Raw genomic sequence first — 115,343 nt, forward strand, 5'->3', positions numbered from 1 at the left:
TATTAGTTACTGTTGCGAATCTCGTTAAATTAGTCAAAGCAAAATTTCCTATTTTATTTGTAAAATTAAAAAGCTGATTAACTGGATTTTAAAATGAAAAAATACCAAATTGTTGAGTTAAGTACCGAACATAACCATGCCGGCAGTAAAGCTGTGCAAGATGTTTATGAAATTGCATTATCACTAGGTTATGAAGAAAATATAATTAGGACTGCTACTACTGTTGATTCGTTTATAGCAAAAATTCAGCGTCAAATTCTCTTTCTTATTGACTGGATAAAAGTATATTTATCTATTGAAGCCAATTCTGTTGTACTTATTCAGAACCCATATCATCATAAGCAATTAATAAGAAATTGGGTATTGAATCGCTTAAAGAGAACAAAAAAGGTTAAATTTATTTCTTTAGTTCATGATGTAGAAGAATTAAGAAAAAGTTTATATAGCAACTATTATAAGAATGAATTTGAAACAATGTTATCTCTGGCAGATTCGATCATTGTTCATAATGATAAAATGAAGTCTTTTTTTATCAAGAAAGGTTATTCGGAAGACAAATTAATCAGTTTAGGCATTTTTGATTATTTGCAAAAATCTGTAGATAAGAAACGTGTGATCTTTGAACGAGCTATTTCTGTAGCTGGTAATTTAGATATTAAAAAGTCAGCTTATATTGCACAATTAGGCTCGCTAGGCGCAATTAAAGCCCATTTATATGGACCTAATTTTGAACATTCTTTAGAAGCGTTTCCGAATATTGAGTATCACGGTTCATTCCCTGCAACTGAAATTCCACAAAAATTAGTATCCGGTTTTGGATTGGTTTGGGATGGGCAGAGCATTGAAACTTGTACAGGAGATTTTGGCGAATACTTACAATACAATAATCCTCATAAATTATCGCTTTATTTATCATCAGGTATGCCAGTGGTTATTTGGGATAAAGTTGCTGAAGCAGACTTTGTCAAAAAACATAATGTAGGACTTTGTGTGTCTTCACTAAATGAGTTACAAGATAAATTAAACGTAATGACTGAGCAAGAATTTGAAGAAATGGTAAATAATGTTGAAAAACAGACCGCCTATTTAATGAGCGGTGAATATACTAAAAAAGCTATTTCTGAAGCGGAAAGAGTTATTTAAAATGTTTTTATATCTTTTAGTGTTTTCATTACTATTAATACTCATATTTAATTTATTAATAGTAAATCTTGATTATATGCATCCTTCGATTTTATTTGTCGTGCCATTTTTAGTATTTGGCGTTACAAGTATCTTGGGAGAAGATGCTTACAAGATAATTTTTCATGAAGAAACACTATTGGTAATAGTAAGTTCAGCTTTAATTTTTACTTTAGTAACCTTGGTATCTCAAACCGTATACAAGACTAAATCTCAACTTAGCGAGCCTCTTACTGAAATTAAAATTAGTAAAAAAGTTACGGTTTTTTTTATAGTATTTTTTATTGTAACTCAACTTGCTTTTATCAAGTATTTAGAAGCAATCTCACTAGCACATTTAGGGTATTCTAGTAGCTTAGGGGAAATGATTTCCCTTTATGACGTAATGACTAAATTTTGGCCAGAGATATTTTCTGAGTTAAATGTTCCCATTCCGTTATTATATCGTATTGGAAATCCGATCACTCAGGGCTTTGGGTATTTAATTGTTTATATTTTTATACATAATTATGTTGCGATCAAAAAAATCGATAAATTACAAGTATTAATTGTTTTGTTGCTTTGCTTAAATATCATCCTAAATGGTAGTAGAAGTCCGATATTTAGAATTGTCACTATGATGTTGATAACCTTCTATATCCTCTATAATAAGCAGAATAATGTGAGAAAAGGCAACCTTAAATTTTTATTAAAAAGTTTATTTATTGTGATTTTTTCTGGGACATTCTTTATTGCATTGTTAAGTCTAATGGGACGAGAAAATGATTTAGATTTGTTTCATTATATTTTTATCTATGTAGGAGCACCGCTTGTAAATCTTGATAATTATTTAGCTTTTAGACCTGAAGGTTCTTATGCAACTATTTTCGGAGAACAAACATTTAGGGGGTTATATGCTTATATAGCTAAAATAATTTCTGATGAGTCATTAATTTTCCCTACGATAGATCAGTTTACATTTAGTAATAATGGATTAGAAATAGGTAACGTATATACAACATTTTATTCATTCATTTATGATTTTGAATATGTTGGATTTATACCACTAATATTTCTTATTGCTTTATATTATATTTTTACATATCAGAAGCTAAAGACAGGGACTATCAAAACGAATAAAGTGCATTTTTCACTATTTGTTTATGCGTATTTGTTTAATGATTTAATTATGTTAGCTTTCTCAAATAGATTTTATACCACAGTATTAGATATAGGATTTATTAAAATTATTATATTTTCATATATTTGTCACTTTCTATTTGTACATAGAAATAAAATAAAGGAAACTATATGAATGTGAAAAGTGTGAAGTTTAACTTCATAATGAATTTGATTCTCACGGTGTCAAATTTTTTATTTCCTTTAGTGACATTTCCTTATGTATCTCGAATTTTACTACCGGAAGGAACTGGAAAGGTTGCTTTTGCTATTTCAGTGGTAAGTTATTTTTCTATCTTTGCATCTTTAGGCGTGGCAACCTATGGTGTAAGAGCCTGTGCTCAGGTTAGGGATAACAAAGATTTACTTTCTAAAACAGTACACGAATTATTATTTATTAATATTATTGCAACAATTATTGTATATGTATGTTTTTTATTGGTTGTTGCATTGGTACCTAGATTCGCAGTAGAAAAGGAATTGTTTTGGGCAACATCTATTTTTATTCTTTTTACTATTATCGGTATTGAATGGTTATATAAAGGATTGGAAAAATATCAATATATTACAATTAGGACAATTATTTTTAAATTGATTGCCCTGATATTAGTATTTGTTTTTGTTAAAACAAAAGATGATTATATTATATTTTCCATTATTTCTGTTTTTGCTATAGTTGGTTCAGGGATATTTAATCTCTATAATTCTAGGAAGTTAATTTATTATCGTATATATAAAAATTATGAGTTAAAAAAGCATATTAAACCAATGTTTTTTTTATTCCTTACGACATTGTCTATAGCAATATATACTAGTATTGATGAAGCTATCTTAGGTTTATTGACCTCTTCTCAAGAAGTTGGCTACTATAATGCGACGATGAAAGTTAAGGGGATTTTATTTACTCTCATTACTTCGCTAGGCATAGTATTATTACCTCGTCTATCTTATTATGTGGAGAATAATATGACAGATGAGTTTCATTCTGCATTGAAGAAATCAATGAATTTTATTATTGTGATTGCAGTTCCGCTAGTTATCTTTTTTATGCTTTTTGCAAAGGAAACAATTTTAATATTAGCGGGAGAAAACTATATTAATGCAATTTTACCATTACAAATTATTGTTTGGGCGTTACTATTAAGTGCGATTACGAATATTTTAGGTATTCAGATTTTGCTTCCTTTAAAGAAGGATAAAGAGTCGCTTATTTCTGTATTATTAGCGACAATCGTTGATATTATAGCTAATTTGGTTTTAGTTCCTCATTTAGCTTCAGTAGGGACTGCCATTTCAGTTATTTTGGCGGAGTTAACGGTATTAATTGTTCAATTGTTAATTTTGAGAAGATATATATTCATTCTCTTTAATGAATTGCAATTTTTTCGAATAGGGTTGGCCATAGGCTCTTCTATTATATTAAGTTTTAGTATATATCAATGGAATATAACAGACTCTGTTATGATTACATTTTTAATATTGAGTTGTATATTCTTTACGACTTATTTTTGTTTATTATTAATTCTAAAAGAAAATTTTATGATGTATGTCTATCACACAATTCAGCATAAGATATTTAAACGAATTATATAGCATCATTGCACAGCATATCCTTGGAGAATAGAAATGAAGTATGATTACTTAATTGTTGGAGCCGGGCTTTTCGGTTCAATTTTTGCTCATGAAGCCACAAAACGTGGTAAAAAATGTTTAGTGATTGAAAAACGTGATCACATTGGTGGTAATTGTTACACCCAAAATGTTGAAGGCATCAATGTTCATAAATATGGTGCACATATTTTCCACACAAGTAATAAGATGGTTTGGGATTATATTCAACAGTTTGCTGAATTTAATCGTTTTACTAATTCACCGGTTGCACGCTATAAAGATGAACTATATAGCTTACCATTTAATATGCTGACGTTTAATAAAATGTGGGGAGTAATTACTCCACAAGAAGCAGAAGAAAAAATTAAAGAACAAATTGCTTTAGAAAATATTACAGATCCTAAGAATCTTGAGGAGCAAGCAATCTCTCTTGTCGGTCGAGATATTTACGAAAAATTAATTAAAGGCTATACAGAAAAACAATGGGGACGTAAATGTACGGAGCTTCCTGCGTTTATTATTAAACGTTTGCCGGTGCGTTATACCTATGACAACAACTATTTCTATGATACTTATCAAGGTATTCCTATCGGTGGTTATACCGGTATTTTTGAAAGAATGTTAGAGGGGATTGAAGTCAAATTAGGCGTAGATTTCTTTGCAGAACGAGAATATTACGAGGGCTTAGCAGAAAAAATCGTATTTACCGGTATGATTGATGAATATTTTGGCTATCAATTTGGTAAATTGGAATATCGTAGTTTACGTTTTGATAATGAAGTTTTAGATATATCAAATTATCAAGGTAATGCTGTGGTTAATTATACTGAAGCAGAAGTGCCTTATACTCGTATCATTGAGCATAAGCATTTCGAATATGGTACTCAGCCAAAAACGGCGATTACCCGTGAGCATTCAAAGGAGTATGAAGAAGGAGATGAACCATATTACCCTATTAATGACGTGCGTAATAATGAACTTTATGCGCAATATAAGGCTTTAGCAGATGCTACACCAAATGTGATTTTTGGTGGACGTTTAGCCCAATATAAATATTTTGATATGCATAATATTATTGCAGAAGCATTAGAGTGTGTAAAAGCACACTTTTAATATAGAGGAGTAACGCTTTGAATAAGATCATTGCTAAGATTAGCTTAATCCTTGTTGATTTTATCGCAATATTTGTATCGATTTTGGTCGCAGTATCGCTAAGAAAAATACTTGGCTTATTCTTTACGCTTCCGGAAATTGATTATTCATATATTTTCTTTGCATACGTATATTTAATTTTAATTCTGATGATGGCGTATCTAGGGGTTTATACTAAGCGTTACGATTTCTGGCACGAAAGCAGATTAATTGTGAGAGGATCATTCCTCTCGTTATTAATTCTTCTTTCTGCCTTGGCACTTGGACAAAATGCCGAGTATTATTCAAGAAGTACATTGGTATTAATTTTCTTATGCTGTACGGTGATATTGCCTATAGCAAAGATATTTACCAAAAAGGTTTTATTTAAGTTAGGTATTTGGCAGTTACCGGCAAAAGTAATTAGTGAAAGTGAACAGTTCAAGAATGAGCTTTTTGAGGACCAATATTTAGGATATGTAAAAGCAAATAATTCTGAGCATAAGATTATTTTTATCGATGGAGCTAATCTAGGTAAAGATAAACTTAATCAAATTATTGAAGATAATATTAAAAATAGTAGAGAAATTATTTTTACACCCGTATTAAATGGATATGATTTCTCTCATTCATATATTTATAACATTTTTAATACAAGAACGAATATTTTCACACTAGAAAATGAGTTACTAAGTAAAACTAATCGAATTTTGAAATTATTAATGGACTATATTCTGGTAATTAGTTCAGCCGTTTTTTGGATTCCTGTATTAGGTTTAATTGCTTTTTGGATTAAGAAAGAAGATCCCAAAGGAGAGATTTTCTTCCAGCAGAGAAGATTAGGTGTAAATGGGAAGGAGTTTATGTGTTATAAATTCCGTTCTATGTACTCCGATCAGTCGTTTATGCAAGAATGGTTAGAAAAAAATCCAGAGGAAGCGACCTATTATCGTATCTATCACAAATATATGAATGATCCAAGAATTACTAAAATTGGGACATTCTTACGAAAAACGTCACTGGATGAACTCCCTCAATTAATCAATGTATTACGAGGAGAGATGAGCCTTGTGGGGCCTCGTCCTTATATGGTAATCGAAAAGAAAGATATTGGTAAAAAAGCACCGCTTGTATTGGCGGTAAAACCGGGCATTACAGGAATGTGGCAAGTCAGTGGGCGTAGTGATGTCAATTTTGATAGTCGTGTTGAAATGGATGTTTGGTATATGAAAAACTGGTCGCTTTGGAATGATATTGTAATTCTGATTAAAACTGTCCAAACCGTATTTAAACGTGATGGGGCTTATTAAAAGTGATGGTTGATTTTTTCCAGATTATCAATATTTTCTTATTTAGTATATCTATTGCAAAATAACATATAATTTTGGTAAGAAGTTAATAACTAAATCATTGCTATTAAAGGATGATCTAATGAAACAAACTACGTATCTGGTTTATTTAGATATACTAAATATTTTCGCTTGTTTTGCAGTACTGTTATTGCATCATAGGTATTGTACATTGGTATAATGTAAATGATATGGCTTGGCAACAAGCCTTATTTTTTGAAGTGGCTTTTTATTGGGCTGTTCCTATTTTCTTTATGTTAACAGGGGCAACGTTATTCGATTATCGTAATAGGTATTCGACCAAGCAATTTTTTATTAAGAGATTGCAACGCGCAGTTTTTCCATTTTTACTCTGTAGTTTAAGTTTACTCGGATATGGTTTTTACACTGGGGCTATAGAAACACTAAGTATTAAAGAGAGTATTAATATGATCTTTAATACTAGAGATATTCCATTTATTGAAATATATTGGTTCTTTATACATTTATTTTCATTATATATGTTAGTTCCCGTGTTATCTTTATTAAAAGATAATTATAGCATTTTATGCTATATAGTAGGAGCTATGTTCCTCACTCATTCATTCTTTCCTGTTATTTTTGATTTTCTAAAATTACATTATAACTGGTCAATTATTTTCCCTATGGCAGGATACTCTATCTATTTAGTGTTAGGCTATTTATTATCCAGATATACATTAGAGAACAAATATAAGGTTATCATTTATATACTCGGTGTATTTGGTGCTATATTTAGATATGTTTATACTTATCATTCTTCATTGGAAACTGGTCACTTAGATCGAACATTATTTAGTTATATGCAATTTCATACAGTCTTTTTAGCAGTTGCAATTTTTGTTTTTGTAAAAGATTTTTTTAGTGATATTAAATTCTTTAATGCCAAAGTATTAGCTGTGTTATCTTCTTGTAGTTTAGGAATTTATTTAATTCATAAATTAATCATGCATTATGAATTAAAATTGTTAGCCATCTCTGAAGATAATTTCTATTGGCGTTTCTTTGGTGCTTTTATGACTTATAACATTTGTTTGGTTATTGTATTATTAGTTAAACGAGTCCCCTATCTAAGGGCTATCTTTCCATAAAGAATATTATAATATGAAAATCCTTATCACAGGCGGAGCCGGTTTTATCGGTTCCGCCGTTATTCGTTATATTATCCAAAATACGCAAGATAGTGTGGTAAATGTAGATAAACTCACCTATGCTGGAAACCTTTCCTCGTTAGCAAGTGTGAGTAGTAGCTCTCGTTACCATTTTGAGCAAGTTGATATTTGTGATAGCGATCGAATTTCGCAACTTTTTTGCAAATATCAACCGGATGTGGTAATGCACCTTGCGGCGGAAAGCCATGTAGATCGTTCAATTGAGGGACCTGCGGCGTTTATTCAAACCAATATTATCGGTACTTATACGTTATTAGAAGCAAGTCGTCGATATTGGATAGATTTGCCCTTAGATAAAAAGCACAATTTTCGTTTCTATCATATTTCAACCGATGAAGTTTATGGCGATTTAGGTAACCTCGAGGGGCTATTTACGGAAACTTCGCCTTACGCACCTTCCAGCCCTTATTCAGCTTCGAAAGCATCGAGTGACCATTTAGTTAGAGCTTGGTTTCGTACTTATGGTTTGCCAACATTAGTGACAAATTGTTCGAATAACTACGGTCCTTTCCAATTTCCGGAAAAGCTGATTCCATTAGTGATTTTAAATGCACTTGAAGGGAAATCGTTACCTGTTTATGGCAATGGTTTGCAAATTCGAGATTGGTTATTTGTAGAGGATCATGCTGTTGCACTTTATAAGGTGTTATGTGAGGGAAAAGTTGGAGAAACTTATAATATTGGTGGTCATAATGAGAAAACCAATATTGAAGTTGTTCGTATGATTTGCCGATTATTAGATGAATTTGTGCCGAGTAGGCTCAATGGTATTGATAAATACGAAGGACTGATTACTTATGTCGAGGATCGTCCCGGTCATGATATTCGTTATGCGATTGATGCAAGTAAAATATCAAGTGAATTGGCTTGGCGACCTCAAGAAACCTTTGAATCGGGATTACGTAAAACTGTCGAATGGTATTTAGCGAATCAGGATTGGTGGCGAGCTATACTTGACGGCTCTTATCGCCGTGATCGTTTAGCATCGGATCTTAATACTTAAATATAGATAAATTAGGATCATTTGAGATCTTTCTCAAAAATAAAGCGGTCGTTGTATTTGTTTTTTAGTCTAAAAAGTGTGAATTTGCATAACGTTCTTACTGAATTTATCCTTTACTTTAACTATCAGTCATGCGGTAGAATGTGCTACCTTTTTTAGTTCTATGTCGCCAAAAATTGTGTGCGACTTTATTTAAACATATATTTCCTGAGGTGATGGCATATGCCAGTAATTAAAGTTCGTGAAAATGAATCATTTGACGTTGCATTACGTCGTTTCAAACGCTCTTGCGAAAAAGCAGGTTTATTAGCAGAAGTTCGTGCTCGTGAATTCTATGAAAAACCAACTACAATTCGTAAACGTGAAAAAGCATCTTTAGCTAAACGTCACGCTAAACGTAATGCACGTGAAAATGCACGTAACACTCGTTTATACTAATTAGCAGTCTGCTATTTAGCTTAAATTAACTAAAACCGTGAAACCTTTTGGAATCACGGTTTTAGTGTTTCTAGTGAACCCTCTATCTAACCTATAGTAAATAAGCGGTCAAATTTTGATGATTTTTTGCAAAATTTAGTGTAAATATTACCGCTTGCCATTATGACAAGGAGAATCAATGAAAGGCACTATTCCTCGTTCGTTTATTGATGATCTTGTTGCACGTACCGATATTGTTGAGCTGATCAATAGCCGAGTTAAACTTAAAAAAGCTGGGCGAGATTATCAAGCTTGCTGTCCATTTCATCACGAAAAAAGTCCTTCATTTACTGTCAGTCAATCTAAACAGTTTTATCATTGCTTTGGTTGTGGTGCACATGGTAATGCGATTAGCTTTTTGATGGATTATGATAAATTAGAATTTCCGGAAGCGATTGAAGAACTGGCGGCGATGCAAGGTTTGGAAGTGCCTCGCGAGAATGTGATAAATCGTGATGGTAAGCCTCAGGCAAGTTATAAAACTAAACGTAATTTATATGAACTGTTAGAAGCGATTAGTCATTTTTATCAACAAAACTTAACCCAAGATATTCCTAGCCAAAGTTATTTACAAAGTCGTGGTCTTTCGTCGGAAATTATTGATCGCTTTGAGATTGGCTTCGCTCATAATTCAATGGATTCGGTGCTACGTAAATTTGGCACGAGTCGTGATGAGGTGCAGAAATTATTTGATACGGGTATGGTTACGCAAAATGATAGCGGTCGAATTTATGATAAATTTCGCAATCGTGTGATGTTTCCGATTCGTGATAAGCGTGGACGTGTGATTGCTTTCGGTGGGCGAGTAATGGGTGATGAGCGTCCGAAATATATGAATTCACCGGAGTCGGCAACTTATCATAAAGGCAGTGAGTTATACGGCTTATTCCAAGTTTTAAAGCAAAATGAAAGCCCGGAATCTTTAGTTGTGGTTGAGGGTTATATGGATGTTGTGGCTCTTGCTCAATTTGGGGTGGATAATGCGGTTGCGTCATTAGGCACGGCAACCACTGGCGAGCAAATTCAACAAATGTTCCGCGTTACCGAACAAGTAATTTGTTGCTATGACGGAGATAGAGCCGGACGTGAAGCGCTGTGGCGGGCTTTTGAAAATGCATTACCTTATTTACACGACGGTCGTCAGTTGAAATTTATTTTCTTACCGGATAGTGAAGATCCGGACAGTTTTGTCCGTGTTCATGGTAAGCAAGGCTTTGAGGCATATTTGCAAAATGCAATGTCACTCAGCGATTTTCTATTTGATTCTTTAATGGCACAAGTCGATCTTTCTAGTAAGGAAGGAAAATCAAAATTAGCGGCATTAGCGATACCGTTGATCAATCGTATCCCCGGAGAGATGTTACGAGTATATCTGCGTAATATTTTAGGACAAAAATTAGGCATTTTAGATCCAGCACTGTTAGAGGCAATGTTACCAAGTCGGGTGTCAACATCACAAAACACCGTGCTAAAAACGCCACAAATTAAGCGTACGCCAATGCGATTATTAGTCGCTTTATTATTGCAAAATCCGGCGTTAGTCAAATTTGTGCCGGATATTTCCGCTTTGAAAACACTTGATGAGCCGGGATTTGAATTGCTAATTGAATTGGTTGATGTTTGTCGACAAAAAGTAGGCATTTCAATGGGGGCGTTACTAGAACATTGGCGAGATAGAGCGGATTTTCGTACGCTGGAGCTGTTAGCCAATTGGGATCATTTAGTTATTCCCGAAAATATTGAAAGCACTTTTATTGAAACGCTCGATTTTCTTTATGCTAAATTAGTGGAAAAGCGAATTGAAACATTGATCGCTAAAGAGCGGACAATGGGACTTACTACAGAGGAAAAACAAGAATTAGTGATGTTGATTGCACAGTAATTAAGCGGTCATTTTTAAGAAATTTCTTGCAAAACTATCAAGAAAATTGCAATTAATGGTATAATCCAACACTATTTTTGCTCGCACAAAACGGAAACGAATTATGGAACAACAATTAGAACAGCAATCCCAATTAGAACTTCTGATTGCCCAAGGGCGTGAACAGGGGTATTTAACGATTTCGGAAGTACATGACCACTTACCGGAAGAGTTGGTTGATGCAGAGCAGATTGAAGATATTATTCAAATGATCAACGATATGGGGATCAAGGTTTTAGAAACTGCCCCAGATACCGATGATCTGATGCTTGCAGAAAATATCGCAGATGAAGACGTGGTTGAAGAAGCAACAAAAGTGCTTTCGACTGTTGAATCGGAATTAGGACGAACAACTGATCCGGTACGTATGTATATGCGTGAAATGGGAACAGTCGAATTACTTACCCGTGAAGGCGAGATTGATATTGCAAAACGTATTGAAGAGGGTATTAACGAAGTACAGTGTGCCGTTGCAGAATATCCAGAAGCCTTGACCGATTTAATCGGTTTCTACGCTCAAGTGGAAGAAGGTACAATGCGTTTATCAGATCTTGTAACAGCTTTCGTGGATCCAAACATTGAAGCAGATGAAACATTAGCGGACTTAGATGTCGATTTAGATGATGAAGAAGCTGAAGATGTTGCTGATGTTGATGATGAGAACGAAGAGGAAGAAGGCGATAGCAGTGCGGATACAGGCGATGATAACTCTATTGACCCTGAGCTTGCACGTGAAAAATTCTATGCATTACGTGAGCAACACGAAAAAGCGTTACAAGCGATTCAAAAACACGGTCGTGCTCATAAAAAATCAAGAGAACATATCCAAGCACTTTCAGATATTTTCCGTGAGTTCCGTTTAGTACCGAAACAGTTTGATTTACTTGTTGAATCTATGCAAAAAATGATGAAACAAGTGCGTGCGGAAGAACGCCAAATTCAACGTTATGCGGTTGAATATGCACAAATGAAGAAAGCAGATTTCTTAAAATTGTTCCAAGGTAATGAAACCTCAGAAGAATGGATTGAAAAAGCAATTAATGCGAAAAAAGGTGTCGCACCAAAACTAGCGAATTATATTGACCAAATTCGAGTCAATATCGCTAATTTACAACGTATGGAGCAAAATACCGGTTTAACGATCGCACAAATTCGTGAAATCGGCGGCCGTATTGCAAATGGTGAATTAAAAGCTCGCCGTGCGAAAAAAGAAATGGTAGAAGCGAACTTACGTTTAGTTATCTCGATTGCGAAGAAATATACCAACCGTGGTTTGCAATTCTTAGATTTGATTCAGGAAGGTAATATCGGTTTGATGAAAGCGGTAGATAAGTTTGAATATCGCCGTGGTTATAAATTCTCTACTTATGCGACATGGTGGATTCGTCAGGCGATTACTCGTTCAATTGCTGACCAAGCTCGTACGATTCGTATTCCTGTACATATGATCGAAACGATTAATAAACTGAATCGTATTTCTCGTCAATGTTTACAAGAAATGGGACGTGAGGCGACGCCAGAAGAGTTAGCAGAGCGTATGGGCATGCCGGAAGATAAGATTCGTAAAGTGTTGAAGATTGCGAAAGAGCCTATCTCAATGGAAACTCCGATTGGTGATGACGATGATTCACATTTAGGTGATTTTATTCAAGACGAAAGCCTTGAATTACCGTTAGATTCAGCAACGGCGGAAAGTTTACGTATCGCAACTAACGAAGTGTTAGAAGGTTTAACACCTCGTGAAGCGAAAGTTTTACGTATGCGTTTCGGGATTGATATGAATACTGACCATACCCTTGAGGAAGTCGGTAAACAATTTGATGTAACACGTGAGCGTATTCGTCAGATTGAAGCGAAAGCGTTACGCAAACTTCGTCACCCGAGCCGTTCGGAAACGTTACGTAGTTTCTTAGATGACTAGCGATTAGATAAAAAATGCCCAAGTGAGTTTAATCCTTGGGCATTTTTTTATCCATAACAAGCGGTTACATTTGCAAAAAATTCACAAATTTGACCGCTTGTTCAGAACATAAAAAAAGGAAGCATGAGCTTCCTTTTCGTTTATATCAGGCTTATTTAACCGTTACACGAGCAAATTTACGTTTACCAACTTGATAAACAAAAGTGCCTTGTTGTGCGTTTTGACGAACATCTTCCACTTTTTCGCCATCAATTTTTACGCCGCCTTGCTGTGCTGAACGAATCGCTTCAGAAGTTGACGCAACTAAACCGGCTTCTTTTAATAAAGTCGCTAAACCAATTTCGCCTTCAAAAGTAAATTCCGGCATTTCATCTGGGATTGCACCTTTTTGGAAACGGTTGATAAACTCTTGTTCTGCTTGCATCTGCCGCCGCTTGATCGTGGAAACGAGCAATTAACTCTTTCGCTAAAAGAATTTTCACATCACGTGGATTTTTACCGGTCGCAACGTCTGCTTTTAATTGTGCAATTTCATCTAATGGGCGGAATGAAAGTAAATTATACCAATCCCACATTAATTCGTCTGAAATCGACATCACTTTACCGAACATATCGCTTGGTGCGTCTGTAACACCGATATAATTACCAAGTGATTTTGACATTTTTTTCTCGCCGTCTAAGCCGACAAGTAGTGGTAATGTCATTGCCACTTGTGGTTTTTGACCCGCTGATTTTTGTAGCTCACGACCTACTAATAAGTTAAAGGTTTGGTCTGTACCGCCCAATTCAACATCCGCTTCTAACGCAACAGAATCATGACCTTGTAGTAACGGGTAAATAAATTCGTGAATTGCGATAGATTGGTTATTGGTAAAACGTTTTTTGAAATCGTCACGCTCAAGCATACGTGCAACCGTATAGTTTGACGCAAGGCGAATCATCCCTTCCGTACCTAATTTACCTAACCACTCAGAGTTGAATACTACACGAGTTTTATTCGGATCTAAGATCTTGAATAATTGTTGTTTATAGGTTTCCGCATTGCGTAATACGTCTTCACGGGTGAGCGGTGGGCGAGTTGAGTTCTTACCAGACGGATCACCGACCATACCGGTAAAATCCCCGATTAAGAAGATCACTTCGTGACCAAGTTGTTGGAACTGGCGAAGTTTATTTAAAACAACGGTATGACCTAAGTGAATATCCGGGGCTGTCGGATCCGCACCTAATTTAATGCGTAACGGACGATTTTCTTTTAGCTTTTCAATTAAATCTTCTTCAGAATAAATGTTTTCAACACCGCGTTTCAGTTCGGCTAAGGTTGCTTCAATAGATTGAGCCATTTGCTGATTCCTTATATCTTGTTTTAAATATGAAAATAAAATCTATTATAGCGGTATATGCTGAAATTGATAGGACTTAATCGGCGATAGGCGAAAAAAAACGCCTCATTTTGTGGGGGAATGAGGCGTAAGAGTTGGAGTGATTACCTATTATTTTTGAAGTGATTTAATGATAATAATTCTCATTAATATAAGCAATAATCTTTACAAATACTTACAAATAAGAATCCTTATCATTTACTACAATAAATAATAGGTTTGTATTCCAATCTCTTTACGTTTAGGCTTCTCTACAATTTAACCAAGGAACACGAGTCCCATTGATATTTCTATAATAAATTGAGCTTTGTTCACCGGCAATTAAATCAATGTAGCTACCTTGAATTGGATTGTATGAGCGATAGCTCACTTCAAAACGGGTACCTCTCGCATTAAGCGTTTTATTTTCGAGATGATCAAAGGCTTCGACTTTACCACCGTCTAACTGAAAGTAAAAACCGAAATTATCTTTCATACGGCTTTCTCTAGAGAGAGGAAAATAGCTCGCTAAATAAGCACTATCACCGGTTGCAAGATTACGACAGGTATAATAATAACGTTTATAGTTTGCCGGATTGTGTAATTCGGCTTGGCTAATATTCGCCTTTAAATAACCGCCTTTGGCATTTTTCGATGTTTGTGACGGTGTACACGCAAATAATGCGGTCAGTGTTGAAGTTAATAAAATAAGTTTAAGTGTGTTCATATCCATAAATTCCGATAAAAATCGCCTAACTCTTTAGCTAGGCAATCATAGTTTAAACGGATAAAGCAGTAAGCGGTAGAATTTGTAAGAAATTTTGCAAATTTGACCGCTTGCTCACTATTTCTTACGTTGGGCTTTTTCTGTTTTATGCCTCAATGGACGCCAAGCGTGGCGTCCCTACAATAACTGCCGAATTTCGTTCTGATTTTGTATAACGTGATCAGTAGGGACACGATGCTTCGTGTCCCATTTTAATTCACATCGGTGTCTTTGCCCTTATTTCTTCGCCTTACCAGCGGTCGTTTTTTTCGCTTTTTTTGCAGATTTTGCTTTGGGCTTGTCGCCTTTTTTGCCTTTTGCTTTCACTGTTTTCGGTTCTTTGAAAACCGGTTTTTCGCCAGCATTTTTCTTCGCCTTCTGCTTCGCCGTTTTGCCCACTGCAATCCCTTTACGGAGATTATCAATTAACGCAAAGTCGATTTTCTTATCATCTAAACTCACATTGATGACTTTCACTTTGACCGGATCACCTAAACGGTAAATAATGCCACTACCACCGACTAAACGCTGACGATCCGCATCATAATGATAGTAATCGTTGTCTAATGTTGAAATATGCACTAAACCGTCAATCAGTAACTCATTGATTTTAACGAATAAACCGAAACCGGTAACGCTTGAAATCACCCCTTCGAACGTTTCACCGAGATGATCTTGCATAAATTCACATTTCAGCCAATCCGCTACTTCACGGGTTGCTTCATCCGCACGGCGCTCGGTTGCCGAGCATTTATCACCAAATTGATCGATGTCATCCAGTTTATAGTGGTAACCGCCACCGTCCGTATAATTGCGAGTGTTACCTTTTTCTTTTTCAATTAAGTATTTAATTGCACGGTGCGGCAGCAAATCCGGATAACGGCGAATTGGCGAGGTAAAGTGAGCGTACTCGGTTAACGCTAAGCCGAAATGCCCTACGTTATCCGCCGCATATACCGCCTGTTTAAGTGAGCGGAGTAGCATAGTTTGAATTAACTCACGATCCGGACGATCAGCTAATTGTTCGATTAATTCCGCATAATCTTTCGGTTGCGGATCTAAGCCTACATTCCAAGTTAAGCCGCACTCTTTAATGAACGATTTGAAACTGGTCAGTTTTTCTTCGCTCGGTTTATCGTGAATACGGAATAATGCCGGCTCATTTGCTTTTTCGACAAAACGAGCCGAGGCGATATTCGCTAAAATCATACATTCTTCGATAATTTTGTGTGCATCGTTGCGAATCAGCGGTTCAATCCGTTCGATTCTGCCTTGCGGATTGAAAATAAATTGGTTTTCAACGGTTTCAAATTCGATTGCGCCACGGTTTTGACGAGCTTTTACTAACACTTGGAACATTTCGTTCAAGGTTTCCAAATGTGGTACGAGAGGTGCGTAACGCTCACGTAATGCTTCATCGCCTTCTAACATTTTCCAAACTTTGGTATAGGTTAAACGTGCGTGTGAGTTCATTACCGCTTCATAAAATTGATAGCCGGTCAGTTCGCCTTTTTGCGATACAGTCATCTCCGCTACCAAACATAAGCGGTCAACTTGCGGATTCAGTGAACATAAACCGTTGGATAAAATCTCCGGTAACATTGGAATCACTCGATTTGGGAAGTAAACCGAGTTACCACGGTTTGTCGCTTCTAAATCCAGTGCAGTTTTCGGGCGAACGTAATAGCTCACATCGGCAATCGCTACCCATAAACGCCAGCCGTCAGCTTCTTTTCTGGCAAAAACAGCATCATCAAAATCTCTGGCACTTTCACCATCAATCGTGACTAATGGTAAGTCACGTAGATCCACTCGACCGAGTTTAGCTTCTTCCGGTACTTCTTCATTAAATTGGCGGATCTGTTTTTCTACACCTTCCGGCCAAACGTGCGGAATATCGTGATTACGCAGTGCAATTTCGATTTCCATACCCGGTGCGAGGTTATCACCTAAGATTTCGGTAATAAATCCCACAGGGCGATTGAAACTCGCTTTGCGTTCTTGCAGTTCCACTACAACCACTTGCCCCATTCTTGCCCCCATACGTTGATCGTCAGGGATTAAAATATCTTGAGTAAGGCGGCTGTCGTCTGGCACAACAAAACCGATGCCACTTTCAAGGAAGAAACGGCCGACAATTTGTTTTTTACGTGCTTCTAACACACGTACAATACGTACCTCACGACGACCCCGGCGATCGGTTCCGTTTGGCTGAGCAAGGACGAAATCACCGTGCATCACACGTGTCATTTGGTTATTCGGAATAAACCAGTCATCGCCCTTTTCACCGCCTTCTACTTGCAGAAAACCGAAGCCATCACGATGACCGATCACCGTACCTTTAACCAAGTCCATTTTTTCCGGTAGGGCATAACGTTTGCGTTTGGTAAAAATTAATTGCCCGTCATTTTCCATCGCACGTAAGCGGCGGCGAACACCTTCGATACGTTCTTCGTCATAAATATGAAAGGCTTCAAGCAATTCTTCACGGCTCATCGGCGCATCAAATTCTCGAATAGTGTTTAAAATAAATTCCCGACTCGGCACGGGATTCTCGTATTTCTCGAGTTCTTGTTGGTAATTTGGATCAACGATCATAATGTTCTCTATATGCTAAAGCGGTCTGATTTGCAGAAAAATTGACAAATCAGACCGCTTGAATTTTAAGTGAGGCTAGACAGCCATAAACGGACTTTAAGTCCCCAATAGCTTGTCAGCCCTGTTGTATGCTGTACCACCTTACCGTCTTTTATGATTAAAATCGTTGGTGTGGCTTGGATGTTCCAGCTTTTGGATAGTTCGCCATCAGGATCATTGATGACAGGGAAATAGTAATGTTCTTGTTGTAAATAATTAGCCACTTGTTGCGGATCTCCGGACTTAAGTGCAACGCTTAACACCGGAATCTTTTCATCGGAAAGTTGCTGAATCGCCGGTGAAGTAAATTTACAATAACCACACCAGTCGCCCCAAAAGTAGAGCAACATTGGTTGCTGATGGCTTAATTGGGCAATCACTTTCGGCTGTTGCTGTAAATCGTATAACACCTGTTGGGCAAATTCATTCGGCTCACTTGGTTTTCGATACCAGTCAACCGCAATGCTTAATACGATAAACATTAAACCGTATAGAAAAATATTTTTACCAAAACGTAATAAAAATATACTTTTCTTTGGCATTATTGGTGATCCTTATCGTGGCTATAAGTATAAGAAGCCGCACCACGGGCTAACATTCTTAATTGCATAATCACACGTTGTTTAAGTTTCTCTCGTTCTTGTGTGTTCATATCAAGTGCATAAGAACCGGCTGTAAAAACGATAGTCACTAATCCTTCCGCTTGGATATAAGCGATTTCTCGGCTACTGTTCGGATCTTTTGAAACGATATAATCGGTTAATTCGGCAATAAAGTGCTGGATTTCCCGTGACGCGCGGTACGAAATGCTTGCGATGTGCCTGAACTTTCGCGTAATAATAAGCGAAACACGTTCGGACGATCCGCAATTAATTCAAAAAATGTTTCGGTTGAAACAGCAACTACACTTCCGCCAGTCGCAATACGTTTACGTGCTTGTCGCATTAGTTGGCGTAATACTAAGCCGGATTCATCCACCATGGCTAAGCCTAGTTCGTCCATATCTTTGAAATGGCGATAGAATGAGGTCGGAGCAATGCCGGCTTCTCTTGCTACCTCGCGTAAGCTCAGGTTAGAAAAACTCTTTTCAGCACTTAATTGATTAAATGTCGCATCCACTAAAGCTCGGCGTGTTTTTTCTTTTTGCTGTGCTCTAATGCCTATGTTACTCATGCTTGCTCTCTTGTTTCATAATCTGAGAGATTTCTTTGGCAAGGCGTTCATAACGAATACGTAACGGTGAGCCTGGGCGATAAATTAGCCCTACAGAACGATATGGTTTCGGATCGTTAAATGTGAGGTATTTTAAGCCTTCGCATGGTTTAGCCGCCAGTTCCGGAATTAGGGAAATGCCGGCATTTGCCGCCACCATATTACGCAATGTTTCTAAGTTAGTCGCTTTAAAATGTGTGCTTTCTTTGGCACCGACAGATAAGCAGTAATCCAACGTTTGGGTACGTAAACAGTGACCATCATCTAAAAAGAGCAATTCTTTATCTTTTAATGCACTAATATCTAAGCCTTTTTGAGCGACCCATTCGTGTTGTTGTGAAACGGCCAATAACATTTGCTCGTTGAAAATAGGTACTTCGATAAATGGCTCGCTTTCTTTTACAAAAGCTAAGATACCGCAATCTAATTGACCGGATTCCAACTGATCGACTAATTGTGAAGTTTGTAGCTCGTAAATATAAAGTTCTAATTCGGGAAATGCCGATTTTAATGCAGGCAATACAAGTGGTAAAAGATACGGACCAAGCGTTGGAATAATGCCGACGTGAAGTGGGCCGGACATTTCTTTGCCTTGGTTACTTGCCATCTCTTTTAGCACTTTTACTTCGCGTAATACGGCTTTAGCTTGTTCAACCAGAGTTAAACCGGCTTGCGTAAATAATACTTTACGGCTGGTACGCTCAAGTAAAACCGTACCTAATTCGTCTTCTAGTTTGCGAATTTGACCGCTGAGTGTCGGCTGACTCACATTACAGGCATCAGCCGCACGGCGGAAGTGTTTATAATCTGCTAAGGCAATTAAATATTCTAAATCTCTAATATTCACAGGAACTCCCAGTTAGATCGAAGAATGACCATTTTTCCTATTAATCAAATAGGCTGAATTATGGCATATTTAGGTGTAGAATGCGTGCGGTTTTTGAAAACATTATGTAAAACAGGAGAATTTTTATGTCATTTAAAGATATGACTGGGCAAAAAGTGCCTAACGTAACCTTCCCAACTCGTAAAGGTGGCGAATGGGTTAATGTAACTACTGCAGATTTATTCGATAACAAAACTGTTGTAGTTTTCTCTTTACCGGGTGCATTCACGCCAACTTGTTCATCAACTCACTTACCGCGCTACAATGAATTAGCGGGTGAGTTCAAAAAATTAGGTGTAGATTCAATCATCTGTATCTCTGTAAATGATACTTTCGTAATGAACGCATGGGCGAAAGACCAAGATGCGGAAAATGTGATCTTATTAGCAGACGGTAACGGTGATTCACTGAAGGTATGGGTCGTTTAGTTGATAAAGCGAACTTAGGCTTTGGTAAACGTTCTTGGCGCTATTCTATGCTTGTGAAAAACGGCGAAGTAGTGAAAATGTTTGATGAGCCGGAAAAAGACGGCGACCCGTTTGAAGTATCTGATGCGGAAACTATGATCAAGTTCTTAAACCCTGAGTGGAAAGACCAAGATCCAATCGTGGTATTTAGCAAAACTGACTGCCCATTCTGTGCAAAAGCGAAAGCGTTATTAGCTGAAAAAGGCTTACGCTTTGAAGAAATCGTGTTAGACAACGATTCACAACGCGGTAAAGTGGTACGTGCGGTTGCAGGTAGCCAAACTGTTCCACAAATCTTTATCGGCGGTAAATTAATCGGCGGTAGCGATGCTTTAGAAGCGTATTTTGCAAAATAATAGGCAAATTTAACCGCTTATAAAAAAACCGAACGTTTAAGAGCGTTCGGTTTTTTGTTTTTATTAGGACTATTCTGCAAACTCTTGCATAAATTTGACCGCTTGTTGCACCATTGAGGTTGAGCCGACAAAGAACGGTACACGCTGATGCAGTTCGGTCGGTTTAATATCTAAAATCGGATTAAATCCGTCCGTTGCCATTCCACCCGCTTGTTCGGCTAAGAACGCCATTGGATTGCCTTCATATAATAAACGTAGCTTACCTTTCGGATATACAGTTGAGGTTGGGTAGATATAGATACCGCCTTTTAACAGATTGCGGTGGAAATCCGATACTAATGAACCGATATAACGCGATGAATACGGACGTTTAGTCGCTTCGTCACTTTCTTGGCAATATTTGATGAATTTTTTCACACCCATCGGGAAAGTGACATATTGTCCTTCGTTAATTGAGTAATATTTTCCTTCAAACGGCATTTTCATATCCGGATGAGACAGAATAAATAAACCGAGGGACGGGTCATAAGTAAAGCCGTTGACACCATTACCGGTCGTATAAACTAACATTGTAGATGAACCGTAAGTCACATAACCCGACGCCACTTGTTTACGCCCTTCTTGTAAGAAATCTTCAATCGTAACCGGCGTACCAATCGGTGAAACACGTTTATAAATCGAGAAAATCGTGCCGACCGAAACGTTTACATCAATATTTGAAGAACCGTCTAAAGGGTCGGTCATTAAAATATATTTTGCATTTCTACCTCTTTCGTTGTCAAAAGCAACGAAGTTATCGTCTTCTTCAGAGGCAAAACCTGCCACATCTTCACGTGCAATTAATGCTTTTTTCATCGTTTCATTGGCAAATACATCTAATTTCATTTGTGCTTCGCCTTGAACATTTTCTGAACCGGCAACGCCTAAAATATCTTGGCTCAAACCGGCACAGTTAATTTCTCGGTGAATAATTTTAGCGGCTAGTCGAATAGAAGATAAGATACCGCTTAATTCACCTTTCGCTTCTGGGTACTCCGCTTGTTTTTCAATAATAAATTCGCCGAGCGTTTTCATAATTTCTCCTTGGGCTGTGCTAGAATAATAGCCAGTATTATAGAGATAAAGCTAATTTACCTCTAATAAGGCACAACAATTTTGTGACATCGATCACATATTTTTTACATTAAGGTTAATTTATGACACAGAAACATATTCATATCTTAGGCATCTGCGGCACTTTTATGGGCGGAGTCGCGATGATTGCACGAGAGTTAGGCTATAAAGTGACAGGTTCGGATACTAATGTTTATCCGCCAATGAGTACATTTTTAGGGAATCACGGTATTGAAATTATTCCTAATTATGATGTAGCACAGCTTCAGCCGGCACCGGATTTAGTCGTTATCGGTAACGCAATGAGCCGTGGTAATCCTTGCGTAGAATATGTATTGGATAATCAGCTAAATTACACTTCAGGTCCGCAATGGTTGCATGATCATCTGTTAAAAGATCGCTGGGTACTGGCGGTGTCCGGTACGCACGGTAAAACCACCACCACCGGTATGCTAGCGTGGATCTTAGATCAAAATCAGATTGATACCGGCTTTTTAATCGGTGGGGTTGCCGGTAATTTCGGTATTTCGGCACGTGCTGGTTCAAGTAAATTTTTTGTGATTGAAGCGGATGAGTATGACTCTGCGTTCTTTGACAAACGGTCTAAATTTGTGCATTACACGCCAAAAACATTAATTATTAATAATATTGAATTTGACCATGCGGATATCTTTGATGATTTAAAAGCAATTCAACGCCAATTCCATCACTTAGTACGTACCATGCCGAGCAAAGGTTGTATTCTGTCTGCAGTGGCGGATGAAAATGTACAAAATACGCTGAAAATGGGCAGTTACAGCGAGTTACAATTTATCGGCGAAGATAAACAATGGTTTGCAAAACCGATTTCTGCTGATTGTTCGCATTTTGAAGTATTTCACAAGGGGGAAAAAGCCGGTGAAGTAAAATGGAATATTATCGGAGCACATAATATGCACAATGCATTGATGGCAATCGCGATGGCACATCACGCCGGTGTATCTGTATCAGGTGCTTGTGAAGCACTCGGTTCATTTATTAATGCGAATCGCCGCTTAGAAGTGAAGGGCGAAGTGAATGGCATTACCGTCTATGATGACTTTGCCCATCATCCGACCGCAATAGCGGCAACAATTGATGCTTTACGTGGCAAAGTAGGCAAAGATCAGCGTATTTTAGCGGTGCTTGAGCCTCGCTCCAATACGATGAAAATGGGCGTGCATAAAGAAGAAATTGCACCGAGTTTAGTTGATGCGAATGGGGTCTTTGTGTACCAACCGGATACGATTCCGTGGTCGGTTTCAGTGATTACCGATAATTTAACTCAACCTGCTAAATGGTCGGCGGATTTAGATGAATTGGTCAGAATGGTTGTGGAAGAAGCGAAACCGACAGATCATATTTTAGTGATGAGTAACGGTGCATTTGGCGGTATTCATCAGAAATTATTACAAGCATTGAAATCTTAATAAATAGGCAGAGATTCTCATTTGCTTCATAACACTTAAATGGTGGGCAGAATTGCCCACCATACAAAACAATTAAGATTTTCTATCATTGCAAAAAATTTGCAAAAATAACCGCTTGTCTTGTTGTCACTTACTCTTTTTTCAGTAAGAAAATCCCTTGTTCGGTAAAATGGATAAATGCTTCTTTTAATTCAGGATCAAATTGATCCGGATTTGCATTCACTAAAACTTCTTTACCGTTCCACTCTGCAACAATCTCCCAATGGTTGCCCATATAAACCGCATTCTTGATTTGACAACGCTGACCGGCTTCACCTATGGCGGTAAGTTGAATCGCTTCTGGGCGTACTCCGACTAAACATTCACCGTCTGTAATACCGAAATCAGCGACATTGTGAAGTGGGAAACGATAAGCTCCGATCGTGACGATACCTTGATTTAAGTTACCGTCAAAAATAGTGGATTCACCCATAAAGTTGGCAAGGAATAACGAGTTTGGACGCAAGTAGAGATCTTTCGCCGGTGCTTTTTGCATAATTTTGCCTTTATTCATCACGATCACCTCATCGGACACGGCAAAGGCTTCAGTTTGGTCGTGCGTAACATAAAGCGAGGTAATACCTAAACGCTGTTGCAGTTCACGAATTTTTTCACGCATTGAACGGCGTAAGTTGGCATCCAAGTTACTTAATGGCTCATCGAATAATAACACTTTTGGTTTTAATACTAAGGCTCGTGCTAATGCGACACGTTGTTGCTGACCACCTGAAATTTGATCGACAAATCGGTCTTCAAAACCGGCTAAATCAACCAGTTCTAACGCCTGTTTTACACGCTGTTTACGTTCTTCATTACTCACGCCCTGCATACGCAAACCATAACCGACGTTATCGCCAATCGACATATGTGGGAAAAGTGCATACGACTGGAACACGATACAAATATCTCGATTTTGAATCGAAGATTTGGTTACGTCTTCGCCGTCAATAAAAATTTGACCGCTTGTCGGGTTCTCAAGCCCTGCGACTAAGCGTAACACCGTGGTTTTACCGCGACCGGAAGGCCCTAATAAAGTGACCATCGTGCCACGTTTAATGACTAAATCTAAATTATCAATTACCGTTGCTTTACCAAAAGATTTGGTAATATTTTTCAGTACTAAGAAATCGTTGTTCATAATATTTTGCCTTTTATATGCGGGCGACGTACATACCGCCCGTTGACGAATTAATCTGCTTTTTTCGCTTTTGATTTCGCGATACGTGTATCTCCGACAATCCAGTCGAAGAATAAAATAATCGCCATCATCACCACAATTAAGATGGAACCGTATGCGATCGCCACTCCGTATTCACCGTCTTCAACGCGATTTAATATATAAGCGGTTGCAACACGGGTATCTGCGGTCACAAGGAACACAATCGCACTCACGGTTGTCATCGCACGTACGAAACTGGTAACTAATGCGGATAACAATGCCGGTTTGAGTAGCGGGAAGACGATAAACCAAATGGTTTTTAACGAACTGCCTTTCAATGATAATGAAGCTTCATCCAACGATTTATCCAACTGACCAAGTCCGGCAATCGCCGCACGCATACCGATCGGCAAATCTCGCATCACCATTGAAATAATAATGATGATACCGGTGCCGGTAATATACATTGGTGCATCATTAAAGGCGAGAATATAAGACACACCGGCAACCGTACCCGGTACGGCAAAGCACAGCATGGTTAAGAACTCGAGAGTTTTCTTACCTTGGAAATCTTTACGCACCACAATATAAGCGATTAATAAACCGAATAACGCTGTTAACGGTGCGGCAATACCGGCGTAGATCATCGTATTGATTAAAGACGGCCACGCCCCATCACTTAAACCTTGTCCAAACAACATTGCATAGTTATTTAAGGTTAAGGTGTAATCTACCCCCCAGTTTACTGTGAAACTACCGTAGAAAATACTGCCGTATAATGCAAGGTTGAACACCACCCAGAAACCTAACATCGCAATAATCGTAGCTTTCAAACCGCTCGGTAAATCTTGCACATCACCACGATAAGATTTACCTGAAACGGTTACATATGAGCGGTTACCAATCCACATATACTGAACGATAAAGATCAGTAATGAGAAAATTAGCAACATCGATCCTAAGGTACTTGCCGAAGCATAATCTAATTGTGAGCCGGCAATATAGAAATAAATTTGAGTGGCAATGACGTCAAAGCTACCGCCTAATACTAACGGATTACTAAAATCAGCGAGCGATTGGATAAACACGATTAAAAATGAATTTGCCAATGCCGGACGTAATAACGGAAAAATAATGTTGTAGAACGTTTGATAACGATTTGCTCGTAACGTATAAGACGCTTCTTCGATCGAAGGATGAATTGATTTCAACGCACCGTCTAAAATCATAAATGAAATCGGTGCAAAAGCGAGAATCTGTGCGATCGCAATCCCGTTAAAACCATACAGCCAGTTATGATCTTTAAAGCCGAAGTAAGTATCTAAAAATTCGGTGACATAACCTGAACGACCAAGCATTAAGGTCACGCCAAGCCCCACCACAAACGGCGGTGTCACAATCGGTAGGATTGAGAAAATTTTTCCGATAAAGGCGGTACGGCGAGCGATTCGAGTGGTATAAAGTGCAAAGGCTAAACCGAAAACGGTTGAAACAATGCCGACAAAGCCGGAAAGGAATAGCGAGTTACTGATGACTCGAACAATATAACCTTGTCCTAAAATTCTAACGACTTGTTCCGGTGCGAACGTTTCACCGTCATAAAACATCGAAATAAAAATTGCAACAGTCGGATAAACGATAAAGAAGAAAATCAGCAAGATAATACTAAGCAATGCCGCAATAATAAATTTATCACCTTGCATCATTTTGAGTTTAGCAAAGGCAAAGGTGGCAAGTGCGGTTAGACTTGCGATCAGCACCATCACTGAATAGCCCATGCTGACTTGGTAAATCGTTGCCGAAATAAACGCAAACAGCAAAATAAAACTCACCAATGCCAGTTCTAGTTTTGCCTGTGCTTCATTTGAAAGTTTAAAGAAAGGTAGTAACCAAAAAACCACTAAAGGTAAAAACCACAGAATAGTCAGATTAACTGAAGACCAACCCATCGCATCTAAATATTCATCAGCGGTGCTTTCCAATAACCCGTAATCGAGAGCTTTGGAAGGCAGAACCATAAATGCAATAAGTGAGAGCAGAATCCAAAAGTGGCTAGATTCAAACAGCGATCTTTTATTTGTAATAGAATCCATATAGCCTCACAACAACTAATAAAAAATATCGAAAAAACAAGCGGTCGTTTTTCGTAGATTTTTTTGCAAAATTTTTACGAAAAACGACCGCTTATAAAAGGCAATTATTTCGCTAATTTCACTTCATCAACCCATTTATTGATTAAGCGTTTACGTTCGTCACTTGCACCATATTTTTCAAAATTATAATCAATCAATTTCAGTTTAGTGAGATCAAACGCAAGAGGCGATTGTTCCGCCGTAGTATTGGTTAACGTTTGTAACGCTTGACCTTTTTTCCATGCGGTTTCCTGACCTTCTTTTGAAAGGGCGAAATCAACGAATAATTTAGCATTATCTAAGTTTCTCGCGCCTTTTAAGATACTTACGCCGCCTAATTCATAGCCGGTGCCTTCACACGGCACAACCATTTCAAGCGGTGCACCCTGCTCTTTTTCTAACGCATAGTCGTGTAAGAAGCCGATACCAACTGTAGTTTCACCACGAGCGGCATTACGTGCCGGTGTGATACCGGATTTGGTATATTGAGAAATATTCGGATGAAGATGTTTGAAGTAATCGAACGCTTTATCTTCGCCCCAAAGTTGAGCAAAGGTTGCGATAGCAGTATAAGCCGTACCGGAACTTTGCGGATCGGCGATTTGAATTTCACCTTTTAATTTCGGATCGGTTAAATCGTTCCAGCATTGTGGCATTTTCTCAATACCTAATTTTTTCAAACGTTCAGTATTTACCGCAAAGCCCAAAATACCAATATATACCGCAGAACTCAGATTACCTTTTACTTTTGCCGGATCTTGGAATTTTGGCATAATTTGGTCGATATTTGGTGAACGATATGCTTCTAATAAGCCTAATTCGCCTGCTTGTGATTGTGGATCTAAAGTTCCACCGTACCACACGTCCGCTTGCGGATTATTTTTTTCTGCTTCAATTTTCGCAAAGGTACTACCTGAACCGTTACGGATAAAAGATGTTTTTACATCATATTTTTCTTCAAACGTTTTAGTCGCATTTTCACACATTACATTTGTCGCACTACAGTAAATCACTAAACGCCCTTTTGCTTGAGCCGCTGAACTAAACATTAAGCCTGCACCAAGTAACGCGACTGAAACTGCTAAAGAAAGTTTGCCAAATTTCATAATCAAAACCTCATATTGAGTGTAAATCAACAAAATGTGATGAATTAAACATCACCATATTTTCTTTTTAACACTAATTTACAGTAATTGAAGCAAAAATACCGTGAGCAAGTTCACAAAACGAAGATTTATTACTTGGGAATGGGCGGTTATGAGTAAGAGAGTGATAGGAAAGGTAATTAAGAAAAAAGGAAGCGGTTAATTTTTGTATAATTCATACAAAAATCTAACCGCTTCAAGAGAGCTATTTCACAATAATTTTTGCACCATTTGAAAAAACAATCTGGCGAGCTTCAAATTGTGCGGTAAGTTCAGCTTTGTTGCTGAGGAAAATTGCTTGAGCTTCTTGCGGTAATTCTGAAACCGGTACAGCAAAGGCTAATTCCGCTGTAGTTTGACGTTTTAAATTATCTTTAAAGGTAACCGGTGCATCTTGAGTTAAGATGACTTTACCATTATGGATATAATTTACCGCCCATTGCACAATACGAATATTACGCTTTGTTTTATTTTCAATACTATATTTAAAACTAATCATCGGTTGACCTTGGTTATTACGTGCTAATTCATAACCAGAAAAGCCTAAACCAATACTATCGTTGAATTGTTTTAATTTAGCATCTTTCGCGGAAAGAGGTGCATTTTTTGTTGTTGCTTTGTGTTCAACTGTCGGCTGAATTTTATTACCTTCGGCATAGCTATTCATCGCTAAACATGCTGATATTGCTACAGTGGTAAGTAACGTAGAGAATTTCATAATTCACCTCAATTTTCTTTAGGATTAAAATCTGATTTTAATTAACTATAGTGTATATTGTCAGATTTACGGCACAGTTGCAATGACAGCATAACCGTCAGTTTCCGCAATAATCTCAACTTGGCTGTCTGTCGCAATAAAAACAGATTCACCTTGCTGTAAATAAATGGATTCTTCGCCTAAATCGATATAGATACTGCCTTTCATAACCAGCAAGATACTGGCACTATCCGTAGTAAAGTTTTCTTCATCAAACGCCTTAAATTCCATATGTTGTAAAGCAAAATCCTTTGCTTCCGGTGTCGGATAAAGATGAATAAATCCGTCGCTTTCTTGATAAGGCGGAATAATTTTCGGTGTAATAGGGCGATAATCAATCGAATGTAAAAGTGCCGGCACATCAATATATTTAGGCGTTAAACCGCCACGAATAACATTATCCGAATTTGCCATTAATTCAATGTTCTGTCCACGTAAATAGGCGTGAGGTAAGCCGGCTCCCTGATATAGACCTTCACCTTTTTTCATATGTACGATATTGAAAAAATAGAAGCTGATTAAACCGCCGTCAATTTCCTCGAGCGGCGATTGCATATTTTCAACAATATAGCAGACCCAATAATCCGGATTATCCAGTTTCAACTTATCTGCTTGATATTCTGCACGTTTTGCTTCTACCACAGGCAAGATCCATTGAGCAAGCTGTTGTTTATCCGCTTGCATAATATCGGCATAAACGAGAGGCAAACCTTTTTCTTCTAACGCTTGAGCAATAGGTTTAAGGGAATCGTGAACTTGCAGAGAAGCTTGAATTTCACTAATGGCTTTAAATCCGTGCAATGCCCATACATCGGATAAGGCAATCATCATCTCCGGTTTATGGTTAGCATCTTTGTAGATTCGATTCGGTGCATTTAACGGAATATTACGTAAATTTTCCTGCTCAAAACCATATTCAGCTTCGGTTTTAGTCGGATGCACTTGAATAGAAAGCGGTTGTTTTATATCTAAAATTTTCAATAAATAAGGGAGTGTGTCCCCGAATTGATCACGAATTTTGTCACCAAGCAATTCAGGGGCGGTTTCAATGACTTTATCAAGAGGAAGCCAATTTTGCTCAAAAAGCATATCGGACGGTGCGACAGGATGAGCACCTAACCAATATTCTGCGTAAGGTTTATCATCAGGTTCGGATAATTTCAGAAAGTTTGGAATAAAGCTCATTCCTCCCCAAACATAATGCTGAAATTTACCTTTTAATTTAAAAATCATTATTTATATCCTCCAAAAAAGCTTACCACTTTCTCAATATCTTCGGGTGTTTGAATACGTACGAATAAGCGTCGTCCGCTTTTCAAATCAATCACAAGAATTTGTGACTGAGCCAAGTTAATTTGATGAATATTATCATACTTAAAAAATACATTGGCAAAAAAGAACCCTTGTTCTTTCAATATCAAACGTGGCGAACGTAAAAAAGTCACATAGATACAAAGTATAATCGAAAACGCCAACAAATAAACCGTTAACGCTTCAATGCTATTCCGTACACCATAAGCCATCGTTAATGCAATTAATCCGATTAAGATCCACGCATCTCCTTTTACTTGGCGTTGTAATTGCACGACTAGTTTCGTTTCACCTTTCAGCTTAGGCATAATCACTTGATCGTAAACAGCAAAAGCGAGTACACAGATAATACCGACAAGAAGAATTATGTTTGTCATTGACAATTTACCACTCAATAAAATGAAGGTTATAAAAAACAAGCGGTCAAAATTTATTGAATTTTTGTAAAAAAATCCGCAAATTTTACCGCTTGTAAAATAAGACCACGGAAACACAAATTATATCTATGCGATTAGAGTAAGTCGGTTTCCGTGGAAAAGCAATATTAAGCTAATGCGCCTGTCGCCGCACCTAAGATACCGATAACAAAGAAACCTACGATAATCCAAAGTGCATTTACACGGTTACGTAGTAACCACATACAAGCAAAGGTTAATAATAACGGTAATAAACCCGGCATTAAGCTATCAAGAATTTGTTGTACGGTTGTTGTTTGCTCCGTACCGTCTTGCATTTGAATCGTAGAAACGACAAGTGGCACATTGATGCTTGTCCATTTCTGAACTAACGCCCCCATGATAAATAAACCAAGGATTGATGCGCCTTCCGTTAATTTTTGCAACAAGCCGCCACTCATATCTTGTACTACGTCTAAACCTTTTTTATAACCGTAAGTTACACCATAGTAACGGGTCGCTAAACGAACTAGGTTAAATAATACGAAGAATAAAATCGGGCCGAGGATTGAACCGTTTAATGCGATACCCGCACCAAGCGCCGCAAATACCGGACGTACCGTACCCCAGAAGATTGGGTCGCCTACACCGGCAAGCGGTCCCATTAAACCAACTTTAATACCGTTGATTGCCGCATTGTCGATCTCTTTACCGTTTGCACGCTCTTCTTCCATTGCAATCGTCACACCTAATACCGGTGCGGCAACGAATGGTTGAGTATTAAAGAATTCTAAGTGACGTTTAATCGCATCTTTACGTTCTTGTGAGTTTTGGTCCGGATATAAACGTTTGATCACCGGTACCATTGAGTAAGCAAAACCTAAGCCTTGCATACGTTCAAAGTTCCATGAACCTTGGAATAAGTTTGAACGACGAACAACCGCATTCAAATCACTTTTTGTTACTTTTTTAATTTCAGTCGTCATAATAAATTCCTTCTTAGTCTAAGCGGTTGTCTAAGCCGTTATCAGTCGCTTGTGCTACCACAACTTGTTGGCTTTTGTTGTATTTAGGATGTAATTGGATATAAAGCAATGCCATGATTGCACCTAATGCACCTAATGCAACAAGGTTGAAATCAGTAAAGCCAGCAATTACAAAACCTGCGAAGAAGAAAGGCATTAAGTGACCCGCACGCATCATATTGATAACCATTGCGTAACCTACTACCGCAATGAAGCCACCTGCAATTTTAAGACCTGTTGTCACAACCGGCGGAATTGCATTTAACATTGTTTGTACAACGTCAGTACCTGCTGTTAACGCAACAACAAGCGCCGGGATAGCAATACGCATTACTTGAAGCATTAACGCACCACGGTGTAACCAGTCTAAGCGAGTTAAGCTACCGTCTTCGATTGATTTATCTGCCGCGTGTTGGAAACCAACGGTAATTGCACGCACCACATAAGTTAATACTTGACCTGCTGCCGCAAGCGGAATTGCAACTGCGATACCTGTTGCGATTTCTTGACCGCCAACAATAACAAGGATAGTTGAAACAACAGAAGCTAATGCCGCATCCGGTGCCACTGCCGCACCGATGTTCATCCAACCTAATGCCATTAATTCCAGCGTACCGCCGATAATAATGGCATTTTTAATCACTTCTGCAGAATCCGGTGCACCTACTGATAACGCTAAACCAACTAACGTACACGCCACAATTGGACGTTGCGTTTGCCATTCATCAAGGATTGAACCTGCGCCTGAAATACAAGCGACAAGGAACACGAAAAGAATTTGTAAGAATGAGAGTTCCATAATAATTTCCTTTAAATTAAGTTATTTTTCTTCAATAATTCCATCATATTCTGACGACTATCACTTGCTACTTTACGTACTTCTAATTCAACGCCTTTTGAGTCAATCGCTTTAAATGCATCAATATCTTTCTGATCTACTGCCACCGCATGGCTAACCATTTGTTTGCCTTCTTTATGAGAGATACCGCCTACGTTGATTGAAGTTAACGGAACACCGCCTTCAATTAGGCTTAATACATCGCTTGGGTTAGTAAATAGTAGCATTACACGATCGTCTGCATATTCAGGGTTGTTATATACACGGATCATTTTCGCAACATCAACCACGTGAGCGGTTACACCTAGTGGCGCCACACTTTTCAGCATGGTAGAACGTACTTTATCTTTCGCCACATCGTCATTTACGACGATGATACGTTTTACTTTGCTTTCTTTAGTCCATACGGTTGCAACCTGACCGTGGATTAAACGGTCATCAATACGTGCTAATGCAATCGTCATACGGCGACCGTCATCCACAATTTGTTGTGGGGCTGGCGCTGTCGGTTGCGACTGTGCCGTAGAAGCTACCGATTCTGCTACAGCCGGTTGGTGATTTAATGAACGTACGCCTGTTGAGCCGGCTTCTAACACCACCTCAACCAATTCTTCTAGCGATTCAACATCATCACGAGCCATACATGCATTTACCAGCATCGGAATATTCACGCCGGTTACGACATCCATATTTGTTTTGCCTTCTTGGAAACGGTTTGCCGCATTAAATGGACTACCGCCCCACATATCAACAAGGAAAAGCACTCGATCACAATGTGATAACTTGCCTTCCACTAATGCTTGATATTTACCCATAATGGTTTCTGCATTTTCGCCAGGCACGAAGTCGATATAGGCAACGTCTGACTGCTCGCCGATCAACATCTCAGTGGTTTTGAGAAGTTTGCTCAGCGGCAACACCATGGGTTGCTATAATGATAGCAATATTCATCATTTTCTCCTTTATAATGAATTTACAAAACTTGCTTTATTGAAAATTGGAGTAAATTTATTTTATTGGTTTACATAAATCAAACCTAATTTTCTTAATTTGTGAGATATATCGCATTTCTTTGCTTGTTTTGTATGTTATATAACCTATTAAGTGTATTTTTATTAATTTTATTTTAAAATTAATTATCGAAATTAATAGGAAAGTACGAAGATAAGATAAAAAAAGACCGCTATTAAAAAATAGCGGTCTTTTTGAGAGAATTTTTGACAAATATTATTCTTTAGGTAAACGTTTGATAGCGAGAAATAATCCGCCCCAAATAATAATAAGTGCAATGCTCATCATAATAATTGCTGAAGTATTCATTAGATTGCCTCCTATTGCTCTACATTAAAGTCTGCTTCATTGTTCCATTTCAAGCGAGAGAGGATAAATGCTACCACAATCAGTGCAATTGCCATTCCCCAACCGAAGATATTGATAAACCAGTTTGGATAGCCTTCATAACCTTCATTAAAGACTTTAATAATTTCACTGAATAACATAAAGGCTAATACACCTGTAGTGATAACTACACATAAACGCCATAGCGTACCAACTTTAATCGAAGAGGTTTTATTAATATGATGTCCCAGTGTGCTGAGTTTACCTTTAGCTACGATAGCGACTAAAGAAACGAAGGCTACCGCAACAATACCGAAGTTATTGACGAATTTATCCATCACATCCAACATCGGTAAGCCGGTTGTAGTGCCGAATAATACAACAGATACAACCATCATTGGTAAGCCGACAATAAAGGTTGAAGCAATACGACCGAATTTTAATTTGTCTTGCATTGCGGCAATAATCACTTCAATTACAGAAATGAATGAGGTTAATGCGGCAAATGTGAGTGAACCGAAGAATAACACGCCAAGTAAAGTTCCCATCGGTGCTTCATTAATAATGGTTGGAAAAGCAAAGAATGCTAAACCGATACCGCCTTTTGCTACTTCGCTAACTTCCTGGCCGGCGACGGTTGCCATAAAGCCTAAAGTCGCAAATACCCCAATCCCTGCTAACACTTCAAAACTGGAATTGGCAAAGCCTACCACCATACCTGTTCCGGTAAGATCCGCATCTTTTTTCAAGTATGAGGAGTAAGTTACCATAATGCCGAAGCAAATGGATAATGAGAAAAAGATTTGACCATAAGCGGCAATCCATACACTTGGATCGGCAAGTTTTTCCCAGTTTGGCGTGAATAAGGCATCTAAACCTTTGCTTGCACCGGGTAGGAATAATGCTGAGATAACTAAGATGATAAACATCACAACTAACACTGGCATTAGAATACTTGAAGTTTTTGCGATCCCTTTTTCTACCCCTAATGCCAATACGATAAGTGCGATGATCCATACAGCAATCAATGGACCCACAACCATACCGACAAAATCAAAGCTGATACCATTAGCAACATCAGCCATTTTCAGAAATTCACCGACAAAGAAATCGACTGGTTTATCTCCCCACGCTTTAGTTAGGGAGAAATAGGTATAAACTGCCGCCCAACCAAGTACGACTGCATAATAAATACCGATGATCACATTCACTAAAACTTGCCACCAGCCGAATACTTCAAAATGCTTATTTAAACGGCGGAAAGAAAGGGGGCGGCAGCACGATGACGATGTCCGATAGCAAAATCTAAGAAGAGCGACGGAATCCCGGCAGTTAAAAGTGCCACGATATAAGGAATAATAAATGCACCACCACCATTTTCGTAAGTGGTATAAGGGAAACGCCAAATGTTTCCTAAGCCAACGGCTGAGCCGATGGCGGCAATAATAAAGGCATTACGTCCTGAAAATGTAGCACGAGTTGCCGGAGCTGAGTTATGAGAAGACACGAAATATACCTCAAAGTTTGAATTTTAAACACACGTTTTTATTTAGAAAAAATAGATAGCGGATAAACCGCAATGGCGAGAAATATGCCGAAGAATTGTTGAGAAGTAAAGCTGATAAAATAAAATATATTGGCATTTTTGTGTGTTTTTTTAGATAAATAAACTGGTTAGTTGTGTTTGTTTTGGATTATTATTCTGATTTTGTTTGGTTTTTAGAGGTTTATATAGTGTGCTGATTCAATTTGTAGCACAAATGTTTGAATATCAAGGGCTTAAAAAATGAGCAGAAAAGAATGGGTAGGAGAAAGGACAACAAAGCGAAATGAGAAAAGCGGCTAATTTTGTTAAAAATTTGACAAAATTAACCGCTTATCGGATGACTATTCTTTGGTTGGGAGAACTGGTTCGACTTTAGCTTGTTTTACCATATTATCCGCCACTTCTAGAACTGTAACTTTTAAATTATTCAGTTCAAATTGCGTATCTTCATCCGGAATTTTTTCAAGATGTTCCAAAATAAGACCGTTGAATGTTCGTGCTTCATCAACCGGTAAATTCCAGCCAAATAATTTATTTAAATCACGTAAATTTGCTGAACCTTCAATAATGACCGTGCCATCCGATTGTTGCTGAACTTCTTCTTCGATCGTTGGCGCGGTGGAAGTAGTAAACTCACCAACAATTTCTTCTAAAATATCTTCTAAGGTAACTAAACCTTTAATATCGCCATATTCATCAACCACTAAACCGATACGCTCTTTATTGCTTTTAAAGTTCATTAATTGTGTCGTCAGTGGTGTGCCTTCCGGAATAAAGTACACCTCGTCAACCGCACGAATGAGTGTTTCCTTACTTGGTTCGTCTTTTTCTAATAACAAGCGGAATGCCTCTCGTACACGCAACATTCCTAGCACATTTTTATCCATATTGCCTTTATACAACACTACTCGGGCATGTGCCGCATGATTTAGTTGACGCATAATGGATTTCCAATCGTCATCAATATCGATACCGCCAATATCATTACGAGGTACCATAATATCTTCGACTGTTACTTTTTCCATATCTAAGATGGAAATTAACATTTCTTGGTGTTCAGTCGGAATAAATTTCCCGGCTTCCAAAACTACACCACGTAATTCTTCCGCACTTAATCCGGTGTTTTCATCTTTTTTAACGCGTAAGAGTTTCATTAAAGCGTTGATGATTAAATTCATAAAGAATACCAACGGCATTAATAATTTTTTTAATGGGGTCAAGATGTAACTTGCAAAAAAACCGATTCTTTCCGGATAAATTGCGGCAATCGTCTTAGGTAAGATTTCTGAGAAAACCAGCATGACAAAGGTCAATGCACCAGTTGCAATTGCCACACCGGCATCACCGGCTAAACGCATACCGATCATTGTTGCAATTGCAGAAGCGACAATATTGACTAAGTTATTACAGATAAGGATGAGGCTGAGTAATACATCTGTTTTACTGAGTAACTTTTCTGCAAGTTTCGCCCCTTTATGACCGCTTTCGGCAAGGTGACGCATTTTATAACGGTTAAGTGACATTAAACCCGTTTCAGAACTTGAGAAAAATGCAGAAAGGAATAAAAGAATGGCGAGTGAAATAAAAAGCGTACTCAGGGGAATACTGTCCAAAATAAAAGTCCTATATAAATGAATCATTAAGCGGTCAAATTTGAAAAATTATTTGTAAAATTGCCGAAAATTTAACCGCTTCCAGTATCTATCGGTTAGACAAAATGGCTACCGAAATAACCGACAGTAAGTAGTATTGTACCTAAAATCGAATAAATTAGCACCCGATTTCCACGCCAACGGAATTTCCATTGTCCTAAAAGCTGGATATTGTAAACAAGCCAAGCAAGGAATGAGAATATTGCTTTATGGATTTGTTCCGGTGCAAAGAAGTTATGTAAATAAATCATACCTGAAATTAATGTCACCGTGAGCAATGCTTGAGCGACTAATGTTAGTGTAAAAAAGTGGCGTTCTACAGTCATTAACGGTGGTAACATACTACAAAAAACTGCTTTTTTACTTTTAAGTTTCTTATCTAGCCATTTTAATTGGAATGCATAAATTAAAGCGAGGAAAAACAGAGCATAAGAAAAAATTGCAATGCCTAAATGGAATATAAGCCCAGTGTTTTGTGCAATATTTTTGACAAAATTACCGCTTGTAAAAGTAGAGATGGCGACACTACAGATACCAAAGGTATAAACGACCATCAACGGAAACCAAACAGTTTTCCAACGCGGTAAAGCCAGTGTAGCGAAGGCCGTTAGTAATAAACTCATCATTGAATTTACGTTTGCGAGCGAGAAATTTTGCCCTATTCCCCTTAAAATAAATTCCTGAGATAAGCTGATAGTGTGGAATAGTACGGCAAGCAAACCGAAACCAAAGACCGCTTTAATATTCGGTTTTTGATCTGCAGTTTGGTGTTCTAAATTGACGAGTGTGGGAGTAACCCATAATAATGCGGTAAAATAAGCGAGCATCGCTAAAGTAGCAAATAACATTGTCATCCCGTTTAAATTCAAAATAAGAATAGTTTTCAGATACAAATTACCAGTTTTATTGATTTTTTGCTATGGTTAGATGTGAAAAAATTCTTAAAGTTTACCTTATATCAAAGCATTTGAATGATCTTATCTCACAGTAGATATATTTTAGAAAAATCCGATTTTCTCTTTGACTATTTTGCTTTCTATCTGTAATATGCACACCCTATGCAAAAGGTAAAACTACCCCTTACTATTGACCCATATAAAGACGCTCAGCGTCGAATGGATTACGAAGGCTATTTTCCAAGTAGTCTACTTAGTCGTTTGGGTGAATCAGTATGTAATGTGCTAAGCGATGCACAAGTTACTCTCTCGTTATATGTTGATCCACAACGCTTAACCGTCATTAAAGGGACGGCGAAAGTTGAGGTGGAATTTGATTGTCAACGATGTGGTAACCCGTTTACACAAACGCTTGACTGTTCGTTTTGTTTCAGTCCAGTGTCCAATATGGATCAGGCGGACAATTTGCCCGAAATTTATGAACCTATCGAAGTAAACGAGTTCGGTGAAGTAAATTTACTAGATATGATTGAAGATGAATTTATCATCGAATTGCCTCTAGTCCCGATGCATAGTGAAGAACACTGTGAAGTGTCCGTGAGTGAACAGGTGTTTGGCGAATTGCCGGAAGAATTGGCGAAAAAACCTAACCCGTTCGCTGTATTAGCTAATTTAAAGAAAAACTAGATCTAGGAGTATAGCCAATGGCTGTTCAACAAAATAAAAAATCTCGTTCACGTCGTGATATGCGTCGTTCACACGATGCATTAACAACAGCGACAGTTTCAGTAGATAAAACAACTGGTGAAACTCACTTACGTCACCACGTAACTGCTGATGGTTACTACCGTGGTCGTAAAGTAATCAACAAATAATCTCGGTTAGTTTCGAGGTATCAGTTGAATCGTCTAACCCTCGCGTTAGATGTGATGGGCGGGGACTTTGGTCCCCGTATTACTATCCCGGCATTATCTTTAGCATTGGAAAAAAATCCAATGTTATCTTTTGTTTTATTTGGCGATCAGAGCCAATGTTCTCCATTACTTAATTCCCTTCCGTCTACGCAAGCAACAGCGAATTAGTTTTGTACATACATCTCATATTATTGAAGCCGATATTCCTTTTACTCAAGCATTACGCCAAAGTAAAGGCAGTTCAATGCGTTTGGCATTGGAAGCTGTGGCTAAGGGAGATGCAGACGGCTGTATAAGTGGTGGAAATACTGGGGCATTGATGGGATTAGCTAAATTATTGATAAAGCCCTTGCCAAATATTGAACGTCCAGCATTGACAACCTTAATTCCAAGCATCAATGGTAAATCAAGCGTGATGTTAGACCTTGGGGCTAATGTGGAAGCGAATACTCGCTTATTATGCCAATTTGCTGAGATGGGTAATATTTTTGCCGAAGTGATGCTTGATTTGGTTTATCCGCGTTTAGCATTATTAAATATCGGTACGGAAGAGAATAAAGGTACTCAAATTATTCGTGATACGCATCAGTTGCTTAAACAGCGGTATGATTTAAACTATATCGGTTTTATTGAAAGCGATAAGCTAATGAATCATATGGCGGATGTGATTGTTTGTGACGGTTTTAGCGGTAATATTGCCTTAAAATCTTTAGAGGGTGCGACGAAAAATATTCTTACCCTATTTAAAAAAACAACGCCAGATTCTCATCTTTGTCATACAGCAAAACGTTATTTGTTGCGTGCAATTTTTTACCGCTATTATCGTAAATTACAGCAAATTAATCCGGATCGACATAACGGAGCAACATTATTAGGATTGTCTTCCGTTATTGTAAAAAGCCATGGCGGAGCCGGTGTAAATGCATATTTTTATGCGATAGATCATGCGATTGGGCAGATCAGAGGCAAAATTCCTGATAAAATTTCACAAGGTTTAAACAGATTACATCAAAATTTATAGAGAATCGAAATATGTACAGCAAAATTCTAGCAACAGGCAGTTATTTACCTGCTCAAATTCGTACTAATGCTGATTTAGAAAAAATGGTAGATACAACCGATGAGTGGATTTTTACTCGATCAGGAATGAAAGAACGCCGTATTGCCACAGCAGAAGAAACGGTGGCGACAATGGGAGCGGAAGCGACTAAAAAAGCATTGGAAGTAGCAAAAATCGATCCTAATGAAATTAATCTTATCGTAGTTGGAACGACAACAAACTCACATGCCTATCCAAGTGCGACTTGCCAAATTCAAGGCATGTTAGATATTAAAGATGCAATTGCTTTTGATGTCGTCTACGCTTGTACCGGTTTTGTTTATGCGTTAAGTGTTGCTGATCAATTTGTACGTACTGGAAAAGTAAAAAAAGCCTTGGTTATCGGCTCTGATTTAAATTCTCGTGCATTAGATGAAACTGATCGCAGTACGGTTGTGTTATTCGGTGACGGAGCCGGTGCGGTTATTCTTGAAGCCAGTGAAGAGCAAGGTATTATTTCAACTCACTTACATTCATCTTCCGATACAGAATATATGCTTGCTTTACCGGCACAAAAGCGTGGTGATGAAAAATCCGGCTTTATTCAAATGCAAGGCAACGCCACCTTTAAATTGGCGGTAGGTCAGCTTTCAAGCGTAGTGGAAGAAACCCTTGAAGCCAATAACTTACAAAAATCGGATTTAGACTGGTTAGTGCCGCATCAAGCGAATATTCGTATTATTGCCACAACCGCAAAAAAACTCGAAATGGATATGTCGCAAGTGGTATTAACAGTTGAAAAATACGGCAATAACAGTGCGACAACCGTGCCTGTTGCGTTAGATGAAGCGGTGCGTGACGGACGTATTCAACGCGGTCAATTATTATTACTTGAAGCATTTGGTGGCGGTTGGACTTGGGGTTCTGCCCTTGTTCGTTTTTAGCCAATGCCATTTCTAACAAGCGGTCAAAAAAGATAGAATTTTTACAAATGTCAGAAAAACAAACTTTTGCAGATAAAAAACGTAAAACCGTAGAACAAGCTGAATTTACCGAAGATGGTCGCTATCTTCGTAAAGTGCGTAGTTTCGTATTACGTACCGGGCGTTTAAGTGATTATCAACGTGATATGATGAATAATAACTGGGCGAATCTCGGTTTGGATTATCAAAACACGCCTTTCAATTTTGAACAGATTTTCGGTAACAACAATCCGGTTGTGTTAGAAATCGGTTTTGGTATGGGACGTTCATTGGTTGAAATGGCGGAGCAAAATCCGGATCGAAACTACATTGGTATTGAAGTGCATACACCGGGTGTTGGTGCTTGTATCGCTTATGCGGTAGAAAAAGGTGTAAAAAACTTGCGTGTGATTTGCCATGATGCCACGGAAATTTTACGTGATTCGATTGCCGACGGTTCGCTTGGTGGTTTACAACTCTATTTCCCGGATCCATGGCAAAAAGCGAAACACCATAAACGCCGCATCGTACAGCCGGAATTTATCACTCGAGTGCTAACTAAATTAGGTGATAATGGTTTTATCCATTTCGCAACCGACTGGGAAAACTACGCAGAACATATGTTGGAAGTATTACGTCAATTCGAGAAAGAATTACGCAATACTTCGGCAACCAATGACTTTATTCCACGCCCGGATTTTCGTCCTTTAACCAAGTTTGAAGAACGCGGTCATCGTCTTGGACACGGTGTGTGGGACTTATATTTCGTTAAACAAACACAATCGGTTTAACGATTGATTTTAACTATCCATTCTCATTAAATAAGGGGAGATACAAATGGCTATTCAACGTAACGCGCGTCAGCGTAAAAAAATGCACTTAGCAGAATTCAAGAATTAGGCTTCTTAGTAAAATTCCAATTTGCGGAAAACACAGGTATTGATCAAATTGATTTAACCGTAGACCGTTTTATCGCAGAAGTAATCAAACCAAACGGTTTAGCTTATGAAGGTAGCGGTTACTTACATTGGGAAGGTTTAGTTTGCTTAGAAAAATTAGGCAAATGTGATGAGTCTCACCAACAATTAGTAAAAACTTGGTTAGAAAACAATGGCTTAACTCAAGTTGAAGTAAGCGATTTATTCGACATCTGGTGGGATTATCCGGTTCAAGGCTAATGTTTTAGCAACAAGCGGTTAAATTTTGCAAAAAAATTGCAAATTCCGACCGCTTTCTATCATGAGGGCGGGTGTATTCCCGCCCGAATAGTTTATAGAGATATTTTTTATAAGAGGAAGATAGATGGAATTTCTAGCCCCGGTTCTTTCAATCATTATTGGCTTTTTTAGCTTTGTATTAATTTTGCGTACTTGGCTTCAATTTTGCCGTGTTGATCCCTATATGCCGTTATCCCAATCCCTTTTACGCCTTACTTCACCCTTAGTGAATCCGGTAAGTAAAGTGCTCCCGACCGTAAAACATATCAATTTTGCCGCATTACTGATTGCGTTGTTATTGCTTGCATTCGAGAAATTTGTGTTAGGCGTACCCGTTGCAATGGCAGTATTAGCCGGCTTACTAGGTGTCTTGAAAACCTTCGGTCAAATTCTGTTTTTCACCACTTTAATTCGTGCCTTAATGAGTTGGGTCACACGTGGTGATCACCCGTTAGATTATATGGTGGCACAAATCACCGAGCCGGTATTAGGCTTTATCCGTAAATTATTACCGCGTACCGGTATGTTGGATTTTTCGGTGATGGTACTCGGTTTCGGTCTAATTCTACTCAATAACCTTTTCTATAATATATTTGGCGTGCTTTGGGCGATTGCTTAATGGAAGCGGTAGAACGTATAGAAAATCCATATGGCATCCGCCTGCGGATTTTTTTACAACCAAAGGCAAGTCGCGATCAAATTGTCGGTTTACACGATAACGAACTCAAAATTGCGATTACTGCCCCGCCGGTCGATGGTGCGGCAAATGCGTATTTGCTGAAATATTTAAGTAAGTTATTTAAAGTGCCTAAAAGTAGTATCGTGCTTGAAAAAGGCGAGCTACAGCGACATAAACAATTATTTGTGCCGGAGCCGAAATTGCTTCCGAAAGAAATCGAAGCATTGCTGAATAAATAAGAAAGCGGCGGGATTTTTGCAAAGTTTTGCAGAAATCCCACCGCTTGTTTATGTGAAATTATTTCACTTTTTCATTGGTTAGTAATTTGCCTTTATATTCACCGGTTAGTGATTCTAAGAAAGCAACTAACTCATTAAGCTCCGTATCAGAGAACTGTTTATTGCTTTGATAAATCCCCATAATACGAACCGCTTCTTTTAAATCTTTCGCACTCGCATCGTGCATATATGGTGCGGTCAACGCTACGTTACGTAAAGTCGGTACTTTGAAACGATGCATATCACTTGGATCTTTCGTTACTGCATAACGACCTTGATCCGCATCGGTTAATTCCGTACCACGATCTTTGAAGTAGTCGCCGTATAAGCCCATATATTCAAATGATTGTCCACCCATTGCCGTACCAGTATGACAGGTGTCACATTTCGCATTTTTGAAATGTTCATAACCACGTTTTTGTACGTCAGTTAATGCGTTTTGATCACCTTTTAAGAAACGGTCGAAGGCACTATTCGGTGTAATAAGCGTTTTCTCAAATTCACCAATCGCATCGGTCACATTTGCTTGGTCAAGATGTGGATAAACCGCTAAGAAACGTCGCATAAAGTCTTCGTCTTTGCTTAATCTCGCTAAGATCTCATCCCAAGTTTTTGACCCCATCTCAACCGGATTGGTTGGCGGACCGCCCGCTTGATCAGCTAATGTTTTCGCACGACCGTCCCAAAATTGCCATTTATTAAATGTCGCATTAAATACGGTTGGTGCATTGATTCCGCCTTTTAAGCCGTGAATCCCTTCCGACACCGGTAAGTTATCCACACCTCCTTGAGCTAATTGATGGCAGGTATGGCATTGGATTGAACCATCACCAGATAAACGTCCGTCAAAATAAAGTCCTTCACCTAATGCAACTTTATGCGGATCGGTTGCTAATTGAGCCGGGATTGGTTGTACTAAACGAGTAGCATCTGCACCTTCTGTTTTTGGTAAGAAATGTGCTTGGCGTTGAGCTGTAATCCAATCCAAAATGATTTTTTTCTGTGCATCATCAGGACGAGAACCCCAGTGTATGTGGATATATTTCGCAATCGGCATTTCATCATTGCGAATAACTTGCTCTAATTTAGCCAAATCAGCCTCAGAAAGTTTACTTGGATCTTTCATTCCTTCAATTAGACGATCCAAACGGAAAAAGCGAGTTCCCTTTTCAATGTCTGTCGCTAACATTTGGCTTGCGATAGGTAATTTTGAATAAGTAGGTAATTCTGCATTCGGTGTGTGACAGTATTGACAGCCATTTTCAAACATCACACCCGCAACGGCTTGATGTGACTCCGGTAATTCGGTCATGACAAGTAATTTAGGCGCTTGTTCTTTATCGAACCAATACGCATATCCCACGAGAGAAAAATAGCCAATACCGGCAACGGCTAAGGCTGAAAGTAAATATTTTTTCATAGGTAACCTCCGTTTAAGTGAGGTTACTATTATCCCTAAAATTAGGTATATTTTTTTGATATTTGTCAATAGTTTTAATCTATAAGAACTATCCTAACAATATGTAGAAATTATTAAATAAAAAACGCTTACAGAAGTAAGCGTTTAGAATAGAAATCAAGTTAATTAGGCTTTTTTCAAAAATTCTGATTTCAGCATAATTTTACCGCAATCAACATTATGATCGCCGTTTACTAAGCGAATACCTTTGAATTTAGTCCCTTTTTTTAATACTTCAGATGAACCTTTTAGCTTTAAATCCTTAATTAGCAAGACATCATCGCCATCAGCTAATAAATTACCATTGCTATCTTTCACAATTAATTGGTCTTCATCTTGTTCTTCAACTTCTTCTCCGTTCCATTCATAGGCACAGTCAGGACAAACAAATTGAATTGAATCGTGATAAGTGTTTTCGCTTTTGCATTTAGGGCAAACAGGGTATGTCATATAAATAAAATCCTTAATCTTCTAAAAGTCAGCTATTTTATAATGAAATGCCATAAAAAGTAAGCGGTCAATTTTGATGTAAAGTTTACTTCTAAATTGACCGCTTCTTATACAATGATAACTTACATCATCGCCGCAATGTATTTTAACATTACACCGGCCGCGATGGCTGAACCGATTACACCGGCTACGTTTGGCCCCATTGCGTGCATTAATAAGAAGTTTTGTTTGTCATATTCCAAACCGACTTTATTTGATACACGAGCCGCCATTGGCACGGCAGAGACGCCGGCAGAACCGATAAGCGGGTTAATTTTGTTTTTGCTGAATTTATTCATCAATTTTGCCATTAATACACCGCTTGCGGTACCGATACAAAATGCAATTACGCCTAATACTAAAATGCCTAAAGTTTGTGGTTGCAGGAATTTATCTGCAACTAATTTTGCCCCGACTGATAAGCCAAGGAAAATTGTCACAATATTGATTAGCGCATTTTGTGCCGTATCATTTAAACGTTCCACCACACCACTGACACGCATTAAGTTACCGAAACAGAACATACCGAGTAACGGTGCCGCATCCGGCAGTAATAACGCCACAAGTAAGAGTAAGATAATCGGGAACAGAATTTTTTCTCGATTGCTTACCGTGCGTAATTGCACCATACGAATTTTGCGTTCGGCATCTGTGGTTAACGCTTTCATAATCGGCGGCTGAATCAACGGCACTAACGCCATATAAGAGTAAGCCGCTACTGCAATCGCACCGAGTAATTCAGGCGCAAGTTTACTTGCCAGATAGATTGCGGTCGGGCCGTCCGCACCACCGATAATACCAATCGCCGCCGCTTGCGGTAGAGTAAAGTCAATAATACCTAACCAGTTCAAACCTAAAGCGCCGAGTACGGTTGCGAAAATACCGAATTGTGCCGCCGCACCCAATAAGAGTGTACGAGGGTTCGCGAGTAACGGGCCAAAGTCCGTCATTGCGCCCACGCCCATAAAGATGATGAGTGGTGCAACACCATAACCAATTGCAACTTTATAGAATAGCGCTAGCACACCGGCGGTATAGCCCATATCTCCGGCAATCACTTCTAGCTCGTTTTGTACCGAAGGAGCAACTAGTGCAATCGCTTCTTTAATGCTGTGTACATCCAAACTTGCACTATTTACTTTCGCCGCAATAATCGCTAGCTGTTCGGTTGTGCCGTGATGTAACAGATTATCTAAAGCGGTCATTGCCAAACCGGCTTCCGGAATATTGGATAACAAACCGCCAAAGCCGATTGGCAGGAGAAGGAGCGGTTCAAAGCCACGGGCAATCGCAAGCCAGAGCAATAGCAGACTTACCGCAATCATAATCGCTTGTCCTAGCTCCATATGCATAATGCCCATGCCCTGAAACAGAGCGATAATACTTTCCATATCAACTCCTTATCGTTTAAGCAAGATTCATTAATACTTGATCAACTGCAACGACATCACCTTGTTTTGCCGCAATGCCTTGGACTTTGCCGGCTTTTGCCGCACAAATTTGAGTTTCCATTTTCATTGCTTCAAGAATTAATAACACATCGCCTTCCGCCACTTGTTGACCTTCGGTTACTTCGACTTTAAGAATGTTACCTGCCATCGGTGCTTTGACCGGTTCAGCATTTGCACTGGTTGCCGCCGGAGCCGCAACTTGTGGTGCGCGGTTGGGGCTGTTGGTGCAATATTAGTAATATCACCACCTTCACTGACTTTCACCACAAAGGCTTTGCCTTCAAGTTCAACCGTATAAACGGCTGGTTCGCCTGCTTTTGCTGTGTGAGAAGCGGTCGGTTTTGCCGCTTCTTTTGCAACTTCTGCGGTCGGAGCCGGTTCGAAGGCGACCGGATTATTACGATTTTCTAAGAATTTCCAACCGACTTGTTGGAATAACGCCACGATTAACACGTCATCAATCGTATTTTCTGAAAGCGTAATGCCTTTCTCTTTAGCTTGTGCGGTCACTTCCGCCACTAATTTATCGATTTCCGGTGCGATATGGTTTGCCGGACGATCGGTAATCGGCGCAAGACCTTCAAGCACACGTTCTTGTAACGCTTTATTAACCGGCGCAGGCGTACGACCGTATTCGCCTTTTAAAATACCGGCGGTTTCTTTGGCGATGGTTTTGTAGCGCTCGCCCATTAACACGTTCATTACTGCTTGGGTGCCGACAATTTGAGATGTTGGCGTAACAAGCGGAATATTACCGAGATCTTCACGTACGCGAGGGATTTCTTGTAATACAAGATCAAGTTTGTCACTTGCATTTTGTTGTTTTAACTGGCTTTCAAGGTTGGTTAACATACCGCCCGGCACTTGTGCAACTAAAATTCGGCTGTCTACACCACGTAATTGCCCTTCAAACTTCGCATATTTTTTACGAACGTCACGGAAGTAAGCTGAGATTTTTTCAAGTTGAGGGATATTCAAACCAGTGTCATAAGGTGTGCCTTGAAGTGTTGCGACAATAGATTCGGTTGCTGGATGACCATAAGTGCCGGACATTGAAGAAATTGAAGTATCTACACCATCAACACCTGCTTCAATCGCTTTTAATAATGCCATTTCCGCCATACCAGTGGTTGAGTGGCAGTGTAAGTGAAGCTCTACGTCATAACGTTTCTTAATTTCACTGACTAATTCGTACGCGACCATTGGGGTTAAGATACCTGACATATCTTTAATAACGAGAGAATCTACCCCAATTTCCAGTAATTGTTCGGTTACGTCTAACCACGTTTGTAAGGTGTGTACTGGACTGGTGGTATAACTTAACGTACCTTGCGCATGACCGCCATGTTTTTTGACCGCTTGTAATGCCGCTTGCATATTGCGAGGGTCATTTAACGCATCAAACACACGGAACACATCCATCCCGTTTTTGACGCAACGCTCCACAAAACGATCTACTACATCATCGGCATAATGACGATAGCCTAATAAATTTTGTCCGCGTAATAACATTTGCAACGGAGTATTTGGAATCGCTTTTTTCAATTCACGCAAACGTACCCAAGGATCTTCACCTAAAAAACGGATACAGCTATCAAAAGTCGCACCGCCCCATGCTTCTAAAGACCAATAGCCGATTTTATCTAATTCAGCCGCAATCGGTAACATATCGTCTAAACGTAGTCGTGTCGCAAACAAAGATTGGTGTGCATCACGTAAAACAACATCAGTAATCGCAATTTTTTTGTTTTGAATAGTCATGTTAAAAATCCTCTATTATTTTAATCCTTGTTGGCGACGGTGATGAGCGATAGCGGCTACAATCACAGGTCGTAAACGTTCTAAATCATTGATTGGAGTGCTGTTTGACACAGGTTTTGCCGCGGGAGCAGGGATAGGTTCAGGGAAGTATTTATTAATTAGCGTAGAAATGAAGCTAATTGCATAAATTAACACGATAAGGAAAAGTAACACAAAGCCCATTCCTGAAATCATCAAATTTATGCCTTCACCAAAAAGTTCTGCATTTGTCATAAATATATCCTTATTTGTGTGATGTTCTTTAAAGATAGGCAAGATCACTCTTTTCTGCAAATGGTTTAGCTCAGAAATGCGGAGCAGTTCACAAATTTTTTCTTCATTTGATTAAGATACAGTTGAAACTGGAGAGTGTTTTGCAAGTTTCACTCCAAATTTAACCGCTTGTATATTCTCTTATGGAAAAAATGGAAAGAAAATAGGCAGTAAAATCAAACTTACAATCGTAGATACGATAATGAGTGGTAAGCCTGCTTTAACATAGTCCATAAATTTATAACCGCCAATTGATAATACCATTGTGTTCGCAGGCATACCGATTGGTGTTGCATAGGCACAGGAACTACCGATAACAGTTGCCATTAATACTGCTCGTGGATCAGCTCCTAAAGAACTCGCAATTGATAAACAAATCGGTGCGAGTAGTGCTACGGTCGCAGTATTTGACATAAAATTAGTCAGTACACAGCTAATGATAAAGACGGTAGTCAATAATGCAAATGGACTTGGATTTGAACCTAATAAACCAATGACAAAATTAGCAATATCTTTACCTGCCCCTGTATTGTTTAATGCAGTAGCAAGAGCTAAAGTACCACCAAATAAGAAAATGACTTGACTGTCGATAGATGCATAGGCTTGTTTTTCGTTCATTACTCCTGTGACAACCAGTAATAATGCACCTACGCAAGCTGATACATAGAGTTTTATACCTATTACATCTTCAAGTACCATTGCTAATAAAGTACCGACTAAGATGATAAGTGAGAGCCATTGCTTCCAAGTAACTACATCTGCTGTTTCTTTTTTGTTGCCGTATATAGAATTTTCGATACTTAAATTTTCTGTATTAGGTAAAAAACGATAACCTATCAGTATGAAGTACAGAATCCCAACAATAAGAATGGGTAAACCGACTTTGGCATACTCAAAAAAACCGAATTTGAGATTGACTTGTTCTAAAATACCTTGTGCGATTAAGTTACCAGGTGCGCCGATAAGTGATAAGTTGCCACCCATTGCCGCAAAAAAACCAGTGGCATTAACAGACGTGAACGGGCAAATCCTGATTTGGTCGCAATGCCTACAACAACAGGAATTAGAATAGTCGCTGTGCCAGTATTGGATAATACACCAGACATCAGCCCGGTAACGAGCATTAAGACAATGGTAAGTTGCCGTTCGGTTTTGGCAAATTTTGAAACCAAACCTCCGATTTTATTTGCCATACCTGTTTCAAACAATGCTCCACCAATGACAAACATTCCAACAAATAAAATCACGTTACTATCTATAAAACCTAGAAAGGCTTCCTTCGGACTCAGCACGCCAGTTAAAATTAAACCAATACAAACAATCATTGCGGTAACAGCGAGAGGTAATTTTTCCCATACAAACATCACGACGGCGAAAAGTAAAAAGAGTAGTGTTATCGTACTTGCGACCATAATTGCCTCCAAGAGTGAATTTCTGAATTTTGGGTATAAGAAACCCCATACACACAAGTGTATGTATGGGGAGATTTTTTTTGATAAGACGTTATTTACTATTTGATGAAATCAACGTGTTTGCAGATTTCTTCAATCGCTTTGTCTTTGCGTTCGTTGAAGATAACTTTATTTTCTTCAAAAATATTGCGACCGTGGGTATCAATAGACACAATTAACGGACCGAACTCTTTCACTTTGCATACCCAAAGCGTTTCAGGCATACCGAGGTCTTTCCATTGTGCATCAACAATTTCTTCTACACATTCAGCCGCCAATACTGCACAGCCAGCAGGGAATACACAATGTAATGCTTTATAATCGCGACAGCCTTCCATTGTGCCTTGTCCCATACCGCCTTTACCAACGATTACCTTCACGCCGGTTTGCTTGATAAATTCTTTCTCGAATTTTTCCATTCGCATTGAAGTAGTTGGACCGACCGAAACCATTTCATATTTATCATCACCAAGCGGTCGAATAATTGGACCTGCATGGAATATTGCACCACCGTTGATATCCACTGGTAATTCACGTCCGTTATTGATTAAACGACGGTGTGCCACATCACGACAAGTGACGATATAACCGTTCAAATAAATGATGTCGCCAATGTTGATGTCTTCCAAGTCTTCTGCTTTGATTGGTGTGGTCAAGATTTTTTTGTCGCTCATAGTGTCACCCCCGAATGTGAAGTAATGGTGTAGTTGAGGTCTTTATCGAAAATAATATGTCCTTTGCGGTGTGCCCAACAGCCCACATTTACACTTACACCGATAACTGACGGATGGCGAGCGGTATTTTCAATGTTTACCCCTAATACTGACATTCTACCCATTAAGCCTTGTGGACCTAAACCGATACTATTGATTCCATCCTCTAATAGTTGCTCCATATAAGTCGCTTTTTCATTTGAGTTACGTTCACCTAGAGGACGAAATAATGCTTTTTTAGATTGTACTGCTTGCAGTTTCAACGGAAGTTGCAATTCCTACACCAACTAATAATGGCGGACAGGCATTTAAACCGTAACTAGTCATCACATCCAACACAAATTTGGTTACACCTTCGTATCCTTCACCTGGCATAAGCACTTTTGCTTGTCCAGGTAATGAACAACCACCGCCTGCCATATAAGTATCTAATTCCAGTTTGTCACTGTCCGGTATAATTTCCCAAAATACACTTGGTGTGCCTTTACCTACATTCAAACCGGTATTATATTCATCAAAGGTCTCCACACTGTTATGGCGTAACGGCGCTTCTTTAGTCGCTTGAATAACCGATTCTTTTAATAGTGCTTCAAGCTCACCAATGTAAGGGAAATTAGCTCCGCATTTCACAAAAAATTGAATTACACCAGTGTCTTGGCAACTTGGACGATTTAATTTTTTGGCTAAACGTTGGTTATCGAACATTGCACCGTAAATAATTTTTGGTAATTGTTCTTCCTCTTTCTTACGTAATTCTTCTAATTTTGCCATTACGTCGTCAGGTAATACTTTACCGGTAAAACCGACAAATTTAGCAATGGTATCAGTTAGATAACGTATGCCTTCTTCTTTTGTCATCATAGATCACCCCATTTGGATTTGATTTGTTTAGCCTTTCGACTTCCCACTAAATTAAACAAAGCTTTGATATGGCGAATAGTACTGAAGAAGTATAAAATAAGTCCAATACGATTTTTTGCATACTAGGTATAGGTAAATGCCTATATAATGATAAATGGTTGAATTTTATGAATTTTTTGAGAATCTTTGATGGAATTTAACCGCTTGTAAGCTAAAAAAGAGGAAAAAAGATGGAATTTCGGCAATTTAAATATGTATTAAAAGTAGCAGAAGAGCGTAATTTTTCCAATGCGGCGAAAAAATTATTCATTTCTCAACCATCATTGAGCCAATTTATTCAAAAAGTGGAAGAAGAGGTTGGTTCACCTTTGTTTGATCGTAGTGTTTCGCCGTTAAAATTAACTTATGTCGGGGAGCTTTATGTAGAAAAAGCTAAAGCAATAATAGATATTCAACACCAATTTGAGCAAAAAGTAGATGATATTTTGAATGTCAAACGTGGAAGAGTGACGATCGGTAGTACACCATTCCGTAGTGCTTACTTACTTTCGAGAGTATTGCCGCTTTTTAGCCAACAATATCCAAAAATTGATATATTTTTAAAAGAAGATAGTACCCGTAATTTAGAAGAAATGGTTACACATGGATATGTTGATTGTGCTATTTCATTATTACCTGTCAACGAAAAATATTTTGATTATGAAATATTATTTGAAGAACGAATGTTGTTAGCAATCCCTCCGGAACATGGAATTGCTAAAGAACTAGGGTTAAAAGCCGGTGATCATTCTTTTAGTCAAAGAGTATGTTTAGAACAATTTAAACAGAGCCGTTTTATTAAAATGAATAAAAATCATAAATTACATGAGATGCTTATTAAGCAGTGTGAATTAGCCGGTTATGTACCTGAAATTGCCTTGGAAACAGAAAGTATGACTACGGCTCAATCGTTAGCGGGAGCAGGGTTAGGTGTAGCATTATTACCTGAAACATTAGTGTCAAAAAATCATTTTGATAAAGAACCCTGCTATGGAGAGCTAGATATACGTCGAACAGTTATAATCATTTATCGTAAAAATAGTTATTTATCACGTGCGACACGTGCATTTATTCAGTCACTACGTGAATTGACCCAATGTCCGTTCTCATCCGAAAAAATGTAGCAAAACGTGGTTTTCCTTGTTTGGTAAGACCTCGATATTTATACGTAATCAAACTTCCGATAGGTGGTGGATTTTCACGATCTTTATCTTTAAAACCGGAGCCGATACGAAAACGTCCACGCTGGTTTTCACAAGTGATTGCGCCCAGTTTATCGCGATATTTCCCTTTGCCGTTATGGTGAGCAATGACGATACATTCTTCATCTAATACAGGTTTTAATTTGAGAATTTGTGCAGAACGTCCTTTTATGTAAGCAGTATTCGGATTACGTACCACAACGCCTTCGCCGTATTGGTCAAGTACTTGCTGATAGAATTGCATTAAATGGGCTTTATCTTGAATCGGAATCTGTTCAATAATTTGAATATAAGGGGTAGGGTGCTGTGAAAGATAATTTTTCAATGTAGTTAATCTTTCAAATAGATTGCCATTAGCATTCGGCACATCAAAAACATAGAGTTTCAGTTTATACCAGCCTTTTGGCTCATTGGCTCTGGTGATACTTGAGATTTCTTCAAATTGTCCTCTTTCGCTAAAAAGTTCGCCATCAATCGCAAAAGGTGGGAAATCTTTAATAAAATAGTCCGGAGGCGCAAGCGGATTACCTTGGCGGCTGATAAGTTGCTTGCCGTCCCAATAGCCCCGTACACCATCCAGTTTTTCGCTCATTACCCAGCCGTTTATATCTTGATCTCGATATTGACCTAGTAACATCAAGTCTGGTGTTTTGGCAAAAAGTGATGTACTAAAGCATAAAAGTATAAAAAGGAGAGTTTTCATATTGCTTACCTATTAAGAAAAGAGGTAATCCAATATACACAGGATCGAACAAGCGGTCTGATTCTAAGAAAATTTTTCCGATCAGGATCGCAAAATTTTTATCAAACTAGACCGCTTGTATAGTGAGAAATTGATTAGCGTACCGTTTGAACTAATGCTGAGATGTCTGCAGAGAATTGTTCCGAGCTAGCCATTTCTGCAATTTGCTCATGTGAGTATTGCTTAGCATTGTAAACCACCACAATACTTGTATCGCCAACTTGTAGGAAGTTGCTTTCGCCAAATTCAGTATAGCGGGTAGCACCGATACTGATCACTGCTTTTGCCGGATAGTTTGCTTGCTTAAGTAATTCGGCAATATGATTCATTGGCCCTTGATCCGGTTGGTTATTCATCTTATCTACAATCCAGTTCAGCGACTTTTGATGAAAATAACTATAACTTACCGCCGGGCTATCTTCGCCATATACATTAAGTTTACCGTCACGTTTATGGAAACAAGCAATATTGTAATTATCTAAAATACCACCTTGTGCAAAATGATCTAAAGGAATAAGTGTTTCAGAGATCCCTTTTGACGCATTACCCCAGTTTTTCTTTTCACAAATTTTACGTGCATTCGGACGGCGAATAGAGCAGTCATTATAAGCGGCAAAATGGGTAGGCTTGAGGGCGATGACTTGATTGTTTTGATATTCAATTTCGCAAATCAATGCAACTTCCGGTTCAATTTGCAGATTGTCAGCATCATTTGGAAAAGTAATCGTATCGTGAGATAGGGGATAAGTTGCGAGGAATTGTTCCGTTGGGTTTAAGGTTTGGCTTGGCACGTAGAAAGGAAAAATCGCTTTCGGTTGAATCGCTTCTTCAGTCTTTACTTGCAAGAAATCAGCCGCTTCGCCCGCTTGCTCTAAATGACCGGCAAAATTTCCCGCTACGCCTAAACCAATAAAATGTTCTTTTTGCATGATATCTACCTCTATATAAATAAGTTATACGGAATGTAGCGATTAATTTTAGAAAAAGAAAGTGAATTTTTAGGAAAAGTAAGGATGCGCTATTTGCCGTTTAAAGATGGGGGTTGTTACTTTTTTAACAGAAAAATAATAAAAAATATTCGAATTGTATTAAATGTATTCTCTTAATCACTTTTTCAAGATTTTTTTTGCAAAAAGTGCTTGCAAGGATTTCATATTTCTCTATAATGCACCACACACAACGACGCACTGTTGTGAACGATAAAAGTTAGATTTCAGTGCGTCGTTTCTTTTTGTTCTTTAACAATATATCAGACAATCTGTGTGGGCACTTGTTGATTGACTTGATTTTAAAAATATTATTTAAAACTTGAAGTCTTAATAGGTGCTTAAACTAGAAATTCATTTTTACTTTTAAAGTAATATGTAAACTTAGCTAAGCAGTTTATTGAGCGATTAAACTTTTTGAATTGAAGAGTTTGATCATGGCTCAGATTGAACGCTGGCGGCAGGCTTAACACATGCAAGTCGAACGGTAACAGGGATTAGCTTGCTAATTTGCTGACGAGTGGCGGACGGGTGAGTAATGCTTGGGAATCTGGCTCATGGAGGGGGATAACTACGGGAAACTGTAGCTAATACCGCGTAATATCTTCGGATTAAAGTGTGGGACCGCAAGGCCACATGCCATGAGATGAGCCCAAGTGGGATTAGGTAGTTGGTGGGGTAAAGGCCTACCAAGCCGACGATCTCTAGCTGGTCTGAGAGGATGACCAGCCACACTGGAACTGAGACACGGTCCAGACTCCTACGGGAGGCGACAGTGGGGAATATTGCACAATGGGGGGAACCCTGATGCGGCCATGCCGCGTGAATGAAGAAGGCCTTCGGGTTGTAAAGTTCTTTCGGTAGCGAGGAAGGTATCAAATTTAATAGATTTGGTAATTGACGTTAACTACAGAAGAAGCACCGGCTAACTCCGTGCCAGCGTACCGCGGTAATACGGAGGGTGCGAGCGTTAATCGGAATAACTGGGCGTAAAGGGCACGCAGGCGGTTGATTAAGTGAGATGTGAAAGCCCCGGGCTTAACCTGGGAATTGCATTTCATACTGGTCAACTAGAGTACTTTAGGGAGGGGTAGAATTCCACGTGTAGCGGTGAAATGCGTAGAGATGTGGAGGAATACCGAAGGCGAAGGCGACCCCTTGGGAATGTACTGACGCTCATGTGCGAAAGCGTGGGGAGCAAACAGGATTAGATACCCTGGTAGTCCACGCTGTAAACGCTGTCGATTTGGGGATTGGACTTTAAGTTTGGTGCCCGAAGCTAACGTGATAAATCGACCGCCTGGGGAGTACGGCCGCAAGGTTAAAACTCAAATGAATTGACGGGGGCCCGCACAAGCGGTGGAGCATGTGGTTTAATTCGATGCAACGCGAAGAACCTTACCTACTCTTGACATCCAAAGAAGAACTCAGAGATGAGTTTGTGCCTTCGGGAACTTTGAGACAGGTGCTTTGCATGGCTGTCGTCAGCTCGTGTTGTGAAATGTTGGGTTAAGTCCCGCAACGAGCGCAACCCTTATCCTTTGTTGCCAGCGGTTCGGCCGGGAACTCAAAGGAGACTGCCAGTGATAAACTGGAGGAAGGTGGGGATGACGTCAAGTCATCATGGCCCTTACGAGTAGGGCTACACACGTGCTACAATGGCGTATACAGAGGGAAGCAATATGGCGACATGGAGCGAATCTCACAAAGTACGTCTAAGTCCGGATTGGAGTCTGCAACTCGACTCCATGAAGTCGGAATCGCTAGTAATCGCAAATCAGAATGTTGCGGTGAATACGTTCCCGGGCCTTGTACACACCGCCCGTCACACCATGGGAGTGGGTTGTACCAGAAGTAGATAGCTTAACCGCAAGGGGGGCGTTTACCACGGTATGATTCATGACTGGGGTGAAGTCGTAACAAGGTAACCGTAGGGGAACCTGCGGTTGGATCACCTCCTTACCAAGAATTGAGCGACTGCAAGTGTTCACACAGATTGTTTGATAGAAGAAGACGAAAACGGATATTATCCGGCATCCTTTTGGGTCTGTAGCTCAGGTGGTTAGAGCGCACCCCTGATAAGGGTGAGGTCGGTGGTTCAAGTCCACTCAGACCCACCACTCTAAATGAGTGAAAGCTGAAAGGAGAGGGGGGATATCAGTCATGATATATGGGGATATAGCTCAGCTGGGAGAGCGCCTGCCTTGCACGCAGGAGGTCAGCGGTTCGATCCCGCTTATCTCCACCAATCATCATGACTAAGTGAATAAGTAAAAGATTTGTTTATTTAGTCATGATGATAAGTCAAATTATTGTCTTAAATTGTTCTTTAAAAAATTGGAAACAAGCTGAAAAACTGAGAGATTTTTCAAGTTCGTTAAAGCGAAAGCGATAACGAATACATTGAAAGTCTGAGTAGTTAAAAAATCTTGACTGAACAAAAGCAGTCAAGTGTTTAGTTTAAAAACTGACGTTAAATGTGAAGTTTGAAAGAATAAGAACATTTGAGGTTGTATAGTTAAGTGACTAAGCGTACACGGTGGATGCCTTGGCAATCAGAGGCGAAGAAGGACGTGCTAATCTGCGAAAAGCTTGGATGAGTTGATAAGAAGCGTTTAATCCAAGATATCCGAATGGGGAAACCCAGTAGATGAAGAATCTACTATTATTAAGTGAATACATAGCTTAATAAGGCAAACCGGGAGAACTGAAACATCTAAGTACCCCGAGGAAAAGAAATCAACCGAGATTCTGTGAGTAGCGGCGAGCGAAAGCGGAGGAGCCTTCAAACGATAGCATTCGATTTAGGAGAATGAGCTGGGAAGCTCAACGACACAGGGTGATAGTCCCGTATTCGAAAAATTGATAGTGGTACTAAGTTTGAGATAAGTAGGGCGGGACACGAGAAATCCTGTTTGAAGATGGGGGGACCATCCTCCAAGGCTAAATACTCCTGATTGACCGATAGTGAACCAGTACTGTGAAGGAAAGGCGAAAAGAACCCCAGTGAGGGGAGTGAAATAGAACCTGAAACCGTGTACGTACAAGCAGTGGGAGCCTCTTTGTGGGGTGACTGCGTACCTTTTGTATAATGGGTCAGCGACTTATATTTTGTAGCGAGGTTAACTGAATAAGGGAGCCGAAGGGAAACCGAGTCTTAACTGGGCGATTGAGTTGCAAGGTATAGACCCGAAACCCGGTGATCTAGCCATGGGCAGGTTGAAGATTGGGTAACACTAATTGGAGGACCGAACCGACTAATGTTGAAAAATTAGCGGATGACTTGTGGCTGGGGGTGAAAGGCCAATCAAACCGGGAGATAGCTGGTTCTCCCCGAAATCTATTTAGGTAGAGCCTTGAGCGGACACCTTCGGGGGTAGAGCACTGTTTCGGCTAGGGGGTCCATCCCGGATTACCAACCCGATGCAAACTGCGAATACCGAAGAGTGATACTCAGGAGACACACGGTGGGTGCTAACGTCCATCGTGGAGAGGGAAACAACCCAGACCGCCAGCTAAGGTCCCAAAGTACTAGTTAAGTGGGAAACGAAGTGGGAAGGCTTAGACAGCTAGGATGTTGGCTTAGAAGCGACCACCATTTAAAGAAAGCGTAATAGCTCACTAGTCGAGTCGGCCTGCGCGGAAGATGTAACGGGGCTAAAACTAGTCACCGAAGTCTGCGGCATCAATGGAAACATTGTTGGGTAGGGGAGCGTTCTGTAAGCGGATGAAGCTGAATTGAGAAGTTTGGTGGACGTATCAGAAGTGCGAATGCTGACATAAGTAACGACAAAACGAGTGAAAAACTCGTTCGCCGGAAGACCAAGGGTTCCTGTCCAACGTTAATCGGGGCAGGGTGAGTCGGCCCCTAAGGCGAGGCTGAAAAGCGTAGTCGATGGGAAACGGGTTAATATTCCCGTACTTGGTATAACTGCGATGTGGGGACGGAGAAGGTTAGGTTATCAGACTGTTGGATGTCTGTTTAAGCCGGTAGGTGGGAATTTTAGGCAAATCCGGAATTCCGTTAACACCGAGAAGTGATGACGAGTCTCTACGGAGATGAAGTAACCGATACCACGCTTCCAGGAAAAGCCACTAAGCTTCAGGTTATACTAAACCGTACTATAAACCGACACAGGTGGTCAGGTAGAGAATACTCAGGCGCTTGAGAGAACTCGGGTGAAGGAACTAGGCAAAATAGCACCGTAACTTCGGGAGAAGGTGCGCCGGCGTAGATTGTAAGCGTTTACCGCTGAAGGTTGAACCGGTCGAAGATACCAGCTGGTCGCAACTGTTTATTAAAAACACAGCACTCTGCAAACACGAAAGTGGACGTATAGGGTGTGATGCCTGCCCGGTGCTGGAAGGTTAATTGATGGTGTTATCGAAAGAGAAGCTCCTGATCGAAGCCCCAGTAAACGGCGGCCGTAACTATAACGGTCCTAAGGTAGCGAAATTCCTTGTCGGGTAAGTTCCGACCTGCACGAATGGCATAATGATGGCCAGGCTGTCTCCACCCGAGACTCAGTGAAATTGAAATCGCCGTGAAGATGCGGTGTACCCGCGGCTAGACGGAAAGACCCCGTGAACCTTTACTATAGCTTGACACTGAACATTGAATTTTGATGTGTAGGATAGGTGGGAGCCTTTGAAGCAGTCACGCCAGTGATTGTGGAGGCGTCCTTGAAATACCACCCTTTAACGTTTGATGTTCTAACGAAGATTGCGGAACGCGGTCTCGGACAGTGTCTGGTGGGTAGTTTGACTGGGGCGGTCTCCTCCCAAAGAGTAACGGAGGAGCACGAAGGTTTGCTAATCACGGTCGGACATCGTGAGGTTAGTGCAATGGTATAAGCAAGCTTAACTGCGAGACAGACAAGTCGAGCAGGTGCGAAAGCAGGTCATAGTGATCCGGTGGTTCTGAATGGAAGGGCCATCGCTCAACGGATAAAAGGTACTCCGGGGATAACAGGCTGATACCGCCCAAGAGTTCATATCGACGGCGGTGTTTGGCACCTCGATGTCGGCTCATCACATCCTGGGGCTGAAGTAGGTCCCAAGGGTATGGCTGTTCGCCATTTAAAGTGGTACGCGAGCTGGGTTTAGAACGTCGTGAGACAGTTCGGTCCCTATCTGCCGTGGGCGTTGGAGAATTGAGAGGGGTCGCTCCTAGTACGAGAGGACCGGAGTGGACGCATCACTGGTGTTCCAGTTGTCTCGCCAGAGGCACTGCTGGGTAGCTACATGCGGAAGAGATAAGTGCTGAAAGCATCTAAGCACGAAACTTGCCTCAAGATGAGTTCTCCCCGACTATAAGTCGGTAAGGGTTGTTGGAGACTACGACGTAGATAGGTGTGGTGTGTAAGCGTAGTGATACGTTGAGCTAACACATACTAATTGCCCGAGAGGCTTAACTATACAACGCTCAAGTGTTTTTGGGCACTACACTCAGTAACGGCTTGTTTCGAATTTAAAGTGCGAATAAAAAGCAGATAAAGAATAAGAAAATAGACAAATAAAGACAAAGGCAATAGCTGAAGTCATCAATAGAATATTCTGGCGACCAGAGTGCTGTGGCTCTACCTGATTCCATTCCGAACTCAGAAGTAAAACGCAGTAACGCCGATGGTAGTGTGGGGTTTCCCCATGTGAGAGTAGGGCATCGCCAGATTGAATTTAGTGCGAAAGCAAAGACAAAGAAGTAGAACCCCAGAGTTAGTGATAGCTCTGGGGTTTTTGCTTTTTCAAGACTTTATTTTTCATTGCTTTGTTGTTTTTATTCTTTTTCCTGATTCATTTCTTCCTTTCTTTCTTTTTTCTTTATTCTCTCATTTATTTATTCCTAGATTTAGCCCTGACTGTTTTATATATGCGTATGATTTTTTAGTAGATTTGTAGCAAATAAGGGAAATTTGACCGCTTGTTTGGGAAAACGATTCTATGTGTTGTTAAATGATAAAAATGGTGGGAAATTCCGGATTTACAATAAAAATGTTGGAAGCCATTGAATAATATAATCGCCAAGGTGTGGGTTTAGGAGATCAAGATATTTTAAATATACTGTTTCGGCATACTTGGTTGTCTTTATATCGAAAATATAATTATCAATTTGGTAATTACTCTTACTTACAGCAATTAAATCATTTTAAATTGTATTCGTAGATTATAGATATTGATGAAGTGTAGCCGTTAGTTATTCACTATAATTGTGCTTATAAATTGTTGGTTGCCGGCTGTGAAAATCGATTGGATATTAGAATAAACGTTCAGAATAAAAAAGCGGTCAATCTGCCCTACTTTACAGATTGACCGCAAGGTGGCGTATTATGCCACGAGTTTTAGATTATTGTTGTTTTGTTGGAATAATTTTCGTTGCGTCCCAGAAATCAATGTGAGCATTGACAACCGGGGCAATGATATTAGAGCGAATAACAAAGTCACCGAAAGCCTCATTCGCTTGACGCTCAGTTGCCCAACGTGCGACTAATTGGTCAATTTCATTCACAATTTCTGGTAAAGTAATATTTTCTTTATATAAGCGAGGAATACGCAAACCTGCACGATCGCCGCCGATATGTAGGTTATAACGTCCAACCGCTTTACCAACTAAACCAATTTCCGCCAACATTGCTCGTCCGCGACCATTTGGGCGACCGGTGATACGGGTAATAATACTTTCATCGGAAACGTGATGTTTACTCAGAACTTTATCGAGTTCAGTAATAAAATCCGGTAATACGCGTTCCGCTTCTGCCATGGCTAATGGGCAAGTTGGTAAGGATACGCAAGACATCGCATTCTCACGCAATTTTGAGATTTCTTGGATTAATCCGTATTGGCGAGCTATCGCCTCAATTTGTGCTTTATCTTGTTCCGCCACATTAGCCACAATCAGATTTTGATTAGCTGTGATACGAAAATCACCTTTGTGTACTTTAGCGAGTTCCAAAACACCTGTCATTAAAGGTTTTTCAGGTTTATCGGTAATACGACCACTTTCAATGAATAAGGTTAAGTGCCAGTTATTGTCGATACCTTTTACCCAGCCGATACGGTCGCCTCGCTCGGTAAATTCATATGGACGTGTCGGTTCGAATTTGATATTCATACAACGTTCCACTTCCGCTCTAAAGCCGTCAAGCGTCATATTTTGTACGGTATAACGTACACGTGCATTTTTACGATCAGAACGGTTACCGAAATCACGTTGGGTTTTTACCACGCCTTCGGCGGCAAGCGTGTGTTCCAATGGTACGAAGCCGAGTGAATAAGCTACATTCGGATAAGTTTTGGTATTACCGTGTTCGAAGGACAATCCGCCACCGACTAATACGTTAAAGCCACATAGCTGTCCGTTTTCATCTTGAATCGCAATAAAGTTTAAATCGTTGGCATATACATCCACATCGTTAAGTGGTGGAATAGCAACCGCGGTTTTAAATTTACGCGGTAGGAAGGTTTTACCGAGAATCGGCTCATCTTCAATTTTGAGTAAATCGTCCGAACTTTCGACTTTTTTGCCATCGACCCAAACATCTAAGTAGCCACGAGAACGAGGTAGGAGATGTTCAGAGATTTTTTTGGCAAACTCATACGCTTGTTGGTGTAGTTCGCTTTCAATCGGATTTGAAGTACAAAGTACATTACGATTCATATCAGTCGCAGTCGCAATGGAATCCAAACCGATACTATGTAACAAACGGTGCATCGGTTGTAATTTGCCTTTTGGTACACCGTGATATTGGAATGTTTGGCGATTGGTTAAACGAATCGACTGATAACGAGTATGTTCACGGGCAAATTTATCAATTTCAATCCATTGATAAGGTTTGATAATACCGCCGGGTAAGCGGCAACGTAGTAACATAAATTTTAACGGCTCAAGTTTTTCTTCTAAACGTTCGGCACGAATATCACGGTCGTCTTGTTCATACATACCGTGGAAGCGAATTAATTGGAAATTATCGCCTTTAAAGCCACCGGTTAAGCCGTCTTTTAAATCCTCTAAAATCGTACCACGTAAGAAATTACTGTCGGTTTTTAAACGCTCGTTGTCAGATAACGGTTTTTCTTGCCACTCTAAGCCTTTGGTTTTTTTATCACTCATTTTCTCACTCCTAAATTCCACTGATTTTTAATAAACATCACGTTGATAACGTTTTTCTTCACGTAAATTATCTAAATATTCTTCTGCTTCATCCGCATTTAGATTACCTTGCTGTGCAATGACATCTAATAACGCTTGATTAACATCTTTCGCCATACGGCTTGCATCGCCACACACATAAATATAAGCCCCTTGTTGTAGCCATTGCCATAGTGTTTCGGCTTCTTCACGGATCTTGTCTTGTACATAAATTTTTTGCTCCTGATCACGTGACCACGCAAAGCTATATTTATGTAGGAAACCGTCTTTAGCAAATTGTTGCCATTCAGTTTGATAGAGGAAATCGGAAGCGAAATGTTGATTACCAAAAATCAGCCAGTTTTTACCTTCAGCTTCATCAGCAAGACGTTGTTGTACAAAGGATCTGAATGGTGCGATACCAGTACCGGAACCGATCATAATGATCGGTTTGGAAGAATCTTGTGGTAATTTGAAATTGTCGTTATGTTCAATAAAAATTCGCACTTGTCCGTCTTCTTCCACACGATCGGCTAAATAACTTGATGCACCGCCGGCACGTACTTTGCCATTATGTTCATAGCGAACAACCCCAACACTAAGATGTACTTCTTCGCCAACTTCAGCTTGTGCGGAGGAAATTGAATATAAACGAGGAGTTAACGGACGTAGTAAAGCAATAAATTGCTCAGCAGAGAGTGTTGCCGGATAGCGATTAAGTACATCGACAAGCGGTGTATTTTGTACAAAATTTTGTAATTGCTCACTGTTCGCTACAATCGCGTCTAATTCTGAGTGATTGGCGAGTGCCGCATAGTTTTTAACGAAAGCCACTGTGTTTTGAGTTAATTCAAATTGCGTTTGTAAAGCAGTAGATAACGGTAGCGTTTGATCTTGCAGAGTTACTTGTTCTTCTCCAGTTAAACCGATAGCAGTCAGGATTTCATTTACCAATGCAGGATCGTTTTCAAAATAAACACCCAGTACATCGCCAGATTGGTAGCTCAAATCGGATCCGCTTAAATCAAACTCTAAATGACGTACATCTTTTTCTGCATCCTTAGCCGTGATACGTTGATTAGTCATTAAGGTTGCAGGAAAAGGGTTCTCTTTATTGTATTTTGATTGGTTCGTTGCTACGGAGCTTTGAGATGTTGTTGATGCTAAATTCGCCGTTACACCTTCGTTATTTTTAGCTTTAATGATGTCGACAATCTCATTGATCCACTGATCCGCAGTTGCTTGGAAATCTAAATCGGCATCAACGCGATCAAATAAACGAGAACCACCTAACTCCTCAAAACGACGATCAAAATCTTTGCCGGCTTGGCAGAAATTTGGATAAGAAGAATCGCCTAAGCCTAATACGGCAAATTGCAAGCGGTCTAATTTCGGTGCTTTTTTACCATTGATTAGCTTTAATAACAGCACACCTTCTTCCGGTGCTTCGCCTTCGCCTTGTGTAGATGTTACCAATAATACGAGTTTTTCATCGGCAATATTTTTGGCTTTATAATCTTTTAGAGATGTACGTGTGACATTTACTCCGATAGCTGTTAAACGCTCCGTTAATTTATCGGCAACTGATTTGGCATTGCCGGTTTGTGAAGCGGAAAGGACAGTCACTTTAAGTGGTTCTGTTGCCACTAAAGCGGTTGAATCAGAAGTGTTTTTTGCAAAATGTTCAGCAATACTCTTTACACCTTGAGCTTTTGCCCAGGTATAACCAGATAGCCATGCCAGTTGTAAATGATTTAAATTTGCTAAAACTTGGACAGTATCAGTAGATAAAGGTAATTCCCCTTTATTTTCAACGCTCATATAAAATCCCCACGTTTAAAAAATATTTCAATAGTGTATTTATAGAGGGATTTTATTATTCTTAAAAATACTAACAGGGAATAGTTTAGAGCTGAATGGAATATAAAATGTTAAATGAGCGGTTAGATTAGCATTTATAAGAGAATTTATGGTTAGCGAAGATAAAACTTGAGATTCTTATTCATTTTAGGAATATTAATAAAGATTTTGCTATGTGTTTATGTCGTTTATAAGCATAAAAAAGCGGTCTAAATTTGCAAACTTTTAGCAAATTTAGACCGCTTGTGTTTAAGGTGAATCTTTATTCAGTCGCGAGAATCATCCCTGCGGCAACCGTGTGATAGGTCGCTTCATCAATTAAAATAAATGAGCCCGTCGCAACATTTTGTGCATAAGTGGTAGCGGTAATCGGCTTTTGTAAGCTGAGTTGTACTTTGCCAATATCGTTTAATTTCAAGCTGTCCGCTTCGCTGAAATTGCTCAAGGTTTTTACATCAAGCACGTGATCAACTGCTGTCACTTTAGTAAATACAGTTTGTGTGGTGTGCTTCAGTAAATATTTACGTGCCGGATTTAATGCACGTTGGTCAAACCAACATACCGTAGCAGTTAAGCGTTTTGTGGCGATAATCGGTGAATGTTGTGCCACAAAAGTATCGCCACGAGAAATATCAATATCATCCGCTAAACGAATCGTGACTTGCTCACCAGCAACCGCACTTTGCACGATACCATTCGGGCTAATAATTTCCGATACGGTCGAGGTGTAGCCATTCGGTTCGATTCGAATCGTATCGCCAACACTCACCGAACCTGCCTCAATTCTGCCTTGATAACCTCGGAAATCATCCGCTTTATCTTGATCTAAACGGCTGACTAACTGCACCGGAAAATGAAAATCTGTCGCACGTTCCGATAAATTCTCGTTGCTCGGTAAGTTTTCTAAAATGGTGAGTAACGGCTCTCCGTCATACCAAGGTGTGCGTTCGCTTTTATGAACGATATTGTCGCCTTGCAACGCAGAAACCGGTACAAATTGCACCTGTTGAATGCCAAGCTGATCGGCTAACTTGCGGTAAGCGGTGGTAATTGCTTCAAATTTTGCAACATCAAAATCCAATAAATCCATTTTATTTACCGCCACAATAACATGTGGTGTCCGTAAATGTTTTAGGATTGCCGAATGACGTTTGGTTTGTGGCAACAATTCCAATTCTGCTTGGCTAAAATCTAATTGTGAAGCATCAATCAACACCACAGCAACATTAGCAGTTGAAGCACCGGTCACCATATTACGCGTATATTGTTCATGTCCTGGTGTGTCGGCAATGATAAATTTGCGTTTGGCGGTGGAGAAATAACGGTATGCCACATCAATTGTGATACCTTGCTCACGTTCTGCTTCTAAGCCGTCGGTTAGAATCGAAAAATCAATGACTTCACCGGCATTTTTAGATTTATTCAAACTTAATAACTGGTCGCTTAATAGGGCTTTGCTATCGTAAAGTAAACGCCCGATTAACGTGCTTTTACCATCATCTACGCTACCGGCAGTGATGAAACGAAGTGGGGCATATTGGTTTAAATTGCTCATATTATTGTCCTTTTTATTCCTAGCACGGCAAAGCCGTACTAGGTTATGTATAGTGTTGCCCTGCTGGGGAAAATTGAGTGCTTAGCTTAGAAGTAACCTTGTTTTTTACGTTGTTCCATTGTCGCTTCGCTAGCTCGGTCATCCATACGGGTGGCAGAGCGTTCTGAAATTTCGGCGACTGCGGTTTCTTTGATAATATCTGCCGGTGTTGCGGCAGTGCTAGCAACTGGGCAAGTACAGCTAATATCACCTACGGTACGGAAACGTACCGAAACCAGCTTGCTTTCCTCATTCGCTTGTTTTGGTGTCAGCGGAGTAACCGGCACAAGTAAGCCGTTACGTTCTACTACTTCACGCTCATGTGCATAATAAATCGGCGGTAATTCGAGTTTTTCACGTTCGATATATTGCCAAATATCGAGTTCTGTCCAGTTAGAAATCGGGAACACACGCATATTTTCGCCTTTATGTAATTTAGCATTATAAAGCGACCATAATTCCGGGCGTTGTGCTTTTGGATCCCATTGACCAAATTCATCACGGAACGAGAAAATGCGTTCTTTGGCACGAGCTTTTTCTTCATCTCGTCTTGCACCACCCATTAAGGCATCAAAACCGTTGGCTTCAATCGTTTCTAATAAAGTGACCGCTTGTGCCGCATTACGAGAATCAGTTTCTTTGCGTAACACTACCGTGCCTTTAGCGATTGAATCTTCGACGTGACCGACGACTAATTTTGCATTTAATTTTCTCACTTGTTCGTCACGGAATTGAATCACTTCGGGATAATTATGCCCTGTGTCGATATGTACTAATGGGAACGGCGCACTAAATCACGTCCCTCGAGTTGAAATGCTTTACGTGCCAGAGCAAGTAAAACCACAGAATCCTTACCACCGGAGAACAACAATGCCGGATTGCTACATTCCGCCACCACTTCACGAATGATGTAAATCGATTCCGCCTCAAGCCAATCTAAATGCCCGTTTTCGATATTGTTTTGCGTTGTCATATTTTCAGATCCTTTTATTTATGTAATCCACACTCTTTGCTGTCTTTGTTTTCCCACCACCAACGACCGGCTCGGATATCTTCTCCAGCTTTGACTGGACGAGTACAAGGTTCGCAACCAATACTCGGAAAACCTTGTTTATACAGTTCGTTATAGGGAATTTGATGTTTTAAGATATACGCCCAAACCTCTAATTCAGACCAATCGAAAATCGGATTATATTTATCGATACCTCGGCTCGTATCTTGTTCATGTAAAGCAAGCTCGGTACGAGTCATCGATTGTTCTCGGCGTTGTCCGGTTAGCCACGCATCCGCATCTTGTAAGGCTCGATTAAGCGGTTCGATTTTGCGGATAAAACAACATTCTCGGCGTAATTCCACACTTTCATAAAAGGCGAATTTACCTTTTTGCTGATCATATTCCGCCGCTTTTTGTGTATCGGGATAATAAAGTTGGAAATCTAAAGCCGGATAATTTTCTTTGACTTTATCGACCAAGGCTAACGTTTCCGGATTTAAACGTCCGGTTTCCAAAGTAAACACGGTTATGTCTGCTTGGCTTTTGGCGATCACATCGGTAATCAGCATATCTTCCACCGCTAAACTGCTAGCGAATTTCACATTGTGATGTTGTTGGCTAATCTGCTGAATACGCTCATATAAAGCGGTTTCTTTTGGGCTAAGATTTGCAAAATCCGCTTCGGACGGTGTTGGGATTGCCCATAATGTCGGATTAAAAAAATTCATATTATTCTCTCCGTTATGCGACTTGTTTCCATAGCGTTTCTTGGGTTGAAACAAATTGCACCGCTTCTTTGCCGAACCAAGCAAGGTCTTTTTGTAATTTGACCACTTCGCCAATCACAATCAATGCCGGTGTTGGGGCATTTTCGGCAAGTTCTGCCAATTCACTTAATACGCCGGTTTGTACTTGCTGATTTGGCAACGTGCCGTTACTGATAATTGCCACCGGTGTATCGGACGGTTTACCGTGTTTTTGTAATTCTGTGGATAACTCGGCGCTTTAATCGTCCCCATATAAACCACTAATGTTTGATTGCCTTGAGCAAGCGTTTCCCATTTAAGTTGACTACCGTCTGGCTTTAAATGACCGGTAATAAACATTGCAGTCTGTGCGTGATCTCGATGGGTGAGCGGAATCCCTGCATAAGCAGTTGCACCTAATGCGGCAGTAATGCCCGGCACGACACTAAACGGAATATTTTCTGCTTTAAGCACTTCCAATTCTTCGCCGCCACGCCCGAACACAAACGGATCGCCACCTTTCAAACGCACCACACGTTTACCTTGTTTGGCATATTTCACTAGTAACTGATTGGTATCTTCTTGTTTGACGCTGTGTTTGCCGGCTCGTTTACCAACAAACACTTTATCCGCATCACGGCGAACCAATTCTAAAATTGCCTCGGATACCAATGCGTCATATAACACTACATCCGCCTGTTGAATCGTTTGTAGACCTTTTAAGGTAAGTAAACCGGCATCACCTGGCCCCGCACCAACTAACGAAACTTCGCCTAAAACCGGATTATTGTTATGTAATTCGGCTTCCACTAACGCTTCCGCTTGTTCGATTTGATGATTTTCAGTCAGACGCTGAAAACTTTGATGAGTAAATAATTTTTCCCAGAAACGGCGACGTTGGGTTAATTGTGGGAATTGGGTTTTGACCGCACTACGCCAACGGGTCGCAATATCTGCCATTGCACCTAAATTATGTGGAATTAACGCTTCTAGTTTTTCACGTAACAAACGAATTAATACTGGTCTTGCACCATGCTTGAAATCGCAATTTGCACCGGAGAACGGTCGATAATTGAAGGAAAAATATAGCTACAACGAGGTTGGTCATCCACCACATTGACTAAACGTTGTTGGCTTTCAGCGGTTTCAAACACAAGTTGATTTAACGTATTATCATCGGTTGCGACAATCACTAAATAGCTAGAGGTAACTTGACTCGCTTCAAATGTTTTCGCAATCCATTCCACTTTTCCCTCATCCGTTAATGATTGCAGTGATGAATGGAGTTTGTCTGCCACCACTTTAACTGATGCACCGGCTTTTAATAACGCCTCGATCTTACGCACAGCAACATGTCCGCCACCAACGACCAATACCGGTCGGTTTTTTAAATCTACAAAAATTGGTAAGTAATTCATTTTTTCTCCACTCGCTTAAAACAAGCCACGATTTGTTGCATTAAGTTATAAGAGAAATTTGTTATTCTGAAAAATAATAACAGGATATAGATTATAGTCTTTTGGAATAAATCGCAGTTTTAAAGGCTTGAGCTAAGGTCTTTTGTTTTAAAACAAGTAATTTGTGATGTTTTTCACTATTTTTATTCCATATGGCTATATCAATAAAGTTTCGGTTCTTTGCTAAAGCGACTTGAGCGGTTAGATTTTTAGCCAATATGAGGATTTATATGATGATTGTAAAAAAGTTCTACTTTTTAACCGCTTGTTTAATGCTGTCAGCACAGACTTATGCGGTTGAGTTATTAAACGTTTCTTATGATCCGACCCGTGAGCTATACAAAGAATATAACCGCCTGTTTGCTGACTATTGGCAACAGCAAAGTGGTGAGCAGGTCACGATAAAAACGTCACATGGCGGATCCGGTAAACAGGCTCGGGCAGTGATTGACGGCTTGCAAGCAGATATTGTCAGCTTGGCATTAGCCGGCGATATTGATGCGTTGAACAAACATCAAGATCTTATTGATCCAAATTGGCAACAACGTTTGGCGGAACGTAGCTTACCGTATTACTCAACTATTGTGTTTTTAGTGCGTAAAGGAAATCCAAAACAGATCTACGACTGGCAGGATTTAGTGCGAGATCCGAGTATTGAAGTGATTACGCCAAATCCGAAAACTTCCGGCGGAGCAAGGTGGAATTTTTGGCCGCTTGGGCGTATGCAAAACAGCATTTTGGGACAGAGCAAACAGGCATTAGATTTTGTAAGCCAATTGTATAAGCAAGTGCCGGTATTAGATACCGGAGCAAGAGGGGCGACGATGAGCTTTATCCAGCGAGGCTTGGGTGATGTCTTACTTGCTTGGGAAAATGAGGCTTATCTCGCTTTACAGGAAGAAGGCGGTGATCAGTTTGAAATAGTTACCCCAAAAGTTTCGATTGTCGCCGAACCGCCAGTGGCTGTGGTAGATAAAGTGGTAGATAAAAAAGGCACTCGTAAACAAGCGGAGGCTTATCTGCAATATTTATACAGCGAAGCGACACAACGCCTGATTGCCAAACATTATTATCGTCCTACAAGCGGTCCAATTTTAGCGGAGTTTCGCCAACAATTTCCGGATTTGACCTTGTTAAAAATGCACGAGGTTTTTGGTGGTGGTTGGGAATTGATTCAGCCGAAATTTTTTGATGACGGTGCGATCTTCGATCAAATTTTAGAAAAGATTTATCAATAAATAGGCTAAGGAAATATTATGCGACAAACTCGAATTATTCCCGGTTTTAATCTTTCGTTAGGCTACACGCTGACCTTTTTAAGTCTTGTCGTACTGATTCCGTTAGCTGGTCTATTTATCTTTTCCGCTCAAATTTCTGCTGAGCAATTTCTCAAATTAATTACCAGCCGACAGTTATTATTGGCATTAGGCTTGTCTTTTAAAAGCGCATTTAGTGCCGCGTTGCTGAACAGTTTTATCGGCTTGCTGTTGGCATGGGTATTGGTGCGTTATCAGTTTTGGGGTAAGCGTTTGATGGATACGTTTATTGATATGCCGTTTGCGCTCCCGACTGCGGTGGCAGGCATTGCTCTCACGGCAATTTATTCTCGCAACGGTATTATCGGGCAATTTTTTGAAACGAAGATCGCTTATAGTTCACTGGGCATTACTTTAGCTCTCTTGTTTGTCACTTTGCCTTTTGTAGTGCGAACGCTACAACCGGTGTTGGAAGACTTACCGAAGGATGTGGAAGAAGCGGCGGAAATTTTAGGTGCGAGCCCGTTTCAAACCTTTCGCTATGTGATTTTTCCGGCAATTTTACCGGCTTGGATCACCGGTTTTACCCTTGCTTTTGCACGGGGCATCGGTGAATACGGTTCGGTCGTATTTATTTCCGGTAATTTACCGTTTAGAACCGAAATTCTACCGCTGGTGATTATGTCAAAACTGGATCAATATGATTATATCGGTGCGGCAACCATTGGTGCATTAATGCTAATCATCTCATTTGTACTGATTTTTGTGATCAACCTAATTCAGCGTTACTTCGCGAAGCGGACAGCAAAATAAGAGGAAAGAAATATGCAAAATTCACTCAAAAAACGACCGCTTACTGAAACGCTCTTGATTGGTATAGCGATGATCTTATTCATTGTTTTCTTACTGTTACCGTTATTAGTTGTCATCTCACAAGGTTTGGCTAAGGGGCTAGATTTTTTCATTGCCTCAATCAGCGAACAAGATACGCTTGTCGCCCTAAAACTAACCTTATTAGTCGCGGCAATTGCCGTACCGCTTAATGTGATTTTCGGGATTGCTTCGCTTGGGCGGTGACTAAATATCAATTTAAAGGCAGACAATTTTTATTAACACTCATTGATCTACCTTTTTCGATTTCACCGGTGGTGGCAGGACTGATTTACGTATTGTTATTCGGGGCACAAAGTTGGCTGTATCCGCACTTACAAGCGGTCGATTTTCAAATTGTTTATGCGATTCCGGGCATTATTTTAGCTACCTTATTTGTTTCCGTCCCTTTTGTGGCTCGAGAACTGATTCCAATTATGGAAGCACAAGGCACTACCGAAGAAGAAGCGGCAGTATTAGGTGCAAATGGCTGGCAAATTTTCTATCACGTTACTTTACCGAATATCAAATGGGCGTTATTACACGGTGTGGTGCTTTGTACCGCCCGTGCGTTAGGCGAATTTGGGGCGGTTTCGGTAGTATCTGGGCATATTCGCGGATTAACCAATACCTTACCGCCGCAAATTGAGATTTTATACAACGAATACAATATCGTGGCGGCATTTTCGGTTGCGATTTTATTACTCGGTTTATCTTTAATTTTATTATTTCTTCGTCAATGGACAGAGGCGAGATTAGCACGATAGTGGGGCAGATATGGCAATTAGCGTTAAACAAATTAATAAAACATTCAATCAATTCCAAGCACTCAATAATATTGATTTTACTATTCAAAATGGTGAATTAACTGCCTTACTCGGACCTTCAGGCTGTGGAAAAACTACCTTACTACGTATTATTGCCGGACTGGAAACCGCAACAAGCGGTCAAATTTTGTTTGATGATTGCGATGTAACCCGACTTTCGGCAAAAGAACGGGATATCGGCTTTGTATTTCAGCATTATGCACTTTTTCGTCATATGACGATTGCTGACAATATCGCTTTCGGCTTACGAATGAAACCGAAACAAGAACGTTTGTCAGAGGCTGAAATTCAAGCAAAAGTTAAACATCTTTTGGAGCTGATTCAGCTGGAACATATTGGCGGACGTTATCCCGATCAGCTTTCCGGTGGTCAGCGTCAGCGAGTTGCCTTGGCAAGAGCCATTGCAACTGAACCGAAAGTGTTATTGTTAGACGAACCGTTCGGTGCTTTAGATGCGAAAGTGCGTAAAGATTTACGCCGTTGGTCGCGTGATTTCCATCATGAGATTAATCTCACCAGTATTTTTGTCACTCATGATCAAGATGAGGCATTGGAAGTATCGGATAAGATTATTTTGATGAATAAAGGTCAAATTGAACAAATCGGCACGCCGGAACAGGTTTATAAACAGCCCAAAAGTGCGTTTGTGGCAAATTTTCTAGGGGATGTGAATATCTTACATGGTTATATTTTAGCCGGTGTATTACATATTGATACGTTTAACAAGCCGATCGAACAATGTTATCTTGCCGATGATGTGGTGGTGTATGTACGTCCGCACGAAATTGCCATTAGTAAAACGTATAAAGAAAATTCGTTGAAAGGGATTATCTCCCGAGTACATACCGCAGGCCCCACGGTATTTTTAGAAGTGTTACATAAAAATCACGAACCGATAGAAATATCTGTCAGTTATGCTCAATTTGGACAAGAACAATTTGCTGTGGGTGATGAAGTCTATTTCCAACCATTATTACTCAATTTCTTTGTGCAAAATGAATTGATTGAATTTATGATTTAATGGTTCTAAAGAATAAATTATATAGTGTAAATTATGTTTTTTTCTGTATGAATTTCATATATATTGAAAATAATATTATTTTATATTCATTATATATTTGGAGATTCTATGAAAAAATCTAATTTAGCTCTTACAGTCTTATTCGCATTAGGCGTTACAGCTTGTGGTAGCAGTGGCGGTGGTTCTAGTAGTGATAGTATAAAAACTACCGATACATTAACCAATAAGGATAAAGTGGTTAATATTGCTAAAGCGGATAAACCTACATCTCAAAACAATACATCAGCAAGAGAAACAAATACACCAGTTTCTCAAGACAGTCCAGCAAGCAGAAACAAATACACCAGTTTCTCAAGACAGTCCAGCGACAGAAACAAATACACCAGTTTCTCAAGACAGTCCAGCAAGCAGAAACAAATACACCAGTTTCTCAAGACAGTCCAGCAAGCAGAAACAAATACACCAGTTTCTCAAGACAGTCCAGCAAGCAGAAACAAATACACCAGTCTCTCAAGATAGTCCATCAGCAAGACAGCTTACTGGCGAAAAAGAACAGGTAGATGATGTGGAGGCCGCTTATACTCAAGATAAATTGATAGTCGGAAGTGGATATATTATCCCTAAAGTAGAAGGTTCAGTACAGAAAGTAAGTCTTTCTGCTAATGAAAAGAGTGATTTCGGATCAATTGTTGTAGAAGGTAAAAGTATTCCTTTACTTGTTGATAACTTCAATGGTAATACTATTCGAGTATCTTCAAATAATATGGTTCGAGATATAACAAAACAAGAACATACCGCTTGGGGATTAGTTTGGGAGCAAGGTTTAGATAACCAATACTTAATTACTCAAGGGATGAATGAAACTAAAGATATGCCGGCTACAGGTATTTATACCTATAAAGGTTCAGCCGTACAATTTACTGGTGTTGGAAGTACTATTGATGTAAATAGTGCGGAAAGACGAGATGATGCAGAATTTAAGGCAGACTTCATACACAAAACTTTTGCAGGGATTATCCCTCAAAAAGATATTAATGCACCTATTATTTTGGCCGGGGAAATTAAGAATAACACATTTGCTGGTGAAAGTAGTGAAGGGGTAAAAACGAAAGGCGGTTTCTTTGGAGCTGAAGCAAGTGAGTTAATTGGTGATTATATTCGCACAGATAAAGATAAACTCGTGATAGGTGTCTTTGGTGCGAAAAAACAACCAAAAGAGTTTTAATTTTTTATAAGCTCTGCGATTAAATTTGCCTATAACTGGCAAATTTAATCGCTTTTTATGATAATGTTGACTCTGCTCTTAACGACATTTCCCCAATCCCAAATGGTGTAATCACACCATTTTGATCAAGTAGTAATTCGCCATGTCGGTTGATACCACGTGAAATACCGTGAATTTCGTTGCCTTCAGTTACCAGTTTTACTGCTTGATCTCGAAAAATATCAAACATTTGCCAACGCTCTGCGTAGTGGTCAAAGCCGACAAGCGGATAAATTTTGAGATTTTTTTGTAATTCATAAGCCAATCGACAAACAAGCGTATTACGATCAAATTGGTAATGTGATAAATCAGACCACGCTTGGGTGACGATATTTGCGTCTACTTGGGTCATACCCAAATTTAAACCGATACCGATCACTAAATGGATTCCGCTACGATCCACTTTAGTTTCAATCAGAATCCCACCCATTTTTTTACCACAATAATAAACATCATTCGGCCATTTGATTTGGATATTTTCAACCTGTTGTGCTTGCAAACTTTCGGCAATAATCAGCGAAATCACCAAACTCAAAGAGGATATATGTGCGGCGTCTTCAGTCGGGTAATGCCACAAAATCGAAAAATAGACATTTTCGCTTTGCGGTGAATACCAAGTACGCCCACGTCGGCCTCTACCGGCGGTTTGTTGCTCAGCCAAACAAACCGAGCCTTGTGGTAGGCTTTGATAATGTTTGAGCAAATATTCGTTGGTCGAATCAATTTCATCAAACACTATAGTTTGTCCGCATAATAATGCGTCTTGGATCTGAGATTGGTTTAATTTGCTCATAACTTTAGTTATCTCGTAACTTCTTCGCTATTCACTTCGCCATTTTTGCCCATAAAACGCACTTCCGGATGTAGCTCAACCCCAAATTTTTCACGCACACGACGACGTACTTCTTTCGCTAATGCCACTACGTCTGAACCAGTCCGCTTGCTGATTAATTAGTACCAACGCTTGTTTTTCATGTACCGCCGCACCGCCGACTTGGAAGCCTTTCAATTCACATTGGTCAATCAACCAACCTGCCGCCAATTTGACTGTGCCGTCCGTTTGCGGATAGTTTGGAATATTCGGGTAAGCGGTCTGAATTTGGGCAAATTTTGCGGCCTCAATGACAGGGTTCTTAAAGAAACTACCGGCATTACCAAATTCATCCGGATTCGGTAATTTTGCCGAACGTATGGCACACACTTCGTCAAACACTTGTTGAGCCGTTACGGTTTGTGGATCAAATTGTGTTAATGAGCCGTAACTTAATACTGGTTGCCACGCTTTCGCTAATTTTATTCCAACCGAAAGAATCGCAAATTCGTCTTTGTATTGGTGCTTAAACACGCTTTCACGATAGCCAAATTGGCACTCTGATTTGGTTAAACGGAATATTTCGCCCGTGCGTAAATTCAGTACCTCGACAAAATCACACACACGTTCAAATTCCACCCCGTAAGCACCGATATTTTGAATAGGTGCAGAACCGGCAACCCCCGGAATTAAGGCTAAATTTTCCAATCCGGCGATATTGTTTGCTAAGGTCCATTTTACTAACTCATGCCAATTTTCGCCGCCTTGCACATGCAAATAGTGGAACTGCTCATCTTCGTGATGTTCGATACCTTTTAATTTGTTAATCAATACGCAACCGTCAAAATCATCTAAAAAGATAACATTTGAGCCTTGTCCTAAAATCAGTACCGGCTGGTGATTGTTAACGGCAGTTTGCCATTCGTTAAGTAATTGTTCGGCACGGCTAAATTCAACGATTTTGTTTGCATTTGCCGCTAAATGAAAAGTATGGAAAGGAGTTAAACTGTGTTTCATTTTCATGTATCAGTGAATAAAAAGTATAAAAGAGTGTATCACAAACATGATTGAAATAGAGTAGTTGTCTTGAACTTAGAGATAAAAAATAACCCTCTTACCGAAGTAAGAGGGCTATATATTCAACTTGAAGAAGTTAACTTAATTACATAGTTACTTCTTTTGAGCCTTGTACTTGAACTTCAACACGACGGTCAGGTGCTAAACAAGCAATTAATGCTTTACGACCTTTAACTGCGTCACAAGTTGCACCCGTTACTGGGTTAGCTTCACCGTAACCTACAGCAGTTACGTTTGCGACCGGAGTACCTTTAGAAACGATGTAGTTAGCTACAGTTTCAGCACGACGTTGTGAAAGTTTTAAGTTTGAAGCTTCTTTACCGATACGGTCTGTATAACCATTAACTTGGATAGCGCGTTCGCTAAACCAGCGTTGTTGATTTCAGTTTGCATTGCATCTAAAGCTGTTGCTTCATGACCGGTTTTAAGTTTGCTTTACCGAATGCGAATAATACGTCAGAACTGAATGCGAAGTTTTTAGTTTCAACGGTTGGAGCAACCGGTGCCGCACCTTGACCGAAACGATATGATAAACCTGCAGATACAGAACTGATATCTGGACGATAGTCAGTTGCACCCATACGGTTTAATGTCGCTTGGCTTGCTTTACCTGCGTTGTTTAACCATTGGTATTCAACACGTGCTTGCTAATTCTGGAAGAATTGCGTACTCAACACCAGCACCTAAAATTAGAGAGCTTTGGAAGCGGTGTGTTTTCACTTTTTCTAAGCTAGCGTTGTATGTTTTGTATGAGTTATTTACTAATGCGATACCAGCTTTACCGTAAACATCTAAGTTAGGTAATACTTCGTAGCTAGGTTTTAATGCAATAGTTGTACCGTGTGTTGCGTGACGGAAAGTTTTCTTGTCAGCTTTACCGTGTGGTTTTTCAGTACCACGTACACGGCCGAAATATTCATAACCAACTTCTGTCGCTAAACCAAATTTGTTTTGGTTTAAGATTTGGTAACCACCAAATACCCCGTAAGTTACAGAGTTTTTGTTGATTCCGTATTGACCGTTTTTGGCGCATCTAATTGCTCGATACCGTCATGAAATGATGCCCAACCAGCTTTTGCACCAGCATAAAAGGTGTTTTGCTCTGGAGTCGCTTGAGCTACTGCGGCGACTGATAATACTGCTAATGCAACTAATGATTTTTTCATTTTGATGATCCTCTAATTTTTATCGTCATCTAATTAAAGACATCCCTTCCATAAAGGGATAACGAATAAAGGCGGTCGCTTTATTTCTATCGCTATATAAAAATAATACAGCCTTTATTACTGTTATTGTATCAAATAAAATTTTAAAAATACAATATAACCTATAATTAAGGGCATTTTTTGTAAGAAAAAAGCATAAAAATCATGGTTTTCTTTGCTTTTTAGCATAAAACAGTCTAGTTATTAAACTTTTTGCTGATTCTGTGTACAAAAATGCCCTGTCATTTTATAAATCGCCTTTAAACGGTACTACCATTTATATTGATAGGTAGCTTGAATAAGAAACGGCTGATTTAAACGTCTGCCATCGCTGTTTTTTGCTTCAATACCTAGACGATGGTTATTCAGTTTTGCATTTAGGCCTAATGCAGACTCAAAACGTGAGCGACTACTTGCTACATCACTTACTTCTAATTCGTGTTGGTTTACCCGTACGTTAGCTGTTCGATTTTTTGTTTTTACGCCATTAATTTCCATATAAGGTTGAAGTGACCAATCAGCTAGAGTAAGTGTTTTTGCAACTCGTACACCGGCACGTCCGTAAAGGCTTGCAACGCTATCTTCATCCGATTTACCAGATAAATGTGACCAAGCTAATTGTAATTGCGGTGTAATTGTCCAACCGTTACCAATATTATGATGGCGACCAATTTCCGTTGAAAGCGAATATCCGTTATAACTGCGTTCACCTGTTGTGCTAGATTTCGATTTCACACGAGCATATTTTGCAATATTATCCCAATAGAAACCGTTGTCAGCGAGGAATGTTCCGTAAATACCAACGGTTTGATTTTTTACTTTACCCGAACCGTAGTTTCCGCTGAAATCTACGTTAGAACGTGCATTACCGACAAAACCACCAAGACGAATACGCTCTGAAACCGTAAAATCCGCCCCCACTTCAAGGCTATGCAAGTTTTGTGTAAAACCTGAAGTTCGACTATTTGATGCAGTATGTGTACGATCAAATTTATTGCGAGTATTCAGATTTCTTACCCAAACATTACCGTTTTCCGTACCTTTTTGTTCGCCTAAACGTTGATGAATATTATTCATACTTTGCTCAAGTTGTAGGATCTGAGCTTGTTTGAGAGAAACCAGAGCATTGGATTTTTCACTAAGAACGACTTCATATGGTGTAACAGGCACAACCGGTTTAGGTTCTACCGGTGTCGATGGTGTAACAGGCTCTGTCGGTTTAGGTTCTATTGGTGTAGATGGCGTAACCGGCACAGTCGGTTTAGGTTCTACCGGTGTAGATGGTGTAACAGGCACAGTCGGTTTAGGTTCTACCGGTGTAGATGGTGTAACAGGCACGGTCGGTTTAGGTTCTACCGGTGTAGGTGGTGTAACAGGTTCAGCCGGTTTGATTGGTTCTACAGGAGAATCTGGAATAATTGGTATTTCTTCCACTTTGTTTGAAAGCACCCAGTTTGTTCCCTCTTTATTTAAGTGATAACGATATGCACCGGCATCTACATAATCTTTATTATCTTGATTGTGTAATTTAAATAAAGCAGAACCTGATTTGGTTTCAACTAGCGTAACTCGTCCACCTTCTTTTGTCGGTTCACCTCCTGAATTATGAACTTCTAATATATGAGAACCCTCTGCAGTTCCTGAAACTGTTATTTTATTAGCCATTTTTCTTGCTAAATCACTATTTAAAGAAAAGTGAGCGTTACCCGAAAGATCCCCTTCAATATTTAATGTTGCAAATCTACCATTATCTTGTTGAGCAAAAGAGATGCGACTATTTTTACTCTCTAAATTTGTTACAGATGAAGTGCTAGATAAATTCCAATGAGAATCGGTTAAATGAAGATGCTTAGTACCGGAACCTAGCATATTTCCGGTTAAAGTAGATTGTTGAGCAACAACGGTGAGTGAATGAGAATCAAAAGAATTGCTACTCAAGGAATCTGCCGTAATATTGCTATTATTTAATGTAATTGTAGTGATTTCTTTTTTATCGAAAACCCTACCATCAATGATACGAAAAGCAGTATTAACAGAAGTCGTTAAATTATTAACTGTAATATTATTTTGGCTATTTCCTATATAATCAAATAAAGTGCTCTTTGTAGTTCCGCTATGTTTTAAATTAGGATTATTTAGAATAATGGAACTATCTCGAATAGAAAAAAAGGAATCTCCATTTGTTTGAATAATAGAAAGGTTATCGAATGTTACGTTACTATTTTGTATTGAAATAGTCGGACTGACATAAAAAGAATTTTTACCACTTTCTCTCGTGAGAGTAAATGTATCATTTTTAGAAAAAACAGTTGCATTATTTGAATCTAATAACGGAGATGTCCCATTAGTAAATTTTAAATTATTTCCTGAACTCGAAAGTGAGCCATTTGTAACATAGATGCCGTTTTCTGATTGTTGAGAGATTAAATTATTATTGTTTAACGTTGTTTTTGAATCTCTAAGATCTAATAATGGCATTCTATAAAAGGAGGATTCAACCTTATTTCGGTCACTTTCTAACGTTGTATTAGAAATATCAACCGTTGCGTTTTCAGCCCAAACAATTACATTTCCATTAGTATTAGAAGAACGTTTAAGATTACTTTCTTTAATACTCAAACTCGCATTTTTGCTCAGAATAGTTGCAGAACCGCCTAAAAATGAACTCTGATCATTAGGATTATTAAGAGTAATATTTGAATTATTAATATTTAGGTTAGAGTTATCATTATTAATAAAATAAAATCCCCCAAAACGCCCTGGCATATTTTTAATTTCGCCAGTAATATTCGCTTGGTTAAACTCTACTTGTGTATTATTTGAAAAATCAAATCTATTTTGAGTTTGTGCATTTGTTAAATTAGCAAGACATTGATTGAATACTTTGATAGATGTTTGATTAGAAAGATTGAATCCCTCTGTTATAGATTGATGATTACACTCTGTAGCAAAGCTAGTGGTGGAACTTAAACCTATACTTCCAGTAAATAAAGCGAGATAGATTGGAGATAATGTAAAATTGAATGTTTTTTTCATAATACACCTTTAGATAATACAAAAAGAACTGGACATTTATTAATACCCAGTTCTTTTATTTTTAAGATTAGCCCTGTGAAGAAATACGTTTCATATCTGTCATATAACCACGTAACTCTTGACCGATTAATTCAACCGGATGGTTACGGATTGCATCGTTGATATCACGTAAGTAAACGTTGTCGATTTCAGCGACCGGTGTCGGTTCGCCTAAGTCACCTTTTTGTAACATCGGGATTAATTTCTCTGCAAGAATTGGTGTTGCAACGTGAGAGAATAAGTAGTTACCGTATTCTGCCGTATCTGAAATTACCACGTTCATTTCGTATAAACGTTTACGAGCGATGGTATTTGCGATTAACGGTAATTCGTGTAATGACTCATAGTATGCAGATTCTTCGTAGATACCGCTTGCAACCATTGCATCGAATGCCATTTCAACACCTGCTTTCACCATTGCAACCATAACTACGCCGTTATCAAAGTATTCTTGTTCAGAAATTTTGATGCCGTCTGCTTTCGGTGAATTTTCAAATGCAGTTTTACCGGTTTCTTCACGCCACGTTAATAAGTTTTTGTCACCATTCGCCCAGTCTGCCATCATAGTTGATGAAAATTCACCGCTAATGATATCGTCCATGTGTTTTAGGTAAAGGTCGTTTAATTGCACTTTGATTTCTTCACTTAATTCAAATGCACGGATTTTCGCGCGTTTGATAAGCGATCCATCATTAAGGTGATACCGCCTTGTTTTAACGCTTCGGTAATGGTTTCCCAACCGTATTGGATTAATTTGCTTGCGTATGCCGGATCTTTACCGTCTGCCACTAATTTGTCGTAACATACGATTGAACCCGCTTGTAACATACCGCAAAGGATTGTTTGTTCGCCCATTAGGTCAGATTTAACTTCCGCTACGAATGAAGATTCTAATACGCCTGCACGGTCGCCACCGGTTGCTGAAGCCCACGCTTTCGCAATCGCCATACCTTCACCTTTCGGGTCATTTTCAGGGTGAACAGCGATAAGTGTCGGCACACCGAAACCACGTTTATATTCTTCACGTACTTCCGTACCCGGACATTTTGGTGCAGTCATCACAACGGTAATATCTTTACGAATTTGCTCACCTTCTTCAACAATGTTGAAACCGTGTGAGTAACCGAATACAGAACCTTGTTTCATTAATGGCACAACATCTGCAACCACTTTTGAGTGTTGTTTATCCGGCGTTAAGTTGATCACTAAGTCAGCGGTTGGAATTAATTCTTGGTATGTGCCGACTTTGAAACCGTTTTCAGTTGCACGAGTATATGAAGCACGTTTTTCTGCGATTGCTTCTGCACGTAACGCATAGCTAATATCTAAACCAGAATCACGCATATTTAAACCTTGGTTTAAACCTTGTGCACCACAACCTACGATAACGATTTTTTTGCCTTTTAAGAAATTACAACCGTCTGCAAATTCGCTACGGTCCATAAAACGACAACGACCTAATTGATCTAATTTTTGACGTAAGTTTAATGTGTTGAAATAGTTAGCCATTTTGTGCTTCCTTATTTGTGTGTATGATGTTGAGTGTATTTTATGATGTTGTGTTTACACATTGTTGTTTTGTTATGCCGTCAATTATACGCTCATTTAATATTGCGTAAATTGATATTATTGGGATTTTATATTGCAAAATTTGCAATCAAAATTGGGTAAAAATCAGATGGAAAATGACCGCTTATAAGATGAATGTTAAAATATTACAGTGATAAGAGAATAGGATAAATTAATGAGAATCAACCAAATTAGCTTACAACGTTGTCCTGAGTGTGAAGCGATTGTAAAAGTGCCGGCAAATGTGCCGTTTCAAACAGCGGTCTGCCCGAATTGTCATGATGTATTACGTCCGGCAAATAGCTGGAGTTTACGCCGTTGTGCGATTATTGCGATATCAATTTTAATTTTATTGCCGTTTGCTCTGACTTTTCCGCTTATGAGTATTGATTTATTGGGTGTCCCTGTTCATGCAACTGTATGGGGGGGCGTGTGGAAAATGGCAACCGAAGGTTATCCTTATACTGCATTTATGGTGTTACTTTGTTCGGTAGTCTTTCCGATTGCTTTTGCATTATTGATTTTATCCATTCGCTTACAGCGATTGTTGTTACAGCGTCCTCGATATACATTGATATTATTATCTAAAAGCCAAGAATGGGTGATGTTAGATGTGTATTTGGTCGCACTTGCGGTTGTCGCATTTAAGATTCGAGATTATGCGGATTTAACTTTTAGCATACACTTAACTGCATTTTTGATAGTCACAATACTCACCACTTTACTTTTTATCAAGATAGATCCGAAACGAATGTGGGAGGAGTTTTATCTAGAATATCATACATTAGCCGCAAATCATCAAGGACAAGTTTCTTTATGTCCGACTTGTAATTATAGTTTTGATGAAAATATTGTTGATTTGAAAGGTCGTCAACGTTGTCCTCGTTGTGAAAGCAATTTAGCGATTCCCGATAGCGTAAAATTACAGCGTGTATGGGCGAGTTTAGTTGCCGGTATGATCATGATGATTCCGGCAAATACATTACCGATTTCCGCCACCGGATTAGCCGGTTCAGTATCTGCCGATACGCTTTTTTCAGGCGTGCTGACTTTTATCGGTTTAGGCGACTATACAGTTGTCGCTATTGTGTTTATTGCCAGTATTGCTGTGCCGTTCAGTAAAGTGGCGATAATTTTATATCTGTTGTTAGCGATTCATTACAAATGGAAACACCCGATTCATTGGCAGATGAAAGCATTACATTACGTACATTTTGTTGGACGTTGGTCGATGCTGGATTTATTTGTATTGGCATTGATGATGTCGCTTTTGGAACGCGGGCAAATTCTTAGTTTCTCAGTCGGTGACAGCGGCGTTTTTCTTCGGTGCGACAGTATTTTTGACGATGATCGCTTCCAGCAATTTAGATGCTAGAATGTTGTGGCGTATCCATTATTCAAATGAGCATAAAGCATAAAGATGAGCGGTCGAATTTTTGTAAAGTTTCACAAAATTCAGACCGCTTGTTTACTGTTAAAGAAAATTTCTATCAGACTATTCCTTATTGATAGTTTTTAGTCTATGATTCTTGAGTCTCATTCATTCTGAATGAAATATAACAAGTTTGTTTATTTAAGGACTCATTATGAAAAAACTACTCTTAGCCACATTGCTGGCAAGCTCGGCTACATTTGCTAACCAAGTTCCAAGTTATAACACCACCACTCATACTTACGAATTTAATCAAAATTACGATCTCGTTGTACCGCAAGGCTCAAAAGGCGAAACCAATTTATGGGTGCCATTACCGTTCAGTAATGATTACCAAGATGTAAAATCGATTGAATTTGAAGGTAACTATAACAAAGCCTATATCACAGAAAACAATCAATACGGTGCGAAAACCTTGTTCGCTAATTGGGACGAAAAAGCCCCAAAACGTTTGTTAAAAGTGAAATTAGTGGTGCAAACCAAAGATCGTGAACCAATGGCAACAGGGGCTTTAAATGGTTATCAGCCACCTGAAAAAATCATTTATTCGGTAGATGTGCAAGAGTATCTCAAACCGACCACTCATATCAAAACAGACGGTATCGTGAAGCAATATGCGGATAAAATTGTCGGCAAAGAAACCAATCCGCTGAAAAAAGCTGAATTGATCCACAAATGGATTGTAGAAAATATGGAACGTGATAATTCCGTATTGGGTTGCGGTGACGGTGATGTTGAAAAAATGCTGACTACCGGGGTATTAAAAGGCAAATGTACTGATATTAACTCGGTATTTGTCGCCTTAGCTCGAGCGTCTGATATTCCGGCACGTGAAGTATTCGGTATTCGTTTAGGTTCGGCACCGAAAATGTCGAAATTCTCAAAAACCGCTTTCGGTAGTTCAAAAGACGGTGTTGCGAATGAAAATGGCGGACAACATTGCCGTGCCGAGTTTTATTTAGCCGGTTTCGGTTGGGTTCCGGTTGATTCGGCGGACGTGGCAAAAATGCGTTTAACTGAGAAAAAAGCGGTCAGTGATGCCGATACGCAAGCCGTTTCAAAATATTTATTCGGTAACTGGGAAGCCAACTGGATGGGATTTAACCATGCCCGTGATTTCGATTTATACCCACAACCGGAATTAACCCCAATTAATAATTTCGGTTATCCGTATGCCGAAGTGGGTGGCGATCCGCTTAATTCATTTGATGCAAAAGAGTTTGGTTATGAGCTTATCTCAAAAGAACTCAAATAACCGCTTTTTCGTTTCGCTTACCGCCGCATTACTGGCGGCGGTAAGTTCAACGGCCTGTTGTATTGCACCTTTGGTTTATTTGGTATTCGGTATTTCTTCGCCGTGGTTGGTTAGCCTTAGCGAATACGAATATTTACAGCTACCGTTATTATTTGTGTCGCTCGGTGCGTTCGGTTATGGCTTTTGGTTACTGATGTTTTCCAAGAAAATTATCTGTACTAAATATTGTTCTCGCCGAACTTTGCTCATTTTATATTGGATTGCTTTTGTGATTATTCTATTTTTCTTGAGCTATCCGTTTGTTTTACCTTGGTTATTAGAATGAAAAAATTACTGTTTATTTTGCTTTTTTCGATGGGAATTTCACCGCTTGTTTATGCTAATGAAGCGACACAAAGTGACAATGTAGCGACCGAACAACCGGCTAAAAAAGAAGTAAATTTCTACATCAAAGAAATGAATTGCCAATTGTGTGTTTATTTGGTCAATAAAGAATTGCGTGCGATTGAGGGGGTGGTTTCGACCAAAGCGAATATGAAAGAGCGTAAAGTTAAAATCATTGCTAATGAGAATGTATCAGTAGAACAGATGATTAAAGCGATTGAGAAACTTAGCTATACCGTTGAGCAGGTTTAGGTTTTACCACGCATGAGCCATAATCAGCCCTTTAACTGAGTAGGCTATGTTATGGCTCTAGATTTTTTATAATGTTTGGGGGATAGGATTAATTCGGTGTTGTTGGTGTATTCCGTGCTGAAAAGTCTAACCACGGAGTACACCAATTAAATGAGGTTTATTGTTTTACGCTTTTTCTACTGCCGGGCGTTCAAACGCTAATACTTTGCTTTCTACTCGGCGTAATAGGAGCGTCATAATACCGGTAATCACTAAGTAAATTGCTCCGGCAATGCCGTAAATGGTGAGAGCATCGTATTCTGTACCGTATAGCTGGCGAGCATAACCCATAATATCTAAAAGCGTGATAGTTGAAGCTAACGATGTGCCTTTAAATACTAAAATAATCTCATTGCTATATGACGGTAATGCACGACGTAATGCGTATGGAATTAAGATTTTTAAGGTATCCAAACGGCTTAAACCAAGTGTCGCACAGGTTTCCCATTGTCCTTTCGGAATCGCTTTTACCGCACCGTGGAATAATTGAGTTGAATATGCCGCACTATTTAACGCTAACGCTAATGCCGCACAAAACCACGCATCCGATAAGAATTGCCACGCAAAGCTATCGACAATCCATTGGAATTGCCCCGGTCCGTGGTAAATCAAAAAGAATTGTACCAATAGCGGTGTGCCGGTAAATAACGTTAAATAGGCGTTTACAATCGCTTTAGTTAACTTATTTTCCATCGAAAGTAAGAAGGTAAACACTACCGCTAAAATAAAAGCGATAACTAATGACACAGCCGTTAGGCTCAGACTGGTTGGAATCCCTTGTGCAATGACAGCTAGATAATCTTGAAACATTATTTACCCCCTCTTTCAAAGCGAGTGAAACGTTTTTCAAGTCCGGCAATAATTACTTGGCTGATTAAGGTAATCGCTAAATAAATTAATGCGGCTAAACCGTACCAAGTGAAAGGTTGATGTTCATTGGTATTAATTAAATCTGTTTGACGCATTAAATCGTCCACACCAATTAATGAGATTAAAGCGGTATCTTTTAATAACACTAGCCACTGATTACTTAGCCCCGGTAAGGCGTGTCGCCAAACCTGCGGCATAATAATTTTTAAAAAAGTATATGAACGAGTGAGTCCTAATGCCGCACCACTTTCCCATTGTCCCTTCGGTACAGCTTGGATTGCACCTCGCAAAGATTGAGAAGCATAAGCAGAAAAAATAAGAGAAAGTGCTAATACCCCACAGCTAAATGCACTAAATTCAACATATTCGCCGGTAATTTTCTCAACTAATTCGGTTGAACCGAAGAAAATGAGTAAAACGACTAAAATCTCCGGTAAACCACGCAATAGGGCCAAAAAAACAGAAGTCGGTTTACTCACACAAGGTTGTTTATTGGTTTCAAGTACCACAAACAACATTGAAAGCAATAAGCCGACTACCAGAGAGGCGAGTGCCAACCCTAAGGTCATTAGGGTTGCACTATAAATAAGCGGAAGATATTCTGAAAACATAAAAATTATTTAGTCATCCATTTATCGTAAATTTTTTGGTATTCGCCGTTCGCTTTAATTGCCGCTAAACCTTTGTTTAACTCTGCAACTAATTCGCTATTTGATTTATTTACTGCGATACCTAAACCATTACCGAAATATTTTTGATTGGTTACTTTACCGCCAACAAAAGCAAGTTCCGCTTCTTTCGATAACATATCCGCTAATACCGCGGTATCACCGAAGATAATATCAATACGACCATTTTTTAAATCAAGCACCGCATCTTGTAATGAGGCGTATGATTTCGGTGCATATTGTTTTGCTTCCGCAACAACATATTGTTGGAAGGTCGAGCCGTTTTGCACACCAACGTTTTTAGCTGTGTTTAAATCCGCTTTACCTTTTACCGCAATAAAACTTGCCGAACTGTCATAATAAGCATCGGTAAATGCCACTTGTTTTGCACGGGCTTCAGTAATATCGATTGCTGAAATTGCACCATCAATACGTTTTTGTTTTACTGCTTGTACTAAACCGTCAAATGCTTGGCTTTTGAATGAGCAATTTGCTTGGATTTCTTTACAGATGGCATTGGCAATATCTACATCAAAGCCAATGATTTCACCTTTTTCATTAGTCAATTCAAACGGAGGGTAGCTTGGTTCCATCGCAAAAGTTAAGTCTTTTGCTTGTGCTGAAAATGCAGTAAGTGCGATCGCTGATGCTAATAATAATTTTTTCATAATGTGTCCTTGCATAAGTTTATTCTGAGTGAGAGAGATAATTTTCAAATTGAGCGGTTTTCGGATGTTCAAAACAATCTGCTCCGCCTTGTTCGATAATTTTGCCTTTTTCCATATACACCACTTTGGTTGCCACTTTACGTGCGACACCGACTTCGTGAGTAACGATAACCTGAGTAATACCAGTTCCTTGTAATTCTTTAATAATATCAACCACTTGTGCAGTAATTTCAGGATCTAATGCGGCTGTCGGTTCATCAAACAGTAAGACTTGTGGTCGCATCATTAACGCACGGGCAATTGCCACACGTTGTTGCTGACCACCGGATAACTGTAATGGAAAACGGTCGGCAAATTCGCCTAAACGTAAACGATCCAAATGTGCTTTAGCACGCTGAATTGCTTCTTCCTTAGCTAAACCAAGCACCTTCATTGGCGCTTCAATCAGGTTTTGTAAAACGCTTAGATGAGGCCATAAATGATATTGTTGAAACACCATACCGACTTCACGGCGTAATAATGCAATTTCTTTGGCATCGGTTTTTGCTGAAAGATTGAATTTATGTTGTGCGATTTCAAGCGTACCTGATTGTGGAATTTCCATTAAGTTTAGCGTACGAATCAGGGTACTTTTACCCGCACCGCTCGGACCTAACAGCACTACCGTATCGCCTTTTTCAATATCTAAATTAATATCGAATAATGCTTGGCTTGAACCGTAAAAAAAGTTGACGTTGTGAATACGAATTGCCATTCGTGTAAAATCCTGTGTATTTCAAATAACTGAATGAATAGTAGGATTTATTGCATAATTATGCAAGTTATTTTTATAATGATTTTGTAAAATTTTTATAAAAAACGACCGCTTACTATCCAATATAGCAAGCGGTCGTTGTTCTCAAAAGTTTTGTTATGCTGTCTAATGTTCACACTCGCAGTTCGCTTGATGCTTAAACATCATAAGTTCCCATGACACTCGCTGTCGCTAAAATATGGCCTTGCATTGCAAAATGTAGATCGTTAAAGCGGAAACCGGAAGTTAAATTGAGTTTGGTATCTAACGCATAAACAATAAGTTCGTAGCGGTGTTTGCAATTCGGTGGTGCCATACCGCCATAATTTGAGGCTTCTTCAATAGAGAAATTACCTAATTTGCTTGCCCATGAATTTGCCCCTTGGACAAAATCGGTGGCGGTTAAACTTTCATTTTCTGTGATATTTGTCCGTGTTAAATCGGCAATAAGCCAATGAATCCAGACAAAACCGCTGGCAGTGATCGCATCTTTATCCTCTAAAACGACTGCAAAAGATTGTGTACCGTCCGGTATCTCGCTGATTTCAAATGGAATTGAGTAACTTGGCATCCCATTTGGGCTAAATTGCGTACCTCGTTTACCGTATTTATCTTCAAATACACCGTTTTTAATGGCAGAACTCATTACTTTCATTGTCGATTCCTTATAGTGAATTGATAAATTTTGACCTATACTATACGCCCTTTTTTATTTGTTAGGAAATACGATGTTATATGCTTCATTAGCCATTGTGATTGGCTTAATTTTACTCGTTTGGAGTGCGGATAAATTTGTTGAAGGTGCGCTTCTTCTGCGCGTCATTTTGGTATGTCACCTTTATTAATCGGGATTGTGATTGTCGGCTTCGGTACCTCCGCACCGGAAATGTTGGTGTCGGCTTCTTCCGCTCTTAAGGGAGCTTCGGGGATTGCATTAGGTAATGCCTACGGATCGAATATTACCAATATTGCGTTAATTTTAGGGGTAACGGCACTTATTAAGCCGATTATTGTCGCTTCCGAAGTAATTAAGAAAGAACTTCCGATTTTAATTTTAATTACGTTAGTATCGGCATATATGTTGTTTGATGCACAAGTTACCCAACTGGAAGCGGTCATTTTATTGGCGATTTTTACAATTTATATGGGCTGGACCATCTGGGTAGCGGTACGCAGTAAAGATGATACGCTTGCTCAAACGGAATCCTTAAATGAGGAAAGATTGCCGATTGGTAAAGCACTTTTCTGGGTGGTTATCGGCTTATTATTCTTAATGGCAAGCTCTCAATTATTGGTTTGGGGTGCGGTTGAAGTCGCTAAATATTTCGGTGTGAGTGATTTAGTGATTGGTTTGACGATTGTGGCGGTAGGGACATCTTTACCGGAACTGGCTTCATCCGTTATTGCCGCTCGTAAAGGCGAATCAGATTTAGCGTTAGGTAATATTGTCGGTTCAAATTTATTTAATACCTTAGCGGTAGTTGGGATTGCCGGTACGATTGAACCGATGCAAGTGGAAGCAGAAGTATTTTCACGAGATATGCTTGTGATGTTGGCTCTGACCGTATTGCTATTATTATTTGCCTTTAGTTTCCGTAAACAGCCGGGTAGAGTTAACCGTGTGGAAGGTGCGATTTTATTTGCTTGTTATGTCGCTTATACCTTATATCTTTTAAATACTGCAGTATAAAATCATTTTAAAAATGGCAATATTCTTAGTTTTGTGGAATATTGCCATTTACTTTTATTTATCTGCATTCAGCGGTACGATTTGTAGCGTTTTACCTAGCGGAACCAGTAATTTTAATAGTGTTGCCAAAGAAGGATTGGACGAGCCTTTTTCTACTCGGGCAATCATTGATTGCTTTACGCCGCTTAAACTTTCTAACTTGCGTTGAGAAATACCGAGTGCTTGACGGGTTTCTATAATTTCAAGAATAAGTTTTATGCGGAAATTTTGTTCTTCAATGTCTAAAGGATTCAACACTTGTTGTTCAAATGAATGCCAACTAGAACCAATAGGGCTCATCTTTTATCCTCGCTTGTAAGTCTGCTAATCTGCTTTTTGCTCGTTCGATTTCCCGTTTAGGGATACGATAATGGGATTTTGCTAAATAGTGCAATAAGACAAATTGCCCTCTGATAATACTAGTAAGTAATAAACAATCACTCATTGGACGAATCTGCCAAATGCGGTCTTCCAAATGTTTTATATAATTTTCGCCGGCTCGTGTACCGTGTAAATGTAAGATGCTTAAATGATGACTGATTTTTTGCAATTTTTCACGGTTATCGTTGTGCGATTGTTTTAGCAGTCCCAATAGTGACTCTTTGACAGGCTCTCGCCCCCGTTTATCTCGATAAAAGACTATTTCATACATCGTTTTTTTCTCCTTTTGAATGAAAACGCGTAAATTTATTATGGCTTTATCAGGCGAGTTTCTCAATATTTTCGGTAAGTTTTTGTCAGTTTTTATTTTTTATAAATTAAAGTCTATTTTTAGTAAGGAATCAGACTTTTGCCCGACTTTATTGGTTTGTATTACAATAATGTACTTTTTATTAATTTAATTTTATATGTTAAAACGTCTTTTTTTCTTATTTATTGGTATTGCTGTCACAGCTTCCTCTTATGCTGGGTTGTTCGGTAATGAACAACCGAAATATTTAACTGGTGCAGAGGCTTTTGCTTTTTCGGCGATACCGAAATCCGATAAACAAATTGAATTGAATTGGCAAGTTGCGGATGGCTATTATCTGTATAAAAAAGAAATACAGGTCACGCCACAAAATGCTGAAATCCAGCCGTTGATGTTTCCTGTCGCAGAAAATTATCACGATGAATTTTTTGGTGATGTCGAAATTTTCCGTGATCAGCTTACGCGCCGGTAACATTCTCTGCAAAGACAAGCGAACGGCAGTCTTTCGGTTCGTTATCAAGGCTGTACCAAAGGTTTTTGCTATCCGCCTGAAACAGTCACCATTGCATTAGGCGAACAACAAGCGGTCGATTCCGCACAAAATTTTGCAAAAAATAGTGAAAATTCAACCGCTTCTCAGCCGTTAGCGAATGCACCGAAAGCAGAACAGGATCAGCTTGCCGAGAACTTGGCGAATAATCGCTTATCGATTTTTTGGTTCTTTGTGCTGGGCATCGGTTTAGCCTTTACCCCATGCGTATTACCGATGTTGCCGTTACTGTCTGCGATTGTAATTGGTAATAAGCAACGCCCTAATACGTTCAAAGCGTTATTACTCAGCTTTGCTTATGTACAAGGTATGGCGCTTACTTATACGCTATTAGGTTTAGTGGTAGCGACAATCGGCTTACCGTTCCAAGTGGCGTTGCAAAGCCCGCCAGTGCTGATTTCACTTGCGATTTTATTCACCATTTTAGCCGCTTCGATGTTCGGCTTATTTGAAATCCGTTTGCCGAATTCATGGCAACAAAAACTGAATGCGATGAGTCAGAAACAGCAAGGCGGTGCATTTGGTAGCGTTTTTGTAATGGGGATGATTGCCGGCTTGGTAGCTTCACCTTGTACTTCCGCGCCGTTATCCGGTGCGTTACTGTATGTCGCACAAAGTGGGGACTTGCTCACCGGCGGATTAGCGCTCTATTTATTAGCCTTAGGAATGGGGATTCCGTTAATTCTGATTACCTTATTCGGCAACCGTATTTTACCGAAATCGGGCGATTGGTTATTAAAAGTAAAAACCGCATTCGGTTTTGTGATGTTAGCATTACCGGTCTTTTTACTTAGCCGTATTTTACCGAGCCATTACGAGTCGTTTATGTGGTCGGCACTGGCGATGGTATTTGTCGGTTGGTTGATTAGCGTGATTCCTACACAAGGCTTAATCAAACAAGCGGTCAGAATTGCATTGTTTTTTACATTTGCGCTTGCTTCTTACCCTTGGGCGAACTTAGTCTGCAATCAAGGTAACGCTCATTCGGCGCAAGTAAGCAATCACTTAGCGTTTGAACGCGTGCAATCACTTGCAGAATTACAAGCAAAATTGACCGCTTCACAAGGCAAAAAAGTGATGTTGGATCTATATGCCGATTGGTGTGTGGCGTGTAAGGAGTTTGATAAATACACCTTTACCGATCAAGCCGTACAGCAAAAATTGGCGGAAATGGTGGTGTCGCAAGTGGATATGACCAATAACTCGGCACAAAACGATGAGTTAATGAAACACTTTAATGTATTAGGGTTACCGACCATTTTATTCTTTGATGAGAACGGTAATGAGCTGACGCAATCAAGAGTTACCGGCTTCTTAGAAGCAAATCAATTTTTAAGTTGGCTAAATCAGTTATAATCTTATGGCACAAGTTGATCGCTTGTGCCATTTTTTCTTAATCACAGATAAGTTTGCTATGAACCAAGACAATCATAAAATTGAAGACATTATTCGTATTTTCGATGAATGTTTCGCCGAAGAATACAATACTCGCTTAGAAAAGGGCGAAGACTACCCGATTTACTTACCCGCATTTTTAGATGAAGACGGCGTGAAATCTGAGCGTCCATATAACGTGATTTTATTTGCACACGGCTATTACAGCAGTGCATTACATGAGATTGCCCATTGGCTTGTGGCAGGAACCGAACGCCGTAAATTAGAAGATTTCGGCTATTGGTACGAACCGGACGGACGCTCGGCGGAACGTCAGCGTGAATTTGAATCGGTGGAAGTGAAACCGCAAGCGATTGAATGGGTGTTAGCAACCGCCGCGGGCTTTCGCTATTTTGCCAGTGCGGATAATCTTTCCGGCAATCCGGGCGATAATTCTGCGTTTAAACAAGCGGTTTTTGATCAAGTAAAAATTTATGCGGAACGAGGTTATTTACCGAAACGTGCCGAAACGCTACGTAAAGCGTTAGCCAAATTCTACGGCACAGAAGATAAAATTGATTTAGCAAATTTTGATTTGGCGAGAATCTAACAAACAAGCGGTTAAATTTTTAGGAAATTTAACCGCTTGTATTTTAGTTATCGGAGAGATGTTCTAAACCGTATTGATAAAGCGCATTCTTTTTATAGCCGAAAGTCTCCGCCACAATTGCCAGCTTTTTTCAGCGGTAATTCTTGGCAAAGTAAACCGAGTAATTTAACCGCTTGGGTGGAAAATTCTTCATCTGCCTGTTCCGGTTTTCCTTCCACGACTAACACAATCTCACCTTTAATGCGGTTGCTATCTTCATTTAACCACGCAATTAAATTGGTTAATGTATCGCCATGAATGGTTTCCCACGTTTTGGTAATTTCACGAGCCATCACCACATAACGATCCTTGCCTAGCATTTTTTGCATATCTTCAAGCGTATCTAAAATACGGTGCGTTGATTCATAAAAAATCAATGTACGTGGTTCATCAGCCACTTCCGCTAATTTATCGCAACGTGATTTTGTCTTAGCCGGTAAGAACCCTTCAAAACAAAAGCGGTCTGAAGCAATACCGGATGCGCAAAGTGCGGTAATCGCCGCACAAGCGCCGGGTAACGGCACGACTTTAACCCCGGCTTGGCGGCAATGGCGCACCAAGTGAAAGCCTGGGTCACTAATTAATGGCGTGCCGGCATCGGAAATCAGGGCAATATTCAGCCCTTGTTGTAATTTTTCGACTAATACGGCGACTTTTTGTTGTTCATTGTGATCATGTAAGGCAAAAAACGGTTTTTTGATGCCGTAATGGCTAAGTAATAAACCGCTATGACGAGTATCTTCCGCGACGATTAAATCGACTTGGGCAAAAGTATCCAATGCTCGTTGAGTTATATCTCCAAGATTACCAATTGGCGTTGCGACAATATACAAAGTACCGTTTTGTTCGTTTTTCATTTGCTTTTCACTCGTTTGATAAGTAAGATTTCAACATTATTATGCCCATTATAGTCTATTAGGAGCAATACAATGGCGACTATTTTAAAACAGAAACTAAAAACTGTCTTTGTCCCAACGGCAATGGCACTTTTTCTTTCTGCTTGTACCGGTACAAGTTTTTTTGAAAACCCATTAACTAAAACAGTAAAAGACGAAGCCTATGCTACTTCGGAGTTTTATATTAATAAAGCGGATAAAGCGACAGATAAAGAAGATCAGGTCACTTACCGTTTATTAGCCGTCCGTAAATTAATTGATGAGAATAAAGCGGCGGAAGCACAAAATACTTTTGATGAACTATCGCCGGCATTGGCTGAAATTCAGAAAAATGAGATTCAGAAAGTCGAGTATAACTTAGTGGCAAGACAGCTTGTCGCCTTACAAGGCAATGAAGCTCAAGCGGTTTCTTTATTAAAACTTGTCCCAATGGCACAACTGAGCCGTTCGCAAACACTACGTTTTTATCAAACTCAAGCACGTATCGCTGAAAATCGTAAAGATGTATTGGAAGCGGTGAAAGCTCGTTCGTTAATGACGGCAAAATTAGCTGATAATAAATTACGTCAAGAGAATAATGATCAAATTTGGTCTTTATTACGTAATGCAAATAAAGGTTCGCTTTCTGTGGCAAATCCGGGACCGGGCGAAATTGAATTTGCCGGTTGGTTAGCATTAATTGCGGCATATAACCAAAATGTCACCACTCCGGCACAAATGCCACAAGCAATTAATAACTGGAAACAGCTTTATCCAAATCATAGTGCAGTTTCCTTTATGCCGGCAGAGTTACAAAATGTGTCTAATTTCCAACAAACTCAGTTAAACGGCGTAGCATTATTATTACCGTTAAGCGGTGAAGCAAAAATTTTAGGCGATATTATCAAAAAAGGTTTTGATGATGCGAAGGGCGATGATGCAACAGCAATTCAAACTTATGATACAGATGCCGGTTCGGTTGAAAGCATTCTGACGCAAGCAAAACAGCAAGGGGCCCAAACGATTATCGGACCGCTACTTAAATCACGTGTCGATGAGATGTTAGTCAGTCCGGAAATTAAAGGGGTAAATGTCTTAGCATTAAATTCAACGCCGAATGTAAAAGCGATTCCGGGTGTATGTTATTACGGTTTATCGCCAGAAGCAGAGGCAAGAGCTGGGGCGGACCGTTTATATCGTGACGGTTATTCCCGTGCAATTGTTGCCGCATCACAAGATGATTTTGGTCAACGTTCGGCAGATGCGTTTGCACAACGTTGGCGACAATTAACAAATGGCGATGCGGATGTACGTTACTATAATTTACCGCAAGATGCGGTGGTCGCTATTCAAAACTCCGGTAGTGTTCAGGGAGCCGCATTATATGCGTTAGGTACGGCAGAGCAGTTACTTGAATTAAAACAGGGTATTGATGGTTCACCGCTTGCCGGACAATTAAATATGTATACGTCTTCTCGCAGTAATTCACCGAATAACGGCATTGAATTTAGAACCGCCATGGAAGGGGTAAAATTTAGTGAAATTCCATTATTAGCGGATCCTAGCTCGGATGAATATAAGAAAGCGGAAACATTGGCGGAAAGCGATTTCTCAATGATGCGTTTATATGCAATGGGTTCTGATGCTTGGGCGTTGGCAAATAAATTTAACGAGTTTCGTCAAATTCCGGGTTACAGCGTTTCAGGTTTGACGGGGAATTTAACCGCAAGCCCGAACTGTAATATTGAGCGTGGCATGTCTTGGTTGCAATATCGCAATGGTGCTGTGGAAAACGCTAACTAAACGAGCTCAAGGTGCTAGCTTTGAACAAAAAGCCCGTGAGCTGTTAGAGCAAAGACGGGCTGAAATTTGTTGCCGCAAATCAGCAATTTAAATGCGGAGAGTTGGACTTGATTATGCAACAGGGTGATACTTTAGTATTTGTTGAGGTTCGTCAGCGTAAAAGTAATCGTTTCGGCTCGGCATTGGAAAGTATTGATTACCGTAAACAGCAAAAATGGCTTGATGCGGCTAATATGTGGTTGTTCCAACAGCGTAAACAGAGCTTAGACACGGCAAATTGTCGCTTCGATGTTGTTGTATTTGAAGGAAATGATCCGCCAGTTTGGATCCAAAATTTTTTAGGGTAACGTAGAATGCTTGAAAAAATACAAGATCGGTTTACGGAAAGTATTCAGATCCAAATTGCTGCATGACGGAATTATTGCCAAAATCGTTAAGTGAAGCGACAACACGTATCGTTGCTTGTTTGCTGAGAGGTAATAAGATAATTGTTTGCGGTCATGGGCGTTCCTATACTAATGCACAGCTATTAGTTAGCCATTTGTTGCATAAATATGATTTGAACCGACCAAGTTTTGTTGCCTTATTATTACAATTTGATGGGGTATTGGCAGGTGTAATCGCACAAGATAATGATCTTGCTAATCTTTATCGTAAGCAATTACAAGCAGTTGCAAAACACGGTGATCTATTTATCAACTTTTCGCCGACAGGTAATGAAGAAGCGGTTTTAAATGCGATTCATTTAGCCAAAAACGAAGGGTTGGAGATTATTAGTTTTACCAGTAGCCGTAATGATCATACACAAGGTTTGCTCGATGAGCATGATGTTGAGATCTCGATGCCTTCTAATAGCGAGTTACGCGTTATTGAAGGACATCAATTTTGTGTCAATGTACTGTGTGAATTAGTTGATCATTTACTTTTTTCTTAATTTTCTAGTATAGAGAGGATATTGTTATGTTCACTTTAAAACGTATCGGTTTAATGAGTTTATGTGCGTTAAGCCTTTTATCTTTGCAGGGCTGTATTGCAACGGCAGTAGTGACTTCAGCGACAGTAGCGACAAAAGTAGCGACTGATCCTCGTAGTGCGGGAACCCAGGTTGATGATGAGGTTCTCGAAGAACGTGTTGCTTATAATCTCAATAAAGATGCTCAACTTAAAGAAGAAACACGCATTAATGTTGTTGCCTATAACGGTAAGGTATTACTGGTTGGGCAGGCTCCGAATGATTCTGCAGTAGAAACCGCTAAGAATTTAGCGGCGGGAGCAGAAGGGGTTACTGAAGTCTATAATGAAATCCGTACCGGTGAAAAAATTGGGGTGGGACAAATCTCTGTCGATAGCTGGATTACTACCGCAATTAAATCAAAATTGTTAGTTAATTCAGAGGTAAAATCTACCGAAGTTAAAGTCATTACCGAAAATGGCGAAGTATTCTTAGTCGGAAAACTTTCTCCATCACAAGCGGATGCGGCGACGGAAGTTGCTCGTAATGTAAGTGGCGTAAATAGAGTAATTAAAGTGATTAATTACGCTCAATAAGTATAGTATATAAAGCAAGAAACCGTCTTTAAAGACGGTTTCTTATTAATGACGCTCGACTTATTTTTTAATTAAGAAAGTCACCGCTTCAACATAACGTTTGATAAATTCGTTAGTTGATTGAGAATCCGAGAATCCTTCCAAATTAATTTGGTATTGTTCATTTACGAAAAACGCCGGCACACCACGAATTTTAAAATCTTCTGCTAATTGCACTTGTTTGTTGACCAAACCGTTTACCGCAAAGCTGTTAATACCATTATCAAAATCTGCCGCACTTACGCCGTTTGCCGTAAATACCGATTTGATATCATCCATTGATTTGAACGCATCTTTTTGTGTTTGCTTCAAATAATGCGGTTTTCACTTTATCTTCCATGCCTAATGCCATTGCTAATGCCCATGCACGAGTTAAATTCTCAGACTGACGGCCTAAGAAATTAACGTGATATTGTACTAATTTAGCATCTTGTGGAAGTGCTTGTTTAATTTGACTTGGAATCTTGTAAGTTAATTCAAAATCATAGCAATGTGGGCAGTAGAATGAGAAAAACTCCACCACTTCTTTTTGTGCTGACGGAGCTTGGCGAACTTGAGTATATTCTTTACCTTCAACCGGATCCGCCGCAAAAGCGGTTGAATTTACTGTGAAAAATGCAGAAAGAGCGACTAAAACTGATTTTAATGCCAATTTTTTCATTATTGTTCCTTAAATAAAAAATAAATGCGTCTGTTAGACCCAATTAATCGTTTAAAATTCCACGGGCACGTAATAATGCCGTTTTGAAATCTTCTTCATAATCTTTTTTAATACCGGGAATCGGCTCGTGTTTATCTGCATTACGCATTTTTAATTGGTAAATTAACACTTCATCACGTAATGCCGCATAGTTATCAGGCTCACCGACTTCAACTGAAAGTTGTTGTAAAATATCCATCAGATGTAAATCCGGGTTTTTACGCCAATGTTCGCCCAATAACTCAAGTAATTCCTCTAAACGTTTGCATTTCATTCTTTGCTTCCTTAAAAATCCTTGTTGAAAAGTGTCCGGAATCATATACTTTTAACCACACTTTTGCAAAAAACTTGGACATAAAATGCAACAAATCGATCAAATTACTGCAGTTATCTTATCCGGTGGACTTGCTCGCCGTATGAATGGGGCGGAAAAAGGCTTACAGCTATTACAGGGTAAACCTCTGATTTCACATATTGTAGAGCGTCTTACGCCGCAAGTCGCACAAATTTATTTAAATATCAATCGTGCACAAGCGGAATATCAAACATATTTTCCAAATTTGCCTTTTTATTGCGATAGTCTTAGCGACTTCCAGGGGCCTTTGAGCGGAATGTTGTCCGGTTTTGAAAAGATTGAAAGTGAATATCTGCTATTCGTTCCGTGCGATACGCCGTTCTTGCCAACGAATTTAGTGAAAAGACTCTCGGTTACATTAGCGATTAATCAAGCTCAAATCGCTTATGTGCATGACGGTGAGCGAGTACATCCTACCATTGCCTTGATTCATCGTTCGGTGGCTGAATCACTTCGTCTTTATCTGGCAAGCGGTGAGCGTCGTTTATTCCATTTTTTCCAAACACAAAAAAGTGTTGTCGTAGATTTTTCGGAACAAAAACCGGCTTTTCAAAATATGAATACTTTTGAAGATCTGGCGCATTATCAGGCCATACCAACGACAACACCTAAATTATTGGGTATTACCGGCTATAGCGGCACCGGTAAAACCACCTTGTTGGAAAAATTAATTCCCAAATTGACCGCTTGTAACATTAGAGTCGGGCTGATTAAACATTCGCATCACAATGTCGAGGTGGATAAACCGGGTAAAGATAGTCATCGCTTGCGTGTAGCCGGTGCGAATCCAACAATGATTGTCTGTGAGGAACGATGGGCATTAATGACGGAAACATCGACACAAGCGGTCGATTTTCAGCAATTAATTGCAAAATTTGATCCTGAAACTGTAGATTTGATTTTGGTGGAAGGTTTTAAACACGAACCGATTGCAAAAATTCAGTCGCACCGCCAAGCAATTGAAAAACCGTTGCCTGAACTTGATGAATGGACGATTGCAACCGCGACCGATTACCCACTCACACGAGAGAATCGCTTAGATATTAATAATATTGAGCAGATTGCGGATTTCATTCAGCAATGGCTTAAAAGCTAAAAGAAAGCGGTAAGATTTACTGAAAATCTTACCGCTTGTTGCTTATTTAAGACCGAGCTTTTTCTCGAGGTAGTGGATATTCGTACCACCTTTACGGAAGTTCTCATCTTCCATAATCAAATTGTGTAATGGAATATTGGTTTTAATCCCTTCTACAATCGTTTCTGATAAGGCATTTTGCATACGACGGATTGCAATATCACGATCTTCTGCAAACGTAATCAATTTACCGATCATTGAATCGTAATGTGGCGGTACGGTATAACCGGTGTAAATGTGAGAATCCCAACGTACACCTAAACCGCCCGGCACATGTAAACGTGTGATTTTACCCGGAGAAGGTAAGAAGGTGTTCGGATCTTCCGCATTGATACGACATTCCATCGCATGACCTTTCACTTTAATGTCTTCTTGTTTGATTGAAATCGGAAGACCTGCCGCTACACGTAATTGCTCTTTTACTAAGTCTACGCCGGTGATCATTTCTGTTACCGGATGCTCTACTTGTAAACGAGTATTCATTTCGATGAAATAAAATTCGCCGTTTTCGAATAAGAATTCGAATGTACCGGCACCACGATAGCCGATTTCACGACACGCATTCGCACAACGCTCACCGATGAATTTACGTAATTCAGGCGTAATACCCGGAGCCGGTGCTTCTTCCACCACTTTTTGGTGACGGCGTTGCATTGAACAGTCACGTTCCGCTAAATAAACCGCATTACCGTGTGTATCCGCTAATACTTGGATTTCAATATGGCGTGGATTTTCTAAGTATTTTTCCATGTACACCATATCGTTATTAAATGTCGCTTTCGCTTCCGCTTTGGTCATTGCGATAGATTCTTCGAGATCTTTCTCGTTATATACCACTCGCATACCGCGACCGCCGCCACCAGACGCCTTAATAATCACCGGATAACCGATACGTTTGGCAATTTCTTTGTTTTTAATCGGATCGTTGCCTACTGGGCCGTCAGAACCCGGTACACAAGGAACGCCCGCTTTTTTCATTGCATTGATTGCCGATACTTTATCACCCATTAAACGAATCACGTCAGCAGTAGGGCCGATAAAGGTAAAGCCTGAGTTTTCTACTTGTTCGGCAAAATCCGCATTTTCAGATAAGAAACCGTAGCCAGGGTGGATTGCGTCTGCGTTAGTCACTTCTGCGGCAATGATCATTGGAATATTTAAGTAACTTTTTACTGAAGGTGCAGGACCGATACAAATTGTTTCGTCCGCTAAAAGCACGTGTTTTAATTCACGGTCAGCCGTTGAATGAACCGCAACAGTTTTGATACCAAGCTCTTTACATGCACGTAAAATACGTAATGCGATTTCACCACGGTTTGCAATGACAACTTTTTCTAACATTGGAGTTTTCCCCTTTTACCAAGGAAGAGAACGGAACACTCGGAAGAAGCTGTAAGCGGTCAATTTTACTGATTTTTTTGCAAAATTTGAGAGAAAATAGACCGCTTGTCAGCTTGCAGAATTCCGTGTATTCCGTTATTTCCGTGGTGAATAAATTATTCGATGATGATAAGTTTTTGGTCGAATTCAACCGCTTCGCCGTCGTTTACTAAAATCGCTTTAACCACACCGGCTTTGTCTGATTCAATACGGTTCATCATTTTCATTGCTTCAACGATACATAACGCATCGCCAACGTTTACGGTTTGACCCACTTCGATAAATGCTTTTGCATCTGGGCTTGGGCTACGGTAGAAGGTACCTACCATCGGTGAAAGCACTGCGTGACCGCTTACTTCTGCTGATGCAGTCGGTGCTGCAGTCGCAGGTGCCGCTTGTGCAACAGGAGCCGCTGCCGGCGCTTGAGGTGCTCGCAACATATTGCACTGCCGCTGATGCGACCGGTTGAGCACGGCTAATACGTACTGTACCTTCTTCTTCAGACACTTCTAACTCAGTGATGCCTGATTCTTCAACTAATTCGATAAGTTTTTTGATTTTGCGAATATCCATAGTGAGATTCCGTTTTTATAGTCAATTAAAAAGAGAAACTCTGCACAGTATTGTGCAGAGTAAATATCTTGTGTAGATTACCTGAAATTCGCCAATTTTGCGAATAAAATCTCGTAAAATTGGCGAAATTCACGCAATTTTATAACTCATCGTAGCAGTTACAAAGAGTTATGCTTTCCCATTTTCTTCATAGCCTTTGAGTAGGTAATTAATTTGCCAATCCAGAAGATGTTGATAAGCCTTAATTCTACTATGTTTCTCATTTGTTAAGGTTTGTTCACTGCTCATTAAATTGTTGTTCTGAGCCCATTGATACTTGAGTAATTCAGGTGTTGTAAGGTCAACAATACCTGAATCATCAGCCCATACAGCAGGATGGAAAGCAAAGTAATTCGGTGATACCGGCGCTAATAAATTTTCGCCTCCACATGTCCAATACTTCACATCAGATAAGCTGAAATGATAAAGCGTTGGAAAAATATCTTTATGAGATCCTAATTTATTCGGCGAATAATCAATACTAAATTGGCTTTTAATTTGTTCAGGAAGACTTAAAATGAACGGCACAGAATGTGCCATAAAAAGTTCCTTGGGGAAACATTGTTTCATACCTCGAATATGATGATCACCTGTCGCGACAATAATTGTATTGTTTGCTTTGTTACTAGATTTTATGTGGTTAATGAAGTTGCCCAATGCATTACAAGCATACTGAAAACTTTCTAGTATATTACGACGTTCGGTTTCATTATCTCCCATTCTCCCTTCAAGTACATTCGGATCCACTGTTTTAGCTTCATATGTTTTAGGCGCTTGATATGGAGGATGGTTTGTAATCGTTAAAATATTAATAAACATTGGTTCATTAGCATTAGCTAATAATTCTTCTGCTAATTTAAATGCAAATTCGTCCGCTATTCCCCAATATGACAATGTCTTTTTGGACTCTGGGTATCTGTCCATTAAGTCATTTTGATCATAGATTTCATCAACACCTTGAATAGGTAAATAATTAGCTAAATTTCTCCACATCAAATTACCGGCAGAAATAAATACTGTTTTATATCCTTTTTCTTTATAGACCAAAAATGGGTTGGTCTTAATTACAGTATTTTGAACAATGGATTGCGTTATTTCCTGTACCGGGCTATGAAAATAAATTGATGCCAAGCTACTCATAGTTCCATTAGAAGAGGAAAGAAATCTTTTAAATACAAATTCACTTTCCATATAAGGACGTAAAGATCCTAATAAATCATTGTTTATCGGATCATCAGTAATTAAGCCATTTCCCCCAAAACTTTCCATAATGGCTAGAATAACGTTAGGTTTTTTCTTTTCTAAGTACTCGTTCTTTGGCGTATGAGCATATAATGTGTCTTTATTTAAAGCTAAAGCATCCTTAATTAGTTGTTCACCTTCTTTTGGATTTACTGCGGCAAAAGTGACATTGCTTTTTCTATCTTGGAAAGCCCACCGAATAGCTAAAACACCATTCGGAACCATTTTGTTTAAAATGGCTAATGATGACACTTGAGCATGAATTCTACCTAGTGGCTTAGAATGAATGGTTCCACGAATCATTAAAAACATGACTAATATCGTTAGAATAAATAATAATACGTTTAACCAATTAGATAATTCATATTGGAGAATAGCAATACGTTGAATAAAATAATAAGGCATTAGTCCTAAAATAACAGATGTTATAGATATCTTAAATAAAGGGTAGTCATCAAAAATACTTTTTAATACCGCTTTAGTATCCTCTTCAATGAGACCAAAAATAAAAACGTCATAATAAGTTTTATAAGTTTTAAAATAGTAATAATTTCCTATTAAAACTAGAGAAAATAAAAATGAAATAATAATCGCATACCAAAAATAGCCTGTTAAAATCACTGGGTGAGATAGTGTCGTTAGGAGTATGCTCGAAATAATAAAGGGTACAGCTAAAAATAAAGAGATTATTTTTAAATCAAAACGAAGTCCAATATTCCACATTCGATTAATGGATTGAATATTTTCTGCTTTGTTTAATATGTCTTTTTCAATAAATGAGTTAACCATAATTTTTCTAATTATAGAAAATATGGAGGTAAGATAAATAAAAAGTCCTATATGAATAATTAAAATAGATATAAAGGAAAGTTTTGACATTTTTTATAATTAACCTGATTTTTTATTTATAATAATTAGAATAATAAATACCAATTAAAATAAGAGCATCTTTAGCCATTCATTACCTCTTCTAATTGTATTTTGTTTAATTCTGAAATTGCGAAGTCGAGTGCGTAATCATAACCTTTTGCACCTAAACCGCAAATCACGCCTTTTGCTATATCACTTAGATAAGAATGATGGCGAAAAGGTTCACGAGCGTGCACATTTGAAAGATGGACTTCGATAAACGGAATGGATACCGCCAACAACGCATCACGAATTGCTACGCTGGTATGGGTAAAGGCACCGGGATTGATGATAATAAAATCGGTATTTTGAAATGCTTGATGAATACGATTAATCAGCGGCTCTTCTCCGTTTGCTTGAAAATAATCTAATTCGTAGCCTTGTGCCTGAGCTGATTGTTGTAAGTGTTGTTCAATATCTGCGAGGGTTTGTGATCCGTAAATATGAGGTTCACGTTTACCTAACATATTTAAATTCGGACCATTGAGGAGAAGAATTTTTTTCATATCGATTCCTTACAAGCGGTGAAATTTCTTCATTTTTACAAAACTAGCAAGTTAGATAAATTAGCCATGCTTTGCTTCTAAAATTATTGATATCGTAATCCCAAGTGTTGAATGGTCGTTTAATTTCTTGTGTACAACCTCGAGTCTTGATATATGCTTTTGAAAGCTCGACAGCAATGTCTTTATCAACAGGAGTGTTAGATTCTTTTCTAACGTGAATATAATAAGGTTGTTGGAATGGCTCAATATAAGTATCTAAGAGATATTTTTCGCCATCTTTTTCAATCTCAAAATGATTTTCTTCCACTAAGGTTAATTGTTTTAATTTTTGGTTTAACGGAAGATTTGCTGTATCTGTAATAAATGAGCAAGCAGAGATCGCCAGGGTAGCAGATAATATAATAACTTTGTTAAACATATTTTCCTCTTCATAGAAAAAAGCGTAAGCTCTGCTTACGCTTTTTTACTAATTACTCTTCAATAGTACGAAGTAATTCATTGATACCCACTTTACCTAATGTTTTCGCATCAACTTTTTTCACGATAACTGCGCAATATAAGCTGTATTTACCGCATTTTGACGGAAGGCTACCGGATACAACCACAGAACCTGCCGGTACACGACCGTAGTGGATTTCGCCGGTTTCACGGTCATAAATACGAGTCGATTGACCGATAAATACGCCCATTGAAATTACACAACCGTCTTCTACGATTACACCTTCAACCACTTCTGAACGTGCGCCGATAAAGCAATTATCGCCGATAATAGTTGGGTTTGCTTGTAACGGTTCTAATACGCCACCGATACCTACGCCACCAGATAAGTGAACGTTTTTACCAATTTGTGCGCATGATCCTACGGTTGCCCAAGTGTCAACCATTGTGCCTTCGCCTACGTATGCACCGATGTTTACATAAGATGGCATTAATACGCAGTTTTTAGAAATGTATGCACCTTTACGTACGGTTGCAGACGGTACTACACGGAAACCTTCTTGTGCAAAACGTTCTTCAGTATAATCTGCAAATTTTAAGCCTACTTTGTCGTAGTATTTGGTTTCTGCACCATCAATGATTTGGTTGTCATTGATACGGAATGAAAGTAAAACCGCTTTTTTTAACCATTGATGAGTGACCCATTCACCGTCAATTTTTTCTGCTACACGATATTTACCGCTATCTAAACCTTCGATAACTTCTTCGATTGCCGCACGAGTTTCTGCATCAACGGTTTTTGGCGTAATTTCAGCACGACGCTCGAATGCCGCTTCAATAATTGCTTGTAAAGACATTGTTGTGTTCCTTTAATGTAAATAGGGATTGTGATAAAAATCAGTCCTATTTTTTACCACAGATGGTTATTTTTTTCTACTATAAAAAAGAAATCAATCAGATTGGTAGAACTTTTGCAAAGGTTTGATGAAATTTAACCGCTAATATCAATAAATCAGTACAATTTCATTATGTAAGAAAAATAGCGATGTGATCGATTAAATTCACATCGCTATTTAGGTGGATAAGTCTATTTTATAACGGTGATGCTCCACTTAGCATCATCAATTTGTTCATAATCTGTTACTTCATAACCTTCTTCCGCCGCCCAGTTTGGAATGGCTTCGGTAGCTTGAGTACAGTCAAATTCAATCACCAGTTCATCACCTTTATTCAGTTTTGCCATTGCTTCTTTGGCTTCTACAAGCGGAAAAGGACAAACTAAGCCGGCAGTTTCTAATTTTACTTGCATATATTATTCCTTATATGTTGTTTATGCGTTGGTACGCGGTTTAATAATGGTAAAGTAAGCGGCAACCCAAGTGCCTAAAATCATTACAGGTAAAGATACCCAACCTTGCCATGAGAAAAATGAGGTTTCCACTAAGCCGTTACCGATAGAGCAACCGCCGGCAAGTGTTGCACCGATACCCATCAGAATGCCGCCTACAGCACTATAAATCACGGTTTTACTGTCTGGTACTCTGACTCTAAATTCATTAGCACCTTTTGCGGCAATAAAAGAACCTAGCAAAATACCTAATACTAATAATACACCCCAGTTAATAAATTTACTTTCACCAGTCACTAAAAATTGTAAGAGGTTAGCAGAAGGACCAGTAATCCCTAAGCCAAATTCACGTCCGGTCGGTACACTAGAAATCCAAGCGAAGATAGCAATAATACCGATGAGGATTGCCGTTACAAACGGATCCCAACGTTTTTCGAATAAAATATGGGCTAACCCTGTTTTTTTAGGTTTGAGCGTCGCAATTTTAGCTTTCGGTTTACGAAGTTGCTGGAAAACTGAAAATGCCGTGATCCCTACGAGTAAAATAACTAACAACCAAGGTGAAATACCTAAACTTTCATAAATGGTTTTATGCTCCGTATTAATACTGCGTAATTCACTATTAAATGAACCTAGCGGACCGGTTCTTAGCATCGCACTAAATAACATATAGGTTGCGAGTGCGACCCAACTACCAACCAAGCCTTCTCCAGCACGATACCAAGTTCCGGTAGCACAACCGCCGGCAAGAATGATGCCAATGCCAAATAAAAATGCACCGCTTATGACTGCGATAGGGGCAAAATTTTCAGCTGGTTGGAAATTAATAAAACCGGCTTCTTTAAGAATAAAAAAGCCAACAGATTGAACACTGATCGCAATCAATAGTGCAATAAACATCTTTTTGCTTTTTGTGACATAGAGATCTCGAAATGCACCAGTAATACAAAATCGTCCGCGTTGCATAACGAAACCAAGTAGGAAGCCACAAAGTAGACCTGAAATTAACATAAGCTCTCCTAAAAATATAAAGTGCAATTATTATTAGGAAAATTGATGTATAGATTCCAATAACTATTCTATTTTTTTTATTGCTATTTGGAATAACAAACGGATTTCTTGCAAAAAATCGCCAAATGGATTGAATTTTCGCCTAATGAATTTTTTTTTGAAATTTGTATTTGACAACGTTTTAAAAATGCCTAAAATACCGCACATAAATCGCTACGCAATAACGTAGCGTTTTTATTGCGGGAATAGCTCAGTTGGTAGAGCACGACCTTGCCAAGGTCGGGGTCGCGAGTTCGAGCCTCGTTTCCCGCTCCATTTTAAGATGAGCCCGAGTGGCGGAATCGGTAGACGCAAGGGATTTAAAATCCCTCGCCTTTCGGGGCGTGCCAGTTCAAGTCTGGCCTCGGGCACCATTTTAGAATGACAAAATTTAAATTATGCGGGAATAGCTCAGTTGGTAGAGCACGACCTTGCCAAGGTCGGGGTCGCGAGTTCGAGCCTCGTTTCCCGCTCCATTTTAAGATTTAAAACGGTTGTGCCCGAGTGGCGGAATCGGTAGACGCAAGGGATTTAAAATCCCTCGCCTTTCGGGGCGTGCCAGTTCAAGTCTGGCCTCGGGCACCATTTTAAAGCTTAAAATAAAATTAATTATCGAAGCCCGAGTGGCGGAATCGGTAGACGCAAGGGATTTAAAATCCCTCGCCTTTCGGGGCGTGCCAGTTCAAGTCTGGCCTCGGGCACCATTCGATAATAAACTTTCAAAATTATTTAGATTTAAAATAATCTCAATGCGGGAATAGCTCAGTTGGTAGAGCACGACCTTGCCAAGGTCGGGGTCGCGAGTTCGAGCCTCGTTTCCCGCTCCATTTCATCATATCAAAGCAGATAGCACCATAAGGTGCTTTTTTTATATCTAAAATTACCTCTGTTATTCTTACACAATATTTTTCGAATTTTACAGCGTTTGCCTATGACATTATTTATTTCGAGTGGAATGGAATGTTCGGGGTAAACTGTTATCGTATATAAAATCAATGCCGCAACAAATAGAACATTGTTGCGGCATTTTAAATTGAGCAGTTAACTGAAGTATAAACTTTATACTTTTTCGAGATTCGCCATTTTAGCAATCAACCATTTAATACCGTTACCGGCAAAAGCGATTTGTAAGCGAGTTGCTTCGCCACTGCCTTCTACGTTAATAATCGTGCCTTGTCCGAATTTTGCGTGCTGTACTTTTTGCCCCATTTTCCAGTTATTGTCTGCTAAACAAGAAGCGGTCGTTTTTGTTGAATTTTTTGCAAAAGGTGTGCTTTGAGCAAAACTTGCCGCACGGTTGATAGAGCCTCTCAAACGTACTTCTCGAATATGCTGTTCGGGCAATTCGGCAATAAAACGAGAGGCGATATGACGCTCTTCTTTACCATATAAACGTCTGAGTTCGGCATAACTAATCGTTAATTTTTTCTTCGCTCGGGTAATGCCGACATAAGCCAAACGGCGTTCTTCTTGCAGTCTGCCTTCGTCAAAACTCATTCCGCTTGGGAAAATGCCTTCTTCTACGCCGACCATAAATACACGGGGAAATTCTAAGCCTTTTGCTGAATGTAGCGTCATTAATTCGACATAATCTTGATGCGGAGAGGCTTGTGCTTCGCCGGCTTCTAATGAGGCGTGAGTTAAAAATGCGGTGAGATCCGACATTTCTTCCGCTTCGTCAGGCTTGCTGAATTGTTTGGTAGCGGTGACTAACTCTTCTAAGTTCTCAATACGAACTTCGCCTTTTTCTCCTTTTTCTTGCTGATACATTTCGTATAAACCGGATTTTTTAATCACAAAATCGGTTTGTTCAAACAATGGCATTTGCTCGGTTTCTTGCTCGAGTGCATTAATCAATTCGACAAAACGCAGTAAGGCGGAGGCGGCTCTGCCGGACAGTTGTTCTTCTTGCACAGCCACTTGAATCGCCTGCCATAAGGTTATTTGGCGATTCCGGGTAATTTGACGAATCGTATCTAACGTGCGTTCGCCAATTCCTCTTGGCGGTGTATTAATTACACGTTCAAATGCGGCATCATCTTGGCGATTCGCAATTAAACGTAAATAGGCTAACGCATCTTTGATTTCTTGACGCTCGAAGAAGCGCATACCGCCATAAATACGGTAAGGAATATTCGCTTGAATTAATGCTTCCTCAATCACACGAGATTGGCTGTTACTACGATATAACACCGCACATTCGTTTAAGTCGCCTTCGTCTTCTTTCCATTGTTTGATTTGTGACGCAACAAAACGGGCTTCATCCAATTCGTTGAAAGCACAATAAATTTCAACCGGATCACCATCGCCTTGATCGGTCCATAAATTCTTACCTAAACGATCTTCGTTATTGGAAATCAATTCGTTGGCGGTGGCAAGAATATGGCCGGTTGAACGATAATTTTGCTCAAGACGAATGGTTTCCGCTTTTTGGTAGTCATTTAAGAAACGTTGAATATTTTCAACCTGCGCACCACGCCAGCCATAAATCGATTGGTCGTCATCGCCAACAATCATCACGTTACCGGTTTCACCGGCAAGCAGACGGATTAAGTCATATTGAATATTGTTGGTATCTTGGAACTCATCGATCAGGATCTGCTGAAAACGTTGTTGATAGCGTTGCAAAATCGGCGGTTTATCTCTAAATAGCTCATAAGCTCGAATCAATAATTCGGCAAAATCTAACAAGCCAGCACGATCACAGGCATCTTGATAAATTTGGTAGATTTGGACTAATTTCTTTTCATTCGGATCGTTATGATGATCAATATCTTTCGGGCGTTTGCCTTTATCTTTCTGTGAACTGATATACCACGCTACGTGCTTCGGCGGGAAATGCTTTTCATCAATATTGTGTAGTTTTAACAAGCGTTTCAGTAAACGTTGCTGATCTTCGCTGTCCATAATTTGGAAATCTTGCGGTAGATTAGCGTCAAGGTAATGCGAGCGTAACAAGCGGTTAGCAATGCTGTGGAATGTACCGACCCACATACCGAACAGGCGGTGATGACTGCTGGAAGAAAGAGTATGTTCGATACGATGACGCATTTCCGCCACGCTTTATTGGTAAAGGTGACTGCTAGAATATTTGATTCCGGTACGTTTTCTACACCGATTAACCACGCAATACGATGTGTCAGCACCCGTGTTTTACCGGAACCGGCTCCTGCCAAGACTAAATAATTGCCCAACGGTGCGCGACAGCCTCTCGCTGTTTATCATTTAATCCGTCTAATAATAAAGAAAAATCCATTACCGCCTCGTATTTAATTAATGTTTGTTTATACAGTTAATCCTATTATAGATCAAAGCGGTTAAATTTAGCGAAGGTTTTTCAAAGAACCTTTAATTTCTTATGTGAATTAAATAATAAATTGAATAGTCTTAATTCATTAACTTATTAAGTTTAATAAATATGATGTAATGTTACAAAATTGTAACAAATAAACTTTTTTTTGTATAACAATGTAAGATTGTTTGTGGTAGATAATAATTTATTTTAGTCTATAAATAGGACTATTTTAATTCTATTACAGTATTAAATTAGCTTTAGCTGAAATAATGCTTTTTTAAGCATAATTATAAGTGAAGGACACTTTATATGAATAAAATTTTCAAAGTTATTTGGAATCATGCAACACAATCTATGGTGGTGGTATCTGAACTTACTAAATCAAAAGGTAAGTCATCATCTACAACCGATGAACGCAACGAGCCAACGGCAGGAAGCACTTTATTAAATCTTGGTGTGGGTACTGCGGCTACGACACTCGGTCTTTTAGGCAGTGTATTAGTTTCTGATGCACATGCCGCAGTTGGTCTTATCAAGCTTGAGCCAACATTGGGTATTACTAGTAATACAGGTGACAGTACAGCAGTAGCTAATTCATTTGTATCTGGCGTAAATCTAAATACTACTGCGGGTGGTTCAGTTTTAGTTGGTAGAAACTCTACGATGTTTAATGCAACTGAAAGAGGAGATATGAAAGATGCTGTTGCATTAGTCGCAAACAGTACTATTGCCGGTTCCCGTTCCGCTAGCCTTGGTTTTAACCTTACTGTGACCGGTACAGAATCGGTAGCGGTAGGTACGAATGCTACGATTACAGGAGGACAGGCCGTCGGTATCGGTTTTGGTACAAATGCAACTGGTCAACAATCAACGGCTATAGGTAATGACTCTCAAGCAACGGGATATCTTGCTGTTGCGATTGGTGCGGATGATATTGATGGCGCCAAATCGACAGCAACGAAAGATCTTGTTTCTTTAGATGGTCGAAACATGAGTGTTGCACAAGCATATAAAACTCTAACAAAAAGCGATCTTATTCAAACACGTACTGATGGAAGTACCGATTTATATCGTGCAACTACAGCAAGTGGTACTGCGTCGGTTGCTATTGGTGGTTATGCACAATCAAAAGGGGCACTAGCAACTGCAATTGGTACTAATACAACTGCTTCAGGTATAGCGTCTATGGCTGTCGGTGTGGGGGCACAAGCGACTCAAACATCAGCACTTTCAATGGGTACAGGTTCAAAAGCAGAAGCGAAAAATTCCGCCGCAATCGGGACAGCTACACACACAACAATTGAAGATTCTATTGCGTTAGGTTCTAATGCTAAAGTAGAAAGTCTTGCAAATAAAGGTTCTGTTGCGTTAGGTTCTAATGCGACGGCAACAGTCGCGCAACACCTACAAATACAGCAACAGTGAATACATTAACTTATTCGGGCTTTGCGGGAAAAAACCCAACTGCGGTTCTTTCTGTAGGTTCTGACACAGAAAAACGTCAGATTCAAAATGTGGTCACGGGACGAATTGAGGATTCTTCAACAGATGCGATTAATGGTTCGCAATTATATGCCACTCAACATCTTTTAGGTAATGTCACCACATCTATTGATACCATTTTAGGCGGTGATGCAAGCGTTGCAAATACCGGCACAATTACGATGACTAATATCGGTGGTACAACCAAAACTACCATTCATGATGCTATTGCCGCAGTAAAAGAAACTGTTGTAGAAGGTAAAAATACAAAGGTAACAGCTGATATTAAGGCAAATGGTTCTACTACTTATAAAATTGATGCGGTAGATACTTCAGCATCTGTTTCTCCTGGATCAGGAGATGTAACAGTAAAGGCGCAAAATCCGACAGCAGTTGGTAATGCGGATGTTACGGATTATGTCATTGATTTGTCAACGTCAACTAGAACGAATATTACTCACGGTGTAAATGCAAATACGACTGTTACCAATAAAGGATTAACATTCACAGCGGATTCCGGACCAGAAACCTTACGTAAATTAGGTGAGAAATTAGCACTAAATGGTGATGGTGATTTAATCGCAACAACAGTATCTACCGGAAAGGTTGAAATTGCAACAACTCAAGAGTTAAAAGATGCAGTTACTAATGCGACAAATGCCTTACAGAGCTTTACTACAACGGTTGATGGAACCAATGTTGCCCAAACAGTAAATAAAAATCAGACTAAAGCGAACTTTAATACTGGAGATAATATTGAGTTAACTGTCTGCGACTAACGGTATTACGATTGCAACTAAAAAAGATGTAACATTTGGTAATCTGAATGTAGAAGGAGATACGGTAGTAAATGACTTTAAGGTTAATCCGGGATCTACTATTAATATGGGTGGAAATACCATTACCAATGTAGGTGCCCCTAAAGCGGATGATGATGCTGCAACTAAAAAATATGTTAAGGATACTCGTACACTTGTTACTTCAAACGATATAGAAGTTACAAGAACAGATAACGGCGATACTATTACTTTTGATTTAAAAGTAAAACCGGCGCAGCGGCAAAAGTGGGCTGGAATATTGCGGCAAATGGCACAAACTCAACTGAGGTTATTGCTGATGCGGATGTAAGTTTAAACAACACCGATGGTAATATCGTAATTACTAAGGAAACCACGGACAACAACGTGACGTTTGGCTTAAACAAAAACATTAGTGTCGGTAAAGACGGCGTTGATGGCGTAGATGGCTCAGTAGGTGCGAAGGGTAAAGACGGCTCTTCTGTGGTATTAAACGGTAAAGACGGTTCAATCGGCTTAACCGGTCCGAAAGGTACAGACGGAAAAACGCCGACAACCAATATCCGAGTGAAGGATGGTCAACCTGGCGTAGATGGTCAACCGGGTGAAACGAAAACACGTATTGTGTATGACACACCGGATGGCGAAGAGCAAGTAGCGACCTTGAATGACGGCTTAAAATTCGTTGGCGATAAAGGTCAAGTCATTAAGAAAAAACTGAATGAGACCTTAGCAATCAAAGGTAAGTTAGCGGATACAGCGGCTGTCACGGATAAAAACTTACGTGTAGATAATGATGGCGATGAGCTTATCATTAAGATGGCGAAAGCATTAACGGATTTAACGAATGCGACCTTTACCTCAGGTACAGGTAACACCGTTATTGACGGCAATGGCATCACAATCACCCCGACAGGCGGTGGCAAATCGGTAACCTTAACGGATAACGGCCTTAATAACGGCGGTAACAAAATTACTGACGTAGCTAAAGGTGAAGCTCCGACAGATGCGGTTAACGTGAGCCAGTTGGAAGATGTGAAAACAACAGTAAATGCTGGTTGGAATATTGCGACAAACGGTACGAACTCAACTAACGTTGCACCGAAAGGCAATGTGAGCTTAAACAACACTGACGGCAATATCCTGATTACTAAAACAGATACGAACAATGACGTCCTCTTTGGCTTAAACAAAGATATTACGGTAGGTAAAGACGGTGTTGATGGCGTAGATGGCTCAGTGGGTGCGAAGGGTAAAGACGGCTCTTCTGTGGTATTAAACGGTAAAGACGGTTCAATCGGCTTAACCGGTCCGAAAGGTACAGACGGAAAAACGCCGACAACCAATATCCGAGTGAAGGATGGTCAACCTGGCGTAGATGGTCAACCGGGTGAAACGAAAACACGTATTGTGTATGACACACCGGATGGCGAAGAGCAAGTAGCGACCTTGAATGACGGCTTAAAATTCGTTGGCGATAAAGGTCAAGTCATTAAGAAAAAACTGAATGAGACCTTAGCAATCAAAGGTAAGTTAGCGGATACAGCGGCTGTCACGGATAAAAACTTACGTGTAGATAATGATGGCGATGAGCTTATCATTAAGATGGCGAAAGCATTAACGGATTTAACGAATGCGACCTTTACCTCAGGTACAGGTAACACCGTTATTGACGGCAATGGCATCACAATCACCCCGACAGGCGGTGGCAAATCGGTAACCTTAACGGATAACGGCCTTAATAACGGCGGTAACAAAATTACTGACGTAGCTAAAGGTGAAGCTCCGACAGATGCGGTTAACGTGAGCCAGTTGGAAGATGTGAAAACAACAGTAAATGCTGGTTGGAATATTGCGACAAACGGTACGAACTCAACTAACGTTGCACCGAAAGGCAATGTGAGCTTAAACAACACTGACGGCAATATCCTGATTACTAAAACAGATACGAACAATGACGTCCTCTTTGGCTTAAACAAAGATATTACGGTAGGTAAAGACGGCGTTGATGGCGTAGATGGCTCAGTGGGTGCGAAGGGTAAAGACGGCTCTTCTGTGGTGTTAAACGGTAAAGACGGTTCAATTGGCTTAACAGGTCCGAAAGGTGCAGACGGCACGCCAGGTGTGAGTACAAATATTCGTGCAGAGAAAGGTGAACCAGGTGTAAATGGTCAACCGGGTGAATCGAAGACACGTATTGTGTATGACACACCGGACGGTGAAGAACAAGTTGCGACCTTGAATGACGGCTTAAAATTCGTTGGCGATAAAGGTCAAGTCATTAAGAAAAAACTGAATGAGACCTTAGCAATCAAAGGTAAGTTAGCGGATACAGCGGCTGTCACGGATAAAAACTTACGTGTAGATAATGATGGCGATGAGCTTATCATTAAGATGGCGAAAGCATTAACGGATTTAACGAATGCGACCTTTACATCAAATACAGGCGATACTGTGATTGATGGCAATGGCATCACAATTAATCCGACAGGTGGTACATCAGTTAGCTTAACGAATACCGGCTTAAACAACGGTGATAACAAAATCACGAATGTTGCAACAGGTACGAATAATACAGATGCGGTTAACGTAAGCCAGTTGGAAGATGTGAAAACAACAGTAAATGCCGGTTGGAATATTGCGACAAACGGTACGAACTCAACTAACGTTGCACCGAAAGGCAATGTGAGCTTAAACAACACTGACGGCAATATCCTGATTACTAAAACAGATACGAACAATGACGT

Annotated in this window: 81 protein-coding genes, 8 tRNA genes, 3 rRNA genes and 25 pseudogenes (2 of these 117 cut by a window edge); 56 read left to right on the top strand and 61 right to left on the bottom strand. The window is 39.5% G+C overall.

What is annotated here, in order from left to right:
* The 11 genes from NYR89_RS10265 to rpoD all read left to right on the top strand — a co-directional run.
* Positions 1 to 77, top strand: the 3' end of a protein-coding gene (locus tag NYR89_RS10265; RefSeq protein WP_279445726.1) for a hypothetical protein. 571 nt of this gene lie to the left of the window's left edge; 77 of the gene's 648 nt are visible here — the last part of the coding sequence; its start codon lies off the left edge, out of view; it ends in the stop codon at positions 75 to 77.
* Between the two features lie 16 nt (positions 78 to 93).
* On the top strand, positions 94 to 1,143 hold the full coding sequence (locus tag NYR89_RS10270) for a sugar transferase (RefSeq protein WP_279445727.1): 1,050 nt from the start codon (positions 94 to 96) through the stop codon (positions 1,141 to 1,143).
* A gap of 1 nt (position 1,144) precedes the next feature.
* A complete protein-coding gene (locus NYR89_RS10275; protein ID WP_279445728.1) occupies positions 1,145 to 2,476 on the top strand; it encodes an O-antigen polymerase in 1,332 nt (443 codons plus the stop codon).
* Complete coding sequence (locus NYR89_RS10280) at positions 2,473 to 3,933, top strand: flippase (RefSeq protein ID WP_279445729.1); 1,461 nt, start codon at positions 2,473 to 2,475, stop codon at positions 3,931 to 3,933. The genes NYR89_RS10275 and NYR89_RS10280 overlap by 4 nt, the downstream gene beginning before the upstream one ends.
* Positions 3,934 to 3,966: 33 nt before the next feature.
* Positions 3,967 to 5,064 carry a UDP-galactopyranose mutase gene (glf, locus tag NYR89_RS10285; RefSeq protein ID WP_279445730.1) on the top strand — a complete coding sequence of 366 codons (1,098 nt, stop codon included), beginning with the start codon at positions 3,967 to 3,969 and terminating at the stop codon, positions 5,062 to 5,064.
* Between the two features lie 17 nt (positions 5,065 to 5,081).
* Entirely contained in the window at positions 5,082 to 6,392 is a 1,311-nt protein-coding gene (locus NYR89_RS10290) for a sugar transferase (protein ID WP_279445731.1), read from the top strand.
* A 230-nt stretch (positions 6,393 to 6,622) separates the two neighbouring features.
* A complete protein-coding gene (locus NYR89_RS10295; RefSeq protein WP_279445732.1) occupies positions 6,623 to 7,540 on the top strand; it encodes an acyltransferase in 918 nt (305 codons plus the stop codon).
* 13 nt (positions 7,541 to 7,553) lie between these two features.
* Positions 7,554 to 8,624 carry a dTDP-glucose 4,6-dehydratase gene (gene rfbB, locus NYR89_RS10300; protein WP_279445733.1) on the top strand — a complete coding sequence of 357 codons (1,071 nt, stop codon included), beginning with the start codon at positions 7,554 to 7,556 and terminating at the stop codon, positions 8,622 to 8,624.
* Positions 8,625 to 8,846: 222 nt separating this feature from the next.
* Entirely contained in the window at positions 8,847 to 9,062 is a 216-nt protein-coding gene (rpsU, locus tag NYR89_RS10305) for a 30S ribosomal protein S21 (protein WP_005598703.1), read from the top strand.
* A gap of 178 nt (positions 9,063 to 9,240) precedes the next feature.
* Positions 9,241 to 10,983 carry a DNA primase gene (gene dnaG / locus NYR89_RS10310; RefSeq protein ID WP_279445734.1) on the top strand — a complete coding sequence of 581 codons (1,743 nt, stop codon included), beginning with the start codon at positions 9,241 to 9,243 and terminating at the stop codon, positions 10,981 to 10,983.
* Between the two features lie 73 nt (positions 10,984 to 11,056).
* Positions 11,057 to 12,943, top strand: a complete 1,887-nt coding sequence (rpoD, locus tag NYR89_RS10315; RefSeq protein ID WP_341536375.1) for an RNA polymerase sigma factor RpoD — start codon at positions 11,057 to 11,059, stop codon at positions 12,941 to 12,943.
* Between the two features lie 151 nt (positions 12,944 to 13,094).
* Here rpoD and tyrS read toward each other — a convergent pair.
* The 6 genes and pseudogenes from tyrS to oxyR all read right to left on the bottom strand — a co-directional run bounded on the left by tyrS (position 13,095) and on the right by oxyR (position 19,766).
* A pseudogene (gene tyrS / locus NYR89_RS10320) lies at positions 13,095 to 14,286 on the bottom strand (tyrosine--tRNA ligase).
* 280 nt (positions 14,287 to 14,566) lie between these two features.
* On the bottom strand, positions 14,567 to 15,031 hold the full coding sequence (locus NYR89_RS10325) for a hypothetical protein (RefSeq protein ID WP_279445735.1): 465 nt from the start codon (positions 15,029 to 15,031) through the stop codon (positions 14,567 to 14,569).
* A 276-nt stretch (positions 15,032 to 15,307) separates the two neighbouring features.
* Positions 15,308 to 17,668: a ribonuclease R gene (rnr, locus tag NYR89_RS10330; RefSeq protein ID WP_279445736.1), complete on the bottom strand. Its 2,361-nt coding sequence runs from the start codon at positions 17,666 to 17,668 to the stop codon at positions 15,308 to 15,310.
* Between the two features lie 65 nt (positions 17,669 to 17,733).
* Complete coding sequence (locus tag NYR89_RS10335) at positions 17,734 to 18,249, bottom strand: protein disulfide oxidoreductase (protein WP_279445737.1); 516 nt, start codon at positions 18,247 to 18,249, stop codon at positions 17,734 to 17,736.
* Positions 18,249 to 18,880 (bottom strand): annotated as a pseudogene (fabR, locus tag NYR89_RS10340) (HTH-type transcriptional repressor FabR). Before fabR ends, NYR89_RS10335 begins: the two are co-directional and overlap by 1 nt.
* A complete protein-coding gene (gene oxyR / locus NYR89_RS10345) occupies positions 18,873 to 19,766 on the bottom strand; it encodes a DNA-binding transcriptional regulator OxyR (RefSeq protein ID WP_279445738.1) in 894 nt (297 codons plus the stop codon). The pseudogene fabR and the gene oxyR overlap by 8 nt, the downstream one beginning before the upstream one ends.
* Positions 19,767 to 19,891: 125 nt before the next feature.
* Here oxyR and NYR89_RS10350 point away from each other — a divergent pair.
* Positions 19,892 to 20,628: pseudogene (locus tag NYR89_RS10350) on the top strand (glutathione peroxidase).
* Positions 20,629 to 20,697: 69 nt separating this feature from the next.
* Here the strand turns inward: NYR89_RS10350 and fbp are convergent.
* Positions 20,698 to 21,702, bottom strand: coding sequence for a class 1 fructose-bisphosphatase (gene fbp / locus NYR89_RS10355; protein ID WP_279445740.1), 1,005 nt, complete (start codon positions 21,700 to 21,702; stop codon positions 20,698 to 20,700).
* 122 nt (positions 21,703 to 21,824) lie between these two features.
* On the opposite strand from fbp, the gene mpl reads away from it, so the two are divergent.
* On the top strand, positions 21,825 to 23,189 hold the full coding sequence (mpl, locus tag NYR89_RS10360) for a UDP-N-acetylmuramate:L-alanyl-gamma-D-glutamyl-meso-diaminopimelate ligase (protein WP_279445741.1): 1,365 nt from the start codon (positions 21,825 to 21,827) through the stop codon (positions 23,187 to 23,189).
* 130 nt (positions 23,190 to 23,319) lie between these two features.
* Here the strand turns inward: mpl and fbpC are convergent, their stop codons facing one another.
* From fbpC to NYR89_RS10425, 13 genes and pseudogenes are all read right to left on the bottom strand, one after another.
* A complete protein-coding gene (gene fbpC, locus NYR89_RS10365) occupies positions 23,320 to 24,366 on the bottom strand; it encodes a ferric ABC transporter ATP-binding protein (RefSeq protein ID WP_279445742.1) in 1,047 nt (348 codons plus the stop codon).
* 50 nt (positions 24,367 to 24,416) lie between these two features.
* Complete coding sequence (locus NYR89_RS10370) at positions 24,417 to 26,480, bottom strand: ABC transporter permease (protein WP_279445744.1); 2,064 nt, start codon at positions 26,478 to 26,480, stop codon at positions 24,417 to 24,419.
* Between the two features lie 104 nt (positions 26,481 to 26,584).
* Positions 26,585 to 27,625 (bottom strand): ABC transporter substrate-binding protein, encoded by a 1,041-nt coding sequence (locus tag NYR89_RS10375; RefSeq protein ID WP_279445745.1) that lies wholly within the window; start codon positions 27,623 to 27,625, stop codon positions 26,585 to 26,587.
* A 244-nt stretch (positions 27,626 to 27,869) separates the two neighbouring features.
* Positions 27,870 to 28,382 (bottom strand): hypothetical protein, encoded by a 513-nt coding sequence (locus NYR89_RS10380; RefSeq protein ID WP_279445746.1) that lies wholly within the window; start codon positions 28,380 to 28,382, stop codon positions 27,870 to 27,872.
* 66 nt (positions 28,383 to 28,448) lie between these two features.
* Positions 28,449 to 29,654 (bottom strand): mannose-6-phosphate isomerase, class I, encoded by a 1,206-nt coding sequence (manA, locus tag NYR89_RS10385; RefSeq protein WP_279445747.1) that lies wholly within the window; start codon positions 29,652 to 29,654, stop codon positions 28,449 to 28,451.
* A complete protein-coding gene (locus NYR89_RS10390; protein WP_279445748.1) occupies positions 29,654 to 30,109 on the bottom strand; it encodes a DUF986 family protein in 456 nt (151 codons plus the stop codon). The genes manA and NYR89_RS10390 overlap by 1 nt, the downstream gene beginning before the upstream one ends.
* A 167-nt stretch (positions 30,110 to 30,276) precedes the next feature.
* The gene (locus tag NYR89_RS10395) at positions 30,277 to 31,113 is read right to left on the bottom strand and encodes a PTS mannose transporter subunit IID (protein ID WP_018652372.1); all 837 of its coding nucleotides are present in this window, start codon (positions 31,111 to 31,113) and stop codon (positions 30,277 to 30,279) included.
* A 13-nt stretch (positions 31,114 to 31,126) separates the two neighbouring features.
* On the bottom strand, positions 31,127 to 31,951 hold the full coding sequence (locus NYR89_RS10400; protein WP_279445749.1) for a PTS mannose/fructose/sorbose transporter subunit IIC: 825 nt from the start codon (positions 31,949 to 31,951) through the stop codon (positions 31,127 to 31,129).
* A gap of 11 nt (positions 31,952 to 31,962) precedes the next feature.
* Positions 31,963 to 32,941, bottom strand: a pseudogene (manX, locus tag NYR89_RS10405) (PTS mannose transporter subunit IIAB).
* 276 nt (positions 32,942 to 33,217) lie between these two features.
* Positions 33,218 to 33,310, bottom strand: coding sequence for a methionine/alanine import family NSS transporter small subunit (locus tag NYR89_RS10410; RefSeq protein ID WP_279445750.1), 93 nt, complete (start codon positions 33,308 to 33,310; stop codon positions 33,218 to 33,220).
* An 11-nt stretch (positions 33,311 to 33,321) separates the two neighbouring features.
* Positions 33,322 to 34,835, bottom strand: a pseudogene (locus NYR89_RS10415) (sodium-dependent transporter).
* 380 nt (positions 34,836 to 35,215) lie between these two features.
* Entirely contained in the window at positions 35,216 to 36,487 is a 1,272-nt protein-coding gene (locus tag NYR89_RS10420) for an HlyC/CorC family transporter (RefSeq protein WP_279445751.1), read from the bottom strand.
* A 95-nt stretch (positions 36,488 to 36,582) separates the two neighbouring features.
* Positions 36,583 to 37,374, bottom strand: coding sequence for a cytochrome C assembly family protein (locus NYR89_RS10425; protein WP_279445752.1), 792 nt, complete (start codon positions 37,372 to 37,374; stop codon positions 36,583 to 36,585).
* A 210-nt stretch (positions 37,375 to 37,584) separates the two neighbouring features.
* Here NYR89_RS10425 and yceD point away from each other — a divergent pair, with 210 nt between their 5' ends.
* The 8 genes and pseudogenes from yceD to yggU all read left to right on the top strand — a co-directional run bounded on the left by yceD (position 37,585) and on the right by yggU (position 42,472).
* The gene (gene yceD / locus NYR89_RS10430; RefSeq protein WP_279445753.1) at positions 37,585 to 38,109 is read left to right on the top strand and encodes a 23S rRNA accumulation protein YceD; all 525 of its coding nucleotides are present in this window, start codon (positions 37,585 to 37,587) and stop codon (positions 38,107 to 38,109) included.
* Between the two features lie 17 nt (positions 38,110 to 38,126).
* Positions 38,127 to 38,297, top strand: coding sequence for a 50S ribosomal protein L32 (rpmF, locus tag NYR89_RS10435; protein ID WP_279445754.1), 171 nt, complete (start codon positions 38,127 to 38,129; stop codon positions 38,295 to 38,297).
* 24 nt (positions 38,298 to 38,321) lie between these two features.
* Positions 38,322 to 39,357, top strand: a pseudogene (gene plsX / locus NYR89_RS10440) (phosphate acyltransferase PlsX).
* An 11-nt stretch (positions 39,358 to 39,368) separates the two neighbouring features.
* Positions 39,369 to 40,319, top strand: coding sequence for a beta-ketoacyl-ACP synthase III (locus NYR89_RS10445; RefSeq protein WP_279445755.1), 951 nt, complete (start codon positions 39,369 to 39,371; stop codon positions 40,317 to 40,319).
* A 47-nt stretch (positions 40,320 to 40,366) separates the two neighbouring features.
* The gene (trmB, locus tag NYR89_RS10450; protein ID WP_279445756.1) at positions 40,367 to 41,128 is read left to right on the top strand and encodes a tRNA (guanosine(46)-N7)-methyltransferase TrmB; all 762 of its coding nucleotides are present in this window, start codon (positions 40,367 to 40,369) and stop codon (positions 41,126 to 41,128) included.
* Between the two features lie 46 nt (positions 41,129 to 41,174).
* Positions 41,175 to 41,515 (top strand): annotated as a pseudogene (locus tag NYR89_RS10455) (YggL family protein).
* 124 nt (positions 41,516 to 41,639) lie between these two features.
* Entirely contained in the window at positions 41,640 to 42,173 is a 534-nt protein-coding gene (locus NYR89_RS10460) for a YggT family protein (RefSeq protein ID WP_279445757.1), read from the top strand.
* Complete coding sequence (gene yggU / locus NYR89_RS10465) at positions 42,173 to 42,472, top strand: DUF167 family protein YggU (RefSeq protein WP_279445758.1); 300 nt, start codon at positions 42,173 to 42,175, stop codon at positions 42,470 to 42,472. The genes NYR89_RS10460 and yggU overlap by 1 nt, the downstream gene beginning before the upstream one ends.
* 58 nt (positions 42,473 to 42,530) lie before the next feature.
* Here yggU and NYR89_RS10470 read toward each other — a convergent pair whose 3' ends face one another.
* The 9 genes and pseudogenes from NYR89_RS10470 to NYR89_RS10510 form a co-directional block, all read right to left on the bottom strand.
* Positions 42,531 to 43,931 (bottom strand): cytochrome-c peroxidase, encoded by a 1,401-nt coding sequence (locus NYR89_RS10470; RefSeq protein WP_279445759.1) that lies wholly within the window; start codon positions 43,929 to 43,931, stop codon positions 42,531 to 42,533.
* Positions 43,932 to 44,096: 165 nt separating this feature from the next.
* Entirely contained in the window at positions 44,097 to 44,420 is a 324-nt protein-coding gene (locus tag NYR89_RS10475) for a zinc ribbon domain-containing protein YjdM (protein WP_279445760.1), read from the bottom strand.
* A 122-nt stretch (positions 44,421 to 44,542) separates the two neighbouring features.
* Complete coding sequence (locus tag NYR89_RS10480; RefSeq protein ID WP_039198771.1) at positions 44,543 to 45,850, bottom strand: oxaloacetate decarboxylase subunit beta; 1,308 nt, start codon at positions 45,848 to 45,850, stop codon at positions 44,543 to 44,545.
* A 16-nt stretch (positions 45,851 to 45,866) separates the two neighbouring features.
* Positions 45,867 to 47,671, bottom strand: a pseudogene (oadA, locus tag NYR89_RS10485) (sodium-extruding oxaloacetate decarboxylase subunit alpha).
* A 15-nt stretch (positions 47,672 to 47,686) separates the two neighbouring features.
* Positions 47,687 to 47,944: an oxaloacetate decarboxylase subunit gamma gene (locus tag NYR89_RS10490; protein WP_279445761.1), complete on the bottom strand. Its 258-nt coding sequence runs from the start codon at positions 47,942 to 47,944 to the stop codon at positions 47,687 to 47,689.
* Between the two features lie 180 nt (positions 47,945 to 48,124).
* Positions 48,125 to 49,395 (bottom strand): annotated as a pseudogene (locus tag NYR89_RS10495) (SLC13 family permease).
* A 98-nt stretch (positions 49,396 to 49,493) separates the two neighbouring features.
* The gene (gene ttdB, locus NYR89_RS10500) at positions 49,494 to 50,108 is read right to left on the bottom strand and encodes a L(+)-tartrate dehydratase subunit beta (protein WP_015674462.1); all 615 of its coding nucleotides are present in this window, start codon (positions 50,106 to 50,108) and stop codon (positions 49,494 to 49,496) included.
* Positions 50,105 to 50,410, bottom strand: a complete 306-nt coding sequence (locus tag NYR89_RS10505) for a fumarate hydratase (RefSeq protein WP_279445762.1) — start codon at positions 50,408 to 50,410, stop codon at positions 50,105 to 50,107. The genes ttdB and NYR89_RS10505 overlap by 4 nt, the downstream gene beginning before the upstream one ends.
* Complete coding sequence (locus NYR89_RS10510) at positions 50,385 to 51,008, bottom strand: fumarate hydratase (RefSeq protein WP_279445763.1); 624 nt, start codon at positions 51,006 to 51,008, stop codon at positions 50,385 to 50,387. The genes NYR89_RS10505 and NYR89_RS10510 overlap by 26 nt, the downstream gene beginning before the upstream one ends.
* A gap of 230 nt (positions 51,009 to 51,238) precedes the next feature.
* Between NYR89_RS10510 and NYR89_RS10515 the strand changes: the two genes are divergently transcribed.
* On the top strand, positions 51,239 to 52,171 hold the full coding sequence (locus tag NYR89_RS10515; protein ID WP_279445764.1) for a LysR family transcriptional regulator: 933 nt from the start codon (positions 51,239 to 51,241) through the stop codon (positions 52,169 to 52,171).
* Here the strand turns inward: NYR89_RS10515 and NYR89_RS10520 are convergent.
* Entirely contained in the window at positions 52,116 to 52,952 is an 837-nt protein-coding gene (locus NYR89_RS10520; RefSeq protein ID WP_279445765.1) for a DNA ligase, read from the bottom strand. The genes NYR89_RS10515 and NYR89_RS10520 overlap by 56 nt on opposite strands.
* Positions 52,953 to 53,086: 134 nt before the next feature.
* Entirely contained in the window at positions 53,087 to 53,920 is an 834-nt protein-coding gene (locus NYR89_RS10525; protein WP_279445766.1) for a DUF5718 family protein, read from the bottom strand.
* 476 nt (positions 53,921 to 54,396) lie between these two features.
* Here NYR89_RS10525 and NYR89_RS10530 point away from each other — a divergent pair.
* From NYR89_RS10530 to NYR89_RS10555, 6 genes are all read left to right on the top strand, one after another.
* Positions 54,397 to 55,939 (top strand): 16S ribosomal RNA (locus tag NYR89_RS10530).
* An 81-nt stretch (positions 55,940 to 56,020) separates the two neighbouring features.
* A tRNA-Ile gene (locus NYR89_RS10535) sits at positions 56,021 to 56,097 on the top strand.
* A 52-nt stretch (positions 56,098 to 56,149) separates the two neighbouring features.
* Positions 56,150 to 56,225 (top strand) — tRNA-Ala (locus NYR89_RS10540).
* Between the two features lie 268 nt (positions 56,226 to 56,493).
* Positions 56,494 to 59,395: ribosomal RNA gene (locus tag NYR89_RS10545) — 23S ribosomal RNA — on the top strand.
* A 137-nt stretch (positions 59,396 to 59,532) separates the two neighbouring features.
* Positions 59,533 to 59,648: ribosomal RNA gene (gene rrf, locus NYR89_RS10550) — 5S ribosomal RNA — on the top strand.
* Together the 16S, 23S and 5S rRNA genes with 2 tRNA genes alongside form the textbook arrangement of a ribosomal RNA operon.
* 356 nt (positions 59,649 to 60,004) lie before the next feature.
* A complete protein-coding gene (locus NYR89_RS10555; protein WP_279445767.1) occupies positions 60,005 to 60,139 on the top strand; it encodes a glycosyltransferase in 135 nt (44 codons plus the stop codon).
* Between the two features lie 181 nt (positions 60,140 to 60,320).
* On the opposite strand, the gene cysI is transcribed toward NYR89_RS10555, so the two are convergent.
* The 6 genes and pseudogenes from cysI to cysG form a co-directional block, all read right to left on the bottom strand.
* Positions 60,321 to 62,084: an assimilatory sulfite reductase (NADPH) hemoprotein subunit gene (cysI, locus tag NYR89_RS10560; protein WP_279445768.1), complete on the bottom strand. Its 1,764-nt coding sequence runs from the start codon at positions 62,082 to 62,084 to the stop codon at positions 60,321 to 60,323.
* A gap of 27 nt (positions 62,085 to 62,111) precedes the next feature.
* Entirely contained in the window at positions 62,112 to 63,923 is a 1,812-nt protein-coding gene (locus NYR89_RS10565; RefSeq protein ID WP_279445769.1) for an assimilatory sulfite reductase (NADPH) flavoprotein subunit, read from the bottom strand.
* A gap of 301 nt (positions 63,924 to 64,224) precedes the next feature.
* Positions 64,225 to 65,517 carry a sulfate adenylyltransferase subunit 1 gene (locus NYR89_RS10570; RefSeq protein ID WP_279445770.1) on the bottom strand — a complete coding sequence of 431 codons (1,293 nt, stop codon included), beginning with the start codon at positions 65,515 to 65,517 and terminating at the stop codon, positions 64,225 to 64,227.
* 86 nt (positions 65,518 to 65,603) lie between these two features.
* A pseudogene (gene cysD / locus NYR89_RS10575) lies at positions 65,604 to 66,529 on the bottom strand (sulfate adenylyltransferase subunit CysD).
* Between the two features lie 14 nt (positions 66,530 to 66,543).
* Positions 66,544 to 67,278, bottom strand: a complete 735-nt coding sequence (locus NYR89_RS10580) for a phosphoadenylyl-sulfate reductase (protein WP_279445771.1) — start codon at positions 67,276 to 67,278, stop codon at positions 66,544 to 66,546.
* 13 nt (positions 67,279 to 67,291) lie between these two features.
* Positions 67,292 to 68,714, bottom strand: a pseudogene (cysG, locus tag NYR89_RS10585) (siroheme synthase CysG).
* 269 nt (positions 68,715 to 68,983) lie between these two features.
* Here cysG and NYR89_RS10590 point away from each other — a divergent pair.
* The 6 genes and pseudogenes from NYR89_RS10590 (at position 68,984) to NYR89_RS10615 (ending at position 73,952) form a co-directional block, all read left to right on the top strand.
* Positions 68,984 to 69,991, top strand: a complete 1,008-nt coding sequence (locus NYR89_RS10590; protein WP_279445772.1) for a sulfate ABC transporter substrate-binding protein — start codon at positions 68,984 to 68,986, stop codon at positions 69,989 to 69,991.
* An 18-nt stretch (positions 69,992 to 70,009) separates the two neighbouring features.
* The gene (gene cysT / locus NYR89_RS10595; RefSeq protein ID WP_279445773.1) at positions 70,010 to 70,822 is read left to right on the top strand and encodes a sulfate ABC transporter permease subunit CysT; all 813 of its coding nucleotides are present in this window, start codon (positions 70,010 to 70,012) and stop codon (positions 70,820 to 70,822) included.
* 12 nt (positions 70,823 to 70,834) lie between these two features.
* Positions 70,835 to 71,646: pseudogene (cysW, locus tag NYR89_RS10600) on the top strand (sulfate ABC transporter permease subunit CysW).
* 10 nt (positions 71,647 to 71,656) lie between these two features.
* Positions 71,657 to 72,727, top strand: a complete 1,071-nt coding sequence (locus tag NYR89_RS10605; RefSeq protein ID WP_279445774.1) for a sulfate/molybdate ABC transporter ATP-binding protein — start codon at positions 71,657 to 71,659, stop codon at positions 72,725 to 72,727.
* 108 nt (positions 72,728 to 72,835) lie between these two features.
* Positions 72,836 to 73,246 carry a hypothetical protein gene (locus NYR89_RS10610; protein ID WP_279445775.1) on the top strand — a complete coding sequence of 137 codons (411 nt, stop codon included), beginning with the start codon at positions 72,836 to 72,838 and terminating at the stop codon, positions 73,244 to 73,246.
* 46 nt (positions 73,247 to 73,292) lie between these two features.
* Positions 73,293 to 73,952 (top strand): transferrin-binding protein-like solute binding protein, encoded by a 660-nt coding sequence (locus NYR89_RS10615; RefSeq protein ID WP_279445776.1) that lies wholly within the window; start codon positions 73,293 to 73,295, stop codon positions 73,950 to 73,952.
* Between the two features lie 55 nt (positions 73,953 to 74,007).
* Here NYR89_RS10615 and NYR89_RS10620 read toward each other — a convergent pair whose 3' ends face one another.
* From NYR89_RS10620 to ilvC, 5 genes and pseudogenes are all read right to left on the bottom strand, one after another.
* The gene (locus NYR89_RS10620; protein WP_279445777.1) at positions 74,008 to 74,784 is read right to left on the bottom strand and encodes a biotin--[acetyl-CoA-carboxylase] ligase; all 777 of its coding nucleotides are present in this window, start codon (positions 74,782 to 74,784) and stop codon (positions 74,008 to 74,010) included.
* An 8-nt stretch (positions 74,785 to 74,792) separates the two neighbouring features.
* Positions 74,793 to 75,825 (bottom strand): annotated as a pseudogene (gene murB, locus NYR89_RS10625) (UDP-N-acetylmuramate dehydrogenase).
* 139 nt (positions 75,826 to 75,964) lie between these two features.
* Positions 75,965 to 77,045 (bottom strand): annotated as a pseudogene (gene ompA, locus NYR89_RS10630) (porin OmpA).
* 309 nt (positions 77,046 to 77,354) lie between these two features.
* Positions 77,355 to 80,120, bottom strand: coding sequence for an autotransporter outer membrane beta-barrel domain-containing protein (locus tag NYR89_RS10635; protein WP_279445778.1), 2,766 nt, complete (start codon positions 80,118 to 80,120; stop codon positions 77,355 to 77,357).
* Positions 80,121 to 80,187: 67 nt separating this feature from the next.
* Positions 80,188 to 81,668: pseudogene (ilvC, locus tag NYR89_RS10640) on the bottom strand (ketol-acid reductoisomerase).
* Between the two features lie 235 nt (positions 81,669 to 81,903).
* On the opposite strand from ilvC, the pseudogene NYR89_RS10645 reads away from it, so the two are divergent.
* The 4 genes and pseudogenes from NYR89_RS10645 to NYR89_RS10660 all read left to right on the top strand — a co-directional run bounded on the left by NYR89_RS10645 (position 81,904) and on the right by NYR89_RS10660 (position 85,051).
* Positions 81,904 to 83,146 (top strand): annotated as a pseudogene (locus tag NYR89_RS10645) (PqiA/YebS family transporter subunit).
* Positions 83,147 to 83,314: 168 nt separating this feature from the next.
* Positions 83,315 to 84,415: a transglutaminase-like domain-containing protein gene (locus NYR89_RS10650; RefSeq protein ID WP_279445780.1), complete on the top strand. Its 1,101-nt coding sequence runs from the start codon at positions 83,315 to 83,317 to the stop codon at positions 84,413 to 84,415.
* Positions 84,387 to 84,740 (top strand): mercuric transporter MerT family protein, encoded by a 354-nt coding sequence (locus NYR89_RS10655; protein ID WP_279445781.1) that lies wholly within the window; start codon positions 84,387 to 84,389, stop codon positions 84,738 to 84,740. The genes NYR89_RS10650 and NYR89_RS10655 overlap by 29 nt, the downstream gene beginning before the upstream one ends.
* Positions 84,737 to 85,051 (top strand): heavy-metal-associated domain-containing protein, encoded by a 315-nt coding sequence (locus NYR89_RS10660; RefSeq protein WP_279445782.1) that lies wholly within the window; start codon positions 84,737 to 84,739, stop codon positions 85,049 to 85,051. The genes NYR89_RS10655 and NYR89_RS10660 overlap by 4 nt, the downstream gene beginning before the upstream one ends.
* Positions 85,052 to 85,216: 165 nt before the next feature.
* Here NYR89_RS10660 and artM read toward each other — a convergent pair whose 3' ends face one another.
* From artM to NYR89_RS10685, 5 genes are all read right to left on the bottom strand, one after another.
* Positions 85,217 to 85,900 carry an arginine ABC transporter permease ArtM gene (gene artM, locus NYR89_RS10665; RefSeq protein WP_279445783.1) on the bottom strand — a complete coding sequence of 228 codons (684 nt, stop codon included), beginning with the start codon at positions 85,898 to 85,900 and terminating at the stop codon, positions 85,217 to 85,219.
* Positions 85,900 to 86,571 (bottom strand): arginine ABC transporter permease ArtQ, encoded by a 672-nt coding sequence (artQ, locus tag NYR89_RS10670; protein WP_279445784.1) that lies wholly within the window; start codon positions 86,569 to 86,571, stop codon positions 85,900 to 85,902. The genes artM and artQ overlap by 1 nt, the downstream gene beginning before the upstream one ends.
* A 5-nt stretch (positions 86,572 to 86,576) precedes the next feature.
* Entirely contained in the window at positions 86,577 to 87,296 is a 720-nt protein-coding gene (locus NYR89_RS10675) for a transporter substrate-binding domain-containing protein (protein WP_279445785.1), read from the bottom strand.
* 19 nt (positions 87,297 to 87,315) lie between these two features.
* Positions 87,316 to 88,050, bottom strand: a complete 735-nt coding sequence (artP, locus tag NYR89_RS10680) for an arginine ABC transporter ATP-binding protein ArtP (protein WP_279445786.1) — start codon at positions 88,048 to 88,050, stop codon at positions 87,316 to 87,318.
* 196 nt (positions 88,051 to 88,246) lie between these two features.
* A complete protein-coding gene (locus NYR89_RS10685; RefSeq protein ID WP_279445788.1) occupies positions 88,247 to 88,744 on the bottom strand; it encodes a YbhB/YbcL family Raf kinase inhibitor-like protein in 498 nt (165 codons plus the stop codon).
* Positions 88,745 to 88,817: 73 nt separating this feature from the next.
* Between NYR89_RS10685 and NYR89_RS10690 the strand changes: the two are divergent.
* A pseudogene (locus tag NYR89_RS10690) lies at positions 88,818 to 89,779 on the top strand (calcium/sodium antiporter).
* A 54-nt stretch (positions 89,780 to 89,833) separates the two neighbouring features.
* Here NYR89_RS10690 and NYR89_RS10695 read toward each other — a convergent pair.
* Positions 89,834 to 90,118: a helix-turn-helix domain-containing protein gene (locus NYR89_RS10695; RefSeq protein WP_279445789.1), complete on the bottom strand. Its 285-nt coding sequence runs from the start codon at positions 90,116 to 90,118 to the stop codon at positions 89,834 to 89,836.
* Complete coding sequence (locus tag NYR89_RS10700) at positions 90,099 to 90,470, bottom strand: type II toxin-antitoxin system RelE/ParE family toxin (protein ID WP_279445790.1); 372 nt, start codon at positions 90,468 to 90,470, stop codon at positions 90,099 to 90,101. The genes NYR89_RS10695 and NYR89_RS10700 overlap by 20 nt, the downstream gene beginning before the upstream one ends.
* A gap of 196 nt (positions 90,471 to 90,666) precedes the next feature.
* Between NYR89_RS10700 and NYR89_RS10705 the strand changes: the two are divergent.
* Together NYR89_RS10705 and NYR89_RS10710 are read left to right on the top strand one after the other, a co-directional pair.
* Positions 90,667 to 92,415: pseudogene (locus NYR89_RS10705) on the top strand (protein-disulfide reductase DsbD).
* A 58-nt stretch (positions 92,416 to 92,473) separates the two neighbouring features.
* The gene (locus NYR89_RS10710) at positions 92,474 to 93,043 is read left to right on the top strand and encodes an elongation factor P hydroxylase (RefSeq protein WP_279437970.1); all 570 of its coding nucleotides are present in this window, start codon (positions 92,474 to 92,476) and stop codon (positions 93,041 to 93,043) included.
* Between the two features lie 43 nt (positions 93,044 to 93,086).
* Here NYR89_RS10710 and rsmI read toward each other — a convergent pair.
* Positions 93,087 to 93,939: pseudogene (gene rsmI / locus NYR89_RS10715) on the bottom strand (16S rRNA (cytidine(1402)-2'-O)-methyltransferase).
* A 72-nt stretch (positions 93,940 to 94,011) separates the two neighbouring features.
* Here rsmI and NYR89_RS10720 point away from each other — a divergent pair.
* From NYR89_RS10720 to dolP, 4 genes and pseudogenes are all read left to right on the top strand, one after another.
* Positions 94,012 to 95,760 carry a penicillin-binding protein activator gene (locus tag NYR89_RS10720; protein ID WP_279445791.1) on the top strand — a complete coding sequence of 583 codons (1,749 nt, stop codon included), beginning with the start codon at positions 94,012 to 94,014 and terminating at the stop codon, positions 95,758 to 95,760.
* Positions 95,735 to 96,107, top strand: a pseudogene (locus NYR89_RS10725) (YraN family protein). The gene NYR89_RS10720 and the pseudogene NYR89_RS10725 overlap by 26 nt, the downstream one beginning before the upstream one ends.
* Positions 96,108 to 96,113: 6 nt before the next feature.
* Positions 96,114 to 96,694, top strand: a pseudogene (locus NYR89_RS10730) (D-sedoheptulose-7-phosphate isomerase).
* Positions 96,695 to 96,720: 26 nt separating this feature from the next.
* Positions 96,721 to 97,308, top strand: a complete 588-nt coding sequence (gene dolP / locus NYR89_RS10735; protein ID WP_279445792.1) for a division/outer membrane stress-associated lipid-binding lipoprotein — start codon at positions 96,721 to 96,723, stop codon at positions 97,306 to 97,308.
* A 60-nt stretch (positions 97,309 to 97,368) separates the two neighbouring features.
* Here the strand turns inward: dolP and dsbA are convergent.
* Together dsbA and NYR89_RS10745 are read right to left on the bottom strand one after the other, a co-directional pair.
* Positions 97,369 to 97,870: pseudogene (dsbA, locus tag NYR89_RS10740) on the bottom strand (thiol:disulfide interchange protein DsbA).
* Between the two features lie 181 nt (positions 97,871 to 98,051).
* On the bottom strand, positions 98,052 to 98,321 hold the full coding sequence (locus NYR89_RS10745; protein WP_014992260.1) for a YihD family protein: 270 nt from the start codon (positions 98,319 to 98,321) through the stop codon (positions 98,052 to 98,054).
* 85 nt (positions 98,322 to 98,406) lie between these two features.
* Between NYR89_RS10745 and mobA the strand changes: the two genes are divergently transcribed.
* Positions 98,407 to 99,498 carry a molybdenum cofactor guanylyltransferase MobA gene (mobA, locus tag NYR89_RS10750; protein WP_279445793.1) on the top strand — a complete coding sequence of 364 codons (1,092 nt, stop codon included), beginning with the start codon at positions 98,407 to 98,409 and terminating at the stop codon, positions 99,496 to 99,498.
* Positions 99,499 to 99,540: 42 nt separating this feature from the next.
* On the opposite strand, the gene accC is transcribed toward mobA, so the two are convergent.
* The 8 genes and pseudogenes from accC to NYR89_RS10790 all read right to left on the bottom strand — a co-directional run bounded on the left by accC (position 99,541) and on the right by NYR89_RS10790 (position 106,983).
* Positions 99,541 to 100,878, bottom strand: coding sequence for an acetyl-CoA carboxylase biotin carboxylase subunit (gene accC / locus NYR89_RS10755; protein WP_279445794.1), 1,338 nt, complete (start codon positions 100,876 to 100,878; stop codon positions 99,541 to 99,543).
* Positions 100,879 to 101,033: 155 nt separating this feature from the next.
* A pseudogene (accB, locus tag NYR89_RS10760) lies at positions 101,034 to 101,490 on the bottom strand (acetyl-CoA carboxylase biotin carboxyl carrier protein).
* A gap of 168 nt (positions 101,491 to 101,658) precedes the next feature.
* Complete coding sequence (locus NYR89_RS10765) at positions 101,659 to 103,650, bottom strand: LTA synthase family protein (protein ID WP_279445795.1); 1,992 nt, start codon at positions 103,648 to 103,650, stop codon at positions 101,659 to 101,661.
* A gap of 71 nt (positions 103,651 to 103,721) precedes the next feature.
* Positions 103,722 to 104,186, bottom strand: coding sequence for a type II 3-dehydroquinate dehydratase (gene aroQ, locus NYR89_RS10770; protein WP_039198018.1), 465 nt, complete (start codon positions 104,184 to 104,186; stop codon positions 103,722 to 103,724).
* Between the two features lie 43 nt (positions 104,187 to 104,229).
* Positions 104,230 to 104,604, bottom strand: a complete 375-nt coding sequence (locus NYR89_RS10775; RefSeq protein WP_279445796.1) for a hypothetical protein — start codon at positions 104,602 to 104,604, stop codon at positions 104,230 to 104,232.
* A 52-nt stretch (positions 104,605 to 104,656) separates the two neighbouring features.
* Positions 104,657 to 105,481 carry a 2,3,4,5-tetrahydropyridine-2,6-dicarboxylate N-succinyltransferase gene (dapD, locus tag NYR89_RS10780; RefSeq protein ID WP_005602738.1) on the bottom strand — a complete coding sequence of 275 codons (825 nt, stop codon included), beginning with the start codon at positions 105,479 to 105,481 and terminating at the stop codon, positions 104,657 to 104,659.
* Positions 105,482 to 105,711: 230 nt separating this feature from the next.
* Positions 105,712 to 105,933: a sulfurtransferase TusA family protein gene (locus NYR89_RS10785; protein ID WP_279445798.1), complete on the bottom strand. Its 222-nt coding sequence runs from the start codon at positions 105,931 to 105,933 to the stop codon at positions 105,712 to 105,714.
* Between the two features lie 21 nt (positions 105,934 to 105,954).
* Positions 105,955 to 106,983 carry a YeeE/YedE family protein gene (locus NYR89_RS10790; RefSeq protein WP_279445799.1) on the bottom strand — a complete coding sequence of 343 codons (1,029 nt, stop codon included), beginning with the start codon at positions 106,981 to 106,983 and terminating at the stop codon, positions 105,955 to 105,957.
* 239 nt (positions 106,984 to 107,222) lie between these two features.
* On the opposite strand from NYR89_RS10790, the gene NYR89_RS10795 reads away from it, so the two are divergent.
* The 6 genes from NYR89_RS10795 (at position 107,223) to NYR89_RS10820 (ending at position 107,849) form a co-directional block, all read left to right on the top strand.
* A tRNA-Gly gene (locus NYR89_RS10795) sits at positions 107,223 to 107,298 on the top strand.
* Positions 107,299 to 107,309: 11 nt separating this feature from the next.
* Positions 107,310 to 107,396: transfer RNA gene (locus NYR89_RS10800), tRNA-Leu, on the top strand.
* A gap of 26 nt (positions 107,397 to 107,422) precedes the next feature.
* Positions 107,423 to 107,498: transfer RNA gene (locus NYR89_RS10805), tRNA-Gly, on the top strand.
* 22 nt (positions 107,499 to 107,520) lie between these two features.
* Positions 107,521 to 107,607: transfer RNA gene (locus NYR89_RS10810), tRNA-Leu, on the top strand.
* Positions 107,608 to 107,639: 32 nt separating this feature from the next.
* Positions 107,640 to 107,726 (top strand) — tRNA-Leu (locus tag NYR89_RS10815).
* A 47-nt stretch (positions 107,727 to 107,773) separates the two neighbouring features.
* Positions 107,774 to 107,849, top strand: a tRNA-Gly gene (locus NYR89_RS10820).
* A 232-nt stretch (positions 107,850 to 108,081) separates the two neighbouring features.
* Here NYR89_RS10820 and uvrD read toward each other — a convergent pair.
* A pseudogene (gene uvrD, locus NYR89_RS10825) lies at positions 108,082 to 110,278 on the bottom strand (DNA helicase II).
* Positions 110,279 to 110,626: 348 nt separating this feature from the next.
* On the opposite strand from uvrD, the gene NYR89_RS10830 reads away from it, so the two are divergent.
* The 4 genes and pseudogenes from NYR89_RS10830 to NYR89_RS10845 all read left to right on the top strand — a co-directional run.
* On the top strand, positions 110,627 to 111,742 hold the full coding sequence (locus NYR89_RS10830) for an ESPR-type extended signal peptide-containing protein (RefSeq protein WP_279445800.1): 1,116 nt from the start codon (positions 110,627 to 110,629) through the stop codon (positions 111,740 to 111,742).
* Positions 111,739 to 112,578, top strand: a complete 840-nt coding sequence (locus NYR89_RS10835; RefSeq protein ID WP_279445801.1) for a hypothetical protein — start codon at positions 111,739 to 111,741, stop codon at positions 112,576 to 112,578. The genes NYR89_RS10830 and NYR89_RS10835 overlap by 4 nt, the downstream gene beginning before the upstream one ends.
* A 106-nt stretch (positions 112,579 to 112,684) precedes the next feature.
* Positions 112,685 to 112,927 (top strand): hypothetical protein, encoded by a 243-nt coding sequence (locus tag NYR89_RS10840; RefSeq protein ID WP_279445802.1) that lies wholly within the window; start codon positions 112,685 to 112,687, stop codon positions 112,925 to 112,927.
* Positions 112,858 to 115,343: pseudogene (locus NYR89_RS10845) on the top strand (YadA-like family protein); its annotated part runs 5,230 nt beyond the window's last position; the annotation flags it as partial. The gene NYR89_RS10840 and the pseudogene NYR89_RS10845, both read left to right, overlap by 70 nt.

The organism is Actinobacillus arthritidis (assembly GCF_029774155.1).
In the GTDB taxonomy this organism is placed as follows: Bacteria; Pseudomonadota; Gammaproteobacteria; order Enterobacterales; family Pasteurellaceae; genus Actinobacillus; species Actinobacillus arthritidis.

Coding starts and splice junctions, on each gene's coding strand:
- NYR89_RS10335 (WP_279445737.1), bottom strand. CDS start 18,249: ATGCCAAAGAAAAGTATATTTTTATTACGTTTTGGTAAAAATATTTTT.
- fbpC (WP_279445742.1), bottom strand. CDS start 24,366: ATGAACAACGATTTCTTAGTACTGAAAAATATTACCAAATCTTTTGGT.
- glf (WP_279445730.1), top strand. CDS start 3,967: ATGAAGTATGATTACTTAATTGTTGGAGCCGGGCTTTTCGGTTCAATT.
- fbp (WP_279445740.1), bottom strand. CDS start 21,702: ATGAAAACGCTCGGCGAATTTATTATTGAAAAACAAGCGGAGTACCCA.
- NYR89_RS10480 (WP_039198771.1), bottom strand. CDS start 45,850: ATGGAAAGTATTATCGCTCTGTTTCAGGGCATGGGCATTATGCATATG.
- aroQ (WP_039198018.1), bottom strand. CDS start 104,186: ATGAAAAAAATTCTTCTCCTCAATGGTCCGAATTTAAATATGTTAGGT.
- NYR89_RS10700 (WP_279445790.1), bottom strand. CDS start 90,470: ATGTATGAAATAGTCTTTTATCGAGATAAACGGGGGCGAGAGCCTGTC.
- artQ (WP_279445784.1), bottom strand. CDS start 86,571: ATGTTTTCAGAATATCTTCCGCTTATTTATAGTGCAACCCTAATGACC.
- NYR89_RS10280 (WP_279445729.1), top strand. CDS start 2,473: ATGAATGTGAAAAGTGTGAAGTTTAACTTCATAATGAATTTGATTCTC.
- NYR89_RS10655 (WP_279445781.1), top strand. CDS start 84,387: ATGAGCTTATCTCAAAAGAACTCAAATAACCGCTTTTTCGTTTCGCTT.
- NYR89_RS10515 (WP_279445764.1), top strand. CDS start 51,239: ATGGAATTTCGGCAATTTAAATATGTATTAAAAGTAGCAGAAGAGCGT.
- rnr (WP_279445736.1), bottom strand. CDS start 17,668: ATGATCGTTGATCCAAATTACCAACAAGAACTCGAGAAATACGAGAAT.
- NYR89_RS10525 (WP_279445766.1), bottom strand. CDS start 53,920: ATGCAAAAAGAACATTTTATTGGTTTAGGCGTAGCGGGAAATTTTGCC.
- NYR89_RS10510 (WP_279445763.1), bottom strand. CDS start 51,008: ATGATGACAAAAGAAGAAGGCATACGTTATCTAACTGATACCATTGCT.
- accC (WP_279445794.1), bottom strand. CDS start 100,878: ATGTTAGAAAAAGTTGTCATTGCAAACCGTGGTGAAATCGCATTACGT.
- NYR89_RS10775 (WP_279445796.1), bottom strand. CDS start 104,604: ATGTTTAACAAAGTTATTATATTATCTGCTACCCTGGCGATCTCTGCT.
- NYR89_RS10745 (WP_014992260.1), bottom strand. CDS start 98,321: ATGAAATGCAAACGTTTAGAGGAATTACTTGAGTTATTGGGCGAACAT.
- NYR89_RS10410 (WP_279445750.1), bottom strand. CDS start 33,310: ATGAATACTTCAGCAATTATTATGATGAGCATTGCACTTATTATTATT.
- manA (WP_279445747.1), bottom strand. CDS start 29,654: ATGATTTTTAAATTAAAAGGTAAATTTCAGCATTATGTTTGGGGAGGA.
- rpmF (WP_279445754.1), top strand. CDS start 38,127: ATGGCTGTTCAACAAAATAAAAAATCTCGTTCACGTCGTGATATGCGT.
- mpl (WP_279445741.1), top strand. CDS start 21,825: ATGACACAGAAACATATTCATATCTTAGGCATCTGCGGCACTTTTATG.
- artM (WP_279445783.1), bottom strand. CDS start 85,900: ATGTTTCAAGATTATCTAGCTGTCATTGCACAAGGGATTCCAACCAGT.
- NYR89_RS10650 (WP_279445780.1), top strand. CDS start 83,315: ATGAAAAAACTACTCTTAGCCACATTGCTGGCAAGCTCGGCTACATTT.
- artP (WP_279445786.1), bottom strand. CDS start 88,050: ATGGCAATTCGTATTCACAACGTCAACTTTTTTTACGGTTCAAGCCAA.
- NYR89_RS10675 (WP_279445785.1), bottom strand. CDS start 87,296: ATGAAAAAATTATTATTAGCATCAGCGATCGCACTTACTGCATTTTCA.
- NYR89_RS10390 (WP_279445748.1), bottom strand. CDS start 30,109: ATGACAAACATAATTCTTCTTGTCGGTATTATCTGTGTACTCGCTTTT.
- NYR89_RS10830 (WP_279445800.1), top strand. CDS start 110,627: ATGAATAAAATTTTCAAAGTTATTTGGAATCATGCAACACAATCTATG.
- NYR89_RS10275 (WP_279445728.1), top strand. CDS start 1,145: ATGTTTTTATATCTTTTAGTGTTTTCATTACTATTAATACTCATATTT.
- NYR89_RS10460 (WP_279445757.1), top strand. CDS start 41,640: ATGGAATTTCTAGCCCCGGTTCTTTCAATCATTATTGGCTTTTTTAGC.
- NYR89_RS10605 (WP_279445774.1), top strand. CDS start 71,657: ATGGCAATTAGCGTTAAACAAATTAATAAAACATTCAATCAATTCCAA.
- NYR89_RS10765 (WP_279445795.1), bottom strand. CDS start 103,650: ATGTCAAAACTTTCCTTTATATCTATTTTAATTATTCATATAGGACTT.
- trmB (WP_279445756.1), top strand. CDS start 40,367: ATGTCAGAAAAACAAACTTTTGCAGATAAAAAACGTAAAACCGTAGAA.
- NYR89_RS10380 (WP_279445746.1), bottom strand. CDS start 28,382: ATGAAATTCTCTACGTTACTTACCACTGTAGCAATATCAGCATGTTTA.
- NYR89_RS10695 (WP_279445789.1), bottom strand. CDS start 90,118: ATGAGCCCTATTGGTTCTAGTTGGCATTCATTTGAACAACAAGTGTTG.
- NYR89_RS10445 (WP_279445755.1), top strand. CDS start 39,369: ATGTACAGCAAAATTCTAGCAACAGGCAGTTATTTACCTGCTCAAATT.
- NYR89_RS10400 (WP_279445749.1), bottom strand. CDS start 31,951: ATGGAACTCTCATTCTTACAAATTCTTTTCGTGTTCCTTGTCGCTTGT.
- NYR89_RS10570 (WP_279445770.1), bottom strand. CDS start 65,517: ATGAGCAATTTAAACCAATATGCCCCACTTCGTTTCATCACTGCCGGT.
- cysT (WP_279445773.1), top strand. CDS start 70,010: ATGCGACAAACTCGAATTATTCCCGGTTTTAATCTTTCGTTAGGCTAC.
- NYR89_RS10370 (WP_279445744.1), bottom strand. CDS start 26,480: ATGGATTCTATTACAAATAAAAGATCGCTGTTTGAATCTAGCCACTTT.
- dolP (WP_279445792.1), top strand. CDS start 96,721: ATGTTCACTTTAAAACGTATCGGTTTAATGAGTTTATGTGCGTTAAGC.
- NYR89_RS10635 (WP_279445778.1), bottom strand. CDS start 80,120: ATGAAAAAAACATTCAATTTTACATTATCTCCAATCTATCTCGCTTTA.
- NYR89_RS10785 (WP_279445798.1), bottom strand. CDS start 105,933: ATGCAAGTAAAATTAGAAACTGCCGGCTTAGTTTGTCCTTTTCCGCTT.
- yggU (WP_279445758.1), top strand. CDS start 42,173: ATGGAAGCGGTAGAACGTATAGAAAATCCATATGGCATCCGCCTGCGG.
- NYR89_RS10840 (WP_279445802.1), top strand. CDS start 112,685: ATGGGTGGAAATACCATTACCAATGTAGGTGCCCCTAAAGCGGATGAT.
- NYR89_RS10580 (WP_279445771.1), bottom strand. CDS start 67,278: ATGAATTTTTTTAATCCGACATTATGGGCAATCCCAACACCGTCCGAA.
- dnaG (WP_279445734.1), top strand. CDS start 9,241: ATGAAAGGCACTATTCCTCGTTCGTTTATTGATGATCTTGTTGCACGT.
- rfbB (WP_279445733.1), top strand. CDS start 7,554: ATGAAAATCCTTATCACAGGCGGAGCCGGTTTTATCGGTTCCGCCGTT.
- NYR89_RS10720 (WP_279445791.1), top strand. CDS start 94,012: ATGGCGACTATTTTAAAACAGAAACTAAAAACTGTCTTTGTCCCAACG.
- NYR89_RS10710 (WP_279437970.1), top strand. CDS start 92,474: ATGAACCAAGACAATCATAAAATTGAAGACATTATTCGTATTTTCGAT.
- NYR89_RS10790 (WP_279445799.1), bottom strand. CDS start 106,983: ATGTTAATTTCAGGTCTACTTTGTGGCTTCCTACTTGGTTTCGTTATG.
- NYR89_RS10565 (WP_279445769.1), bottom strand. CDS start 63,923: ATGAGCGTTGAAAATAAAGGGGAATTACCTTTATCTACTGATACTGTC.
- NYR89_RS10490 (WP_279445761.1), bottom strand. CDS start 47,944: ATGACAAATGCAGAACTTTTTGGTGAAGGCATAAATTTGATGATTTCA.
- NYR89_RS10395 (WP_018652372.1), bottom strand. CDS start 31,113: ATGACGACTGAAATTAAAAAAGTAACAAAAAGTGATTTGAATGCGGTT.
- dapD (WP_005602738.1), bottom strand. CDS start 105,481: ATGTCTTTACAAGCAATTATTGAAGCGGCATTCGAGCGTCGTGCTGAA.
- mobA (WP_279445793.1), top strand. CDS start 98,407: ATGCAACAAATCGATCAAATTACTGCAGTTATCTTATCCGGTGGACTT.
- NYR89_RS10520 (WP_279445765.1), bottom strand. CDS start 52,952: ATGAAAACTCTCCTTTTTATACTTTTATGCTTTAGTACATCACTTTTT.
- NYR89_RS10610 (WP_279445775.1), top strand. CDS start 72,836: ATGAAAAAATCTAATTTAGCTCTTACAGTCTTATTCGCATTAGGCGTT.
- NYR89_RS10270 (WP_279445727.1), top strand. CDS start 94: ATGAAAAAATACCAAATTGTTGAGTTAAGTACCGAACATAACCATGCC.
- rpsU (WP_005598703.1), top strand. CDS start 8,847: ATGCCAGTAATTAAAGTTCGTGAAAATGAATCATTTGACGTTGCATTA.
- NYR89_RS10425 (WP_279445752.1), bottom strand. CDS start 37,374: ATGTTATTTGCTACTTTAGCGATGCTCGCTTATTTTACCGCATTATTA.
- ttdB (WP_015674462.1), bottom strand. CDS start 50,108: ATGAGCGACAAAAAAATCTTGACCACACCAATCAAAGCAGAAGACTTG.
- yceD (WP_279445753.1), top strand. CDS start 37,585: ATGCAAAAGGTAAAACTACCCCTTACTATTGACCCATATAAAGACGCT.
- NYR89_RS10325 (WP_279445735.1), bottom strand. CDS start 15,031: ATGAACACACTTAAACTTATTTTATTAACTTCAACACTGACCGCATTA.
- NYR89_RS10375 (WP_279445745.1), bottom strand. CDS start 27,625: ATGAAATTTGGCAAACTTTCTTTAGCAGTTTCAGTCGCGTTACTTGGT.
- NYR89_RS10475 (WP_279445760.1), bottom strand. CDS start 44,420: ATGACATACCCTGTTTGCCCTAAATGCAAAAGCGAAAACACTTATCAC.
- NYR89_RS10295 (WP_279445732.1), top strand. CDS start 6,623: ATGGCTTGGCAACAAGCCTTATTTTTTGAAGTGGCTTTTTATTGGGCT.
- NYR89_RS10685 (WP_279445788.1), bottom strand. CDS start 88,744: ATGAAAGTAATGAGTTCTGCCATTAAAAACGGTGTATTTGAAGATAAA.
- NYR89_RS10470 (WP_279445759.1), bottom strand. CDS start 43,931: ATGAAAAAATATTTACTTTCAGCCTTAGCCGTTGCCGGTATTGGCTAT.
- cysI (WP_279445768.1), bottom strand. CDS start 62,084: ATGAGTGATAAAAAAACCAAAGGCTTAGAGTGGCAAGAAAAACCGTTA.
- NYR89_RS10620 (WP_279445777.1), bottom strand. CDS start 74,784: ATGAGCAAATTAAACCAATCTCAGATCCAAGACGCATTATTATGCGGA.
- NYR89_RS10590 (WP_279445772.1), top strand. CDS start 68,984: ATGATGATTGTAAAAAAGTTCTACTTTTTAACCGCTTGTTTAATGCTG.
- NYR89_RS10660 (WP_279445782.1), top strand. CDS start 84,737: ATGAAAAAATTACTGTTTATTTTGCTTTTTTCGATGGGAATTTCACCG.